The organism is Mesorhizobium sp. AR02, from assembly GCF_024746835.1.
GTDB lineage: Bacteria > Pseudomonadota > Alphaproteobacteria > Rhizobiales > Rhizobiaceae > Mesorhizobium.
This window is the reverse complement of record NZ_CP080533.1, coordinates 1-108,203: the sequence shown is the minus strand read 5'-3', so window position 1 is coordinate 108,203 and position 108,203 is coordinate 1. Positions and strand designations below refer to the sequence as shown.

The following is a 108,203-nucleotide window of genomic DNA, read 5'->3' as shown; positions in this document are numbered from 1 at the left end:
AGGCTTGGGGGCAGATCACACCTGAGCGAGGGCACCATTCGGGATTTCGAAAAAGGAAGGCGAATCCCTCCCATAGCCAAGCTTGTCGCCCTTCGTGTAGCGCTGGAGATGGCGGGTGTGGTCTTCTTGGCAGACGGCGAAACGGCGTGCGGCGGGCCTGGCGTGCGGTTGAAGAAATCTCATGCATCCGCCATCCCGTTCCTGAATGGCGAGGCTGGAACCATCGAAAAAAACGAGATGTAGAAGGGCGCCAGCCTCGCGGGAGATGCAGAGAACGGGAATCACTCATCCAGGCGGCGCGAAAGCCATACGTTGCGGACCACCGCTGAGGCAAGGGTCCGAACCGATCCTATTGGGCGCGTTTTTCATTTGGTGGCAATGCGCCGATTCAGACGATCTCCAAACTCTCCGCGCGTATCGAGAAATCTCTTCCTTCGCGATTTCGATATTGCTCAAACTGCCGACCTTATGTCGGCCGAGTTCCGAAACGAGTAAAAGGGTAAAAGCGTAAATCCAATCCGCGTTGCCGCCGCGCCGCTGAGAAATGTATTCGGCGTGACTTCGACATAAGGCCGGGCCCGTTTCGTTTGAGCCGCACAGCCTCATAGTACGGCCGCCCGTTGGCTGAATCGCGTCGCGTCGCGCGTCCGAAGAGTTTGGTCGACATTTCGCGCTCGACGTCGCCGCTTAAATCATTTGAAGTCACCGATGGACCTTCGACTTTCAAACATCATTGATCGGCCCGCTTTCCGGATCAGTGACCTGAGCGACTGTCCATTCGCCGGCGCTTCGTTGGCAATTACCCCAGGGCCAAGCCGGACGAGTCGCACGTGGACAAAGTGACCGGCGAACTAATTCGCACCTTTGCCTGTCACCTGCGAGCCGAATGACCTGATGGCGACCGTCCACGACCGGATACTCGTGATCCTAGCGCCGGAACACTGCATGCGCTGGCTCGGTCCGGAGCTCGATCCTCGAAATCTGATGAAGCCCTATCCGTCCGACCTGATGAAGATATGCCGATCGCATATGTCGGGACGCGAAACATACCCGATATGATCGATGAGATCGGCCGCGGGTCGTCAGACCTGTTGGATCTGTGAAGCCCGGCAGCTTCTAATTCACGCGCCGTTGCGTAGTATATTTCGGGTTCGCGCGTAGCGCTTTTGCGATCTCTCCCTGCAGATGCTTCGACAATCCAACGGCCATATCGCCATCGTCCATCACGCTGGCAATCAGTTCGGCGCTAAGCAGCGTATGGGCATACACAGCCGCCTGCGGCGAGAGCGTATTAAGCAGCCTGGCTATCTTCCGCGAAACACGTTCGATCTCAGGCATTTCCTTGGCGATAATCGCGTTCACATAGGCCTGTTCTTCTTCGGTCACGTGGCTCATCGGTTACTCCAATCACAGATGTGTTCGCCCTCAATACGATGCTCGAAGCAGAACCAATGCGAGTGCTGGCGGTGTCGTGCAAAGCCAAATCCTGCTGCTTTAACGCAGCCTTGGTGCTCGCAGGCGTGGCCTAGGGCTACGCTGCGTTCACGCGCTTGGGCCGCTTCTCCAAGCGTGTTGGTTCGTCGCTCATATCAGAAAGATCCGCAAACCGCTTGACGATCAAGCAGTTTGTTCATCTTCTGTTCCCGTGCGTGGGGCTAACTCTGAAAAGGTGTCGCGATGGCTAGGACGAAACTTTCCAAAATGAGCTTCTAAGGCTGAAATTGAGCGCTTCATGGTGGCGGCCGAGGCACTGCACAAGAGCGTCGTCGGCCCGCTTCTCGCGCCTATCCTCAGTTCCGATGCCCGGGTTGAGTGCGCCCAGATCGCCGATGGAACACGATCTGCGTCTGTTACAACCCGCCGGGAGAATGCCGCGCATATCTGGTCTCACTGACAGCCGGTTGTCAGCTGTGTCGTGAGACATTGTTTGCAAAAAGCCTCAAAGCCGATTCGCCGGCGAAGGATCCAGTTTGGAACGCAGCCCCATGAAACGGATTGCCCTGTCGCTTTTTGTGATCGCATCTTCGGGCGCCTACGTCTGGGGCCAGGCGGGCAAGGACCCCACAGGCGACGTGATCGACACCGCAGGCCCCGCCGGTGCCACCGAGAAGACCGTGTTGCTGCTCCTCAGCTCCACCATCGGGTTCCCATAACTATCTGATAAGATAGCGCATTTTCTGGAACGATCCGGCTATCCCCATTTCGGTCCCCACTTTGCCTGGCTGCGCCCTCCCGAATTTCAAACTGATAAGACATTGTCGGCGTAGCCTTTCTTCCGCCACCCAAAGCGCGTTCATAGCCTTCGCATATTCGTCCGAGTGGCACTAAAGGAGTTCACATGGCTGCTACCGCAGTTTTGGTCTGGTATCTGGTAATCGCCGGCCCGCAGGGCGGCATGGTGGTGCTGCCCAGCACCTTCGACAAGCGCGAACAGTGCACCGCCGCCATCGCCGAATATCAGAAGCAGCCGGCGCCGACTGGTTGGTCGTTGCAATGCGTCCCCAGCGCGACGCCGTTCACTGACAATGGATCAGCCGAATAACTGCGATGTCGCTTTCCGGCTGCCTATCCAACGCATGCGAATTGCCCGACATGGAATGACGTGCAATTATCATTCGAACGCTTTGCAGGGGGGAATACCAATGGCGTTCGACTATTGCCATCCGACCGCGCCGCACAAAAAGCTGCGCTTGCCCAACTGGTATGTTTCCAGCCTTATGATGGATAGGGCGCTCGATGCTGTGGCGCGCAAGGTCAAGACACTCGACCGCAAGCACGACATCCCCTATCTCGCCGGCTATTCGAAGGATGGGAAGACGATCTATATCGACCGGCATATGCCCAGCGAATGGGAATATAAGGGCCGCAAGATCAACACCGACCGTTTCCTATTGTTGCACGAGGAGGTGGAGAAGTCTTTGATCGACCAATTGGACCTGCACTATCTGCACGCCCACCAAATCGCCACTCGGGCGGAAGAAGCCGCCGTGCGAGCGGCCGGCATCTCCTGGCGTGACTATGACCGCTTCATGCAGAAGTACGTGAAGACGATGGACGATGAACGGCTTACCAAAGTGCCGGCAGACCTCGACCTAAAACCCTACCGCGACGAACATGATACCGATCTGCTGGAGCGCATGGCCACCAGTATCGAGAAGGGCATTTACCCCGCAGGCGTCGACAAGGCCAAATTGCACGCCAAGATCAAGGCCCAACTTAAGACGGTCATGACCCACACGCATCAGCCGAAGGGCCGTGCGGCGGCGAAGGCCAACGCTGCCGCGAAGAAGGCGACGGGGCCGCGTTAGCCAAGGCAAGTCAGGACAGGGTTCTGCTTCTGCCATTCCAGGCCGAGCGCATCTCCGGCAGATAGAGCATTTTTTTCCGAGCCTGGGTCGCCGTTTTTGAAGATCGCGGATCACTCATGCCGGCGCGGCCTTCCGGTTTGCCCCACGTGCCGAAATTAACTCAGATGGAGCCCGACGCCGTCGTTTTTCGTAATTTACGAATCCGTAAGTCGCTGGACCCAGTGCACGCGCCTACAACGTCACTTGAGCGGCAGCCGCTTGCTCGAAAGGGAGAGTTTGCGATGCGATTTCAGTTTGCCCCTATGTTTTCACTCGCTGTTGCTGCGTCCGTTCTGGCGCTTGCGCCGAGTGCAGGCATGGCTGCCACCAAGACCGCCAAGGAATGCAATGCCGAATATGCTGCCAACAAACCCGCCATTCAGGCCTCGGGTGAGAAGAAAGCGGATTTTATAGCAGCGTGCCGCGCGGGCACTGAGGTCATCCCTACCGGCATAGCACCGGCTACAACCGCTGCTCCCACCAAGAAAGCGGCCCCGGCGTCGACCAACAGTGCGGCCACCACAGGGAACGTAAAAACGGCAAAGGCCTGCGATGCCGAGTACGCAGCCAACAAAGACGCGATCAAAGGATCTGGCGAAACCAAGAAGGATTTCGTCGCAGCCTGCCGCGCCGGAACCGAAGTGATTCCCCCGACCCAGAACACAACTTCGACCGTGACGCCTGCGAAACCCGCGCCAACCACAACAACGGCACCGACCACCACCACAGCTCGGCCTAAGAATGCGCCGGCTCCGGCCGCGACCGCCACGCCGACTGGTGCCAACCAGTTCGCGACCGAGGGGCAGGCGAAGGCTCGTTGCCCGGCCGGCATAGTGGTTTGGGTCAACCTGAAGTCGAAGATTTTCCACTTCGCCGGAAGCAGGAACTACGGGAACACAAAAAAGGGCGCCTATATCTGCGAGTCTGATGCAACCGCGTCGGGTTTCCGCGCCGCCGAGAACGAAAAGCAACCGCAGTAGTCGGCGGCGATCTCCTGCGATCCGCATATACCCAAACGGCTTCGCCCGCTGGCTTCGGCTGGCGGGCCACCACCGTTAGCTACAGCCAGAGCCGGCCACCCTTGAGCATCACGATATCGGGGTCTTCCTCCTCGTCCTCTTCAGGCTCATATGGCGCTGGCGCCTCGAGCAGGTCGATCCTGCGTAGGTCAGTGCCGCCCATGGTGCATCCAGGGAGAGCGTTTTGAAGGTGTCGTACTCTCGGTTGTAGCCGGTGACGTATTCTTTCATGCGGGCGCCAACGTGCTCCAGCAGCAGCTTGCCTTCCAGTACGGCCAGGAGCATCGAGTTTATGACGTCGTCACGCATGAACCGCGGCAGCGCAGAACTGACGGCACGGCTGACCACCCGATATACATCCTCCGGGTTATGGCGAATCGCATTGATCGATTTGGCTTTGGCCTCTGATCGGCGCTGCCAGACCAATACTCGGTCGTAGTTCGCCGCCCTACAAGTCCTCTGGTAGGTTAGGGCCTCGTCATGGTGTTCTGTGGAGTACTTTTTGTTGTAAGCGGCTATTTCTTCTCGATGGGCCAGCCGGTAGGCCTTGCTGTATATTTTTACCTTGGCCAAGCGCCTAAGCCGGTACTTTCGGCGCAATTGGGCTTCTTTTTCAGGGTCCTTAGCTCGTCGTAGACGCCTCTGCTCTCTGTTGGCAGCGCTGCGATTATGCTCCTTGATCTTGTCGCGATTTGCTTCGCGGTAACGGCGTTGTGCCTCTCGGTGCTTGATAGGGTCCTGGGATTTGGCCATTCTCAGAAACTCGCCGATAGCGACGCTGGAAATCTGACAGCCCGTTTCGTTCGACAACACCGTCGTGTGCGAGTTAGTACCGCTAATCCCGTTAGTCCCCACCGCCAAATGCAAAGCCCGCCACCGGACGGGTCTGAAAGGCGGCAAGCGCGCTCACGACCGCACCGCCTTCCGTGTTGCCTGTTGACGCGAATGAAGTTCGATGCGCCCGGCAAATGCGGCTTCATCGCGGGCGATGGCAAGTGCGGTTTCGGGCGTCCCGCCGCCGTTCCGCCGCAGCCATTCCTGTTTCCAGCGCAGATGGCGAACCGTTGCCGCGGGGATGAACACCTGTTTCAGGCCCTCGGTCCGCCAGATACGTTGCGCCGTTTCTCCTGTTGGATAACCACAATTAAAGGGGCGCGGGCCGGCTCAGGCGGGCGCCAGGACGACACACGAGGGAAGCTTCGGCGGTGTAGGAGAGCGGCCGGCAAGAACGCGCGCTGGCGAGGCTCCTATTCCGATCGAGGCGTCCTGTGCCTGGCAGCCGGGTTAATCGTGAACGCACGGGTCACTCCATTTTTGGTTGTGACATTCGCAGCGTTCCCATGTTTCCATACATGCAAGATTCGCTCAAGCGTTTCATCTGCAATAGTGCGGGGCACCGGACTACAATGCCATCATCGTCACTTGGTGAGCCAGCCAGATAGATCGATATCCCCGCCGGGGACGCCCCGCTACGTACTTATGGGGTGAATCATCGCTGTATGATGCGATGCTTGGGCCCCTTCCATGCGAGAAGTATTCCATGCCCACAATCAGCCGCCGAGGGATCTCGTGAAGCTTCCCCTCAAGAACGCTAAGTTGTGACGGCCATTGCGCGAGCTTTGGATGGTGCCGATTGTCATAAACCAAAAACTCGCCTGCCGCATAGCGTTCGATCGTGATCATCGGGGGACATGCCCGAGCTTGTTCTGCTGCCTGAGCGTCAAGCTTGTTGGCCTGCTCAAGCGTTTTGCGTAGCTCTTCCTCCTCTTTTTCCGCCTTTGACCAGCCGAACATGCGCCCCAAGCCCCTTCGCCTTCCTTTGGGTAAGCATCATGCAACCCACAGCCTGTGGCAAGATAAATGGAATGAGGAATATAATCCTAATTATATACTTGACGTACCATGAGGATTTTGCGATAACGAATCCAAGGAGTTACCGCAATGTTCGATCTGACAAACGCCATTTACCACGACGCCGACAAGGCCCGCGAGCATTTGGAGGCTATCCATTGGCCTCATGGTCCGTTCTGCCCTCATTGCGGCAATGCCAATCCTGAACGCATTACGAAGCTGGCGGGCAAGTCCACGCGCCCCGGAGTCTACAAGTGCAACGAATGCCGTGCGCCGTTCTCGGTCACGGTCGGCACCGTCTTTGAGCGCTCCAAGATCGGCCTGCATAAGTGGGTGCTGGCTTCGCATCTCTACGCCTCGTCAAAGAAAGGTATGTCCGCGCATCAGTTGCACCGCATGCTTGGCGTCACCTACAAGACCGCATGGTTCATGGCGCACCGCATCCGCGAAGCCATGAAGGAAGACGTGAAGTCGAGCGGCCCGCTTGGCGGCGAAGGCAAGACCGTTGAAGCCGACGAAACCTATTTTGGGCCGAAAGACACCATCAAGAAAAGCGCACCATTCGCGGCAAGCCTTCCAATTCGTCCAAGCGCTCCATTGTTGGCCTTGTCGAGCGCGGCGGCAGAGCTCGCATGTTCCACGTCGAGCGCGCCACCAAGGCATCTGTCCGCGATGTGCTGGTCCGCAATGCCGACCGCAAATCGACGCTCATGACCGACGAAAGCAATTTCTACCCGATCACCGGGCAGGAGTTCGCGGACCATGCGACGGTCAAGCACACTGGTGGCGAATATGTGCGCTACGAAGCCGACCGCACCGTCCACACCAACACGATTGAGAACGTGTTCTCAGTGTTCAAGCGTGGCATGGTTGGCGTCTACCAGCATTGCGGCGAGGCTCATTTGCACCGCTACTTGGCCGAGTTCGATTTCCGCTACAATCGCCGCACCGCTCTGAAAATCTCCGATGCAGAACGCGCCGTCGATCTACTTCGCATGGCCCGCGACAAGCGTCTGACCTATCGGCGGATTGGTGAAGCCGGTCACGCCTAAGCAAAAGGCACGCAAATTTCTGTTGAGGCGAAAGAAAAAGACCCTGTGAAAACCGGGTATGGCAAACATTAGGGCTTGCTAGCGGTGTTCTCTATCTGTCCGAATGCAAACGGCGGTGATTTTCCCGAATCACCGCCGTTAATGCAACCAAGCCACAGGACGGCTAGGCACATGAGAACGAACACCAAACTAGACTCACCGGTGATTCCGTCAAGCCTTCCTGTGGCATCACACAGGAAAAATACGCATGACCAGCACTCACCAAGTCACCTGCCATACACCTGTTAACAACGATGCAGACCGACGTATACAAGACCTAGGTGGCCCTGACGGCGGCGGATGGTATCAACCGCTCGATTACCTGATTACCGGGATCGACAGCGGCGCCTACAAGCTGTGGACAGTCTCCCCGGATGGCAAGTCCGTTTGGATCGTTGTCGCTCAGCGTGCCAACGGCAGGAAATATCTCAAGACCGAGCCTGATGGCGTTGAGCCGAATAATTTGCTGGCGCTTCGCCGCTGCTCGTAGAGCCGTCCGGCGCTACGGGCTTCTTGCCCTTCCCGGTCTTCGGATCGGGAGGGGTCTTCAACAGGCGGCGCAAAACCTCGTCGCCCTTTTCCTGGTCTTTGTCTTTTGGAGATTCTGGCATGAAACTGTCCAATGTCATGAAGGGCACTCGCTTAAAGGTCAAACGGGCCAATAGCCACATTGATGCGCTTATCCGCGATACAGCCGTGCTGCCCAGAGATTTGTATGAGGTCACGAATGGCCCCCATTACAGCAATTTTCTTCTCGCTAAGCCAGATTCGTTTGCACTGGCCTTTCGGCCCAAAGAGCCAATCCCAGAGCATTTTGGCGCCATCATGGGGGATGCGGTCAACAATCTCAGGGAGGCCCTCGACTATTGGATAAACGCCGCTGTTCGGTGTGTCGGACCCGCAAGGAAACTTCACTTCCCCTTTGTTGGAACGGGGGAAAACCTTGTAGCTTCCCGACACTACGTCGCGATAGAGAAGGCCTTCCCCGACGCCGCAAAATTCATCGCGAAAGACATTGATCCTCGTAGGGACGCGAATCTCCCTCTCTGGGCCGTCACTGGGCTCTCCAATGACAACAAGCATAACGACTTCCTGCCCATAGTCTCTATCGCAACGGTCGGGGTCGAACGGGCGAGTTCCATGGGAGTTTATATTTCCGACGGCACCTTTGGCGGGGATTCTGAAAGCCCATTTGTAATGATCGCATCCAAGTCGCCAATCGCCGCTCAGAAGGATCTCAAAGTCTCCGCACAGATAGCCTTCCAAAAGGGAACGGTTTTCGAGTACGAGCCTGTTATCCCAACACTGGCGAATATGTCCAAGGTCGTCTCGCAGACGCTCGACGCTTTGGAAAAATTCATCGCTCCCTATTGCAAATGATTGCAGAGCATGTGCCGGCCTGAATCATAGGATTTTATTCCTTGGTACGTCAAGTATATAATTAGGAATATAATCCTTCGTTGCGGCGACCCTCCAACGGAGATCGCCATGCCTCTCAAGACTCTCGCCGATACCCTTGCCGCGCGCGAAAGCGTCCACGTCAACTGCAGCCATCCCATGTGCTGCAGATCGACCAAACTCGACATACAAGCGCTCATAGGCCGCCTCGGACCTGGCCATGGCTCGATGCATGAGGATCTTGTCGGACTGTTCGTCTGCTCGCACTGCAAGGCCGCGGGCCGCGATCGGCGCCCGGTGTTCTTCACATGCATTCCTGACTACGAGGGCCAGCAGCGGGAGCGGAACCGCGACTGGAAGCCGGCGTTCGATCGTTAGTTCGATAATAATTCCAACTTGTTGCAAAAGTAGCGCAGACTCTCGGCTAGAAAATGGGCAAAGCTGTACCTGGTCATTGGAGACGACGGCATTGAAACTCGCTCTCATCTGTTGCGCTGCGTTCCTGGCAGCATCTTCGCCAGTCTTGGCGGCCGACCTCGTTGAGCCGGTGGCCGCAATGCCATACTCATGGACCGGCTTCTATGTCGGTGCTCAAGTTGGAGGCGCATGGAATAACAGCCGTTGGTCGCCAGTAAGCGTTCCGGGCTTCGTTCCCTTTAATACAAACGGGTCGGGAGTCGTGTACGGCGGCCAGATCGGCTACAATTATCAGATCAACCAATTCGTTATTGGCATCGAGGGTGACTTCGCAGGCTCGACTGTCAAGGGCGACGACCAATGTTCGACCACCGCAGGCACAACCTGCGAGACCAAGCAGGACTATCTGGGTTCGGTGCGCGGACGCCTTGGCTACGCGGTTGACCGTTTCCTGATCTACGGCGATGCCGGTGTTGCCTTCACGAAATACAAATTCGCGGAGACCGATTTTCCGCAGTCGTTTGGTGGCGGGGCAAGGGTCGGCTGGACGGCAGGCCTCGGCGCTGAATATGCTTTCACCGACCATTGGACCGCTGGCGTTGAATGGAACTATTACGATTTCGGCTCGAAAGATGGCGCGAGCAGCCTGATTCCGGCCAACGTGCTCAGCGCTCGCGAGACCGAGAACACTGTCGTCGCCAGAATTAACTACAAATTCTGAGATACGCGTCGGACGCTTAAGCCGAGTTCTTCGCCGGGCGATAGTGTAGGCGTATTCTTGCCCGCACGCTCCAACGGACGCACGAAGCGCTGTTGAAGACTGTAACATCACCGGCGACGATGCACCGTTCATCCGATGGAATGGGACAGGGGCCGGCGCGGCCGCCTGCGGCTCGCTAGGCCAACAGGCTTAATTGCGAGCTGGCTTGTGTAGGGATAAATCAATTAGGCGGGGAGGACCCGAGCCCCCACCGCAGTGGCCGGTGCGGGGCCGCCCGATAAGTTCGTTTTAGGCCGTCCAGGGGAATGTGGCTGATGGCCGACGAACGGGACGAAGCGCGCGCCAAACCGAGCGATTTTATCGTTAAGCGATTGGTCGCTGAGGCGGGTATTACCGAAACGCAAGCCCGGGAGCTTATCGCAATACTTGGCGCTCACAGTTGGTCATCGCTGTTGCGAGGGGCGCGGATATTGAAGGGGGGTGACCTTAGCGCCCGATAATATGGTTGATCATGGTTTCGTCCGGCTCGCGGCCCGTGAAGTCCTGAAAGAGCGATTTGGCATGCGCCGCCCAGTGCTCTTCCGTCAGATTTAGCTCGCGAACCGACTTCCTGAAGGCTTCGCGCACTATATCGAATTCGAAGGCCGAGACGTGCTCGCCTGTATCGCTCTGGTCCATGATGGTAGCCCTCACGTAACCAATTGACGATCGAAATATATCCCGTCGGCAGTGGGGTTCAATAGGATTCGATTGTACGACTTTAACCAAAGGCGCGGAGGCAATTGTCGGCCTTCTGGCGCGCCCTAGCTCCCGCATGCGGCGACCAAGAAGCCGCAGTGACCGGCGCGGTTTTATAGGCAATGCTTTCACCGGCGGCCGCGTCGGTCATTTTTTGGGCCGGATTGGTTTAGCTGCTGATCCTACCGGGCGGTCGGCGACGGCAAGCCGGCCAATCCCACGTAAACCCCGGCAGCCTGCCGCCAGTAACAACAACGGTATCGGAGACGCAAAGGTTGCGTGGGATCGAGAGGGTCACGCCGTCAGCCAAATAAGTGCTTCCCGCTAAGCCCTGGGCTTAAAAAGGCCGGCGCCGTCCAGGAGAGGGTTGCCTGAATGGCGCCGGCCAGACGGTCCTCTTCAGGTCCGCCGCACTCCAGATATAGCTGAGTCTTGACATTGCGTCAGGTGGTGGCGGACTACACTTTGGCTTTTCGCTTCGCAGGCGCGTTTTTGATCGGCGTGGCTTTACGGCCAAGGCCACTTGCTTTCGCCAGTGCCGACCGAGCTGCGGCATAGTTCGGCGCTACCATGGGATAGTCACGGGCCAATCCCCATTTGGCGCGGTATTGATCGGGAGTCATGCCCAGCAAGCCGAGATGGCGCTTCATCGACTTGAATTTGCGACCATCTTCCAGGCTTACGATGTAATCGGGGAACACCGACTTCTTCGGATTGACCGCAGGGGTGGGCGCTACGACAGAAGGCACCCCCGGCCCGCCGAGACCCGACAGCGACGAGTGAACGGATGCAATTAGGTCCGGCAGGCCAGTAGCCGGCACGGGGTTCTTGCTTACGTAGGCGGAGACAATATCTGCGGTTAGCTCGATGAGTTCGGCCGCGCTGGTGTCAGTATCGTCGGTCATTGGCTGATTGGTCCCTTGTTCGCTGGAGAGCTATTACTTTAGGGACTTCAACGGCGCAACGCTCTTCGCGACTCGATAGTCGGCGAAGTCGGCGAAGCGATCGCCCTTCAGGATGAAGCGCCCGCTGATCCCGATGATAGCCCCTGCAAAGCGAAAGCCCGCCACTGTGAGGCGGCGCCTGTGTGGATGGCTTTGATCTTGATTCTATCGCCTTTTTAGGAAACCCTAATATCGCCGCGTTAGAATCGGCATTCAGGGGAGCAACTGTCATGCCGAAGGTTTCGGATCTGTTCTTTAAGACGGCCGTCGTTTGGCTCATTCTGGGCATTTGCGCCGGCTTGCAAATGGCGATTTCGGGCGACCACAGCGCCTTTCCGGCGCATGCGCACATCAATCTGCTCGGATGGGTCACAAGCGCAATCTTCGGCGGCTACTGCGCCCTTAACCCGGCAAAGGCAGAGCGGAAACTCGCAATGGTCCACTACGGCCTCTACAACGTCGGCTTGGTGGTGATGTTGCCAGCGCTGTATTTGATGCTGCAAGGCAATACCGCTCTTGAGCCGGTCGTCGCTGTCGGCTCGCTGATCGTGGCAGCTGCGGTGCTGCTTTTCGCCTTCGTGGTTTTCTCAAGTGCCAGCGTGCGCTCGGCGTCTGAGTTATCGCCGGCCACGCGCTGAATCGGCCGCTTAACGAAGATTGGCCCGCTGCCGTGAGGCAGCGGGCATCAAGTGTCCAAAGGGCAATTGATCAGTGCTGAAGACCCTCATGGCTTTCGAGGGCATCGAGCACTGGTGCGAGCAGTTCCCGAGCTGCGGCGAGAGCGCCTTTAATGCTGCCCGCCGTTTCGGCAAACGTGTAGGCATTGGCTTCGCCGCCGTTCTGGATGCTCCAAGCGGCTGTTTCGCAGAGATACATGATTGCCGTTGCCTGAATGCAGCAATCCACGATTTGCGCGGCTGTCATGTCCCGGTGGTCGATAAGGCGGCTCATGCAGCACCGCCTTCCGAAGCCTTAACCGCGGCTTCCAATGCCTCGACCGGCAGGAACGACCAGAGCAGCGCGTCGATATCTTCGGACTGGAGGTCGCCATATCGACCGGTCGCGAATTCCAGTAGGAAAGCGGCCTTGACGCGGCACTCTTCCATGGTCGTGCAGCGATAGTCGCAGACGGCGTTCAGGGCCGAGCGCTCTGCGTCGGAAGCCTCGTTGCGCTCGTTGATCGCCTGTTCAAGGCCAACGTGTCAAACGGCTTCCAAAACTGACCCTCGATTGGAGTGGGCCCCTCGGGCCGGACAGGATGGTTTTCGGTAATTGACCGGGCAGCCGGGCTTTCAGAGGATGAAGGCCCATGGCAAAGCACCGAACCCACAGCGTCGAGTTCAAGCGGCAGGTTTCGCAGGAGTATTTCGGCGGCGAGACCCTGCATGCCCTCTCGAAGCGACACGACATCTCACGCAATCTGATCCGGATATGGGTCGAGAAGTTTCAGGCGGGCGCTCTCGATGAGGATGCCGCAGCTGCTGATCTTCTCCAGGCTTATGAGGCGCGCATTGCCGCGCTCGAACGGCTCGTCGGAAAACAGGCTCTGGAACTGGAGTTTCTAAAGGGGGCTCTGCATGCGGGACCGCGGCAGAGAAACGGGCCTACATCCGCGACCACCGGTCCCATGGTCTCTCCGTCGCCGAAGGATGCCGGCTGATGGGCCTCTCGCGTTCGACCTACTACGACCGTCCGGAGAAGACGGCCGACGACACCGCGATCGTCGAAGCGATCGCAGCGATCTGTGACGAGTTCGAGCACTATGGCTGGCGCCGTGTCCGCGCCGCTCTTCGGCAAAAAGGCATGATCGTCAATCACAAGAAGATCCGCCGCCTGATGCGCGAGCATGACCTTCAGCCGAGAATGCGCCAGCGCTACACGGTGACCACGGATAGCGATCACAATCAGCCGATCTTCCCGAACCTCGCCCGGGACATCATCTGCGATGGGCCGAACCAACTCTGGGTGGCCGACATCACATACGTCACCGTCGTCGGCGGCTTTGCCTATGTTGCCGTTGTCCTGGATGCCTGGTCGCGGCGGGTTGTCGGATACGCCATCAGCCGCTCGATCGACGCGCGGCTGACGCTGGCGGCTTTGACCGCCGCAGTCGAAGGACGCAAACCGCCACCCGGCTGCGTGCATCATTCCGATCGCGGATCACAATATGCCGCGACAGCCTATCGCGATCACCTTGCCGCCCACGGCCTGGTCGGTTCCATGGGCCGGCGCGGCAATCCCTACGACAATGCAAAGGCGGAAAGCTTCATGAAGACGCTCAAAGTCGAGGCCGTCTATCCAATGGCCTTCGAGACGTTCGCCGATGTCATCGAACACCTTCCGCATTTCATTGACGAGGTCTACAACCGTCGACGGCTTCACTCAGCACTCGGCTATCTCAGTCCAATGCAATTCGAGGATCAACACACCCGGCAAACGGTCAAATCAGCGGCCTGACACTGTCCGGCCCGAGGGGCCCACTCCATTATGGGGTCAATTTTGCACGCCGTTTCACAGGTGTCCCGACAGCATAGACGGTTGGTCGCATGGCCTTCGGCGGATCGTGCGCGCGAAGACTGTCCATCCGAGGGCGCCAGAACGTTCGCGGCGCCTGTACGGATCTTCATGGACTACGGATCTCGCTGTCGCGCGCGGCTATCACGGTTGCGATGATCGCCAGCGTCGTCTGGCGTCGGCAGCGGGATATGCTCGGCATGGCCGCTTCGCTTCTGATCGGCGGCCTTGGCGCCTATATCCTGTTGCTCTAGCGCTTCTTCACCTTCGGCGTGATCTCCTCGACCCGCACCTTGTCGCCGATCTCGTTCGCCGTCGCCAAGGCCTTTTCCTTGTCCTTGGTGGTCAGCACGGTCCGCCAGTGCGGCTTCTCGAAGATGCTGACGACGTAGGTTGTGGCCGGCTTGTTCGTCATCGTTCGGCCATGCGCTCCTTCGTTCGCATGTTGCCCCGATATTAGCATGAGCGCTTATCTTTGCCATGCGGCGCCTAGAGCGGAGGCCCAAATGGGCGGCTATAAGCCCTGGCATGATGCTATTCACGACCATCAGGTCGAATGTTTCGCTTCGGAGAACGGTTTGACTGCGGACCTGGTCTGGGAGTTGATCCTAAAACACGGTAACAGCCGCAAGGCCTTGATCAAAGCTGCGCAGGGTTTAAAAGGTGATGTCAGGCAACACGGCCGATCAGCACCCTACTCCCCTGTGGAGCCGACGCCGCCCCTGACGATGAGCGTGGGCCGACGAAAGCAATAGCCGGCTTGCCCCGAAGGAAGCCCTAAGTCGTTGGGCCCGCCGAGAGACACCAACGAAATCTCAGCGAACCAGCGCGCCTGGGCGTGAGGGACGCAATATGCGACCAACTCTCTACGAGCCTGCTATCCACAAAGCTGCCAGAAATCGTCAAGCGCGCTCTTGCAGGGTCGAAGCTTGCGGCGCATACCGGCCGTTGCGGAAGGTTTAAGTAGGGGCACAGTATGTCGAAGTTTTCTATGTGGTGGCGCAATAGACGCCATCCAATCCCCAAGAGCGCTATAATAGGCCGCTGGACCTATGGCATAGACGACGGTCTGAAGTTCCATGGATGCGGGCCAGGATCCCCGATTGAGATTGGCTCCTTTTGCTCAATTGCTGCCGAGGTCATGTTCCTATGCAGTGGAAACCATCCAACAGACTGCGCGACGACTTCCTTCGTCCACTCGAACATGATGGGCAAGCCCTCGCCGATGGATCGCAGCGGCAGGCGCGGCATAAAGATCGGTAACGATGTCTGGGTCGGCCGAAGAGCACTGGTTCTGCCTGGGGTGAATATCGGCCATGGTGGCGTTGTAGCGGCGCAGGCGACTGTTACAAAAGACGTTCCGCCGTATACGGTAGTCGGCGGCAATCCCGCCAGCATCATCCGCCATCGCTTCCCTGAAGAAACCATCACCAAGATGCTGGCGATCCGCTGGTGGGACTGGGACGATGAAAAGATCAAACAGGAAGCCGATGCGTTGACCGGGCCGATCGATGCTTTCGTGGCGAGGCATTTCAAGCCAACGCTGCTCGCCAGTTGAAAGCCCGCGCTTCTCGGCCAGAGGTGCGCGGGCCGATCGGAGGCCCGATCTTCAGCAGGACGATGGAGGGCACCACCTGCCGCACGCATCAACTTTTAGCGAAGCCTAATGTTCCGTCAAGTTTGGCTTCTGTGCTGGGTCCGGCGCCTCTGCTTTGCTTCGCCTCGGTCGCTACGATACCCAGGGCCAGCGTGCCTATCGTCAAGATGCTGAACTGCAAACGTTTCATTCCCAATCTAACCGTCTTTTCCCCATACTCACAAGGCTACCCGCAATGCCAGCAGCCTGATGAAGGGTGACGGGCTCGCCTGTCGAGTTCGCTCCCCTCCTATGTTTGAGCAATACGCGCTCAATGGCACAATTAGGCGTGTATTGGCTCTAGCCTTGAGTTTGTTTTCTGGTGACATTGGTGGGTAAAAAATTGAAGTGAGACCCACAATGCCCAAGATGCCTCAGTACGGCCAGCGCGTAGGCTTGGCACCAATCGCAGCGGCTCCACGGCCGATATTGGTTGATCGATCCGGCGAAAATTGTCGGATCCGGACCTTGCGACAAGTTGAAGTGGACGAGCGCTTCACTCGCTGGCTTGCCGATCCTGCTGTCGCCGCCGGGTTAAACATGCCCGGTGCGGCAATGGGGCTCGATTGGTTTCGCTCCTATGTCGGTACCTTTGACAACGTATGGCGCAACTTGCAGGCAATCCGGCTGCTCGACGACGAGCCGATTGGCTTGATCATGACCGAGATCGATCCGCGTCATCGCAACGGGTCGCTGCATCTGATCGTCGGCGATAAAGCACAACGAAAGCTCCAGATCTCATTCGAAGCAACTCGCCTCGCCATCTGGCATATGTTTGTCGAACGCAAATTGGAAAAGTTGACGTTCGAGCCGCTAGCACGGAATCAAGCAGCAGTGATGGCCTGCCGACTTGGAATGCTGCGCCAGGAAGGCGAACTATTGTCTCATCGACTGGACGCAAAAACGGGCGAACGCCTCGATCAGTTGATCTTTGCGTTGACCTTGGACGAGTTCAAAAAGCGCGTGCGGGCGATTCCGACCCTTCCGGTTTTTGAGGGGCCGGGATTGTCACGCAACTTCGTGCGCGATGCAGCCAGGTCGTTCGGTCGCAAACCAACTTAGCCCGCTAGAAGTGGTACGAAATTCCGAAATTCAAGGTGCCAAAAGACGGCTTGAACGTCACCTGGTCGGCGCCATTGCCACCGACATGGACGTCACTGAACAAATAGTGGACGTACTCTGTCTTCAGCGACCATTGAGAAGCGAACGCGTATTCGACGCCTGCACCAAACGCACCGCCGACTTTAGTCGTGTTGACGTTATCGGTCCCACCGAAAATCCCGGTTGTTGACGAGGAAGCCGCTATGCGGGCGACGGCAATGCCGCCGGTGCCGTACAGCAAAAACTGATCCGACGCCAAGAAACCTGCTCGTGCGCGTGCAGATGCTACCCAGGTCACATCGTAATTGTACGAGTGGGTCTTTCCTCCGAAAATCGGGTCGGTGACGATATGTGACGAATTCTGATCGTGAAAACCAAGGAAATCGAAATTTGCGACGCCGCCATAAACGAACTGGCCAGCCTGCCAATCGTGGCCAGCGTAGACGCCACCTATGAACGCCGTGTTGTCGAAATCCGAACTGCCAACGGACGAGGGGCCATCGAATCCGGGACGCGAAAATCCGGCACCCAGCTCTGCGCCCGCGTAATATCCTGTCCAGTTGCCGTCCTGAGCATTCGCCGGTGCAGCCAGAGCAGCCAGAGCGACCGTCGCATAGAAGATTTTGATCATGAATCATCCCAACCCGTTGGTTCGACCATAATCGATATAGCATTGAAATGCTGTAGTAATACCGTCACAGTCGCCGCCGATATGTGCTGGAGTTCGGAGCGGCGATCTTTGTCGGGCCGGCAGGAGGGCAGCTCCGTTGTCCTCATGCAGCCGTGTCTCCTGGCTGGCTCCCGCGATACGTTAGGCGGATCATCTCAAGCTGAACCTCTGACCAGAAGGCACCGAGCTGTTCATTCTGCTCGTCTTCGGGAATGCCGGCCCGGGCCAGCGAGCGCAGCATGGCGACGGTCACCTGGTCGCGGTAGGAGGATGCTGCCCTGTCAGTTCGCTTGTCCAGCATCTTGGCGGTCACATCACGGATGCGACCGACGCGCTTGACCATCGGGAACAGGATGACTTGGCAAGGCGGCGACCAATCAAACAGGTTCGGCTGCATACTCGCCTCCCGCCGTATAGGTCTGGTAGGATAAGGATGTCACGAAAACCATGACGGTTGGTCTTGAGAAAACTCCAATTTCGTCATGCTTTTTGGGACAGGGTTGTCACGGTTTTCATGACAGGGCCGCCTTTTTCGTCATGTTTATAAGGACAGGGCCGTCACGGTTTTCATGACGGGGTTTTGTTTTTCGGCCGTTGGCTCCGCGCGGGTTGTTGGCGCTGGAGCCTTGGACTGGAAAATCGCGCCCCGGTCGCCATTCGCGATAGAGTTTTCTCCCATCCTGCTGCTTGTCCGTCCCTGGCATCTTGATCTCAGTGATCTCGTAGGACGGGGACTTGGCGGCGCCTTCCACCCCGAGGCAAGCGGGTTCGGTTTGGAAGAGGAAGCCCTTGCGTTGTAGGTCCCGAAACCCTTCAGCCGCAGTGTCAGGCTGCACGCCCATACAGGCAGCAGCCTGCCGAACGCTCAGCCTGATTTTGCCGTTGTTGTTGGCATCGGGGCCGCGCCATTCGAGCTTGACCCACAAATACAGCGCTTGAGCCGTGGATGAGAGAGCGCGCCATGCAGGCTCTTCCATTGTATGGCGGATGAGCTTCGTGAAGTGTTCGCCAAGATGTTTCGGCTTCATCACGTCGCCCTCGCCCGGATCAGGGCCGCCTGCCGGCAGGCCTCAACCGCTTCTTTGAGCGGCAAGGCGAACCGTTCCTGCAATTGCGGGACAACAGCCTTGCCACGATCAGCAGAGCCGGTTGCAAGCCATTGTGCAGCCTCAGCCACTACGTCCCGTAGCGGCGGAATGTCTGGCTTGATTGCGCCCCCGTCGTTCATAGGGCGCCTCCTTCACTGGAGGCTGCAAACTCGCCATAGTGGTGGCGTTCTGCCTCTTGCCGAGCTGATATCGCGTCGGATTTGTCCTCGAAGTGGCCAAGTTTTACGATCTGGCTGTCGAGACCGATAAACGCCTGCCATTTCTTTCGGCTCGCGATGAAGGACACACCAACCGTACCGCTGGAATTGGTTTTCCCCGGCTTGCGGTTCCTGGCGTTTTGCAGCGGCGTTGCCTCGCGGAGGTTCTTCCACCGGTTGTCGGCGCGCATGCCATTTCGATGGTCGACAAGATGCTTCGGCCATCTGCCTGTCATCATCAGCCAGATGACGCGATGCGCCCTGTACAACCGATAATCGATCTCAACTTGCTGGTAACCATCAGCAGTGCGAGTGCCCGCCAGCGCTCCGCTACGGCATCCCCTGGCCAAGCGCCAGTTGAGGGCGCCAGTTTCGGGATCGTAGATCAGCAATTCACGAGCGCGTTCCGCAATGAGTGCCGGCTGTCTTTTCCGATATTCGGCAATGCTTGTTTTCCGGGCCATCAGCGCACCCCCAATCCTGCCATGCGGCAGACTTCGAATGCGGTGGCCAGGGGGAGGCAAGCTAGAGAAGCAAAGACCGCGCGGCTAAGGGAGCAGTGACTCAAGGAGGCGACTGAAACCGTGTTGCTGGAACTCAATTCGGCGAGCGAGCTTAAGGCTCTATGAGCGCACGCGGGATCAACTTCTTGGACAGATGGCTGGCCACCAACGTCCCTGAGACGACGAAGGCGGATGTCATTTCCGTTGACGAACTCACCCACAAGCTGATTGCGGATGCCAAGGCGCTCGGCATCAAGCGCGGCGAAATCGATGAAGAGGTCGACAGCCTCTACCGCACCATTCTCGATGCCATTGTGCACTACGACGCCGGCCTTCGAGGGAACTTTAAGTCAGGAAAGAAGCTTATTAGCCATGGGCACACGCGGGGTTGAAATCTTAGCCAAACCGGTCGCACAGGACCATCTGTCCGATGATCCAGTGGTGGCAATGCATATATCAAACAGGATTTTAAAGGCGGCCGAGACGGCTACGCCTACGAAGTCAGAGCGGGCAGAGGCGACAGTGGAGGATGGACGTCCAATCAATAGAATTGGGGTTGTTCCAGACAACGACGGCTCACTGCACAATGAAATTGCCAATCCTCTAATCGGTGTGAGCGTGACAGCCTACCACAGTGACTTTTTCCCCGTCTTTTTACTCCTGGCTGTCTATACACTGTTTGCGTTCGGTGCGGCTCTAGTCCTCCTTCTGGGGTGGATCGCGCATACTGCCTAGAAGGCTAGAAAATGCGAAATTGGAGCCAAACGAAGGATAAGGGCGCAATTGGAACCAGTTGCATCGGACGGGAACAAATCGAGGCCGACCAGTGGCCCACCAATCGGATTCTCCTAACAGGACCTGAGCACGCGCGGCACAGACTTTTTGTACAAATGGTTTGTCGCCAACGTCCTCGACACGGTCGGCGCCGACGGTTGACGGAACATTAGCAATCTCTAACTAGTTTTGCTTCCGGCACGCGATGCTTAACACTTCATCGTTGCCGGAGATCGGGATTTTCACCGGCCCCGATCGGCCCGCGCCTCCCGCAAGTGGCGCGGGCTTCCAATCCGTTACTGGAGACGCAATGCCCGACCAGTCGGCCACAACCTATGTCGTGAGCGTGTTTGCTGGCTAAAGCGGTCGGCCCGGCAATCCTGTCCCAAGGCAGTGTAGGCATGTGACGGTCTTTCCAGGGCAGCGTTTTCGGTACGTGCCTGGCGGACAGCATTTGCCGTTTGAGGCTACCCATTCGCTGCAATCAAAAACTTTACCCGCGCCCTGGCATCGAGGGCATCGAAACTGTCTGAAATCTGCCAAGGCGGCCCCGTTCTGCTCCACCCCCTAGAGTCCAGCAACGCGGAAGTAGGTGAGTTAGTTTCACCTAAAATACGCCACCTTTCCGAACACTGGCACTCCAGCGCCGCCGCCATTCTCGGGGATGAAACTCGCCCATCCCGGCGCGAGCCGACACGGGCTTTTTGTTCAGCCAACGTTGCGTGCAGATAGGCGCGCATTGCCTTCGAGCGGATCGCCTTGACGTCGATCTCGGCAGGCACATGAAGCTTGTAGGGCTCGGCCTCGCCGCGAGCGACGGCGAGCGCTTCCCTAAGCGACCAAACGGATTGGTGTGCGCCGCTTTTTTGTGCTCCGAAACCATACAATGGCAAGCGCTTTGAAGAACGGCAGCTTGTGCGTGCGCGTAAACCTTGGCGTCCTCTTCGGCGGTCAGATAGAGGTTTGCCATGGTCTTGGTAAGCTCCTCAGGATCGAACCGCTGTTGAATTCTTTGTGGGTCATTAGCAACTCAGCAGCTCGGATCTGGGGGCTGGTGATTGGCGCAAAATCCGCGTTCGCTAGAACCTCCAATATCCGGCGCGCACCCACTGCCGTTTGGCGGTTAACGAGGCCGCTGATTGTTGCAATGGCGATTGTTTCACGAGCGCGATATTTCGAGGCGGCCGGCGGCGTAGTGATAACCTTTATGCCGGCTCTGGCGCACACCAATTCAACCGTCATGGCATCCTCGTCACCAGATGCGACTGCTGCCTGATGAAGCTGAAGCGGGGTAATTCCGACCCCGCTGGGTATTCTGGCCAACGAACGCGGCCGCCTGCGCCTGGTTGTCAGGTGCATCGACAATCATCACCGGTATCATGCCAACATGCGGATTGCTCGCCGCTGCAATGGCGGTGTGCTGGCCATCGAGGACTTTCAAAACAGTCGCACCGTTTTCGTCGAGAGCGTAGGCGCATACCGGAGGCTTGAATTTCGTCCAACAGAACTGCTCGACGATCTTGCGGATTTGCTTACGTCCGCGCTCGCTCACTTGGCGCTGGTAGCTGTGATCTACGTAGCGTTGTCGGGTCTACGCGCTCGCAAATCGGCTCGCCAGTCTGCGGTAAATTCGGCGAAAGGTCTGTGATCTTGATAGCGTGTATCGGCTTCAACTTTTCCATGGGACTGCCTTCTGCGAACGCCCTTCCTGGGCAGGACCGCACACTCACGAGCGGGTAAGAAAGGGTTCGCAGGAGGGCGGACCAATCGCCACTTTACCAAAGTCGACCCCACAGAATCCTTGCTAACAACCCATGGATGGCCGAAAATTTGGTGAAGGAATGGTTGACGGCCATTGCCAGCATGATCTTTTCCGGCACAGTTTCGTGAGCCTTCCAAGCGGGCAAAAACTCACCTTGGCCGATATCAGCCGCTTCGCGAGGAGATGGACAATCAGGACCTTCATCAACGGAACAGAGGATGAAACCGTACGTTCTGTGTTGAACAAGGGAGCAAACGAAATGATACGCAAAATCGCAATCGCTACGGCGCTTATCAGTCAGTTTACTATGTCGGCTTTTGGGGCCACCGAACAGTGGTGGGTGGCGAAAGACGCGGTCTCGAAGCAGTGTGAGGTTGTCACGAAGAAGCCAGACGGGACCCTTGTGATCGACCTGGCGAAGACCACATACAAAAGCGAGGCGGAAGCGAATGCTGCAATGAAAAAAATGCCACGCTGCAAGAAATAATTATATTCGACGAATTATCTGACCGGTTCAAACGATCTTGAACGTACTATCGTCGATCTGTACGATGTCAAAGCCTTGCAACGTGCTTTACTTTTTCGACCCCTTTGCCGATTGAGGCGGCCCGCTTACCGGCCGCAATTCTACAATCGTAAGGCGCTCGATAACGGTATGCGCAGTCCCGTCATCGGCTTTCGCTTGGAAGCGGCCCGATTCAACCCGGACCCGCGTTGTCTTTGTGCCACCGATGTTCGGTAATTGCCGCGTACTTCCTTATGATGTCTGCCGTGCGATCGAGCCAACTTTCTTCGCTCTCAAACTGTCCACGGAAGCGAGCCGGCTCGTACCGGGTCATCATGCCGGCGTCGTCAAGGACCACAACAGTTTCCCGGTCGGTTAAGTCTTGGACCGAATAGATGCGGTCGGTCCCTTGTCAGATTAGGAGCTCCTTCCGGCACAAGCCAGCTCACCGGAAGCCCGGCCACAGACCCTAGAACCGGTGGCAAACCAAGAGAGGTAGCCAGTTGCTCGCCAATGAGCACGCCAGAAACAGCGCCACCACCATGCCCCTCCCCTGCCGCCGCGCCTGTTTGGTTGATCAGCTTAAGTCGCTTCGTCTTATCGGCGGGGAAGTATCCGCGCTCTTCTGCCTATTTAGCGACATCCAAAGTACCTAATCGGTACTGAGTCGATATTACTTATATGTTACTTTGATGGATCAAAATACGCACTGTGGAGGCTGGGCACGAGGCTCGGCGGCGAAACAGGCAGACGCGCCGTCCATGATCCACGCCGCAGATCCTTCTGACCGCTCCTCGGGCGTATTCGCCGACAATGTCTGCGTTTGGGAACAGGGCTATATGCTGGTTCTTGCGATTGAGCCGAGGCGCGCCTGACCGGCGACTTGGGGGCCGAAAGCGGACTGTCGGTTGGAACCCATCCGGCGAAATTAAGCCAGGGCGATGCCGAAGCCGTTCAATGAAATGCTGGTTCTGTTCCGACAAATCCCACGCTCCGCCGGAAGCTGTGCGCCGATGCCGCCGGGAGGCCACACGCCCACGTTCGACTATCGTGCATCGGCCAATCCCAAAATACGGTCTAGAGTTGTAGTTTATGCTTTTTGAAAGCGCTTATCCTTTGTACACTTCACCAGTGTCTTGGGGAGCCTACGTCATGAAGCATCAGACGTTCTTGGGTGGCATGGTGGCGCAAATTCCCACCACGATGCAATGCGACCCCAGGGGCATGCTGACGGCCATCGAGTTCGGCAGCTACAATTTTCGTGCTGTGCGGGCGTTCGTCGTCACCGCGCCGCTTGGCACGTCGCGGGGTGGACACGCTCACCGCTTGGGCCGGCAAGTGATGATGCAGCTGTCGGGTGAGATCGGCATCGAATTCCGCTATCAGGGGCAGGTCGAGCGGATGTCACTTACTGCATCGAACCGGGCGGTCCTGGTCGAAGCTGAGGTCTGGGCACGGCAAACATATGAGGGCGAGAACCCGTCCCTGCTGGTCTTCTGCGAGACCGGATACGACCCCGAAAACTACGTGTTGGACCCAGTCTGACAACCCCCGGACAAGGAGAGACCGCGACGTGCGCCAGCAAGTGAAGGCGGTTCGTGGCACAATGGCCATTCTCGGCGCCGGAATCATGGGCGTCAGCCTCGCTGTCATGATGGCGCGCCGAGGCTACTCGGTCTCCCTCTTCGACAAGGAGCACGAGCCGCTGGCCTGTGCCAGCCGCTGGAATGAGGGTAAAATCCACCTCGGCTATCTTTACGGCGCCGATCCCTCGCTACTGACCGCCCGGCACCTGCTTTCGGGGGGACTCTGCTTCGGTAGGCTCGTCTCCGAATTGATCGGGTCGGATCTAGAATCGCACACGACATTCTCGGACGATATCTATCTGGTCCACCGCGACTCAATCGTCGGCGCCGAGGCGCTAGGAACAATTTTTGAACGCCTGGATGTCTTATTGCACAGCCATGCCGACGCCGCCCACTATTTAGTTGATGTATCAGCGGCGCGCTCGAAAAGGCTCTCCAAAGGGGAATTGGCAAATATCACGGGCTCGGAGCAGGTCGTTGCCGGCTTCCAGGTTCCAGAGCGATCCGTCAACACGCGCTGGATTGCCGACAGGCTTTGCGAGGTGGTTAAGGGTGAACCCAATATCAGCTTGCGGATGGCCGCCAAGATTCTGTCGGCACAGCCGACGGACGGGATTACCGGCCAGTGGCGCGTTGCGATCGAAGGTGAGAAAACCGAGTCGTTCGACATCGTCGTCAATTGTCTGTGGGAAGGGCGATTGGCTGTCGATCGAACCGCCGGCCTTGAGCCGGTCCCGGGTTGGTCGCACAGACACCGCCTTTGCCTCTTTGGCCGCACCAGGCAGCCGGTTGATGTGCCGTGCGCGGTTGTCGCGCTTGGCCCGTTTGGCGACATAAAGAACTACGACGGACGCAGCTTCTATCTCTCGTGGTACCCAAGCGGCCTCTTTTTGGAGAGCGGCGAATTGTCGATCGAAACGCCCATCGCATTGGATGCCACAGCACAGCAGTGCTTCATCGATGATGTTCGGGCCAAGCTCACCGAGCTTGTACCGAATGTGTCCAGCATGTTCAACGACGCCGAAGAGCTAGAAGTGCGTGGGGGCTTCGTGTTTGCACAGGGCCGCGGTTCGCTCAGCGATCCGAAAGCCACTATCCATCGTCGAAATCAATTCGGGGTCAACCGCTTAGGCGGCTATATTTCAGTCGACACGGGGAAATATTCGACGGCGCCGTGGCTCGCAAACAGCTTGGCAAGGCAGATGTGCGGGGTGGAATGAAGTGGATAAGATCGAACAGATTCGCGCTCGTCAGACCAAGTCCGGCTGGCGGCCGAAGGTCACCGCCCTGGTGCCCTGCTACAACTCGTCAGCGTTCATTTCGCGGACGTTGGACAGCCTTGCCGCCCAAACGTGGGATAATATCGAAATCTTGATCGGCGATGACAATTCGACAGATGCGACGTTTGAGATCGTTTCGGCATTCGCAAGCGCCCGTGATGACGTCCGAATCCTGCGCCGAAACCAGAATCTCGGATGGCTGAAAAATTCCAACGACCTCATGGCCAATGCCACCGGCGAATTGATGTTCTTCGCCTTTCATGACGACATCATCGATCCAACCTATGTGGAAACGCTGGTACTGGCACTCGATGACAATACCGACGCAGTGCTCTCGTTTAGTGACGTCGAGGTGATCGAAGTCAGCGGCGAGCATGCTATATCGAAGTTCGATTTCCTATCGGGCTTGCAGGGAAGTTTTGCCCGTGGGCGGTTGATGGTGCGACTGCCGCACGGATGGTGGGTTCCCAACCGTGGGCTGTTCAGGGCATGGGCGTTCCAACGCAGCGGGGGGATCAAGCCTAACAGCCAGGGCGAATACTGTGCCGATTGGACCTGGCTTCTGCATCTGTCGCTGCTTGGCGGCTTTGTCCGCGTACCGGAAGTCCTCTGTCATAAATACTACCAGCCGGACAGCATCAGCAAGCGCTGGGACCACAATAGAGACCAACGCAAGGCCTTGCGGGGAGCAGGTATGAGGGAGGTGTGGCATAGCGAAGTCGGCCTCGCACAAAGAGCATTCCTTGCCGCCTACATTGCCTTGCAGCCGTGGCGATGGCTGCAACGGTTGCGACGGGCGCAAAGAAAGATAACAGGACGGTAGTGCACGTGCCCTTCGGGGACGCCCGTGAGCAGCCGGCGCGCGGTTGCTCGACCACCGTCGACCCGTCGTGAACACTGGCACCGGAGCGGGCGCTGACGCGAGGCCGGTGTTTGATGGAGACGCACCGGCAGACCAGGCCGTTGCTGCCTTTCAATCGGCGCGTCTCGGCAGCGGCAAGACCCGCAATCGACGCCTATGGCCAAAGCCTGACCTATTTGCGCAGGGTGACCTGCCACTGTTTCTGTTATGCCGTTTGGCGCGGGTAAAGCAACCGGCGGAGGCGCGGAGCCTTCGATCGGCGCAGCGTCGGAGCCGGTTGCGGTGATGACCTAGGCATAGGCTGCCGGGGTCTGGTAGCCAAGCGAGGAATGTGGCCTGGCGGTGTTGAAGTCCTCCCTCCATTCGGCGATGGCGCTGCGAGCGTGGTCGAGGCCGAAGAACAGGCTCTCGTTCAACAGCTCGTCGCGCATCCAGCCGTTGAAACTCTCGACATAACCGTTCTGCATCGGCTTGCCCGGCGCGATGTAGTGCCATTCGATCCTGTAATCCTTCGACCATGCAAGGATGGCGTTCGAGGTGAACTCGGCGCCATGGTCGGAGACGATCATGCCCGGCTTGCCGCGGTGGACGATCAGTTCCGTCAGTTCACGCGCCACCCGGCGGCCGGAGATCGAGGTGTCCGGGATCGCGGCCAGGCATTCGCGCGTCACGTCGTCGACGATGTTGAGCACGCGGAACCTCCGGCCGCAGGCGAACTGGTCATGCACGAAATCCCGCGACCAGCGCGCGTTCGGCTTTGCCTCGACTAGGGCGTAGTGACGATTTAAGGTTTGGGGATTCCCGTTTGGGAGCAAATCAGATTCAACGCTGACTTTTGGAGGTCAGCGATGGATTGCGATGCGCTTCGGGATGATCAGTGGGATCGGATCAAAGGTTTGGTGCCCGGAGGAACCAGGGGCAAGCGAGGTCCCAGGACGAACAACCGGTTGTTTTTGGATGCGCTGCTCTGGATGGCGCGCTCGGGCGGTCGCTGGCGTGATCTGCCGGAAAGGCTTAGCAACCACGCTATAGTGAAGCGGCGCTATTATCGCTGGATCGAGATGGGCGTGCTCGACGACATGTTGGCGGTCCTGGCACGCGAAGCCGATCTTGAATGGCTGATGATCGACTCGACCATCGTGCGAGCGCATCAGCACGCCGCTGGCGCGCGCAAGGCAAAAGGGGGGCGGATGCCCAAGGCTTGGGTCGGTCTCGGGGCGGGTTAAGCACCAAGATCCATGCAGCCGGCGATGCGCTCGGGCTACCGGTGCGCCTGATCGCCAGCCCCGGACAGCGCAACGATATCGCCTTTGCCCATGATCTCGTCGATGGCTTCGAGGCTGGGGCCACGATCGCCGACAAGGGCTATGACGCCGACCACCTGCACGAAAAGATCGCTGAAACGGGAGCCGAAATCGTCATCCCACCGAAACGCAACCGCAAGGTCCAACGTCCCTACAACACTCACCTCTACAAAGAGCGCAACATCATCGAGCGCTTCTTCAACAAGCTCAAACAGTTCCGCCGTGTCGCAACCCGCTACGACAAGCTGCTGGCCAACTTCATGGGCTTCGTTAAACTCGCCGCCATCGCTATCTGGCTCAGATAGTTAAATCGTCACTACGCCCTAGGATCGGCGCCCGCGTGCCGACCGCTCGCCGCCTTGCCCGGCGCTTGCGCACCGTCAGGCCCTCCTCGCGGTAGAGCCGATAGATGCGGTTGACCCCAGATACCTCGCCCTCGCGCCTGAGCAGGATGAACAGCCGCCGGTAGCCAAAGCGTCGGCGCTCGTTGGCGAGGTCACGCAACCTGCCGCGCAACTGCGTCTCGGGTGGACGCCGGGACCGGTAGCGGATCATCTTGCGATCAGCGCCCACAAGGAACAGGCCCGACGCTCCGACAAGCCCATGACGGCCTGCAGATGCGCGACGGCTTCGCGCTTGACGGCGGGCCCTACCATTTTTTTGACAGAAGCTCACGCAGCGCCGAGGCTTCGAGCATCTGGTCGGCGAGCAACTTCTTCAGCTTGGCGTTCTCGTCTTCCAGGGCCTTCAGCCGCTTGGCGTCGGAGACATCCATGCCGCCATACTTGGCCTTCCAGTTATACAGCGTCGCCTCCGAGATCCCATGCTTGCGGGCCAGATCGCCCGCCTTTGCACCGTCCTCATGCTCGCGCAGAACCGCAATGATCTGCTCTTCCGTGAACCGCTTTCTCTTCATCAGTCCGTCCTTCAATCAAGGGCCGGACTCTAATCTCAGATGGAGGAAAATCTCAGTGGCAGGTCAAGGTCGTCCGACATGGCTGCAGACGCCGCATTGATGGCGCCCCTCGATACCGACGCACCGTTCAGTAGGAGACCGCGTTGGTGCAAGCCCGGCAAGTGCGTGATCATAGCGCTCGACTAGAGTTTCTTGATTGTCGCCGCGGCTTTGTTTGTCGCTTCTTTGGCCGCTGATTCCACGTCTCCAACCGCCTTTTGCACCTTGCCCTTGGCCTTCTGGGCCGCACCCTCAGCCTGAAGCCTATCGTTTCCGACCGCCTTGCCAACGCCGGCACCCGTCACCCGCTTCCGGCAGTCACTCTCATTAGGACAACGCTCAGATGTGCCGGGCCAATAACGGCATCCAAGGCAGTTGCATCGGGCACGTTTCCAACATCGGAACATATCACCGCCACAACGTGGAGAACAATTCCGGTGCTCATCCGCTTCTCATGAGCCATGTTCGGAATTGCCATTCGGGCGGATGGCATAGTAGCTGTCCTTTGACGGCAGCCTCACCGCAAACGGAGCGGCAAGCCGCCCGGTCTCGAATAGCCCCGAGTGGTGGCTTCGCCGCCAACTTCATGCCGTCGCCACCATCGTCGGTATCCTCCATACAGCATCGTCGCGGTTGGCGCCCGCACGGCGCCTCACACACGACGAGATCCGTTGAGGGGAAATACGGTTGGGACCTCCTGCAACAGATACTCAACCGGAATATCAGGTCGTGACCACGCACCCCTCCAAGCGACGCACGCGCGATATCCCGCAGCCCCTGCTCGAGCGCACGCGCTCCGCCCAGCCAACACATGTGGGCGGGAAACCGGATTGCCTGACGACGTTTATCGTGATCAACATGCAGTAGCCACGGTGTTGAGTATGCGCGGCAGCACAACCATGAGAGGGTACACGATGGGTCTCGGCACTATCCTAATCATAATTCTTGTTATTGCGTTGCTGGGCGGCTTCAGCGGCCTGGGCGGCGGCCCGTTCTACGGCACCGGCTACTATGGCGGCGGCGGCCTTGGCCTGATTCTGATCGTCATCATTGTTCTGGTTGTCCTGGGGCGAATTTAACTTTCTTGATTTGCTCAAGCCCGTCGTTTCGAAAGATGCGACGGGCTTTCTGGTGCGCGAGATCATCCCTTCAACATCGCTATTGGCGCGATGATCGAATCATGATCACGCTGTGTGATGTCGATATGCCTAGTGTGCGCCTTCTTCCATTTTGCGCGAATTCTATGTCGATGGGTGGCATGTGCCGTTGCTTGATTGAGCAAGACTGCGCGGGGGTCGTCGTTCAGTGAACCGACGCTTAAGGCAGGGTGAGATGGCGGGCTTTCCAGGGCATGCCCCAACGTGTGAAACGGCAGCAAATTATTGAGAGTTGACGGCCGATGGGCGCCATTATTCCTCTGCTGATTGGCGCCACGAACCAGGCGAGTTTTTTGTTGGCCAGGTCGGCGACATTGATGCAAATTTCCAGCAGCGCGACCGGCAAGCGGCTGATGTCTCCCGTAACCGCTGCGATGGCAATCGCAGCATAGTTCGCTGCTCGAAAGTGAATGTCCGGTTGGTGACGCGCCCAGCCTCCATTCCTTCATACGTCCGGATTGGCACGCCCAAGTGCTCGGGCATCAGCGCCTGTGCGACGCCGACGTTGGGCTGGTAGTTGGCAATTGCAATCTTTGCGATGTTCATTGAAGCAGCCTCGCTGTTCCGCTACATGCGGCACCGGGTGAGGTTTGGACCCCCACCCGGTGGTGGGTTTACCGGCCGCCAGCGCAACAGCAGGCTTAATCGGCCAAGAAAGGCTTTCCTTGCCCGCTGGTTTGACTCGAACCCGTGAGCAGTTCACGGACCCAGTTGAGCAGGTCGAGGCGGTCGCGGTATTGGTGTCGTCGTCCCGTACTGCATGATAAGCCCGTTGAAAGCGTTCCAAAACGCGGTCGGTGAATTGAGGATCAGTTGCGCTGATCTCTTGGACTATACAGGTCACCAGGATCGCTATCCCCACCTTGGTGTCCTGCAATTGGTCGTCCATAGTGCTGGTCATCATCACTTCCCTGGAGATACAGGCACCAAAGGACCGCGTTCGACACCCATCAAGTGCCACGGACCCCAATTCCATGCCTCCGGGTTTTGAGCAATTTTGTAAAAGCTCAGCAATATTCAGAACACTTTGCCTCGGCTTTTACTCCGCAGCCCATTCGGTGCGCCATTTGCCGTCGATGCTCTGGGCTAGGACCTCTGCCTCGTAGCCACGGGACGCGGCGCCCTTCGCGGCTTTGATTGCTGCCACGACCGCGGCTACGTTCGAACTATACGCACAGTCCTTGCCATCGTAACCGACCTTCCAGAGGTCAACCTTCTTGAAGACATAGTACTTCGCGTTCGCCATTGGTTCCCTCAGCAAGGGCACATTGCGCATCGCGCATGCAGCAAACCATGGCGGTGACCTCTCTTCAAAGCCCTGCACCACTCAGACAGTACGGGGAAACTATCGCGGATTCAAGCGGTCGTCGTCGACGGTATTTTTCCCAGATGCCGGCCAGAGCGAACGGCTCGCCCGATTTCATGGCGATCGCGTAGGGCTGTTTCGTCGTTCGACTGGCACCGGCGCGAGGCATAGGCTTTGCGAAACATGCTATTGGTCGCGATGGTCTCGCAACGCACATTGACGGGCGGCGGCTTGCCACCGTCGCGAGCCCAGCCGGGCACCAATCCCTGTTTGGCCGAGACGAAGCCGGCCATGCTAATGGAGAGTTCTTCGCGGATGATGGTCGGATATGCATCAGCGGGCCGGCCGTTCCGGACGGGGAAGCGATTACTCAATCTATCGAAGTCGCCAGGATCGGCGAACTCGAACCGCCGCACAATATCGGCGATTGTAGATTTGACGAAAACGCGTCCACACATCTGCGCACCGGCCTATCACGTCAGGGAAGCCCAAAATGGGAACGGGTCGGGAACGAGTCAAGGCGTGCCCCTGGACGTTATTCCGGCAAGCCGGGGTCATAGTGCACGATAGCGTCCAGGATCGTGCGATAAAGGCTGTCGACTTCCTCATCGATTTCTATGCGCTTAATGCCGACCGCCACGGCGCCGTTCAACAGTCGGTTGGTCAGTTCATCGACCGAGATGACATCCGCCTTCGTCGTCTCTGGAACGTTGTTGGCCAGCTATTGGTCGAGGAAGTTTATCCCGCGTGTACTTTGCCGGATCGTCAAGCGCGGATGTATTGCCAGCGGCGAGCGCTGAGCCATTCATCATTGCAAGCGCAATCGCGCCCATCTGAGCATCTTGGTGTTCATTTGAATATCTCCCTTCGTCCACTCAAACGTGACCCTAAGAGCAACGTGCCTCCCCGAACCCCAGTTCCAGCGCGGGCAAAGGCTTATTTTAGCAAGGTCTTGACCAAGGCGGATGGGGTTCGCGATGCCAGTAAACGCGGGCCGATTAGGGCGGCCTCCGATCTTGAGCAGGCCAGCGCAGTACCTGCCCCGATGGACATTTAAGGACGGCTAATGGCTCGTCAAGTCGGTTCTGGTCGTCGATCGAAGTTCGGACGATCTGTACCGGAATCGGATGATTGTCGAGTACGGGTATCGGCAACTCGCAACCACGTTTCGTCAACGGTGTGGCCCATCAGCCGCAGTGGCGAGGATCGCTCGAATCTTGCCCGCTTTGGAGAAAATGCTAACGTCGGCTCCAACCAACGTCGATGACCCCCCTGGAGGCGCTGATGCCGAGGGGTGATATTGTCTCTATCTCTTCAATAGTACGCAAAACCGCATAGTGGTCGATCTTCTCAGAATAGTGTCCTGGCTCGATTCCAAAGCCATAAAATGCAGTAAATATGTGATTTTTGGCATTAGAATCGTCCTCGTCGAATGTTACTACCAAAAGGCTTTTGTTTTTCTTTGCCCACCTGGCATACCCACCGAGGTGAGTTTTCAGCCATGCATCACCTTGCTGTACCGTGCCATCATGCATGTCATTTATGAGATTGGGGATAACGAAACTGACAGCGGGCAGATTTGCGTAGTCGACGGGAAAGTCCGTCAATGGCTTCTCAAATTCCTTCGCGCCTGAATAGGACTCCCAAGGATTGTGCTTTCGCGGTGATCCGGCCTCGACGTATCCTGCAAAGGTTTTACCGTGTGCACGAAGGCGACTGGCCAAGTTGGGCGCCACGACGACGTAATCGCCATCGTCATTGATGTTTTGGGTCGAGCCGCTAAAGAGCGCGAAGTAATTTGGCTCGCTCGGATGAGCGACCGCATACGACTGGTCGAACACGGCGCCACCCTTTAATAGCTCTGTCAAATAGGCGGCTGCCCCCGGATGCACAATCTGAGCGAAGGAGTGGTTCTCCATGATGACAACAACGACGTGGTCGTATTTCGGAGGCGTCCTCGATGAGGCAGCAGCCGTGGATGCTTTGATCCCCACAATGCTGATTGCCAGGAGAGCCCCGACGACAGCCGTCGAACTGAGGGTAACAACAGTGTGCCAGCGGCGCCGGACCTCCTGACACAACTTAACGGTCGCAGCGCGCTCCGGGCCTAGTCCGGCACCCGTCTGCGTCTGTGCGCCACACCCGCTAAATAGCATGTTGCGAGGAAGGCCTTGAGATGACAGATGGATCTGCTTCGGCCCGGGCGAGGTGCACGTGCTTCTCAAAGAGAGCAAGCTTCGCGGGATAGGTAATCCGGATCTCGCGTCGGCATCCCTCGCACTGGTATTTAGAAATGACCTGGAACCAGCTGCCAGTTTTTACAAGGCCGAATTTGCATTGCGGGCATTCGAAAGTAAGACTGACCGAAGTCAGCCTCTGCGTGAGTGGCATTGCACTGCTCCCCAATAGACACCCACCCAAACTATCGGGACCCGGAAACGTTCCGCAGCTGGCGTCGGTCCGTTTCAAGGCGCCGCTCCAAGCTGAACACCGTGTCGTTCCAGTGATGCCCTTTCGTTGGTTAGCGCATATTGTGCATTGTTCCGGCCTTCCCCGACATGCCCCCGGTGAAACCCGACGGCTTGGTAAGGGTCGACCTTGCGAATGGCTGCCGGGCCGGTCCTCGATCGCCGTGCTGAAGCTGAGTCGGTGATGGGACCGACGCCGGGATCATCATGAAGCGGCGGCACAACTCATCGCGCATGGCGAACTGCACCACGAACCTGTGAAGGACGAGATACTCTGCATCAGGCCAAGCGTCATTGCATCGCCGGCGACGGCCTCGAGCACGGCCTTTGCAAAGCCGCCGCGGCCGGTCTACCCGAGCCGGATGCCGAACGCCTTCAGCGAGTGGCGGATGGCGTTCTCCAGGTCGAGGAACTTGGCCTTGGTTGCGCCGGTGCGTCAGCAGAAGCCGCATTCGGTGGCGCCTTCGCAGCAGTTGTCGTCCGGGTGGGTTTTATGTCCTCGGCGCACATGGAAAACAAATGCGCTGCGGAAGGGGATCCCTCGAGGACTTGAAAGCCACGGTTTCCATCGCGCCGAGCCGCCCATATATGAAGTAGTGAACTGCCTCTAAATGAGGTATATAAGCGAAGCCGAGATGAAGAGTCGGTAGGGCTACCTTGTCGTCCCGCTGCGCTAGAAGCAGTAAATTTGGGTCCGGTAATCCGATGATGCAGGCGGCTATGCAGGCTCTACAATAGGCGGAAACGAGCTTGTATCGAGAACGATCCCTGGTGACACCACGAAGCCAGCCTAGAGAACAGTCGACTTAGTCCAATGCTGACCTGAGGCAGGCGAAACGATGCCAATCAAACTAGGGCGTAGTGACGATTTAACTATCTAAGCCAGATAGCGATGGCGGCGAGTTTAACGAAGCCCATGAAGTTGGCCAGCAGCTTGTCGTAGCGGGTTGCGACACGGCGGAACTGTTTGAGCTTGTTGAAGAAGCGCTCGATGATGTTGCGCTCTTTGTAGAGGTGAGTGTTGTAGGGACGTTGGACCTTGCGGTTGCGTTTCGGTGGGATGACGATTTCGGCTCCCGTTTCAGCGATCTTTTCGTGCAGGTGGTCGGCGTCATAGCCCTTGTCGGCGATCGTGGCCCCAGCCTCGAAGCCATCGACGAGATCATGGGCAAAGGCGATATCGTTGCGCTGTCCGGGGCTGGCGATCAGGCGCACCGGTAGCCCGAGCGCATCGCCGGCTGCATGGATCTTGGTGCTTAACCCGCCCCGAGACCGACCCAAGCCTTGGGCATCCGCCCCCTTTTGCCTTGCGCGCGCCAGCGGCGTGCTGATGCGCTCGCACGATGGTCGAGTCGATCATCAGCCATTCAAGATCGGCTTCGCGTGCCAGGACCGCCAACATGTCGTCGAGCACGCCCATCTCGATCCAGCGATAATAGCGCCGCTTCACTATAGCGTGGTTGCCAAGCCTTTCCGGCAGATCACGCCAGCGACCGCCCGAGCGCGCCATCCAGAGCAGCGCATCCAAAAACAACCGGTTGTTCGTCCTGGGACCTCGCTTGCCCCTGGTTCCTCCGGGCACCAAACCTTTGATCCGATCCCACTGATCATCCCGAAGCGCATCGCAATCCATCGCTGACCTCCAAAAGTCAGCGTTGAATCTGATTTGCTCCCAAACGGGAATCCCCAAACCTTAAATCGTCACTACGCCCTAGTAACGATCATTCGTCATGCCGAAAGGCCGATCCCAGGTGGTCCTGACCTCGGGGTTACCGAACAGGGCGAAAGTGATCCTTCGTCCTTGACTATGCGCGGCTGGCAACGCGCAGGAGGCCTTTCTAGATTTTTTTACGATCCGCCTCTTAGCCAAACCAGCGTCAATTGTTGCGTCGGGCACGGTCAAAAGAGACGATTCCGGCACTCGGAGCAAGCGGCCTAGCCAGACAATCACTCCACTGGCAAGGCGCCTTGGCCTTGAACCGGATGTCACTCATTCAAAGGGCCAAGAGCAGTCAGCGGCGGATGCCATCCGCACGGCTCAATCACCGGTATTGGTTAGCTGGCAACACGAGTCTATTCCCGCTCTGACGGCTGCGCTTGTCGGTGGCACAGGGACCGCTCCGCAATCATGGCCCGACGACGATTTCGACAGCATCTGGGTCCTGGAAGCAGGCGAGGCAAATGTCTGGTCTTTCTCGCGGGAACGCCAGGCAATTCTGGATGGTGATGACACCGTTCAACTGAGTTGAGTGTCTTCTGTGGATGGCTCCCGCGATGCAAGGGGTGATTTGACGTTTTTGACGATTGGGTCAGGTGCAGTCTTCTGTCCGGCCTGTTGATGCAGTCGTTCATGTTGACCGCTGGCCTTGATGGTATCCGCGAGTCAGCGCCTGCCGCGCGATCAGTCGTCATGGCCGTGATGTCCCTGACCAGCCGGACACAAAAACTAAGGCGTTTCGCTCATCGCTTCGGTGCCGAAGACTTCGCCATCGGCCAAGGCATCGTCCTCGCTCTCCTCCGCTTTCGGCGGCCCAACGGGAATATCTCCCGGCAGCGCCCTTTCCTTGGAGAGCAGCCCGGCATCCTCAAGCGCCTCGAAGTCGGGCAGGTCGCGTAGCGTGTCGAGCCCGAAGTGGGACATGAACGTCCTGGTGGTCACATAGGTATAGGGCGCGCCTTGAGTGGGGCTGCGGGGGCCGGAGGCGATGAAGTCTTGCGCGCGCAGCACACCGATCAGGTCGCGGCTGTCCTCCTTGCCGAAGAAGGACGACAGCTCGGCGCGGGTGATCGGCTGGAAATAGGCGATGCACATCAGCACCAGGCTTTCCAACTGCGACAGGGTTCTTTCCCCTGCATCGGCACCCTGGCCGGTTGCCGTGCCAAAGGCACCGCGAATGGCGTCGGCATAGACTCTTCGGGTTCGGTGCTGCCAGCCGCCGGCGACAGCGACCAGTTCGCAGGGACGGCCGCGCAATTCGCTGCAGATGTCGTCGATGATGGGGTCGGAACAAGAGCGATGCGAAATCGTACGCAGCCTTTATCAACCAAAGACAGCTACGGCCGATTTGATGGTGATGCCGCCATCCGGACTTCGGCGCATCTGACGACCCGTGGCGGTGCGGAAAACGTTCATCAATGGGGTCGGAACAAGAGCAGCGCGAAATCGTACGCTAAGGTCGAACGGAGCAGGAACGTTATGCGGCACGCCGTAGCCCTGCCGGGAGGCGAAGCGACCTGAAACCTTCCGGGAGATGTTGCTCGCCGTCCCACGTGTAGATAGCGTCTGCGTTCAACGAAGGAGAACCTCGCAAGCGAACCTGCTTCAATCGGTGGACCGCCGCCATTCGCGTTTCCACGGTTGCTTCCACGTTACCTCCAACGCTGTGCCATCGGCGGATGTGCTTGAGAAACCGTGTCGCCGGCCCTCAATGTCGGCGACTTCAACCCAATGGACAAAATCGGACCAACGCTACCCGGCCACCGTGGTCAGCCAATCCTAAAGGAGTTTCACATGTTTAAATTCACTTCAGCCGTGCTGCTTCTCCTCGTGAGCACGGCGCCGCTTCTCGCCGACGACATGCCAGTCAACGCCGACGCCATCAAGTGGGGCCCGGTTCCGCCATTTCTGCCTGCCGGCGCCAAGATGGCAGTCATCGCGGGAGACCCGTCAAAGGATGGCATCTATGTTCTAAGGCTGCAGATGCCTGCCAACTACAAAATCCCCGCGCACAATCATCCGACCTCGGAATATGTGACGGTGCTCTCCGGAGACTTTAACATCGGAATGGGCGATAAGCTCGACGAGGCAAAGGGCATGCACCTGACCGCAGGTGGATTCGGCGTCGCACCAGCCAAGATGAATCACTTTGCCTGGACGACTAGCGCGACGATTGTTCAGGTCCACGGCGAAGGTCCGTTTGCGATCACATACGTCAATCCGGCGGATGACCCGAGCAAGAAATGATCTCCCGTTTGCCGAAATTAGGCAGTAGGTGCGCTGTCCCACTACCTGTCAGCGCACCTCAGTCCGACTCAGGGACAACGAAAGCGTTTGGCCTTTCCGCTAGCGGAGCGCGACTAACGGGAGGAAAAGGTGCACGCTGGTGCCCCTGCCGAGTTCGCTGTCGATCCGCACATGCCCACCAGATTGGTGGACAAAGCCGTAAACCTGGCTGAGGCCCAGTCCAGTCCCCTGGCCTTCGCCCTTGGTGGTGAAGAATGGCTCGAACACCTGAGCCAGGATTTCCGGTTTCATGCAGCAGCCAGTATCCCTCACAGTGACGCGAACGAACGATCCTTCAATGTTCGGTGAGCCATTGAAATCGCCGGAGACGCCGCTCGTTTCGATGGTCAGCATACCTTTGCCGTCCATTGCGTCCCTCGCGTTGACCGCTAGGTTGAGGAGCGCGACGTCGAACTGGTTGGCATCAATCGCGATGGGGTAGAGTTGTGGAGCCAGGATCGTTTGAAGCTGGATTCCTCGCCCTAAGGTTCCCTCAAATAGATGGGTCACGGATTAGATCCGGGCGTTGATGTCGATCACCTCGGGGAAAGCGTCTGTCGCCTGGAGAAAGCGAGCAATTGCTGTGTGAGCTCGCCACCATTTTTGGCCCGCGCGCGTATCTCATTGACAAGCATGCCGATCTGGGGGTCCGTGGGATCGATGCCGAGCTGCTTCTCAAGCAGGTTTAGGCCGGATTCGAACACAGCGAGCAGATTGTTGAAATCGTGGACGATCCCGGCTGCCAGCCTGCCGATCGCTTCCAAATTCTGCGATTGTGCCTCAGTCCACTGCGCCGATGAAGACGTTGGTTGGTTTCCAAATACTCAGGGGAGAGGAGCCAAATAGTGCGGCAAGACGAAAACACTGCCAATCCAATGATCACTCAGCAGTGCTCAGCCGCAACATCATCGTCCAAACACGGTCTGCTTCATTCAAACAGACGACGAACAGTGGGCGAGCCTGCCTCTAGCTTGGAGTGGGCGGTCGGGGCCACCGATCTTCTCGTCGATATACGCCTCGCCAGGGACAGGATTTTCGACTCTACAAAGGGTCGATGCCTGCTGGCGCGATTAGTGGATGGAGGGCATGATCATTTTCACGGTTGTGATCGCTGCTGATGTCTCAGGCCAGGCGTATGGAAGGCAAGTGGCGATTGGCGTCGACAGTAGGGCTCTCCCGTTAGCTTGAACTGGCAGGGCAAAATGGACGGTTCTATTGGCAGCCACATCGAACTTCCGCGAGCCATGCAGATGGCTGGGCCTGCGCGCGATACCGCAACCGTTCGCGCTTCAACCGATGGCGAGCGTCTTCGCCCTCCTGATCTATATCGGTGGTGCCGGGCTGACCAGCTTGGCGCAGTTGTTCATTGCGCGCCACATCGGCCCTGCTGGGACGTCGGTTAGCTCGTCATCATCCAAAATGCGGGTCACGATGGTGATTGGCGCTCTTGGCGCGGGTTCCGGCGAGCCGGTCTTCTTCATCGCCATTAAGGGAGGGTCTTCTGCCACCCGATATAGGCGCGCGAGGGCAAAAACGAAAGGTCGATGTCTAGTCCGATCAAGTGTGGGGTATGCTTTGGGCGTCGTGCAACAGGCGCTCCAGCCTGACAATTGTATCGCGAACTAAGTCGTGCGCGCGGCTGCTCTCGCCAAGGCACATGGCTGCCTCGCACTCGCTTAGCACGGCGACGGCCTGCTGGATTTCATGCTTGAGATCATCGGTCTTTTTGCCCATTAGCGGTCATAACCCTGACTGACGCGACTCCGCCTAAGCTTGGCGGCGTTCTTCAGTCTCCAGCGCCGCCCTCAGTTCCTCCAGGCTGTTCGCGCCATTCGTGAATGCTGACATGACCAGCCATGCGGCGTGTTCGCGGCTTTGCTCGTCCGAAATACCATAGGTGCGGCAATACTCGTCCAGAGCTTGGCAAAGCATGCAAAGCTGTTCCGGTTCCGCTATTCCTGTGAATGGCATGCCAACTCCCTTTGCGTTAGGGCGAAAGCAATCGACTCTTTCAATCGCCCCCGTGCCGTTCGAAAGCAGGCGACGGGCCATTGTATGAAATCGAACCGAAGAGTCCATTAACAAAAGAGATGTGGTAGGAACATCTTGTGGTAGCGTTACCATCCCGAAGGGCTCACCAATTGGCTGACGAATCGGACAATCCGCGAGTGATGAACGGCCCGGTGATTCAGCGCCTTGTCAAGGAAACAGGCATTACGGAAGCGGAAGCTCGCGAGCTTGTCAGCTATCTGGGCGGCGGCAACTGGTCGTCCCTCATTCGCGAAGCGCGGATGCTGAAACCAAAACGCTGACGCCAAATTGACCCACTACCGGCCGGCATCATGATGCACGATAGCATCGAGGATCGCTTCGTAAACACTTCCGGTGTCTTCCTCGATCTCGGTGCTGGAGATGCCAATTGCCTTGGCGTCGGCGAACAGCTTCTGTGTCAGTTCAGCAACCGAGATAATGTCAGCGCCAGCCGTCCGGGGGACGTTGGCACCAATCCATTTTTGCAAAAAGTCAGTTCCGCGCGTGCTCATCTCGCCATAAGCTCGATATCGCGCTTGGGTTCCAGCAACCCGCCGCTGACAGTTTTTCACTTACGCGCGTCTGAATTCAAAGTAGCGAGGCCGAAACCGGGTCGGCTGTGTCACAACTAGGTCAGTAACACGGATCCATTTGCTGGCATCGCCTCGCAAAGTAACCCTGTGCCCAAGCGCCTTCTCTGCCGCTTCGAAAGGCGTCCGTGCCTTGGAGTCGCACGTCGAAACGATGGTATCTCCATCCATCTCCTCGACGCGATAACTCTTCATGGGATTGGCCAATGCATTCCTTGTGGTAGTGTTCAATTCCTGAATTTGCCGGGGTGTTCTGCTTCCGCCTTTAGCTTGTTGAATGCAGCGGCATCGTCTCCGGTCTCAAACGGGGTTGCCGAAGCCGTCCCGTCTAGAGTTTCGGAAACAACCAAGCGCCTATGATCGTTACGAAAAGCCCGCCGCCCCATTCACGGCAGCGGCGGTCGATCTAGCCTTTTGGGCTGGACCTGCGGCAGGCAAATTTTGAGGAAAGCGCCTGCCGTCAGCACAAACCTTTGTCGATCATTTACGTTCCCGGAGCAGCTCCAATCGAACGTCGGTTTCGCGATTCCGGGTCTGAAACATGGAGATTGCGTGATCCTTTGCCGTTTTCTCAGCGTCGAACGGTTCCTTGTCGACGATGCCCTGTCTTCCATACCAGATGACGGTAAAGGCCATATCGCTCGTCCCTTCGCGGCAGCCACGAAGGGAATTGTATGGCGGTTGGGACGGAAAGTCACACAATTGAACAAGCGGCCTTTTAGGGCGGGCAGCCTTGCAGAGACTTCGCCAGCTCGCGTTTCTTTCGGCCGCTGTCGATTAGCGGTCCAGAGGTTGCCTTGAAAGCGCAATCAGCTCCGCTTCATCAACCACGCCGGCCATAAAGTTAGCGATGATCCGAGCGGCCAGTCTGCTCTGAGACTCAGCTGATTGGTTTGGGGTTTTCATCTGATCGAAAACCCGCCCCAGCAAGGCCAATTCGGCAGAATCAACAATCCCGGCATCCACTGCTTTTCGCCTGATAGGCATGCTAATGCTCCTCCCGGAAATCCTGCAACGACGCGTGCCGCAGATCCTCCTCGCCGCGCAGATGCTTCACGCGGCCGATCAGCCCCCGGCTTGACCCATTGTGTCGCCGGCCACTTCATGCCCTGTGGCGCCGCGCCTGACGCCGTCCGCCGCTACGCGAAGAGCTGGGCGAAGGCGCAGGGGTCGGCGACGGCGGACGCCTATGTGCCGCTGTCTTCGCGCCGGGCGAGGCCTACCAGTTCGACTGGAGCCACGAGATCGTCCTGATCAACGGCGTGACGGTGACCGTGAAGGTCGCCCATGTCCGGCTCTGCCACAGCCGCATGATGTTCGTCAGGGCCTATCCGCGCGAGACGCAGGAGATGGTGTTCGACGCCCATGACAGGGCCTTTGCCTTCTTCGGCGCATGACGGCGATCGGCAGATGGTGTCAATCCTGGCCACGGTGTTGACCGACGGCATCGATGCCGTGGAGGCTGCCTGCCAGGACGCGCTCGATCAGAATGTCTGCTCATCCGCCGTCATCATCAACATCCTGGCGCGGCAGCGCGATCCGGCGCCGGCAGTCACCATTCTCACCCCGGACGCTCTTCGCCTGCAGCACGAACCGCAAGCCGACTGCGCCGGCTACGACAGCCTCAGGAGGGCAAGCTGATGGAACGCACGCAGGTTCTGGAACTGATGGGCACGCTGAAGCTCTACGGGATGCGGGGCGCCTATGACGAGGTCATGGCGACAGGCATCAAGCGCCAGCACGAGCCGCCGAGGATCGTCGGCGATCTGCTATCGGCCGAGATCGCCGAGAAGCAAGCCCGCTCCATCAAATACCAGCTCACCGTCGCCAAGCTGCCGATCGCCAAGGACATCGATGAGTTCGACTTCGACGGCACGCCGGTCAATGAGGTGCTGGTCCGGGACCTTGCCAACGGCACCTTCGTCGCCGACCAGCGCAACGCCGTGCTCATCGGCGGCACCGGAACCGGCAAGTCGCATCTGGCAATCGCCATTGCCCGCGCCCTGATCCGCAACGGCTCACGTGGCCGCTTCTTCAACGTCGTCGATCTCGTCAACCGGCTCGAGACCGAGCACCGCGGCGGCAAGCAGGGCCGTATCGCCGACTACCTCACCCGGCTCGACTTCGTCGTGCTCGATGAACTCGGCTATCTGCCCTTTGCCCAGGCCGGCGGGCAATTGCTCTTCCACCTGATCAGCAGGCTCTATGAACGGACCTCGATCATCGTCACCACCAACCTGGCGTTCGGAGAATGGCCCGCCGTCTTCGGCGACGCCAAGATGACGACAGCGCTGCTCGACCGTCTCACCCATCATTGCGAGATCATCGAGACCGGAAACGAATCCTGGCGCTTCAAGAACCGCGCCTGATCACCCCATCAAGCTGCCAAGCGCCATCCGCGTTCGCCCGGCTGCGCAACCCTGACCAGCTCCGCCCCGGCGAACGCTGACCGCCGCGCATTGCATAAGGGGGTCAAAATTGGACGCCGATCTGGAGTGGGCCCCTCGGGCCGGACAGGATGGTTTTCGGTAATTGACCGGGCAGCCGGGCTTTCAGAGGATGAAGGCCCATGGCAAAGCACCGAACCCACAGCGTCGAGTTCAAGCGGCAGGTTTCGCAGGAGTATTTCGGCGGCGAGACCCTGCATGCCCTCTCGAAGCGACACGACATCTCACGCAATCTGATCCGGATATGGGTCGAGAAGTTTCAGGCGGGCGCTCTCGATGAGGATGCCGCAGCTGCTGATCTTCTCCAGGCTTATGAGGCGCGCATTGCCGCGCTCGAACGGCTCGTCGGAAAACAGGCTCTGGAACTGGAGTTTCTAAAGGGGGCTCTGCATGCGGGACCGCGGCAGAGAAACGGGCCTACATCCGCGACCACCGGTCCCATGGTCTCTCCGTCGCCGAAGGATGCCGGCTGATGGGCCTCTCGCGTTCGACCTACTACGACCGTCCGGAGAAGACGGCCGACGACACCGCGATCGTCGAAGCGATCGCAGCGATCTGTGACGAGTTCGAGCACTATGGCTGGCGCCGTGTCCGCGCCGCTCTTCGGCAAAAAGGCATGATCGTCAATCACAAGAAGATCCGCCGCCTGATGCGCGAGCATGACCTTCAGCCGAGAATGCGCCAGCGCTACACGGTGACCACGGATAGCGATCACAATCAGCCGATCTTCCCGAACCTCGCCCGGGACATCATCTGCGATGGGCCGAACCAACTCTGGGTGGCCGACATCACATACGTCACCGTCGTCGGCGGCTTTGCCTATGTTGCCGTTGTCCTGGATGCCTGGTCGCGGCGGGTTGTCGGATACGCCATCAGCCGCTCGATCGACGCGCGGCTGACGCTGGCGGCTTTGACCGCCGCAGTCGAAGGACGCAAACCGCCACCCGGCTGCGTGCATCATTCCGATCGCGGATCACAATATGCCGCGACAGCCTATCGCGATCACCTTGCCGCCCACGGCCTGGTCGGTTCCATGGGCCGGCGCGGCAATCCCTACGACAATGCAAAGGCGGAAAGCTTCATGAAGACGCTCAAAGTCGAGGCCGTCTATCCAATGGCCTTCGAGACGTTCGCCGATGTCATCGAACACCTTCCGCATTTCATTGACGAGGTCTACAACCGTCGACGGCTTCACTCAGCACTCGGCTATCTCAGTCCAATGCAATTCGAGGATCAACACACCCGGCAAACGGTCAAATCAGCGGCCTGACACTGTCCGGCCCGAGGGGCCCACTCCAATCGAGGGTCAGTTTTGGAAGCCGTTTGACAGTTGAGCTCTCGGATCATGCGTATGCTGTTTCGGTAACTGGCGGCCGCCAACTTTCCACAGCTTCATCGGTGATATGCTCTAAGCCGCTCTCGATCGACTCGGCTGCCAGGCTCGTGATCGCCTGGAAAATATTTGCCGTGATGCCGCCGCTGATCTGCAGAATTCGGCGTAGGGATTTCGGCGTCAGCACCGTCGGTCGGCGAAGCGGCATATTCCGCAAAACGGACGAAACTAGTGCTTCGAACTGTTCGTTGGCCGCCCACCTATTCAAGGTCAGCTCGCCGAATCGGCGGGCAAGCTGTACGTCGCCACTTATCGCTTCGCGGGCTTCGATTACGCCGAAGCAAACGAGGGAGATCTGAAGCCGATTGCTGAGAAATCGCAGCGTGTTCTGCACGACCCGCTGTTCGCGGTACGAGCCGGCGAGAATGTTATGTACTTCATCGATCACAAGAACGTGGACGCCGACCGTTTTCAGAAGCCGCAACGCCGCTTTGCTCCATCTGCACGATGTCGGCGCGGGGTGCCTGTGGCGCGCCAGCCAGGATCCCGGCATATAAACGGCGCTCACCTGGCTTCCCGGTCATCTCGATTGCCAGGACCGGTATAGCCTGTACGCCGGTCGTCGGATCAAAACGGGAGGGGTTGTTGTCGCAGAATTTTTCCAGGATCATCGTCTTGCCCATACCACTGTCGCCGTAGATGGCCACCGAGGGCATGCGCGTGCCGCGAGGATGGTCGACCAGCAGGTGGAGACGATCGAGCGCCTGCTTGGCGCGCGGATAAAAAATCCAGCGCCGAGCCTGAATTGCGCGAACTCGCACAATATCAGGCTCGCCTAGGAGGTCTTTGGCCGCCTGCGTCAGATGGACGTTATCCCTGCTCAAAGGGGCTCAATCCAGATCTTCAACGGAGGGAACAGGTTTGCTTGAATCGACGCCCGGAAGCGAGCCCACTTCATCGTCATCCACATTCGTTTTCGCAAGCAGCAGACGTCCTTGTGTCTTGTGTTTCGCCTCCTCGATCAGTTCGCGCTGCGAAAGCGCAGTACGAACAAGGACGTGCATGTCAATTTCGCGTTTGCCCTGAGCGTTGAGTTTGCGCCGGGCAGCCTGCGCCTCCCACAGCGTAATGGGCGCGAGTGTCACATCGGCATAGCGAGCCTCAACAAAGCTGCCGGAGTGACGCCTGACAAAAACGCGCGACAAATCGCGGGGGTCGTATTTCACAATCAGGCGGGCCTTGGCCCGTCCGATATCGGCGGCCAGGGCGGGAGACCAGTAGCGGATGTTGAAAAGATGGATGCCGGTCGGGCGCAACGTTCTCTCTGCCTCCGGTAGGAAGGAGATCCAGAATTGCATACGATCGTTCGGCAGGCGCAATACCAACTCGCTCTCCTGCTGCCGCCAGACCGCAATCGGTGGCCGACGGAGTGCGCCATGGATAGCATGATGGTATTGCCCCAACGATCTCGAGTGCGATGTAGCGCTCAAGCTCTCGAAGCGTCAGTGTCGCATGGCGTTTGGCATCGTACTCGCGCCGTTCCTCGATGTTGCTCGAGGTCGATCCTGGCAGCAGGTGAACCGCGCCCATCTGCGTGCCAATCAACCGTTCGATGTGGCCGCCGAAATGGGGCGTCCCCGGCGGACGCCACTCGATCTGTATGCCGTTGTCCCGGCAAGCACGTTCGAATGCATGACTACGAAAATCCGCACCGTTGTCGACATGTATCGTTCCGGGCAAACCGGCCACTGGCCACGCTTCATGGATACCCCTCTCCTGCAACCACGGGGTCTTGTCGAATACTGAGTGCAGTACGCATAGGCTTGTCGATAATCGCGACGGCGCCTCCATGGTCAGATAGAGGCCCGTCACCATCCGAGAAAAGACGTCCAACGCTAGTGTCAGCCAGGGCCGTCCGAGCGGCTGACGCGTGTCTTCGTCGACAACGAATACGTCAACTTTGGTATGATCGATTTGCACAAGCTCCAGCGGCCGCGACGCCGAAAGGGCACCTGGCGTGGCCGTTGTAGCTTTGACGACCTCGCTCTCGCCGCGCTTACGCCCCCTCACCCGTAGATCGACCTCTTCAACCCGGGATTTGATGGTGCGCCAGTTTGGTGGAGCAAGGCCGGCCGCTGCGCAGGCGATTTGGACCTGGCGAACCAGCTGCGCGAAGGACGGGCGTGTCGGCTTGAGATAAAAGCCTTCAATCGTTCGTCGCACGAGGGCTTCTCGATCTTTGTTGAGGGCGCGATGTCCCTGGCGCCGACCGCGCTTTCGGTCCATCAGTGAACTTACAGTGCCACCCGCTCGAAACAGCCTGATCATCCTGTAGAGAGTGGCCCGGCTGAGGTCCAGTTCCCACGCCAAATCCGCTACAGCCTGCCCGCTCAGACCTTTTGGATAGCGCTCCACGAGCTTGCGGATTGCCTCTTCGCGCCGGCACGCCTCGTTCCAACGAGCTCGCTCTCCGTAATCATCATTGGTGTCGTCGCCCATGCCGCCTGCGAACAATTCAAGCTAACGTTATACCGTCAGAATCTTACAATAACTGCAGCGGACCAATCGCGAATCTCAAATCAAATGCAAATTATCAATTTAAGTACAAGGCTAAGGGCTTGATATCATTAGGCGAGAAGTCTCACCTTTAATTACAGCGCGACAGAAGCGAGAGCAGGCGGGGGAATACGGTCCAGAACTTCACACAGGCTCAATGGCAGACCCACGCGCTCACATTTCCGTCAGGTGATACGCCAGCCACACAATGCATGCGCTGCCGGGCATTAAGCAGAGCTTGCAAATGGTGATGTGCCGGGAGTGACGATCAGGCTTGCCGATAAAACAGCGCCCGTCCAGTCGGGATTAGCTGAAGAAGATAATCGAAGTCGCTGATATTCCCCGTGAGTACTGTGAACCCTAGCTTCTGCGCTTGCAGGAACAAGACACAATCCTGAAGCGCGCGGAGGCGCGCATCTTTGTGGTAGCCCTGAAGGCGACACAGGATGCCTGAGAGTAGCGCAGCCTTTCCAAGCACATCAGGATCGGGTGCGAATACGCGATGCGGGTGCATGTCGCCAATGGTAGCGCCGATCTGTTTGATTGCCGTCTTTGTGCCGGGATGCTTGGGATCTAGCACGCCGACGGTGTGCATGAGTTCCTGGATGGCAACCGTCGAATGATTGCTGAGCCTGAGATCGAGCAGATCGGCGACAACATCCGGAGCATGGCCCTGCAAACCATCAATGTAGACACAGGTATCGAGCATCAGCTCTTGCCCCGCCTCGGCAGTATCACCGAGGAACGGAAGGTCGTCGTCTTTGCGGCGAAGCAGCCTTTCCTGAGGATCGAACCGTGCCCAGCGCACAGAACTGGCGAAATCAAAGTCCGTCAATTCAGAACCCGAGCTTAAGCGTCGGATCGACGCTGCCTCTCGTCTTTCTGAACGTCTGTCCGAAATTGTCATCGAGTGCGACATTGGCGAGGGCGAATTCGATCAAGTCGGTGTCAGTCTCGATCCCGGTCTGCTTCTTGGCTTTTTCGATCAGCGCCGGACTGATACGACCACCGATCCGCGTGCTCTTCTCACCCAGCAGACCAGAATGTTCCGCCGCCTTCATGACGGCCTCAAAACGGGTCCTGCTGACCGCGACAAACTTGCCGGTCTTTGTTGCCCGACCAATCTTCGGAAGTGACTCGCCGGCCTTCGTCGTCATTTCGATCATACCGGCGCGCTTCTGAATGGCAAATCTGCCTTGCCGTTCCGCGCCACCACCCGTGTGTTTCTTCCTCGTTGCCTTCGCCATGACGCAGCCTCCAATGTCTGACATTTCACGATTTCGTCCAACATAACATGGCCATGGCAATTTTCAAGGACCCACCGAATTGCGGCAGCCAGTCGCGGAATGTCGTGATTTTGGCGAGCATCGACGTCGCCTTGGCCGAGCTTCGCCGGCAGGCCGCTCGCGCGCGTCGAAGTCGCGGATCTGTTTATGCCACGAAGCCAGCCCCACATTCGAAAAAACCCGTCGTGACGTCACGCGACCGGGTTATGCATCGCCAGGAAGGCAGCCGTTTCCTCGAAGAACTGGTCGAAGGCGGGGGTGCCTTCAATGAGCACGTGATTATTTCCCGGCAGCTCGACGAACATCGCTCCCGGAATGAGCTTGGCCATCAGCCGGCCCTCCTCGATCGGCGCGACGCGATCTCCCACGCAATGCATCACGAGCGTTGGGACGTGGACCCTCTTTGCTAACTCGGTCGCGTCAACTTCGCTGTTCATTTCCCAGAGTCGCATCGCGGCCTCGGGGCTCGTGGCAATGCGCTGCAGTTCGTCAAAGCTCGCAACAATCTCCTGTGGGGCGTCGGGGATGAACGTCGAAGTGAAGAAGTGCCTGAAAACGGGATTCGGCGAGCCCCAGCCGTCGCGGATCATCATCGCCCCGGCTTCATACAACTTCCTTTGATCGAGATCCGGTCGCTTTAGCCGACCTCGTAGATAACCGCCCAGCATGATAAGGCATGTCACCTGCTCCGGATGCTCCACAGCATAACGCACGGAAAAGGCGCAACCTTGCGAGATGCCGAGGAGCGCGAATCGATCTAGCCGTGCAGCAGTCGCGACTGCGGACATGTCGCTGGCCATTACATCTTCCGATACCGTCTCCACCTCCCAGTCCGAGAGGCCATTTCCGCGTTGGTCGAACCGCACGAGATGGCAAAGCTTCGCGAACTTTGCCAGAATCGGACGCCAAATGGGACTGTGCCATTCATACTCAAGATGGTTCAGCCAGTTCGGACCCTTCAACACCGGCGCTCCCTGGCCAATGCTGGCCCAGGCGATCTGTATGCCGTCCGAAGCCGTCGCGAATTGCACCCGCTGATGCAGGGCCGCCTCGACAGGTCTCGTCGTCTGCCGCCCCCCGTCAGGCGTCCACTGCCAGACACGGATGGGTCGGGAGATGTTCTTTACTCGCTGGTTGCCCATGTCACGAAAGGGCACCTGGATCCGATCCGCGACTGCCTGATGCACAATGTCCGAGACGCACACGCCGCCCGGCTTGGCGAGCCCCTCAAGCCGCGAGGCCACGTTTACGCCGTCGCCGAAGATGTCTCCGTCCTCGAAGATGACGTCACCGAGATTGATCCCGACGCGGTACAGGATTTGGCTGTTCTCAGGCTGACCAGTGTTCCGCTGTGCCATCGATCGCTGGATATCGACAGCGCTCTCTACCGCCTCAACGACGCTCGCGAACTCGGCGAGCAGGCCGTCGCCGGTGGTCTTGACGATATGGCCCCTATGCGCTGCGATCCCGGGCCGGACGACCTCACCAATATGTGTCTGCAGACGCCCGAGCGTGCCGGCTTCGTCCAGCTCCATCATCCGGCTGTAGCCGGAGACATCCGCAGCAAGGATCGCAGCAAGCTTCCGGTCCATGATCAGGTCATCTCAGTTAATTGCCCTTCGGAGACGCGATTGTAACCACAGATCGCAGCAGCTTGCATATGTAGCACAACGGAACCGAACTGACTTCTCGTATCGATGTTCGGTCCGGGCCACGGCTTGCCCTGCTACCCAAACAGCAGAGATGGTTCGCAAACCAGAAATTCCCGATGGTTGGACGCAGGTCTGGGCGCTCGAGAGGTTCATGCAGTATAGGATGCCGGCGATCGCGTCCGGCCTGGCAATGAGGTCGGCGAAGCCGGCAAAGTCGGGAACCAGGCCGATGCCGAAGTGGGAGCCGGTAGAGAAGTGGTCCTGCATTTGTCTGCGTGATCGTGCTCGAGGCGATCATCGCGCCGTCGACATAGACGCGCAGCTCGTTGCTGGAATCCTTATCCGCGCAGACGTGATACCAGACGTTTTTCGAGGGCGCCCAAGCCGCCCGGGTATGCCATTGAGCAGCCCGAAAGCAGCCTCGCGGAAACTGTCTTTGTCGATGTCGAAAGCTCAGATGCCGGCTTTCTCGGCCTCGATTTGGGCGAGCACCTCACGCCGACGATCGCGGATCTCGGCAGTCCGCTCGTTGAGCAATGCCAGGGATCCGGGAACAGAAATGGATTTCGTTTTTGCCATCCCGATCTTATGGCGGAACCGGGCGCGCATCAACAATGTGTTCCGGGGACGTTTAGTTATGCGTCCCCGAATTGTCGCCGCCACCGTCGGGCAAGCCTCTTTTCCATGTTGTAGGCCTCCCTGGCAGTCGTCGTCGCATTTGCTGCACAGACACGTCCTGCCCGTTCCGCCTCAATGCCGCCGGCAACGAGACGGCAAAACTCGTCGTAGAGCTCCGGCGAATCCTTCGGCTTCCTTGTCCGCTTTTTCTTGCGTATTGCGGCCGCAGCTTGCTGCCACTCTACGCGCCTGGTCCGATCGGCCAGTTCGTCGAGCACCGCGGCGAGCTCCCGCGGTTCGGCGTTGCTCGTCAGTGTGAAACTGATCGGTGATCGGAGGATCGTCGGGCCAAGCCGACGGTCATTCGGCTTAGCAGCCATCGGGCCACCTCCGCGTCACCGGAACCAAAGTGATCAGAACTGGTTTTCTCTTGGAAGGGACCAATGAACCGGAGGAGCGGTGCAATGGTCGAAATCATTAGATTTGAACTGGCCAAGGCCAGACAGCGCGTAAAGCGCGCCGAGCGCTCCCTCGACCGAGCAAACGAGCAACTGGACGATGAATGCGGAGGCGTGGCTCTCAGCCTTGCGCTCTGTGCCAGGATACGGGCTCAGCAGGCGCGAGTGATCGACGCGCGCGAGCGCTTTTTGAAGATCCCTCCTGTCCCGCACCATTGAGGAAATAGCGCCATGGTGTTGTTCGAACCACTCAATTCGGATGATTATAAGCGCAGCATAATTTACCATGCCGCCCTGCTGACGTTGCTCCACGATCGAATTATCAAACGGTTCGATAAGGTCGACGACGCGGCCGACAAAGTTCAGGCGGCGGCGGGGTTGTTCGCCGACGCTGTTCGGCCTCCGGAAGCATGCTGACGATCGGCATGTGAAACCGTCCCCGCGAGGGCGCGGCCGGCGGTCATGGCAACCACCGGCGACGACGTGTGACAGGCTGTAGCCAACCGTGACGGAACCTCCACAGCCGGGAGACGTTCACCGGACTGCAGTTTAAAACAGCGCAGCGAGGTTGTCCCGTGATCCCGAACCAGAACTTTGACGCGATTTCGGATGCCGAGAAGCGCATCCACTGCGCCGAACTCACGCTTCAGCGCACAGAAGTGATGCTGGCCGAGACCATCGCGATGCGCAACAGAATGCGATCTCTGATCGAGGCCGTGAAGATCGATCCCCCAGCAGTGAAGAACGTCGCGGGTTGAAACCAGGCCGGCAGTCGATCGTATGATCGGGCGCGCTTAATGTGCCGATGCCCAACACAAGTGCCAGCACGAAGCTGATGGCGAACGCGAGCAGGACGCCGAACTTGCGCTTCATTCTTCCCGGCCCTCGGGCCAGCGCCGCCATGATTTTTGCCGGGGAAGTGGGTGCCGCGCATTCTCATGCGTAGAACAAGCCGCTCCCAACACATTAAACATCTAGGTTCCGCTAAAACGCGCCCCAGCGTGAACATTTAGGGCAGCTTAGGGGCCAGCGTCGCTGGCAACGCTTTCTAGAAAAGGTTCAACGCGAACATTGAGGGGTCAGCGAAATGGCGGCGCGCGCATGCAGAATGCCGAAGAGATAATCGCGGCAGCTTGAAGCCGGTCGCGGCTAACGAGCCCGTCCGGATCAATCTGAGATAATCTCGTAGTGAAGAACCTGGGCGCCAAGGGTCGACCTCAGCCCAGGCGAGATCACGCCTGAGCCGAAGAGGAGAATATCTTCGCGGCGCACGAATACTTCATGGCCGGGTCCCATCGACACAAATGTACCCGACGAGCTTCGATCGACAAGCCGGGCTCTGCCATTCGAAACGGTGAGGGTCGCGTGTTGCCTTGAGACCCGCGGCCGCTCTACGACAATGTTGCAGTCCAGAGATCGGCCGATGGTCACCAGTTCGTTGTTATGACAGGATCGCAACTGATCGCCATAGCGGATGACCAGATCGATCTGCCGCGGCGGAACGGAGCGCCGATCGATAATGGTGCCGGCTCGCGGTGGGCGTACTGAGGGCCCCATCGTCGCTCCTCAGGGTATAGACATCGAAGAGTTCTTGCTTCCCCTTGAAGCCCATTTTGTCGAGCAGCCGCAAGGTACTACGGCTGGCCGCGGAAAGGGCTTCGAAGAAGCTCTGGCTGATCAAAACCTCCCCGGGATTTCGCCGTAGTGGACAACCTTGCGGTGACATTGACAACGTCGCCGAATACTGCTCCCCTCGCGCGAATGACCACCCCGAAATGTAATCCGATCCGGGCGCTCAAGGGCCCTTTCGTCAGTTGGTTGCTGATTTGGATGACGGCCCTTAGCGCCGCCTCTGGGCTCTCGAACAGGCTGAGTACGTCATCGCTCTTCGAGTAAATGAAATCACCGCCGTGTTGGGCGACAATCGTTCGCATTGCGTCCAGGCAATCCGAAACCTGCAGCAGAGCGCATCGTCGCCGATGCGCTCATAGAGGGGCGTGCTGCCCACGACATCAGCTAATAGGACTGCGGCTAGAAGTCTTTCCTGATCCATCGAACTCGTATCCGCCCCGAGAACGCAGCGTATATAGCACACCAAAGTGGCCTTTAACCTATCCGCCGGCTGGGGCTTTGCCAGGCCAAAACAACCATCTCACTGGTTTTGCTTCGAGCACCGCGGCGAGGGTGAGCGCTACCTTTGAAGCGTTTAGATTGGGAAAGGTAGGAGATTGTCGTCCCGACTCTTCATCTTTCGGCTATCCATTTCACGGTAGACGAGCAACAGCATCGACGGCTCCGCGAACAAGCGCTGCATGTCGACGCAGAGATGGACGCAGTTGCTGTCCAATGGTCCGTAGGTCAACCCATGCGCTGACATTGAGGACTTGGTCCGGCCCTCTTTTGATACGACGCCTGGTTCGCCTTGCAGGCTTACGTGTCGCTCCTTCCTTCGCGGCTGTTACTCGGGCAGGTGCGGTGTGTGCCGCCTGTCTTCGGCCGGATCGGCGTCGGTGCGCGCCTTGCGCGGGTCGAAAGCGCCGTGCCGGGCGATGGCCAAATGCGGCTGTTTCAGGCGTCTCATTGGCCCACATGAAATCGTCGGCGGATGCGCCGGCGGCATGAACCCGCCAATAGCCGGCCGTGCCCCATGGAGAGTCCGAGGTGGTGTTCGTCTTCTCCAAAAGCTCGAAATAGATATCCTCGAACGGGATGTAGAAGACCGGATTTCGCCCATCGTCATAGAGCAGCTTTGCCCGCTGGCTGGACGCAACGACGGCGTCTGAGAACCTCACCGTCACTGTGCCGTCAAAGGGCACGATGGCAGGGGAAAAATGCACGGAACTCGTGTGTGAGGTTTGCATTCTGGAACTCCTTGGCTGCGTGTTCATGGAAACCTTGCTCAGCTATGGCAGTTCCGGACCCAGATTGCGTGCGGGGCAAGCGTTCACCGGCCGGGCGCCAGCAGGACCGGACCGAGCGTAGGAGCCGATAAGACCTGAACTGGTGGTCGAGGTCCGTTTCGATCATGTCACCGGTGACGCCTCCGCCATCGAACCAAATTGCGGCGCTGGCGACCCGACAAGCTGCCAAGCCAATGCACGTTCCAGCAAATCGAATAGGGTGCAATAGCTTGTTGGACCTTGCCGTCTACGGTGAGGGGTTCAAAGGCGGCTTCATCAACCGGCAGCAAAGGCTCTCATTGCCCTTCTTGATCGCCCTTCGAGCTTCGTCGGCGTTCTGCCATCCCTTGAACTTGATGGCCTTGCCGATCCCAAGCACGGACGAGAGAAAGAACTGCTCGATTTCGCGGCGCAGGTCTTCTGGCACATGATCCGCCGCTACCGGTTCATCGGGAGCATCCTCCTCAGAAACATAGCGGTCGTTGCGCAAGGCCTCGCCGTCCGGGTCCTTCTGCTTGACACGCAATGCACCCAGCAGGTCGCATTTGATGACTATTCCAGGAGCGGAAGCCGCCTGATGAATGACCAGCCCATCGAGGAGATCGCCGGCCGAACTCGTCGCGGACGGCCAGGTCGAGGCGGTTCTGGCCTTTATCCGGGATCTCGATAACGGGGCGCGTGGAGCACCCGCGTCGGGCCGGGCGAAATCTTCCATCGCTATCTGACACCCAAATGGGTTTTCCTGCCCACCAGCGGTGCAGGCGCGGCGATCGATGGCGGTCGTTTGAACCGGCCAGGCGTCGAAGCACTCTATCTGTCCCGTTTCGATCCAGACGGCGTTGGAGGAATACGAGCAGGGCGCCAGCATCGTCCCCCGGCAACCCTTGCCGCCTACAAGATCGCGCTTTCCGATGGTCGCCGACCTTTCGCAGGGACCCGGCCATCTGGGACGGCTCTTGGCGGGAATGGGATTGTGCCTGGCGCCAGGTCGCTCGCATCGACAGGAAGATACCTTCATCGTGGAAGCTTGCGGACTTGGTCATCACCGCCGGGCTTGGCGGTATCCTGTTCCCGTCGCTGCGCCACGCCGGCGGCACCAACCTGGTGATCTTTCCGGCCAACTTTGTCAAAGGCGATCATGTCGCGGTCCATGAGCCCGATCACCGGCTGCCGCACGATCAGTCGTCGTGGCCCTAAGTTGCTAGCTGTCGTAGGCAACCCGTTTCGATCAGTTCAGAGCACCTCATCCTCAATGAGGCCTGTCGTTGGCTCGCCCTCTTCGCCGTCGCCCTCCCCCCGGCCAAGACCGGTCGGTATTTCCCCGGCCAGCAGCTTCTCCTTCGACAGCAGCCCTGCGTCCTCGAGCGCCTCGAAATCCGGCAGCTGGCGCAGCGTGTCGAGCCCGAACTGCGACAAGAAAGTCTTCGTCGTCACATAGGTGTAGGGGGCCCCCGGCTTCGGGCTACGCGGCCCCGAGGCGATCAGCTCCTGTCCCCGTAGCACGCCGATCAGATCGCGCGACACCTCCTTGCCGAAGAAGGAAGACAGCTCGCCACGCGTGATCGGCTGGAAATAGGCAATCCACATCAAAACCAGAGCTTCGGATTGCGACAATTCTTTCGACCCCCGCCCCGCCGTGCCAAATGCGGCGTGGATGATGTCTCCAAAGGCTTTCTTGGTCCGGTGCTGCCAGCCGCCCGCGACCGCGACCAGCTCGTAGGGGCGGCCGGCGAGTTCGGCGCGGATGTCGTCGATGATCAGCTCGAGATTGCAGTTCTTCCCCACCACCCGCGAGAGGACACTACGTGTCACCGGTTCGCTGGCGGAAAAAATCACCGCTTCGACCCGGCCCATCCACTCACGCCAGCGCAGTTCTGGCGGCAGGTGATCGAGTTCGGTGTCAAGCAGCGCCGGCTGATCGTTCGGCTTGTGGCGGGCAGAGGCTTCGCTCATCGCTAGAGTCCAAACAGCCGGAAGGTGGGACGGCCGGAGAGCTCGCGCACGGCCTCCAGTTGCTGCAGCCGCTCGAACAGCCGCCGCGATGCAAAGCGCGACAGATTCTTCGTCGTCAGCGATCCAGAGACGGCGTCTTCGTTGAGCAGCAGGAAGATTACCTCGCCGGCACCCTTGGCGCGCAATTTCGGCGCCACCGCCAGGAGTTTTGCGGCGCGGCGCGACAACTCGTCAGCCAGCCGGCAGGCCTCCGCCGCGGCTTGAACAAACGCCACGCAGACCGCGCGCTCAAAATCTCTCTCCGCGGGTCGGATGCGCTTGCCGCCGCCGGCCTCGGCGCGGAAGGACGGGCCAAAGGCTTGCGCCATCAGCAGCGGCAGCGGCCGCGGCCAGCGCAGGCTTTGCGCCAGCACCAGGTCGGCGAGCCACCAAGCCAAAAGCTCCGCATTGGGACGCATGGCGACGACGCGGGCGGCGATCGCTGCTGCGGCGAACGGCGCCGGCCGCCCCGAGCGCGCCAGGTCGTCGATGTGTTCACAAAGCGCGGCCAGCGCCTCGACATCCCAATGGAGGCCAAGCTGGTCGAGTATCTTCCCGAGTCGGTCAGGGGTAGCGACGGGCGGCTGTCCGGCCAACTGCCGCCAGGCGCCAAAGATGGTGCCGGCGGGTCCGGGGTCGGCCCCGGCCTGGCGCAGATACCAGGCCTCGCGCAAGGCGGCCGCGTCCTCGGCGCGGCCGGCGAGCAGCATGCTGGCGGCGGCGCAGCTAAGCGCCAGCCGCTGCCGCCAAGCGCCGGCCCAGGCAGGCTGCGCGCGGGCCAGCGTGTCGAGGACACCCAGGGCGGCGCCGGCCCGGAAGGCGGCGTCGCCGTCGCTCGGCGCGCCGGCACTTGTGATTGCCCAAGCCGGAACGGAGGGCGGCGCAGAAGAGCTGGCGGTCGCGGGATCAAGGCGAATCATGATTTCGAGGGTAAATCGCTCGTGCGCTTTTCGCCACGATTTTCACACCAAAACGCACAGCCTGTCGCATCGGAACAATGAACGATAATCTTGCATTATCGCTCGTTTTGCTCTTTATAGAGGAAATGGCCTCTCTCGTCGATCAAAACCCAGCAAAGCGTGCTCGGCATCGCTCCGCTCAACCACAGAAAACACCGGCGGGTGTCGACCAAATGGCGCCGGCGGCCTCGGCTCAGCCCGACGCCTCGATTGCCGACGACCTGCCCGACATCATCGACGTTGTCATGGAGATGAGCGGCGCGCCGGACGAGCAGCCGGACAAAGCTCCCTTCCCTCTTCCGGCCGTCACCAATCCCCGCCTGCCGGCGCATCTCGATGCCCTCGCCGAGCGCGCTCGCGATTACGTCGAGGCAGCAAGCTCGGCCAACACCCGCCGCGCCTACGCCGCCGACTGGAAGCATTTTTGCGCCTGGGCGCGCCGCCAGCATCTCGATGTGTTGCCGCCCGATCCGCAGGTCGTCGGCCTCTACATCACCGCGCAAGCCTCGGGGTCGGGAGGGGCTAAGAAATCCGTGTCGACGATTGAGCGGCGGCTTTCGGCGCTGACCTGGAATTTTTCTCAGCGTGGCCAGCCGCTGGACAGAAAGGACCGGCATATCGCCACCGTCATGGCCGGCATTCGCAACAGCCACGCCTCCCCTCCCCGGCAGAAAGAAGCCATTCTGCCGGAAGACCTGATCGCCATGCTCGAGACGCTAGACCGGGCTGGCTTACGCGGCTTGCGCGACCGCGCCATGCTGCTCTTGGGTTTTACCGGCGGCCTGCGCCGTTCCGAAATCGTCGGTCTCGACTGCGGCCGCGATCAGACCGAGGATTCTTCGGGCTGGATCGAGTTCTTTCCCGACAAAGGGATTTTGGTGACCTTGCGCGGAAAGACCGGCTGGCGCGAGGTCGAAATCGGCCGCGGCTCGTCCGATGCCACCTGCCCGGTTGTCGCCCTGCAGACCTGGCTCAAATTTTCCAGGATCGGCCATGGCCCGCTCTTTCGCAGGGTGGCAGGGCAAGGCAAGCAAGTGGGCGCCGAGCGGCTCAACGACCAGGAAGTGGCGCGGCTGGTCAAGCGCACCGCTCTCGCCGCTGGTGTCCGCGGCGACCTCTCCGAAGGGGACCGTGCAACAAAATTCTCGGGCCATTCCTTACGTGCCGGGCTTGCCTCCTCGGCCGAGGTCGACGAACGCTATGTGCAAAAACAACTCGGACACGCCTCGGCGGAAATGACTCGCCGCTATCAGCGCAGACGCGATCGTTTCCGTGTCAATCTCACCAAGGCAAGCGGGCTGTAGCCCTTGCGCGCCCGAGCCGCATGTTAGCGGCTGGCTTGCGGAGAGCCACATATGTCGATAGATTTCGATTTTATCGACACGATTCCACTATATGTCGATACCGTCGACATATCCTACCGACATGTCGCTCGCCGAAGGATCGATCGACATGCCATTCCAGCCGGACCACCCTTACAATGACCTCCCTCCCCTCCCCCCGCACGAAGACGTGGAGACGAAGGCCGTACTGAAGGCCTGCATTGAAGCACGAACTGCACTTGCAGAACTCCGGGTGTCCGGCCAACTCATTCCCAATCAAGCAGTCCTGATCAATTCGATCCCCCTGCTCGAAGCGCAAGCGAGCTCGGAGATCGAGAACATCGTCACAACCACGGACAGACTGTTCCGGTACGCCAACGAGGCCGGCAACCAGGCCGATCCCGCGACGAAAGAAGCCCTACGCTATCGCACCGCTCTCAGCGAGGGATTTCAGACGCTCAAACAACGGCCCCTCTCGACATCTACTGCCATCGCCGTCTGCCGGACCATCAAGGGCGTCGAATTGGATATCCGCGCGACTCCGGGCACCGCCCTCATGAACGAGGCCACCGGCGCGGTCGTTTACACCCCACCGGAAGGGCAGGTTCTCCTGCGCGACATGCTGTCGAATTGGGAACGTTACATCCACGAGGCCGCAGACATCGATCCGCTGATCCGCCTTGCCGTCATGCACTATCAATTCGAGGCCATCCATCCCTTTACCGACGGCAACGGCCGCACCGGTCGCGTCTTGAACTTGCTCTATCTGGTCGATCAGGGGCTTCTCGACATTCCGGTGCTCTATCTCAGTCGCTACATCATCCGAAACAAGGCGGCTTACTACGGCCGGCTCCTTGCCGTGACGACAGACGGCGCATGGGAGGACTGGATCCTATACATGCTCGAGGCTGTGGCGGAGACTGCGATCTGGTCGACGGCCCGAATTCGGGCAATCCGCGATCTCCTTGATCTAACCGCCACACGCATTCGTCAGGATTTGCCGAAGATCTACTCACGCGAACTGGCGGAAGTCATCTTCGTCAATCCCTACTGTCGGATCGGCGATCTGATATCGGCCGGGATCGCAAAACGCCAGGCGGCATCGGTGTATCTGAAGACCCTTGCCGAGAACGGTCTCTTGCAGGAAATGAAGGCCGGCCGGGAGAACCTCTATATCAATCCGGCCTTGCTGGCGCTTCTCACCGAGCGCTAGCCGGCGCAAATCGGCCGGCGAAGCCTTCTGCTTCCTACCAGCCCTAACCGGCCGTTCGTACATCTCGCCTGACCCGAGGAGGACCGTTTGATTGCCCTGGTTTCCGGCACATCTGAGTCTTGCGCGGACTTTTTCGTTCGCTGCATTGCCGCCAAAATTGTTCATTCGAGGTCTACGTTGGCCAATGGCCAGGCAGGATCCTCGGCGGTCGCCTCCTCTTTTCGGCCGCGCTCCTGCAGGATTTGGCATGCCGACACCCGCTATTCGTGCCCTCATAGGTTGCCCGCATTTTGATCCGGTCATCCTAACCATCACGGTTGGGCTTGAGCGCCGCCATCAGCACCGGTCCGCAATAGTGAACTTGCGTTGTGGCATTGTCGGCTCTGAGGAGCGGCCGGGTCGGATTAAATCCGCAGTACGAGGGGGTGGTCTCATGTTCGAATCCAAGGTATCCGCGTGTAAATTACTGCGGGTACTCGGTTCCGAGTGCGCTAAGTTGTCCGCGGACAACCGAGGCCAGGCGGCCGAAATGCCGTCATGGTTAAACGTTTGTAAATTCTTTACGAATCGGGCCATAATCTAACTGCGCAGTTTGATTGAAATCTGCATCAATTGCGTAGTTCGAGGATCCCGAATGCTACATCACCCAATCCAAAGCGGCGAGCAGGAACACTTGCCATCAATCCTGTCCGCGGATTCGCTCGAACTGTCGCGACAGCTTCAGTTGCACCAGCAGAAGATATTCCCCCCTTCTTCTCAGAAGACGATTCGACATTTCACACCGGCCGAAGCCGCATACTACATTGGCATCGGCGAAGGCTACCTCAGGCAGGTGGCCTCGGACGGATTCGGGCCGGAGCCTATGGCGAATGGTCGTCGTGTGTACACGCCTATGGATATGGAGAACATTCGTCGATCGCTGGACGAGAAGAATGGAGCGCCGAAATATGTTCCGACCCGCCGCATAGGAGAGAAACTTCAAGTCATCGCGGTTATGAACTTCAAGGGAGGATCGGCGAAAACGACGACGTCGGCACACCTGACCCAGTTTCTCGCGCTTCGTGGCTATCGCGTTCTTGCAATTGATCTCGATCCGCAGGCTTCACTGTCAGCCCTTTTCGGACATCAGCCAGAGCTCGACGTCGGCGAGGGTGAGACCTTATACGGAGCAATCCGCTACGAAGATCCACGATCGATCGTGGAGATTGTCCGAGCTACCTACACGCAAAATCTGCATATCGTGCCGGGGAATCTCGAACTCATGGAATTCGAACATGAGACGCCGAGAGCGATCACTTCGGGGTCAGCTGAATCCATGTTTTTTGCCCGTATTGGCGAAGTTCTGACGGATATCGAGAGCCTATACGACGTGGTCGTAATTGATTGTCCGCCTCAACTTGGTTTTCTCACGATGTCGGCATTGTGTGCGGCGACTTCGGTTTTGATCACCGTGCATCCGCAAATGCTGGACGTGATGTCGATGAGTCAGTTTCTTGCGATGACTAGCGAATTAATGGCGGTCGTCGAAAGAGCAGGAGGGCGCACGAGCTACGATTGGATGCGCTATCTCGTAACCCGCTACGAGCCAAATGATGGCCCCCAAAGTCAGATGACGGGCTTCATGCGAGCCATTTTCGGTAACCGGATGCTTTACAATCACATGCTGAAATCCACGGCTATCTCCGATGCAGGAGTGACGAAGCAGACGCTTTATGAGGTCGAGCGGTCCCAATTCACGCGCGGAACCTATGACAGGGCAATGGAGTCGTTAAATGCGGTGAACTCCGAGATCGAGAGCCTACTCAAGGCGACGTGGGGGAGAAGATAATGGCCCGCAAGAACCTCATTGAGATTTCATCCGCCGATGAATCGCCTAACCCTGTGAGTGCTGTCCGGCCGCTTTCGGGCTTTGTTGCTCCGGCAACGCGCAGCGCTCCCATCGGCGGGATCACAAAGACACTTGGCCACATCACGCAGAGGGTCGAACGGGCCCAGGATATTGAGAAGCAACTGGCAGAAGGCCAGATGATCGTCGAGCTCGATCCAACGCTGGTCGATGGGTCATTCATCAGTGACCGGTTCGCCATAGATCCCGTTGATCTCGCCGATCTCGTCGGCCAGATCCGAGAGCACGGGCAGCAAGTTCCGATCCTCGTTCGCCCACATCCGAAGAGCAATGGTCGATATCAAGTGGCTTACGGCCACCGCAGACTGGCCGCGATCAAGGAAATTGGCATCAAAGTTCGTGCCGTGATCCGCGAACTGTCCGATGACCAGCTGGTTGTGAGTCAAGGGCAGGAAAATAACACAAGGACGAACCTATCTTACATCGAGAGGGCAGTGTTTGCTGTTCGTCTCGAAGACCTTTCGTTCTCCCGTGACGTTATCATGGCCGCACTGAACGTGGACAAGGCCGCGCTGTCCAAGATGATATCGGTCGTCCGTCAGATGCCGATGGGACTGATCCATGCAATCGGTGCCGCCCCGGAGGTTGGGCGTCGACGATGGATGGAATTTGCAGAGAAGCTGCCCATGGCAAAAATTGACATCTCGGCACTGTTGGAATCGTTGTCCGCGGACAACTCAAGTGATCAACGCTTTCAGGAGGCTTTCGACGCGATAAACACGCGACCCGCAAAGGCTATGGAGGCACAAGCCAGGTCGTGGGCCCCGATGGATAAGTCCGTCAGTGTCACCGTTAAGACGGGAGAAAAGAAGGCCACCGTGTCCCTTGGTAGCGCGAACGGACCACGCTTTGCCGAATATATCGCAGGTCGATTGGATGAGCTCTATGAGGGCTTCTTAAAATCAACAACAGAAACCACTGGAGACTAGACCCGGCAAAGAAAAAGGCCCCCGAACGTCGCCGTCGCGGAAGCCCTTCTCGTATTCTCTAGCAAGGTCGAGAATCGCATTTCCCCGAATCACTGTCAAGCGTTTGAGCGTCGGTTCGGCGAGCAGATTTCTTTTGCCTTATTGAAAGGTGAGGGAAATGGAGAGTGGATACGCAACGACGCCCTTCGGGCGGCGGCCGATGACGCTTGCTTTGGTGCAAGCGAATGCGGCCGCACGAGAGATTCCTGAAGGAACTCTTGTCGAAAAATGGCAGGTCTATCGCTGGCTGTGTGAAGGCAAGGCCATCGTAGGCGTGGGAGATCGCGCTTTGGCCGTGCTGAGCGGGCTCTTGTCCTTCTATCCGGACGACCAGATCAGCGAGGAAAACGGCCTGATGGTCTTTCCTTCGAATGTTCAGCTGTCGCTTCGCACACACGGTATGCCCAGTTCCACATTGCGGCGTCATCTGGCCGAGCTGGTGAGTTGCGGCCTGATCATCCGTCGGGATAGTCCAAACGGCAAACGGTTCGCCCGGAAGGGAAAAGGTGGTGCTATCGAGGAAGCGTTCGGATTCTCGCTGGCGCCGCTGCTGACACGGGCTGCTGAATTTCAGCATGCTGCCGAACAGGTACGCGCCGACAGCCAGGCGCTCCGGTTGATGAGGGAGCGGATCACGCTCCATCGCCGCGACATCCACAAGCTTGTTGAGGCTGCGATCGAGGAGGGCGTTCCTGGCGACTGGGGAGCCGTCTGGAGGCGGTTCAGAGCCATTGTAGATGCAATCCCGCGGCGGGCAGGGCTGTCCGAACTGGAGGCAATTGTTGCCGAGCTGACCAGACTTCACGACCAAGTGGATATGATGTTGGAAAACTTCATGAATTCCACGAATCCTAGCGCCAATGAGTCCCAAAATGAGCAGCAGCAATCTAATTCAAACACAGACTCCATTTTTGTATTTGAACCAGCTTTCGAGAAAAGCAGGGCGGCGGTCGAGCAAATCCAGGCAACCGACGAGAAACCCAAAAGCTATCCAATAGGGCTTGTGCTGAAAGCCTGCCCCGAAATTGCAGACTATGCCGTGCAAGGGATCGGAAATTGGCGCGAGTTGATGATTACCGCGGCCCAGGTGCGAGGCTACCTTGGTATTTCGCCCTCAGCATACGAGGAGGCTTGCCATGTAATGGGCCAGGAGGTCGCCGCCATCGTGATTGCCTGCATCTTGCAACGGGCGCAGCATATCAACTCGGCCGGCGGCTATCTGCGGGTTTTGACCGAAAAGGCGAGGGCAGGGCAGTTTTCCGTCGGACCGATGCTGATGGCGGCGCTGAAGGCGAATGGCGTAACGGCGAGGATGGCCGGATGAGAAATGCTAGCGCCGCGCACCTGACGACGGTGTCGGGTAGTATTTTTCGACGCGCCGACGGTGACGGATTCGCACAGGGCGTTTCGCATAGCGACCGGCTCCGACGATCCGGCTGCGGGCCGGAAGAGGGGAGGGGACTGGCACGGTGGCCCTCCTCATAGATCGAATGTTTAGCCCTCGTAGTTTTCCGGGCCGAGGAAATTAAGATCGTTGATCCACAGATTCGCGTCCACCGCTATCGATAAGAGGTACTTATCGATAGTGAGAAAACCGCTAGAGAAAATCAGCTGCAAGTCAACCTAACATCGAGATAGCTTGACTATGACAAATCGGCTATCGTGAAAACAATGGCTTACGCGATTCGAGAGTTGCCCCTAGAGACCTTATTCGGGCCTGTCGCACGCGCGACCGCGGCTTTGGCGCGACTCGACGAGCGCCTGGCCCGCTCTCCCGTCCGCGACGGCTTTGTCGAGCGCCAGCACTTCGCCGACGCGGGCGCGGCGGTCTGGCTCGCGGGTGAACTCGTCCACCTCGAAGACCTCGTCCTGCATGACGCCCATATGGACATTCGCACACCGACCCACGAGCTCACCCGCGCACATGCGGTGCTGCGAACCCGCCGGCGGATTTTTGCGGAAAAACCGGACTGGGCGCTCAGCCGCGACGGGTTTTTGGCACTGGCCGGTCGCGGCGGCGCGACACCGGCATCGGGACAAAAAACCCGGGACGGGGAGGGGACCGAAACCATAGCCGTTGAAGCCGATGGTCGCGATGACGCCGAGGACGATCTTCTGGCTGAAGAATTTGCCGAGATCGATGCTGTCCTGGCACGCTCATCGAAGATTCTTGGCGGCGGCGCCGTGCCGGCGAAAATGGCGCGCCCGGACGACCGGCCAGACCTGATCTACGATCTCGACTGGAACGAAGAAGAGCGCCTGGCCGAATGGCAGGACGTTATCGTCAGGACGGGAGATCTGCCGGTCGTCCTGCGCGCAGCGATCCTGCTCGAGGCTTGGCAAAACATCGAAGTGTTGCAGCATGGCGCCTGGCTCGGGCCGCTGCTTGTCGCCGCGCTGCTGCGGCAGGCGGGTCTTGCCGCCAACCATCTCGCCAGCCTGCATCTTGGCGCCAAAAACATTCCGCGCGAGCGGCGGCGGGCACGCAATCGCTCCGAACGGCTGTTGGCCTCCCTTGATGGAATCCACGAGGCGGCGCTGGCGGGGTTGAAGGAGCACGACCGGCTGGTGCTAGCCAAAAGCCAGATGGAGCGAAAACTCCGCGACCGCCGCGCCAGTTCCAAACTGCCCGACCTCATCGAGCTGGTGCTGTCGCGGCCACTCGTCTCGGCTGGCATGATCCAGGAGCGGCTAAAGGTGACAAAACAGGGGGCGCTCAACCTTGTCGGCGAACTCGGCTTGCGCGAGATGACGGGCAGGGGAAGGTGGCGGGCATGGGGAATTGTTTAGTCCGCAGCCATTCGCTACTAACTTTACGAAATTATCGAACTTGACGAACTTGCGATCTGCAACCATATTGGTGACAGCAGGAGGTTGTCACCATGGCCGCTCCAAAACGCAGCAATCATAGCGGGACCGCATCGCATGCGGGAGTCGCCACCCTGAGCTTCACCACAAAACTTCCGGCACAGGCAGACTTCAAGAAGGTATTGCTCGAACGCTATCAGGAAGCGATCGCACGCAGCCGCAAGATCGGCCATCGCGTATCGTTCCGGGTAGAGGTCGATCCGGCGGCTGATGCGCAGACGATCACGCCGGTCGAGGAACAGCCGATCGCTTCGGATGTGTTTCCCGTCGACGACACGGGCATGCCCGATGCCGAACTCGAGGCGGCTCTTGCCGGAGCACGCGCGCGTGGCCGCAAGCGCGTCGCCGAAATTGTCGCCGGCGAGGACATGCTGAGTGCGGAAGCCTTCGCCAAACTGCTCGGCATGTCGCGGGTGACGGTCAATGCCAAGCGGCAGAGCGGGCAGGTACTCGGGATCGATGGCGCCAAGCGCGGCTTCCGCTTTCCTGTCTGGCAACTCGACAAGGACGGCCGACCGTTCGGGACATTGCCGGCGCTCCACGAGACGCTCGGCAACAGCGCCTGGGCGGTCTATCGGTTTCTGGTGTTGCGCCATGGTGCCCTCGATGGCCGGACGGGCCTTCGAGCCCTTCAGCAAGGCGATGACGCCTCGGTGTTGGCTGCGGCGGAAGGCATGGCCAGGGGCGATTTCGACTGAATGCCCGGCGTTCCACCTCCACCCGATTTCGCGGCCGCAAAGCTCGAAATCGAGACCATACCGCGGGGTCGGACGTTCGGTCGGATCTACTGGAGCACCTATCCTGATCCATTGGGGTACGGGAAGTCGCCGAGCCGGTTCAGCGATCCTCGACGCCGTCTTTACGCCAACCGGTTTGGCGTTCTTTACCTCGGCGACTCCCTGAAGGTGTGCTTCCTAGAGACGGTGCTCCGCGACCGCCGCGAAGGAATCCTTGACGATCTTCCAATAGAGGAGGTGGAGCTGACCCGACGGCGCTATGCGGAGATCGCGACCACGACAGACCTACGCCTGGTCGATCTCAGAGGCGACAATGCCGTTCGGATGGGTGTGCCGACCGATGTCGTTCGGGCACAGCGCCAGAACCTGGCACGCCGGTGGTCACTGGCGTTTCACGAGCACCCATCTGAGCCCGACGGAATCATTTATCCCTCGCGCCTCAATGAGGCGACCAATCTTGCCATTTACGATCGCGCGGTACCGAAGCTTCAGGCGAAGCGTGTTATGACCCTTCTCGGCGCGCGAGGGCTGGCTCAGGTTCTGGAGGATTTCAGGGTGGGGTTGGTGTGAAGATGTAGCTCGTATTCGTATCGCGTGGCAAAGATGGCTGTAGCGCCAGAATCGTCCACTAAGCCGGAGCAACGCAACGACCGGTGTTGGCCGGAGAACGAACCCGCTGCGCGGGATGGGCGCGTGGGGTGAGGTAGAGATCACGAACCGGACGTCGCGCTCGCATTGAGAGTGGTTCGGCAGCGGCAGAGCATCACGGGCTTCTTCAACAAGGAGCCTGACCATGCCCTATCCTGTTCTTGATGCACCTATCAGTCCACTTCGTCAGCGGCTGATCGACGACATGAACATGCGGCGTTTCTCACGGGAGACGCAGCGCAACTATCTCCGCGACATCGGGCGCCTGGCGACATTCCTCGGGCGTTCACCAGACACAGCGACCACCGACGACCTCCGTCGGTTCCAGATCGACCAGCAGGAAGACGGCGTTCCCGTGCCGACGATGAACAGCATCGTGTCGGCGCTCCGCTTCTTCTTCACCCAAACGCTCGACCGCCCGGACCTGGCGCGCAAGCTTGTCCGGCTGGCGCATCCGCGCAACCTGCCCGTGGTGCTCAGCCGCGACGAGGTGGCCCGGCTGCTCAACGCCACCACGTGTCTCAAGCACCAGGCCGCATTGTCAGTCGCCTATGGCGCGGGCCTGCGTGTCGCCGAGGTGTCGATGCTGAAGGTTGCCGACGTCGACAGCGAGCGCATGCTGCTGCGCGTCGAGCGTGGCAAGGGCGGGCGCTATCGCAACGCCATGCTCTCGGAGGACCTGCTCACGCTTCTGCGTGAGTGGTGGAAGGTCGGACGTCAGCAGGGCGTGATGCACCGCGACGGCTGGCTGTTCCCCGGACAGCACACGATGAAGCCGATCAGCACGCGGCAGCTCTATCGCATCGTCGTCGAGGCAGCCCAGGCCGCCGACATCGCCAAGCGGGTCGGGCCGCACACGCTGCGCCACAGCTTCGCCACCCACCTGCTGGAGGACGGCACCGACATCCGGATCATCCAGGTCCTGCTCGGGCATGCCAAGCTCAACAACACCGCCCTTTACGCGAAGGTGGCGACCCGGACGGTGCGTGCCGTGACGAGCCCGCTCGACAAGCTCGGGCTGTTCAAGCCGGGAGAGGTCTCGCCCGACATCTAAGCCGTGCGCGCCTCGATCGAGGTCGCCGACATCTTCCGTGCTGCCGGACCCCCTTACCGGGCCGCCCATGCAGGTCACCTGAGCCTCGCCCAGCTCAAGGTCATGTCGGCGATCGAGTATTGCCGCACCGCAGCCCTTGGCGGTCACGTCTAGGCTTGCGAGGACTGCGGCCAATGGCGGATCGCCTACAACTCCTGCCGCAACCGGCACTGCCCGAAGTGCCAGGGCGCGGCCGCGCGGATATGGCTCGCCGAGCGAGAGGCCGACCTGCTGCCGGTCGGCTACTTCCATGTCGTGTTTACGCTGTCAGCCGAGGTCGCTGACATCGCGTTCCACAACAAGGCGCTCATCTACGATCTGCTGTTCAAGGCGGCATCGGAGACGATGCTGACCATCGCAGCCGATCCGAAGCATCTCGGCGCGCGCATCGGCATCACCGCAGTGCTCCATACCTGGGGCTCGGCGATGACACACCATCCGCACGTCCACATGATTGTGCCGGGCGGCGGCATCGCGCCGGACGGAAGCCGGTGGATATCGTCGCGTCCGGCCTTCCTGCTGCCGGTGCGCGTGCTCGGCAAGCTGTTCCGACGGCTCTTCCTCACCCGGCTGGTCGCGCTGCACGACGCCGGGCGGTTAGCCTTCTTCGGAACAATGGCGCACCTGGCAGATCGCCGGGCCTTCCTGCGCCACCTCGCTCCCGTCCGCAAGAAGCGCTGGGTGGTGTACGCCAAGGCGCCGTTCGCCGGGCCGGAGGCAGTGCTCGCCTATCTCTCCCGCTATACCCACCGGGTTGCGATTTCGAACAGCCGGCTGATCGCCTTCGACAAGAGCGGCGTCACCTTCCGCTACAAGGACTACCGCCGCGACGGCGCCGACCGCCAGCAGGTCATGACACTGGCGACCGACGAGTTCATCCGCCGCTTCCTGCTTCATGTCCTGCCACGCGGCTTCCATCGCATCCGGCACTACGGCCTGCTCGCCGGTTCCGCTCGCAAGGCCAGTCTCGCGCTGGCGCGCGAACTGCTGGGCGTCGCCGCGCCGCCCGACCCCGGCGACCCCGACGAACCGGACGACTTTCACCCGCCATGCCCGTGCTGTGGCGGACGCATGATTGTCATCGAGGTGTTCGAACGGTGGGGGCAGCCGCGCGGACCGCCGGACGCAACGGCAGCAAACCGGGAGAAGTGTCCATGACCCGGCATGGCATCATCCAGCGTTCAGCCGCAGGCACCCAGCCTTCGGCAACGGACCCACGCGTGTCATTTGTGCTCATCGATGTCGACAGGGCCGCAGCCAGCCGCGTGCCGGGCCGGCAATACCGCGCGGAGGCGCAACGAAGAGGCCTATCCGCATCGATCCCGGCGCTTGCCGGCGGCGGTCACGCCATCCCTGACATCAGCCGAAATCAAAAATCCCCATAGCTATCGACTGTGGCCCACGGGTTCCTTCCTCGGGGACTTTCGTACGCCTGCCGGCGCCCGAAACTCTTCACGTCAGCGGACTGGCGGCTTTGGGCTGCGGATCGTCAAGAGCGGACATTCAGGTGGCTCTTGGCTTCGTCACGACCTGACTTAACTCGGACCTGTCTCGAGGCGCGGACTTTACAAAACTTTACGCAGCTACGGAAAGCCGGAAACAGCCACGATCTAGCTTCAGACCGTAGCGCGAACGCCACAGGCGACGACGTCGATGCCTGCAGGAACCCGCGCGGCAGCAAGGCGGCGGTGGTCTCGGCCAATGGTCTTCAGCACAAGCGACATTCTCGGCATCCTGTCAGCTCACCCCTATGCGGTGCTTCTCCCGCTGGCGATCGCCGAAGGGCCCGTCGTGACCATCGCCGGCGGGGTCTTGATCGCCAACAGCCAACTCAGCTTCTGGCCTGTGCTCGCGATCGTCGTGGCCGGGGATTTGGTGGGAGATTCGGCCCTGTACGCGCTTGGGCGGTGGGGTGGAATTCGAACGGTCACAAAGTGGGTGAGCCAACACACGATGAAGCGGGCAACCGACCTTCAGGACCAGTTTTTTCGCAAGGCTGACCAAGTTCTCGTGACCGGAAAGCTCACGCATGCAGTTGGCGCCCCGGTCTTGATTGCCGCAGGCGTAGTGCGGATGCCATTTTGGCGATTCTTGACAGTAAATTCTCTAGCCACTCTGCCAAAATCCCTTGCTCTTCTTTGTATCGGCTACGCGTTTCATGCCGGATACGCCGCCATCAGCCAGGACATGACTTACTACATCATCGTTTTGCTGATCGCGGGTCTGATCCTGCTCTATCTCCTCCTGTTCAGATAACCAGTTGCAAGAAGACGCCATGCGCATCGCCATCTTCTCCGACAATTTCCATCCCGAGCTCGGCGGGATCCAGGACTCGATCGAAGCGTTGGCGAAAGCGCTTGGCCAGCGGGGGCATGCTGTCGACTTCTACGTACCGCACTATGGTCGTCGTGAGTTCGAACGCATCAACGCAATGCCCGTTGAGTTGAATTTAGGTCCCCACATCCGCGTGCATCGCCTGCACTCGGTGCCGTTTCCATCCTCGACAAAGCAATCGAGAGCGGTTTTTCCCACGCCCGCTTCATGGCTCCATCTACCGATGGCGGCGCGGCCGGACGTCATTCACACCCAGACCTTCTTTGGAGCCGGATTGAACGCGCTTCTAGCGGGAAGGCGACTGGGAGTTCCTGTTGCCGGAACAAATCACACCGCCATCAAGGCGTTCGGTTCGTATCTGCCATTCGGGATGGATGCCGCAGCGGCCTACGTTCTTTGGTACTATAACCACTGCGATTTTGTCACCGCGCCGTCGCTGTCGGTTTTCAACGAGCTTGGCCAGGACAGGCTGCGCCGCCCGCTTGAAGTCGTTTCCAATCCGATCGCTACGGACATCTTCCGACCGGTCTCCCCGGCGATGAAGCGCAAGCTCAGAACGGCACTGCGCCTCCATGGCCCGACGATCGTCTATGCCGGCAGGCTGGGTTCAGAGAAGAATATTGATCCCATCCTCCACGCGCTGGCGCTGCTGAAGCAGCGGGTACCGTCGGCGGAGCTGGTCATTGCCGGCCATGGCAGTCAGGAGCGTCACCTTCGCGCCCTCGTGCAACGGCTCTGCCTCGAGCCGAGCGTGCGGTTCGTTGGGACGCTGACGAAATCGAACCTCGCTGAACTGTTCCAGGCGTCCGACGTCTTCGTGACCATGAGCACCTCCGAGACCCAGGGGATGGCTCTGCTTCAGGCAATGGCATGCGGCATCCCTGTGATCGGCGCGAATGCGAGAGCCCTGCCCGAATTCATCGCAAACGACCGCGGCTTCCTGGTGGAGGCATCCGATGTCGCGTCGCTTGCGGATCGTCTTGCAGATTTGTTCGGCCATTCGCATGTGCGGTCGCGGCTCGGGCGGGGCGGAGCTTCCTACGTGAAGCAATTCGCCACGGAACGGATCGCGGACCAATGGGAGCATCACTATCAACTCTTGATCGAACGGAAAACAAGCGATGAAAGAAGCCATCAAGATCAGCTTTGTCGTGCCAGCGTATAATGAGGAAGCGTGTCTTCCGCGAACGCTGGAAGCCATCGTCGCCGAGATCAGGCGATCACGATGCGCCGCCGAAATCATTGTCGTGAACAACGCGAGCACGGACAAGACGCGCCAGACGGCCGAGGCTTATCCCGGCGTGCTCGTCATCGATGAGCCCGTCAAAGGCCTCGTTCGTGCACGTTCGGCAGGGTTTCACGTCGCAACAGGCGACCTGATCGCCAATATCGACGCCGATACGATCCTTACCGAGGGATGGATAGACAAGGTCCTGCGAGCGTTTGCGGCCAATCCCGAGCTCGCCGCCATGAGCGGGCCGCTTGTCTACTTTGATCTGCCAAAGCGGACACGGGCGCTCGTACGGGCGTTTTATTGCGGCGGCTATGTCTGTTATCTTCTCAACCGTTACATCCTGCGTGTCGGATCGATGATGCAAGGAGGCAACTTCGTCGTGAAACGCGACACGTTGGTACGCATTGGCGGCTTCAATCCGAACTTTGCATTTTATGGCGAAGACACTGAACTCGCCCGCCGCCTCTCCAAAGTCGGAGATGTCGATTTTACGTTTTCATTGCCCGCGCTATCCTCCGGACGGCGCCTGATCGGCGAAGGCGTGGCGCGTATCGGGCTGCGCTACGCGATGAACTTTTTCTGGGCGACGTTCCTCAAAAAGCCGTTCACCGAAACCTGGCTCGACTTTCGCGACCAATCGCAAAAGCCGCTGCCATGACAAGCACGCAACCTTCAGAAGGCGTCAGGCCGTCCCGTCAGCTTGCGCGCCAATTCGGCAAGCGCCTTGTCTATGATATCGGTTTCAGCATGATGTTGCTGGCACTGAGCGTCGTTTCCAATTTCTACGCCGGAACCTTCGCGACGGAGAATGTCAGCAATCCAGTGACGGACATCATTCTCGACAACGTCCCAGTCGTTAATGTGGACTTCATCTTCGTCGACGGTCCGCTTTTCATGTGGATGTTCGTCGGCATCCTTCTGCTTGCGCGACCTCAGCGCATTCCTTTCGTCTTCAACGGGCTGGCCCTTTTCATTCTTGTGAGGTCGGGGTTCATTATTCTGACCCACATTGGGCCCTTTCCCACGAGAAGCACGTTCGACCTGAACGCCATCATGCAGTCATTCACATTTGGCGGCGACCTCTTTTTCTCGGGCCATACGGGCGCGCCATTCCTTCTCGCTTTGATGTTCTGGAAGGATTCGAGGCTGCGATTTGCCTTCCTGGCGGCCGCGGTGCTTTTCGGCGCTGCCGTGCTTCTCGGCCACCTCCACTATTCGATCGATGTCTTCGCGGCATTCTTCATCAGCTATGGAGTCCATGACCTCGCGAGGTTCCTGTTCCGGCGAGACTGGGAGTTCTTCGACGCGGCCAATGGCGCAAGGAATAGGAGGCAGCTATCCGGGCTGGGCTTCGCGCGGCGATGGGCATGAAGGAGCATCAAGCGGAAAATGTCCGATCTCATATTGCTGATTGAAGACGACCGCCGGCTTGCCGCAATGGTCTCGGATTTTCTGACCCAGAACGGCTTTGCTGTCGAACACATGCCAACGGGCGAGGAAGGCCTGGCTCGCCTGGCGCGGGGCGGTGTGTCGGCGATCGTCCTGGACCTGATGCTTCCGGGCATCGACGGTCTCGAAGTCTGTAGACGGGTTCGCGTGACTTCGGATGCCGCCATACTCATGCTGACCGCGCGGGGTGACGAGACCGACCGCGTGGTGGGCTTGGAACTCGGAGCGGATGACTACCTGCCGAAGCCGTTCAGTCCGCGTGAACTCGTGGCGCGGCTGCGCGCTGTTTTGCGGCGGCGCAACGCGGGCCCCCATCGACAGGACCTGCTTTGCTTCGGCCCGCTTGAAATCGACCCGGCGGCACGACAGCTGCGCGTCAACGGCGCCGAGCAAAGTCTCACCAGCTATCAATTCGATCTCCTGGTTGCGCTCGCCCGGCACGCCGGCCGCGTCCTGTCGCGGGATCAAATCATGGACATGGTCAAAGGCGAACCTTTTGAGGCCTTCGACCGCAGCATCGATGTCCACATCTCTCGCATCCGTGCGGCAATCGAGAAGGACGCTCGCCGACCCAGGCAGATCCTGACCATTCGCGGGGTGGGATATCTCTTCGCCCGTCATCATGACCGGCCGGACAAGATCGAATGAGACGCCTTTACCAGCATATCTACGCCGCTCTGCTGCTGAGCCTTTGCGTATTCGCCGTGCTCGCCGGATTGCTGTGGCGCTATGTGCTGGGGGAGGTTCAGACCGGAAATCGCGTCGGGATCGACACCGCATTGGCCGAGGTCGCCATGTCTGCGTCCACCGCCATGCCCTCGGACCTCGCCACCACGCTGCTTCAACTCCAGAAGCGGCTGGGGCGGGCCGACATCGCCGTCTTTTCCCCCCACGGCGTGTCCGTCGCGTCGGTGGGCGCACCACTTCCTCCGCCGGAGCATGCGAAAGGCAGGAGCTTTAAGGAACGACTTACGCTCGACGGTTGGGTTTGGACATTTGCACTGTCGGACGGGCGCGTGCTGGTGCTCCGCCGCCCCACCGACTACGACGAACCGATCCCAAGTGTTTTCCTGTTGCTCGGCGCCACACTCATTGCGGTGGCAATCGGCGCTTACCCCATCACGCGCCGCCTGACCCGACGCCTGGAGGGATTGAAGAAAGCAGTCGACGGATTCGGCGCTGGAGACCTGTCGGGGCGTGTAGACGTCTCCGGCAAGGACGAAGTGGCGGCGCTCGCCGACAGTTTCAACCGGATGGCGGAGCGCATCGGCGAGTTGTTGTCCGCCCATAAAACGCTCCTCGCCAACGCTTCGCATGAGTTGCGTTCTCCGCTTGCGCGCCTGCGAATGGGCGCGGAGATGCTGCAGCCACGGGCAGACAAATGGCTGCAGCAGGAGTTCGAAAGCAACATCGCCGAACTGGACGGGCTTGTCGGTGAGATCCTGCTGGCCAGTCGCCTCGAGACGCTCGAAATCGTGACCGAAATGCATCCGGTCGATCTGCTGGCGATCACGGCCGAGGAGTGCGCGGCGGCCGATGCTTCGCTCGAAGGCGAGCCAGTCACGGTCTTCGGCGAGCCTCGGCTATTGCGTCGGCTTGTCCGCAACCTGCTCGACAATGCCCGTCGCTATGGCGGCGGCAGCGCCATCGAGGTGTCGTTGGCGCGCCGAGGTGACGCGATCAGGCTTTCGGTGTGCGACCGTGGCCCTGGTGTCGCCGTCGAGGAGCGCGAACGGATCTTCGAGCCATTTTACCGCCCGGTCGGAACACGCGAACAGGAAGGGGGTGTCGGCCTTGGCCTTGCCCTGGTGAGGCAGATTGCGAGGCACCACAACGGCGATGTCCATTGTGTCGCAAGGCCGGGCGGCGGCACCTCCTTCGAGGTTGAACTTTGCGATTTGAAGCATGCCGACGGCCACATGCCTGCGACAACGTCATGATGGGTGATCGAACAATGTCAGCCTCGCGCCAAACGTTCCACATGCTTCTCCCGAGCAAGCCCATCGGTGGGATCTCATTCACGAGATGGAAGGAGACAGGAGCGCCATGCTGACACTCTACAAGGAAGAACTGCGGGCCGTCATGCGCGGACGTTTCGCATGGATGGGCGTGGCGATTGTCCTTCTGGGGTTAGGAGGCCTTGCTGCCGTGGCCACACAGGACAGCTGGCTCGACGGTTACGGCACGATCGGCTACTTCCTCGCACCCGTCTGTTTCCTGCCGTTGGCGGCTGGAATGATCGCAAGCCCGCGCGCCAACCGGTTTGTCGAAAGCGTGTTTACCGCGCCGGTGGACCGACGGAACTGGTTTGTCGCAAAGATTCTCGTCATTTTGACGCTGGCGGGCGCATATTATCTCGCCATCGCCCCCCTGGCCGCGGTCTACGTGGCCGATGTCGGCATGCCTTTCCTGTTGAACCGCTACCTTGTCTGGACGCCCGGAATCCTGCTCGTCTGCGTCGCTATCGGCACCCTCATCGGCGTATTGTTCATCGGACGAAGCGTAGCGCCGCCCGTCGCCACGGGCGTCGGTGTGATGCTTGTCTACGCCGTTTTGGTGCCGTTGCAGGAACTGCTGGTCACGCGAGGGTATGGCGCGACTGCCACCGGCCACGTTGCCCTGATCAGCCCACTCGTGCTCCTCAAGAACGGACTGGGGTTTACCCTGGCCACCAGCGCCATTCCCGCTTCGACGACCATGACATGGATTTGCCTGTGCCTGATCGTGGCCGGATCATTCGGGTTGGCTGCGTGGATATTCCTGCGGACACAGGGGGTCGAATCCTGGGAAGCCTCCGCCGGTCAGCGAGCGGTTATCGCGCTGGGGCTCGCCGCGTTGGTGCTGGTCCCCGCGCTCCTCGGCGACACCAATTACAACAAGGATGCGCCACCCCAGAACAATGCCCCGGACATACCGCGGCTGTTCTTGCGGGGCGGCGGTACGCTCGCGCTCGTCGATCCGAATGGGCCTGCTCCCACGGCTTGCTGCGACACCCTTCTCAACCGTGACCAATGGCCTTCGCTGCCGACCGGACAAGCAACCCGCCAGGATCTCCTGCTGTTCCTGCCAGTCGATAGCAAGCAACGACTGACGCGGTTGGAAATCCAGGTCACGGGCCAGAGCGGACTGGATGTCCAAGTCCCGCCGGGAGCTCTCTCCGAGATCTTGCACAATCTCGAGACGCGAACCTATCCACCAGGCATCGGGCCTGCCGATGCGGGTGGACATCACGTCGAAACGGGATGGGTCGCCCGTATTCCCATCAGCCTGATTCCAGACCAGCCTTGGGATATAGGCGGCATACGCTATCCCATCGATGTCAACGCCACGTACGCGGTGGATGGCAGCGCCCAGACGAATACGATCAATGCCAGAGCGGCAGTCGAGGCGCACGTGCCCAACGCGCTTGCCGAGATGGCGGGCATCGGCGTCGTCCTTCCCCTTTTGTGCTTCTTTGCAATGTTTACGCGCTGGAGACGAACCCGATGACCGAGCTAGCCCTCGAAACGACCGGCCTGACGCGCAGCTTCGGCTCCCTTGTCGCGGTCAATGATATCAGCCTCAAAGTAGAGAAAGGGCAGCTCTACGGCTTTCTCGGCCTCAATGGAGCCGGCAAGACGACGACCATCCGGATGCTCACGACCCTGCTTCCACCAACAAGGGGCAGCGCGAAGCTATGGGGTCACGACATCGCGTCGGAGCCATTGGCCGTCCGCAAGCTCATTGGTCTTGTCAGCGACGAGACGAGTGAGAGCCAATCGGATTGGACGGCTCGCGAATACCTTGCCTATTTCGCCCGTATCCGGGGTATCGAGAACGTCCGCGACACGGTCGAGCGATGTTTGACCAGCGTGGGGTTGGCGGAGCGCTTCCGCGGCAAGTTGATCGGAACCTACAGCACCGGCATGAAGCGCCGCGTGGAAATCGCACGCGCCCTGCTGGGAAGCCCAAAAGTGCTGTTCCTGGACGAACCGACACGTGGCCTGGACCTGCCGGCCAAGCGGGAGACATGGAAGCTGCTGCGGGATCTTGCCTCCAGCGAGGCCGTCACGACCTTCCTCAGCAGCCACGATGCGCAGGAGATTCGCACTTTGTGTACGCAAATCAGCGTCATCGCCACCGGCAACTCGTGTTTACTGGCCCCGCGCAGGATCTTGGCGCCGATCTCGACACATTTGAAGACAGGTTGGTCGAACTGCTGACGGGGCGTGATGGAAACTTGTCAAGGTAGCCAGCCTCAACGGCACAGGGGCTTGGAAAGCAATACCGGTTCGCGCGAAGAGCAGGCTCACCGTCTCGGCTGAATTGAGCACCGTGAACGGCCAGTCCAAAGCCTCGCAGTGACCGCTTCGGCAGGCATCGGCGCATCACTACGATTGCCCAAATGAAGCCGGATCGCGCCGCTCTCGAAAATCGAGATGTCTCCATCGGCCAGTCACGGTATCTGGCCGATGGGCTGGCGCGCGAAATGCCGGCGCGCCGAGCGCGAAATGGTGTTCATGACGCGATAGGGCAATCCTGCCTCTTCGACTGCAGACGCGTCGTTGCCTTCAACCGGCCGTTTCCTGGATCGCAGATAGCAGCCATGGTTGCCCAGTCTCACGCGTGAAGGTCCACAACTCCGTTGTTTCGACAGGATTGTTGGGATTTCCCCTTTCGACGGCACCCGTTTGACGGTTGCGCATCACATCGATAGCAGACCAGTGCATTGCGACCGTCGCATAATCGCGCATGCCCTCGCGCCACGCTTCGGAGACCTCACCGTTCAAAAACTGAAGATTTGATACCTCATTCTTGAGGCCCTTGGTGGCATTGTCCGCCAACTCCTCGGAGAGGTAGGAAACCATTTCCGGTGTTGTCAGCCGGCGTAGCCCTTGGTGGTCCTCGCGGGTGAACGCGGCCTGCAGGTCCACGAGAATGCGTTCGAACGCAGAACGATCGGCGTCGGTAATCCCGATTTCGTCCGCGCCACCTGCCCCGGTGCCGGTAGCGGCAGGCCGGCTGTAAGCTTGCGCGCTGGTTCCAAAACCCTGCTGGCCAAATGGAAAGCCGGGACTTCTCACGTCGGCCGGAGCGGGATTGTTGCGGCTGAAAAACCGCATTGCCAACATGACGACACCGCCGATCAGCAACAACTGGAGTATGAAGCTGAGGCCGCCTCCGACGCCGCCAAATCCGTGGCCGAACATCATGCCAAAGATGCCATTGAAAACCAGCCCGCCGACCAGCCCGCCAACCAGCCCACCGCCAAAGCCGCTCCAGAAACTGGGACGCGGCTGAGCGAGCGACGGCTGCGACGGTGACGCCGGTTGGACGGTGTTCGGCGTCATCGAGCGCTTTACGGGCGCGGTGTAAGGGGCAGTTGTCGTCGGGGCTGGCGCCTGGAAAGTCCGGCTGCCGCGACTGCCGAAACTGCCGCCGCTGCGTGCTTCAGCCGGGTTGAGCGATATGCTCCCAAGTGCCGTCGAGAGTATCAACAGTATCGACGCTACTTGGATCAGCCGTGACTTAGGCATCCTAAAATCCTTCGGTAGGTATCGGTTGTCCGCCTCGTAGGCTAGATATGGTGCGGCAGCCCTTACCGTTGAATCTCTTCGGCCATACAATTTGGTAAGCTTTTGCACTCGGGCCGGTCACCCGGTCTCGCGTGCACTGTTCGCAAGAAATCGATGACTGCCAGACTACAGGCATTTTGCGGCCCGCCCCATTGTCTGCTTAGAACTTCACCAACTTAGTGATCGTTGCCGTTCAAGATTTGCCTGCAGAAATCAAACCACAAGCGGAAGCCTTGGTCAGCAAGATCGGCGCTGAAATCTGCTTCTTCTGCGGGGTTCGATCGATGCGTCGCCGCAGGCAGCGTTGGGGCCGGCGGCGCATCAGCTCACTCTTGGAGGTCGCCGCTGCCAACATTGACGGCGACGGAACTCTGAAGCGGATCATCCAGTCGGCTTTGACCCGATGCCTACTACCTCGGGGAGGTTGGGTGCAGCCTTCGGCGCCGGCTTTCCTCGCCGACCAGCGAACCGGTCGAAGGTCAGATAGATGACCGGCGTCGTGAACAGGGTCAGGATCTGCGAGATCACCAACCCGCCGACAATCGCTATTCCCAAAGGCACGCGAAGTTCGGCGCCGGGGCCATGGCCAAGTGCCAGAGGCAAGGCGCCAAGCAGCGCGGCCAGTGTCGTCATCATGATCGGCCGGAAGCGCATCAGGCACGCCTGCCGGATCGATTCGGTCGGACTGAGCATTTGTTCGCGCTCTGCCTCCAGCGCGAAGTCGATCATCATGATCGCATTCTTCTTGACGATGCCGATCAACAGGATGATGCCGATCATGCCCATGATCGACAGGTCCTGCCCGAACAGCAGCAGCGCCAGCAACGCACCGAGCCCCGCCGACGGCAGCGTTGAAATGATGGTCAACGGATGGATCGCACTCTCGTAGAGGACACCGAGCACAATATAGACCGCGATCACCGCCGCCAGGATCAACCAAGGCTGGCTCGCCAGCGAATCCTGGAATGCCTGCGCCGTGCCTTGGAAAGAGCCGGTGACACTGACCGGCATTCCGGCATTGATCTCGGCGGCATGGATCGCTGTCACCGCGTCGCTGAGCGACACGCCTGGCGCCAGGTTGAACGACAGCGTCGTCGCCGGCAGCGAGCCCTGGTGGTTGATCGTTACCGGCAGGACGCCGTTCTTTACGCTTGCCAGCATGCTCAAGGGAATGAGCTTCTGCGTCGTCGAGGAGCGGACATACAGGCGGGTCAGCGCGTCCGTGTTGAGCTGGAAGCTCGGATCGAGCTCTAGCACCACATGGTACTGGCTGACCTGCGTGAACAAGGTGGCAACCTGGCGCTGGCCGAAGGCGTCGTAGAGGACGTCGTCGATCGCCTGCACGCTGACGCCTAGCCGCGCCGCCGTCGGGCGGTCGATATCGAGCGTCGCGCTGGTCGCCGCAGGCTGCGCATCCGAAGACACGTCGAGCAGGCCAGGCAGCGCCGCAATCGCCTTTTTCATGATCGTCGCCCATTTGTCGAGGTCGGCGGTATCGCCGCTTTGCAGCGTGTATTGGTATTGCGCCGCGCCCTGGCGCCCACCGATCTGGATGTCCTGTCGAATCCGCATGTTCAGCGTCAGGCCCTCGATGTTGGCCGAGGCCGACTTCAATCGCGCCATAACCTGCCTGGCGCTTGCTTTGCGCTGTCCAAAAGGCTTGAGGTTGACCTGGATCTGTCCGACGCTGACTGACGGACTGGGGTTGATCCAGAAGCCGACGTTGTCGACATCAGGATCCTTCTGCACGATGGCGCCGAGCTGTTGCATCTTTGTCGACATCGCCTCGAAGGAGATGTCGGTGGCCGCCTGTGCCTGCCCCTGGATATATCCGGTATCCTGCTCGGGCAGGAAACCCTTCGGCGTGATGGTGTAGAGCCAGAGAGTCAGCGCCAGCGTACCCACCGTGACCAGCAGCATCAGGGTGCGATGCGCCAGCACGACGTCCAGGCAGCGCGCATAGCCGTTGGTTACAGCCTGGAACCCTCGCTCCGACCATCGATGGAACCGTCCATGCTGCCGGTCGTGGTCAGGCTTGATCAGCCAAGCGCACAGCATTGGTGTCACGGTCAGCGAAACCACGCCCGATATCAGGATGGCGATGCTCACCGTCACCGCGAATTCGCGGAATAAGCGGCCGACCACGCCGCCCATCAACAGGATGGGGATGAAGACGGCAATCAGCGAGATGGTCATCGAGATGATGGTGAAGGTTACCTCGCGCGCGCCGTCTATCGCCGCCGTGATCTTCGACTTGCCCATTTCGAGATGGCGGGTGATGTTCTCGATGACGACGATCGCGTCGTCGACGACAAAACCCACCGCGATGACCAGGCCCATCAGCGAGAGGTTGTCCAGGCTGTAGCCGAGCAGATACATCACGCAGAACGTGCCAAACAGTGACAGCGGAATCGTGATGCTCGGAATCACCGTCGCCCAGAAATTGCGCAGGAACACGAAGATCACGCCGACCACCAGCGCGATGGTGATCAGCATCGTGTATTGCACATCGGCGACGGATGCCTCGATAATCTGGGTTCGGTCGCCCACCACCGTCAGCTTGACCGATGCCGGCAAGCTTTGTGATAGCGCCGGCAGCCGGTCCTTGATTGACTGGATGGTGCTCAGCACGTTATAGCCGGCCTGCTTGTGGATATCGATCATCACCGAGCGCGCGCCCTGCAGCCACGCCGCCTGGTGCGTATCCTGCGGCGCGGTGAGAACCGTGCCGAGGTCGCCAAGCAGGATCGGCGCGCCGTTGCGATAGGCCACCACCATTCCCTGATAGGCAGGCACATCGACAAGCTGATCGGTGGCGTCGAGCACGACAGTGCGCCCATCGCCGCTGAGCGAGCCTTTGGGCGCATTGACCGTCTGCTGGCCGATGACGGAGCGCACGTCCTCCAGCGTGAGGCCCCGCGCGGCAACCTTGTCGGGATCGAGTCGGATGCGCACCGATGGGCGTTGCGGCCCGTGAAAATCGACGAGGCCAACGCCCGTCATCTGCGACAGTTGCTGGGCAATGACGTCCTCTGCATAGTGGTCAAGCTCGGTCGTCGCCATTAGGTCGGAGCTCAGCGAGAGCGTCAGCAGCGTTGCTTCCGCCGGATTGACCTTGTGGTATGTCGGCGGACTGGTCATGCTCTTGGGCAATGATCCACTGGTCGCCGAGATCGCCGCCTGCACATCCTGCGCGGCGGCATTGATATCGCGGGATAGGTCGAATTGCATGACGATCGTGGTGCGCCCCGACGAGCTGGACGACGTCATCTGGGTGACGCCGGAAACGCTCGACAGCGAGTTTTCCAACGGTGTCGCAACCGTGTTTGCCATCGTGTCGGCGCTGGCACCCGGAACCTGCGCCTCAACCTCGATCGTCGGGAAGTCGATCTGCGGCAACGGCGCCACCGGCAGGCTGAAATAAGCCACCGCGCCCAGCATCAGGACGCCGAGCGCCAGCAGGCAGGTGCCGACACGGCGCCGGATGAAGAGGTCCGAGATGCTCATCACTTCGTCTCCAGCGCTACCTTCTGGGACGGGTCATCGGCCTGCGTCACCTTCACGCTCGTCCCTTCAGTCAGGCGAGATTGTCCCGACACCACGATGTTGTCGCCAGCGGCCGCGCCCGAGGTCAGCGTGGTGACGTCGCCGACCACGTCGCCTGTGGTCACCCTGGCGATGGTAACGGTATTGTCCGGCTTGACGACGAAGACGTAGGGCCCGGTCTGGCCGTTCTGCACGGCGGCCGAAGGCAGCACGACAGCGTTGTGCTCGGTGCGCACGCCGACCTGCGCCGTCACCAGCGCTCCCGGCCATAGTGCCTTGTCGCTGTTGTCGAATTCGGCTTTCAGCTTGACCATGCCGGTCGTCGCGTCGATCTGGCTGTCGATAGCCGTCAGCTTGCCGTCAGCGATCTTCCTCGAGCCGTCCCTGGCGTCGGCGGAAACCGGAAGCGAGCCGGCGGACTGACCGGACTGAAGGTCGGGCAACTGGTCCTGGGGCAGCGAGAACTGCACGGAGATCGGTTGCATCTGCGTGATGGTGACGATGCCGGTGGCGTCATTGGCATGCACCAGCGTACCTTCATTGGCCTGCTTAAGGCCTACGCGCCCGGAGATCGGCGCGGTGATCGTCGCATAGTCGAGATTGAGCTTGGCGGTATCGACCGCGGCCTGGTCGCCGTCAACCGTCGCCTGCATGACCGCAACCTGGGCGCGGGCCGTGTCGGCTGCCTGCGTGGTGCCGGCGCCGGACTGGGTGAGTTTCGTCGCTCGTGCTTCATCGGCGCGCGCATTGGCAAGCTGCGCCGCATCCTTGTGCAAGGTGGCCTGCGCCTGCGCCAGTTGTGCGGCATAGGCGCGCGGATCGATCTGCGCAAGGACGTCGCCGGCCTTCACCTCCTGTCCTTCGCTGAAGAAAGTGCGCTGTATCTGGCCGTCCACCCTGGCCTTGACGTCGACCTGGTTCAGCGGAAGCACGGTGCCGAGCCCGGCTCGCGCGATCGGCAGGTCGCGTACAGTGGCAAGGGCCGCCGTGACAGGGATAGGTGCGGTGGCGATCTTGGCAAGCGGCGCGGTGGCCCCCTGGCGCAGCGTCAGTGCTCCAGCACCTGCCGCCACGACAAGGAACGCGCCGAGCGCCAGCCACCGTACCGTACGGGAAGCGGGCGCCTGATTGTCTGTCGTCTGGCCGGCATTTGTCTGGTTGTCTTTGTTTTCAGGGTCGTCGCGCACAGGGGTCTCCATGGATTGACTGTCGTTGCGGCGGAAGAGACGGCTGGCATTTCTCTGTTTCAACGGCGTGCCCAAAAAATGTGAGCACCCTTGGAGAGAGTTTTCGGCCGGCGTCCCGCTTCTCGACAGGCAGCGCAGTGCAATTGCTGCATTGCACAATCACCATGGGGTCCCGTTCATGTCGGGCCGTTCGCCCGAACATGAAATATCGTTCAGGTAGGAAAATACGCTAGGGCCGCTGCGGGCTGAGAACGTAGCCCGAGCCCGGCACCGTATGGATCAGCGGGGCGGCAAACCCTTCATCCACCTTGCCGCGCAAGCGGTGTATATGCATGTCGACGATGTTGCCGCGAGGTTCGAAATTATAGGGCCATGCCGTTTCGAGCAGCATCGAACGCGTCACGATCTGGCCGGCGTGGCGCATCAGCAGCTCCAGCAACAGGAATTCCCGGTACTGGAGATCGATGTGGCGTGCACCGCGCACCGCGCGCCGGCCAAGCACATCAAGCTCCAGGTCGCCGACCTTCAGCACCGCCTGCCGCCGTGTCGGCTGGACGCGCCTTGCCAACGCGTCGAGTCGCGCCAGTATCTCCGAGAAGGCATAGGGCTTGGCGATGTAATCGTCGCATCCCGCCCGTAGGCCTTCGATCCTGTCTTGCGTGCTGGCGCGGGCGCTCAACATCAACGCCGGCACCTGGTTGCCGTGGGCCCGGATGCCTTTGATCAATTCGATCCCGTCCATCTGCGGAAGCATCCTGTCGAGGACGAGAACGTCGTAGATGTCTTCCAGCGCCATGGCCAGGCCCGTCGCGCCGTCGCGAGCACGGTCGACGACATGGCCGGCTTCCGAAAGCCCGCGCTTCAGGTAACTTGCCGTCTTTTCATCGTCTTCGACAATCAGGATACGCATCGGACCGCCATTCTCGCCGCCGGAAGATGAACCGCTCCCATGATATGGCGAAATTGCCGGATCAGAGGATCTGGAAGGAGAAACCGAGCTTCCCAGGATCAGGGTGACGCCAAACGCACCGACCGGATTTGCATCTCCCGCAAAACATAGGCGCGAGAGGCGGCCATGACCAGATTTGCTCAGTCTCGGCAAGGCCCGCCAGTTCGCAGCCGCTGTGGAGCTTCCGCATGGGCTTTCCGGAATCAAACATGAATTCGATTTAATGTTGGCGCGAAACCGATCTAGGTCGGATGCGTCTATAAGGAATACCATATGCAAGCAGCGGCATGATCTTGCCCGCCGTCGGAGTGCAGTGTGACAACCATACTGGTGATAGAGGACGATGTGCAGACCTCGCGCGAAATCGAGGCGGCGCTTGTCGACTATGGATATGAGACGCGGACTGCCTTCACGGGTCGTGATGGTCTCGTGAAAGCGATCAGCGATCCCTACGATGCCATCGTTCTCGATCGCATGCTGCCAGGCGACCTCGACGGACTGGGCGTGCTGGCGGCGCTGCGTGCAGCTGGCATCCATGCGCCGGTGCTGATCCTCAGCGCCTTGACGGCCGTCGACGAACGCGTTCGCGGGCTGAAGGCCGGCGGCGATGACTATTTGACCAAGCCTTTCGATTTCCTTGAGCTGACGGCGAGGCTGGATGTCCTGCTTCGCCGGCGCAATGCACCGATAACCGAATCCGTGCTGCGGGCCGGCCCGCTGGAGGTGGACCTTCTGACGCACACCGTTCGACGTCACGGGCAGCTCGTCGACCTGTTGCCGAGGGAATACCGGCTCCTCGAATATCTTGTCCGCAATGCCGGACAGGTGGTGACGCGCACCATGTTGTTCGAGGAGATCTGGCACTACCGCTACGACGAGCCGACCAATCTCATCGATGTGCATGTCAGCAAGCTGCGGCGCAAGATCGACACGGCCGGCGAGCCGTCGGTCATCCAGACGGTGCGCGGCTCGGGTTATGTCCTCAATGCGGCTGGCTGACCTCTCCAGGACAACCAGCTTCAGGCTGGCGATCGCATTCCTGGCTTTGTTCGGCCTGGCGTCGCTGACACTTTTCGCTTTCATTTCATGGGAAGTGAAAGGCTTTCTCTCGAACAGGGTCGACGAGTGGGTGCAGCGTGAGGGGAAGGTGCTATCGCGTCTCGATGCGACCGCGCTGGCGCAGAGGCTGGACAACCGCCAGCGCGACGACGCCACCACCGAGCGGCCGATTGCCCTTTACGATGCGACCGGCAAGGTCCTCGCCGGCAACCCGCTACCCTTCCCCGCCGGACATGACAATGCCATCGCGCCGTTCGAGTTCGGCCACGGAAGCCATCTTCCCATGGCGCCCTTTCGCGGGCTGACCTGGCGATTGCCGACAGGCCAAACCCTTCTAGTTGCGCAAAGCGTCGACGAATTGAACGAATTCGGCGACGTCCTGCTCGGCGCAATGTTGCTCGCCGGCGGCGTGACGACGGTTCTGGGATTGGTTGGAGCGATCCTGATCGGCGCCGGTGCCATCCGGCAACTGGACGACATCACCAAGGCGACCCGCAGCATCGTCAAGGGCGACCTCTCCGGCCGCCTGCCGACGCGAGGCAGCGGAGACGTCGGGCGGCTTGTCGCCGTGGTCAACGAGATGTTGGACGAATTGCAGCGGCTTATGAACGAGGTGAAAGGCGTCTGCGACAACATCGCCCATGAAATGCGCACGCCGCTGACCCGCCTGCTTGCCGGTCTCGACCGTTCGCGAAGACGGTCGTCATCCACTGCCGACTACGCCGAAAGCGTCGACGAGGCGATTGCCGAAACGCAAGGCATCTTGAAGACCTTCGGCGCGCTGTTGCGCATTTCCGAAATCGAGGATGGCGCGCGGCGGGCCGGCTTCATCGACGTCGACCTTGGCGCCATCGTCATCGATGCCGTCGAATTCTACGAGCCGCTGGCGGACGACAGGAACATCACGCTCATGTCCCGTTTCGAGGGCGAGCCCACCAGACCTTCGCGCGGTGACCCGAGCTTGCTCTTCGAGGCCTTCGCCAACCTGATCGACAATGCGATCAAATTCACGCCGCCAGGCGGCGCCGTCGAGGTCCGGCTTGTCCGCAGCGAGGCGGCCGACATCATCTCTGTCAGCGACACCGGCCCGGGCATTTCCGAGGCTAACCGAACCCTGGTTCTGAAGCGGTTCTACCGCGCGGAGCCAAGCCGCTACCAACCCGGCAACGGCCTCGGCCTCAGCCTGGTGACTGCGATCGCGCGCCTGCACGACATGCATATGGTGATCGAAGGACCACCCGGTTGCCGGATAGCCCTGACCCGCAACCGATCCGAGACGGCCTCATGATAAGGAGCCCCCTAGTCAAATAGCAAACCCCAAGTGCGCGCCTTAGCATTAGTCGTCGTCACGCAAGGCGCCCTTTGACCTGTTCTCAGTTGCCTCACGCGATACGCCGACGGCAACGGGTGCATCCGGGCCACTACTTCACATCTGCCTCTACACCTCACTCCGCAAAGCCATCACGGACGATTGGTATTTGGAGTTGACTATACCCGACCGTTTCCAGCTTGTTCGATATCAGCCTATAAGCACGCGGAATATCAGGCAGATTGCGCCGTCAGAAGCGCCTACAGAGCGAGCCAAGCGACAGAAAAAGCTGGCCCTACTGCGCTTTGCGGTGGGCACGGATGTTCGCAACCGTGCTGTCCAGGCGTTCTGGGGAATGCATGTTGAGGCGATGAACTGGAACGGCACAGGCGTTCTGCTTCTGGCGTGTCGATGCCGCCGAACAAGTCACGATCAACCTGGCGCCCGTCGACCTTCCCAAGGAGGCAGGCACTACGATCTCCCCATCGCGATGGGCGCGATACGCGCTTCTGATCCTTTCGCTCTCCTCGTGGATCGCCCGGACCGCTAGATAAGCGAGTGTCTCTCTATGCGCCTTTTCTAAATTTTGAGTAGGGCCACCAAGATTCGATTAAGTCTCGTCCTATATCCTGCGCCAATCGGAAGTCAGGCCGGCCGAGATTCCACCTTGCCGTTTGCACTTCATCAGAGCCTCCGCACCGTGATGGCCTGGACCAGTCTTCCGGCGGCGATAGCCTTTGTCGTCTTGCTGATCGCGGGAATTTTTGCCGACCATCAAAACAGCATTTTTGCCGAACAGGCATTGCGCGTTGACGTTGCGAGGGAGATGAACCTCGTCCGCGCCAATCTTGAGGGCAATGTCAATGGAGACCTTCAACTGGCGCGTGGTCTGGTCGCAACGATCGTTACCGAACCGAATATGAGCCAAGCCCGCTTTGTCAGGCTGGCAGAGAGCCTCTTTCGCGAGAAGACGCACCTCAGAAACATTGCCGCTGCCCCCGGCCTGGTCATCTCGTTCATGTATCCGATGGAAGGCAATGAAAAGGCCGTTGGGCTGGATTTTCGCAATGATGAAAAGCAGCGTGAAGCTGTATTTCGGGCACGCGATACCAAACAATTGGTTCTGGCCGGACCCGTGGAGCTCAAACAAGGAGGTCAGGCGCTTATTGGCCGATTTCCTGTCTTCATTGACCGTGACCGCCCAACGGAGACGTTTTGGGGCATAGTGGCTGCCGTAATCGACATTCAGAAGCTATACCAGGATAGCGGTCTTTTAGACAAGAAACTGCCGATCGAGATCGCTCTGACGGGCAGGGACGCTCTGGGCCGAAGCGGCGAGCGGTTTTACGGTCCCGCATACGTAACGGAAGGCAGTCCCGTCACGGCAGAGGTGAGGTTGCCGACAGGATCGTGGGAGATTTCCGCCGTGCCCAAAGGTGGCTGGAACGCCACGCCCCGGAACGCCTGGATTTGGCGATTGACGATGCTCATCGGCGGCGCCCTGGTCGTGGTTCCGATTGTCATTGCAGGGCGGCTTTTCGAGCAACGGCATAAGCACTATGCCGATTTGCACCGCAGTGAACGGCGGCTTGCACAGCTTTCGGAGAGGCTGGAGCTTGCGCTTGACGCCTCGCAGATTGGCGTCTGGGAACAGGATCTCGACTCGGACATCATATACTGGGACGACCGCTTGAACGAAATCTATGGAAAGCCGGCAGATGGCGAGCCGAGGACTTTCAAAGAGTGGTCAAGATCGATCCACCCCGACGATTTTGAGCAGGCTAAGCGGGATTTCGTGCAGGGCATCGCGACCGGCATATACTCTTCGGAATTTCGTGTGATACTTCCCAATGGAGTTGTTCGACATCTCCGCTCGCGTGCCAAGTCTTACAGTGACGGTATGGATCACAAGATGGTCGGAGCGGAGTGGGACGTGACGTCGGACGTGACCTTGACGCGGGAATTGGAGCAGGCAAAGGACCTCGCCGAAACGAGGAATGTTGAGCTCGAGGCGGCGACGGCGCGCAATGAGCATACAGCGCTTCACGATACGCTGACCGGGCTTCCAAACCGCCGGTACCTCGACACCATGCTCGATAGTCACGCTGCCACAGGGGCAACGGCTGGCAGCGGCGCCGCGCTTCTGCATCTTGATCTTGACCGTTTTAAACAGATCAATGACACACTCGGCCATGCCGTCGGTGACGCCATGCTGATCCATACCGCGAAGGTGCTGACATCGACTGTTCGGTCAACAGATTTCGTTGCCCGCGTTGGAGGCGATGAGTTTGTCGTAGTTTGCAGCCGCGACATTTCGATAGACCGACTCAAACAGTTGGCCGACCTAATCACACAGAGATTGCGGCAGCCTATTCCTTATAAGGACCACCAATGTCGCATCGGGGTCAGCATCGGCATCGCAGTCGACGCGAATGGTCCGGTCAACGGCCCACGCCTGATGGTCAACGCGGACATAGCCCTCTACAGGGCCAAGAGCCGCGGACGTAATCGGTATGAGTTCTTCACCGAAGATCTCCAGTCTGAGATCGTTCGGACCAAACGGGTCGCCGATGAGATCCTCGGCGGGTTGGAACGCAACGAATTTGTTCCGCACTACCAGCTGCAGTTCGACGCAAAGACATTAGAGGTTGCCGGCGTTGAGGCGTTGGCGCGTTGGAACCACCCGATCGACGGTCTTCAGACGCCAGCCCACTTCCTGAGGATTGCGGAAGAGTTGAATGTCGTTTCGACTATTGACCGGCTGGTACTCGAACAAACGCTCCACGACTTTGATCAGTGGCAGAGGGCTGGGCTGTTGGTTCCGCGCGCTTCGGTAAATGTCTCAGCGAGACGCTTACAGGACGAGGAACTGATCAACAGCCTGACGTCACTTTCAATAAAGCCAGGAACCGTTTCATTCGAGCTTCTAGAGTCAATCTTCCTCGATGACAACGATGAGCTGATCGTCTGGAACGTCAACCAGATCAAGGAACTCGGAATCGACATCGAAATTGACGATGTCGGCACCGGCCACGCCTCGATTGTCGGCTTGCTCAAACTTCAACCGCGGCGGCTAAAAATTGCACGCCAGCTAATAAGTCCAATCGCCGAATCAGCCCAGCAGCGGGAGGTCGTACAATCGATTGTGCAGATTGGCAGGTCCTTGGGAGTGGAAGTCATCGCCGAAGGTGTCGAGACGATGCAGCAGGCCAAGATCCTCAAGGATTTGGGCTGCGACATCTTGCAAGGCTATGCGCTCGGCCGGCCGATGAGCGCACATGAGATCATGAAGTTTTTAAGCAGCCGGCGAATGCTCGCAGCATCCTGAGATCGACCCACGCATCGGGGAACGGAATTCGGCCGCGCAGCCCTGCGCCAATCGACGGTAGTCCTTTCCGCTCGACCAAGACTGAACTGACGAAATCCGCTGAAGTAAGGCATAGCGCTTCGTCCGCAACCACCACCTGGACGTTATCCCTCGGTAATGTCTGCTTCCAGGCTTTGGCACAAACGACCCCAACGTCCGACATGCTGAAGGGTTTCGGGTGCCGAGAGGCGTACGAAAGCCTCTCATGCAGGAACCCGCGGGCCACAGTTGATGGCTATGGGGATTTTAGTTTGCGGCTGATGTCGGCGACGGCGTGACCGCCCCCGTTAGGCGACGCGGTGGACACGGACGGACCGCTCAGTGAAGCCTCCGCACAGCCTTGTAGCCTCTGCGCGCAGGCGGACGGGGCCCTGCGGGCCTCGCTGAGCACCATGGGCGCGCGTGGGTCCGTCGCCGCAGGTTGAGCGCCTGTGGCTGGAGGCTGAATCAGACCATGCCGGGTCATGGAGCGGTCTCCCGGATCGGTGCCGATGCGTTCGGAGGTCCGCGCGGCTGCCTCCTCCACCGTTCGAACACCTCGATGACGATCATGCGTCCGCCACAGCAGGAGCATGGCGGCCGGAAGTCCTCTGGTTCGGGTGTGTGGTCATCGGACGGGGCAGCGACGCCCAGCAGTTCGCGGGCGCGTGCGAGGCTGGCCTTGTGGGCGGAGCCGGCGAGCAGGCCATAATGTCGGATGCGATGGAAGCCGCGCGGCAGGACGTGGAGCAGGAAGCGGCGGATGAACTCATCTGTGGCGAGCGTCATGACCTGCTGCCGGTCGGTGCCGTCGCGGCGATAATCCTTGTAGCGGAAGGTGACCCCAGCCTCTTCGAAGGCGATCAGGCGGCGGTTCGAGATCGCAACCCGGTGGGTATAGCGCGACAGATAGGCGAGCACCGCCCCGGGACCGGCGAAGGGCGGCTTGGCGTAGACCACCCAGCGCTTCTTCTTGACGGGAGCCTGGGGGCGTAGGAAGGCCCGACGATCGGCGAGGTGCGCCGCCGATCCGAAGAAGGCGAGCCGACCGGCGTCGTGCAGCGCGACCAGTCGGGTCAGGAACAGACGGCGGAACAGCTTGCCCAGCACTCTGACTGGGAGAAGGAAGGCCGGCCGCGACGATATCCAGCGTGACGCGTCCGGCGTGATGCCGCCGCCCGGCACGATCATGTGGACATGAGGATGGTGCGTCATTGCCGAGCCCCATGTGTGGAGCACGGCGGTGATGCCGATGCGCGCGCCGAGGTGCTTGGGATCCGCCGCGATCGCCAGCATCGTCTCCGATGCCGCCTTGAACAGCAGGTCATAGACCAGCGCCTTGTTGTGGAACGCGATGACGGCGACCTCGGCGGGCAGCGTGAACACGACGTGGAAGTAGCCGACTGGCAGCAGGTCGGCTTCGCGCTCGGCGAGCCATGTACGCGCGGCCGCGCCCTGGCACCTGGGACAGTGCCGGTTGCGGCAGGAGTTATAGGCGATCCGCCATTGGCCGCAGTCCTCGCAGGCCTCGACGTGACCGCCGAGCGCCGCGGTGCGGCAATGCTCGATCGCCGACATCACCTTGAGCTGGATGAGGCTCAGGTGACCTGCATGGGCGGCCCGATAGGCGGGGCCGGCAGCACGGAAGATGTCGGCGACCTCGACAGAGGTGCGCACGGCTCAGCCGGGCGGCGTCTTGTGTTCCATCAGCGCCATCAGCCGGTCGAGCGGCCCTGCGACCGCATGGATCGTCCGCGTCGAGACCTTGGTGTAGAGCGCGGTGGTATCGAGCTTGCTGTGGCCAAGCAGCACCTGGATGACGCGGATGTCGACATCCTGTTCGAGCAGATGAGTGGCGAAGCTGTGGCGCAGCGTGTGCGGGCTGACGCGCTTGCGGATGCCGGCGACTTCGGCTGCTTCCTGGACCGCGCGATGCAGTTGCCGCGACGAGATCGGCGCCGTGCAGCTGCGCCCTGGGAACAGCCAGCCATGCGGGAGCATCACCCCGCGCCGCCTGCCTTCGCGCCACCACAGCCGCAGCAGTTCCAGAAGTTGCGGCGAGAGCATGGCGTTGCGGTCCCTGCGTCCCTTGCCCTGTTCAACGCGGATCAGCATGCGTGTGCTATCGATGTCGTCGACCTTGAGGTGCGCGACCTCGGACACGCGCAGACCAGCGCCATAGGCGACACCGAGCGCGGCCTTGTACTTGATGCCTGGCGCCGCTTCGAGCAGCCGCGCCGCTTCCTCCACGCTCAGCACGTCGGGCAGCTTGCGCTGATACCTCATAATCACCAGCGCGCGCGCCAGATCCCGCCGCTTCAGCGTCACGAGGAACAGGAACCGCAATGCCGAGACCGCGCCATTGATCGTCGCAGGGCCGACGCCGCTCTCATGCTGATGCAGCTGGAATCGGCGGATGTCCTCAGCCGTCGCAGTGTCCGGCGAGCGGCCAAGGAACACAGCGAAGCGCCGGACGTGACGAACGTAGTCCTGCTGGGTATGGGAGCCCAGGCCACGCATGAGCATGTCGTGCTGCATGCGCTGGCGAAGCGGAGAGATTGGTGCATCGGTCGACAGGGTAGCCATGGCGAGTTCCTCGTTGAAGGGAACTCCATGGTCAGATCGACGCCTCTACCCGCTCAAGTCAAATGCCTGTCGCGCCATCTCAGGTCGAGGCGACCCTCCCGCGAAGCGGGTTCGTGCATGGGGCGCGTTCCCGCCTGGCAGGCACCACGCCGCTTTCAAGTCCCGCTCCTATGCCGTCAAGCATCTGGACCGGATAGACACCCCAATGTTTGATGACCAAAATCCGCACCTAGACCCTCTGCGCCATTGCTGACGATGTGTGCTTTCAATCCGCTGTAAACCTGAATTCAAGGTCCGTTATGGTGCGCGAAGCTGACGCTAGCGGCGAATTTGAACCGAATACCCATCATCCCATGTTCATGATTTGTACTTCGAAAGTCGCATAATTGGCAGTGCGGAACTTAGAGCATATGGTTCGAAACGGCGCGACAGCGAATACCGCCGCGCCCGTTCGTGAGGTCGGCAGGCCGTCGCCTGATGGTTGAGCGAGGCACCGGCCGTTATGTCGGTCTTGGATTCATCACCACTCAACCGCTACATGCGCGGGTGATTGCGTTTTCAGGAACACGCCGGAACCGAAGGGGCGCTAGGTGCGGAAACCGTTCGTTCAACGTTCGGGCTACTTCGGATGCAGCTCGAAAGGCCTTTAAGATTGCGCGAGATCGCATCTGAGACTGATGGAAGCCGAGCCGATTTTTTCAGTCAAGCACTCGGCCGTCTATCGCTTCAGCCAGCCGGTCAGGTTTATCGAGCTTCAGCCGCGGGAAATACGGGGCTTGTGGCGGTGGCAGGATCGACGAGATACTGGCGGGCTGAACCCGCTTCAGCCAACCGCCGCTGCCGAACGTTTGAATACGATAGTCACCCTCGTGCCCTCATTCGCACTCGAGTTGACCTCGAACTCTGCCTTGGCGTTCTCTGTCAGAGAGCGCGCGATCAGCGCGCCAAGCTTACCGGGCTTGGGCCAGGTTTCGCCTTCAGGCAGGCCGATCCCATCATCCGCGATAATCACCCGGCAGCCGTCGCCATTGACGATACTATGCAGAGTTATCGTGCCGCCCTCACGCCCTCTGAAGGCATGTTTGAGGGCATTGGTGAGCAACTCGTTTACGACCAGTCCGGCCGGCATGGCAACGTTGATCGAGACCGGGTAGGTATCCACCTTCATGTCGAGGCGTATCCCTTCGACCGCATGCGAGGCCATGACTGCGGATGCAATTTGGCTGAGATATACGCCGAGATCGACCTCATCCTTCTGCTCGTCAGCCGACAGCGTCTGGTAGAGGATCGCCAGTGCGTCGACACGGCCCGCAAGCCTCTCGAAGCGCTTCTGGTCCGGCTCGGGGACGTTTCGAGTTTCGAGACGGATCAGCGCGGTGATCATCTGTAGGTTGTTTTTTACCCGATGCTGCAGCTCGCGCAGCAGCGTATCCTTCTCGCGCACCCGCTCCTCCACCGATCGTGTGTCGGTTTCGCCGTGTGCTGAGACATCGACCAGTGCGACCAGTCGGAAGCAGATCTTGCCGTTGTCGTCCTCGATCACGTTGGAGTAGACGTCGACGATCGGTTGTTTTTCCTCTCGATCTAGCCGAAACGTGCCGACGAAATCAGTTTCCTCCACCACGGCCTTAACCAACGGGCGGTCCTTTTGCTGGTGGAGCCCTGTGCCGGAAAGTGCTGTCCAGTTTTCCCGGGTAAGCTTCGCCGCCTTCACGCCTGACAGTTTCTCGAATTCCGGATTGGCATAAACGACCCGCTCCTTAGCACCCAGGTCCGAGACGGCGATCGCGATGGGCACCTGGTCGAGGAACTTCTTGAACTGTTCACTTTCCAGCGCGGTGGCAAGGTCAGGTGTATCGAGCAACTGCTCGACCGACTCGGCTTTCTCTGAATCGGAAGTCATCTGCGAGACCCTGTGCTGTGCATGAGCGCCACTAATATCAACGATGTGCTCCGCTCGCCATCGCCAAACCCGCACTGGGTCTCCAGTTCACGCGCCGCTTGTTCAAAACCAGACGTGCGCCAGGCGCCGACGGCCGCTTCCGGCGCACCACTGACATTCAGTCATTTGCCATTAGAAACACATTACGTCGTTTGCAAACCCAGACCGGCCTCGGAGGACTACGTCCGTTGCTTAATCTCACCCCGCCATCAGGGCTGGACCAAACCGGCACGACGGGCTGCTTTCAACAAGGCCCTTCTTGCTTGTTGCGGAGCCCGCCAACCGTCCAAGGAGTCGCGGCAAGTACGGCAGGCTGCCCGATAGCTTGGTCCTCTCGCCCATTCTGGCCATTGGTCATGAAGGCACTCGAGCGCTTTTCAGGAACTGGCAACCATGCGCTCTCTTGCGGATTTCTGGCGCAGTCTCACTGGTTCGGGAAATCGAATATCCCTCATTGCCTTCTCCGTCCCTAAGATCGACTACACCGACTTGTTGTAATGGCCTCCCGAAGCGACCCCCAGGGCGCCGACTGCCTTGGCCGCGACGATGTCCCCTGCGGCCGGTACAAGCAAATCCATGCGGCGGGCAAAGGCAACAAAAGTGCTACAAGCGGTTTCGGCATCCACCTCGCCGGCGAGGGCTGCCCGACAGGCATTGAGCGCGACGCCATGAGCAGCGTTTCGCTTCGATGGCGGCCATTCATCCAGCAGGACGAAGGCGTCTTTTACGCTTTGAATGTCGGTCGGAAACCCAAGACCCACGAGCAACCTCACGGGATGCTGAAATTGATTGTGTTCCATGTTTTCCTCCGTTCACGTTGTTGGTTCAACCGATCCGTAGACCGAAGGCCCCGGCGTTGCGCAAAAGGATGGCGCAAAATGAGCGGCATATTCGCAGCAAATAGCACCTAGCTCGTCAAACTCCCGTTTGCATGGGGCTTTTGCTGTCGGTAAGATTCCGAGCGGCCAGAAACATAATCGTGTATGCCGCTTTTCGCCGGTCCCACCCTGCAGCCTCTGTTCTGTCGAGCAGGTCCGCCAGAACCGCATCAAGCGCAACCTTCAGGTCCGCCTCGTAGTTCAGATCGGTGGCCGCGCGTGACGGCGGCGGGAGTACATTGAAATTCATCATGTTCATGGCGTCACCCATTCTGTCAGGGGTGTCCGCGCCCACGGGCGCGGACCCGGCTGTTTCCGTCAGAAGTCCATGCCACCGCCCGGCATTGCCGGACCTGCGGGTTCCTTCTTCGGCTTCTCGGCAACCATCGCCTCGGTAGTCACCAGCAGACCGGCGACCGATGCGGCATCCTGGAGCGCGGTCCGCACCACCTTGGCCGGATCGATGACGCCTTGACTGTAGAGGTCGCCGAACGCGTTGGTTTGTGCGTTCCAACCCCAGCCGAACTCCTGTTTCTCACGCAGCTTGCCGACGATGATCGAGCCTTCGGCGCCGGCGTTTTCGGCGATCTGGCGCACGGGCGCTTCGATCGCACGGCGCACGATTTCGATACCGTGTTTCTGGTCAGTGTTGTCAGCCTGGACGTTGTCCAGTGCCTTGGCGGCACGCAGCAACGCCACCCCGCCGCCAGGCAGGATGCCTTCCTCGACCGCGGCACGCGTCGCATGCATCGCATCGTCGACGCGGTCCTTGCGCTCCTTGACCTCGACTTCGGTCGAGCCACCGACGCGGATGACGGCGACGCCGCCGGCGAGCTTGGCCAGCCGTTCCTGCAGCTTTTCCTTGTCGTAGTCCGAGGTGGTCTCCTCGATCTGTGCTTTGATCTGGCTAATGCGGCCCGTAATCTCGCTCTTGGAGCCGGCGCCATCGACGATCGTGGTGTTTTCCTTCTCGATCACCACCTTCTTGGCGCGGCCCAGCATATTGAGCGTGACGTTTTCGAGCTTGATACCGAGATCTTCCGAGATCGCGGTGCCGCCGGTGAGGATGGCAATATCCTCCAGCATCGCCTTACGGCGATCGCCGAATCCAGGCGCCTTGACGGCCGCGACCTTCAGGCCGCCGCGCAGCTTGTTGACGACCAGCGTCGCCAGTGCCTCGCCCTCGACATCCTCGGCGATGATCAGCAGCGGCTTGGAAGACTGCACGACTGCCTCCAGTACCGGCAGCAGCGCCTGCAGGTTCGACAGCTTCTTTTCGTGGATCAACACGTAGGGCTCTTCGAGCTCGACGCGCATCTTGTCCTGATTGGTGATGAAGTAGGGCGAGAGATAGCCACGGTCGAACTGCATGCCTTCGACAACTTCCAGTTCCGTTTCCGCGGTTTTCGCTTCCTCGACCGTGATCACGCCCTCATTGCCGACCTTCTCCATCGCCTCGGCGAGGAATCGTCCGATTTCGACATCGCCATTGGCCGAGATGGTGCCGACCTGGGCGATCTCGTCATTCTTGGTCACCTTACGGGCGTTGGTCTTCAACTCCTGGACGATCGCCTCGACGGCCTTGTCGATGCCGCGTTTCAAGTCCATAGGGTTCATACCCGAGGCAACGGCCTTGGCGCCTTCCTTGACGATCGCCTGGGCGAGCACCGTTGCCGTCGTGGTACCGTCGCCGGCGATATCGCTGGTTTTCGAGGCAACCTCGCGCACCATCTGAGCGCCCATGTTCTCGAATTTGTCCTCAAGCTCGATTTCCTTGGCGACGGTAACGCCGTCCTTGGTGATGCGCGGCGCGCCGAACGACTTGTCGATGACAACGTTGCGGCCCTTGGGACCGAGCGTGACTTTCACCGCATTGGCGAGGATATCGACGCCGCGCAGCATCTTCTCACGGGCTTCGGTATGGAATTTCACGTCCTTGGCAGCCATCTTTCAACTCCTTCCTTTAGGCAGCATTTTGACTGATTAAGACCCCGCTCAGGCAGCCTTCCTAGCCTGGACTTCGGCCTCGACCACGCCCATGACGTCGGATTCCTTCATGATCAGCAAATCCTCGCCATTGAGCCTGATCTCCGTGCCGGACCATTTGCCGAACAGGATGCGGTCGCCAACCTTGACGTCGAGCGGTTGCAATTGGCCGCTCTCGTCGCGGGCGCCCGGACCGGCGGCGATCACCTTGCCTTCCTGCGGCTTTTCCTTGGCGGTGTCTGGGATGATAATGCCGCCGGCCGTCTTTTCCTCGGCCTCGATGCGGCGCACCAGGATACGATCGTGCAATGGACGGAACGTCATGTCGTTCTCCTCATGGACAAACAGTGTTTAAGAAGCTCCTCCGCGTCGCATCCGAAGCGGCCCGGCGCGGAACACGCGACCCTTTCGGCACCGCGCGCATATCGAACTAGTTTTGCGATTTTGATGTTTCAAGAGGTCGCTGAAAAAATTTTCGCACTCGGCATTTCACAGTGCTAGCGACATGAATTCATGAAGCTATTTTGCCAGAGCGCGCGATTGTTAGGTCTTGAAATCCGACCCGAACTCCACAAAATTTTTTTGCGGTTGGAGTGCCGAAAAGGGTCACTGCAACGCCAAAGATGCCAAGGAGATTGTTAGGAAACGGAGACTGTCGATGGAACGAACTTTCCCGAAAAACATCCCCTCGATCGCCCCTGAAACCGCTGATCTTTCGCTTGACCGCCTGCTGTTCCCGGCGCGGCACTTTAATCACCCCGATGAGGTGGTGGCCGATCGTACGCTCGACACTCAGGAAAAGCGCGCCATCCTTGCCTCACGGGTGTCGGATGCTTGTGCTGTCGAATCCATGCCTGCGCTGCGAAAGCCGCCGGGTGCTGCGGGGCCGGTGACGTTTGACGCCGTCATGGAGGCACTTCGCCGCCTGGACGACATCCGCGCCGACGTTGCCTGTGACCTCAAGGACCGGCGGGATCGAGATCGCCCGCAAAGACTTGATGCCTGAACGTGCCTGAGAAGGAGAGACGCATGGTCAGCAGGGAATTCCGGCTGCAGATCGAGGGCTACGGTCTCACAACTGCGGAGATCCACTACCACCTTCCCGATCATCCAAGCCTTTTGCAGCTCTACGTTTGGCAGGGATACGATCTCGCACCGGAATTCCCGACGCTGAAAGGGTTTCTGGTCGGCTGTGTCATGGATGCGATAGAGTTTCTGGAAGAATGCCGGTTGAAAGGCGGGGCCTCCTCCACGCAGCGGCGTGTGATACATGCTACTCCGCCTACGATGGTCGGAAGTCTGCCGAGGCGGCGAACAAGGCCTTTACGACTTGGGCACGTAGGGTCGGTGTCATCGAGGACCTGCCCGCAGCGCCGCCGTGGATGACAGGGCCGAAGATCAGCAGTGCGGACCATCTTTTAGAAAGTGACGGCTAGATTTGCTGCGGCGGTAGTCAAACTGCCGCAGCATCGGAGCGGCGTGTCTTCGGGGCACGGGCGAAGGCCCAGACCCTTGTTGCCTTTTCATGCAGTTCGAATGCCTTCTTCGGCAGAAGCAACTTGCCAGGCGGATCGCGCGATTGAGCGCGTCTGCCTGGACCTGGACGGCACGTCACGATTCAATAGCCGGCGCCCGGGCCCGCTTTGGCCGGGTCCGCCAGGTCTTCTTCGTCGGGCTCAATCAGGTCGATTAGAGCTGCCACCCGTGTTCCCGGCAGCGGTCGGCCTTGGTTGATCAACGCCTCGTCACCAAAAGCCCATGCCCATGCCTCTCTCAACTCTTCAAGCGAAGCACCGGACGCGATGATTTCCGCAATCGTCGCGTTGTCCATGGGTCCGAGGACCGAGACAACTTGTTCGCGAGTAATAGCCATCGTTTCCTCCTTCCAATATCCGCGAACTAGATGGGCATTTGAGAGAGGGCTTTCCAGCAGCGCCGACCTTTGAATGCGCGTACCGACAGACACTGATTGCTCCCGAAAACTGATTCCGAAACCCCTTGACGTTGCGCAAATCGATTCCCAACTTTTCGATCGTCGGTCGCTGAGAGGGACCGACACTGTCAGGGAGCGCCGGGCTTCTTGGCGCTCCTCGTACCTATGTTGCTCCAAGGAGGATGTAGCTATGAGAACGAACCTGGACTTTTCCCCCTTCTACCGGTCGAGCATCGGCTTCGATCGCGTCTTCAACCTGCTCGAGAACGCCATTCCGCCCCAGAATGGGGACAACTGGCCGCCATACGACATTGCCAAGGTTGGCGAGGATGCCTATCGCATCGTCATCGCGGTCGCCGGATTTGGCGAAGACGAGCTTACGATCACACACGAACCGAACCTGCTCGTGATCGAGGGCGCCAAGGCGGAAAACACGGAGGTTCAGCACCTCCATCATGGCCTGGCGCTGAGGCCGTTCCTCCGCCGTTTCGAACTCGCCGATCATGTAAGCGTTGTCGGAGCAAAGCTCGAAAATGGCCTGCTGATCATCGACCTCAAGAAGGAAATTCCCGAGGAGATGAAACCGCGCCGTATCGCCATCAACGCCGACCCCGGCAAGAAGCCGGCGTCGAAACGCATTGAAGGCAACGTAGCGGCCTGATCTTCGGTGATCGGCCTGCGCGAACACCCCGTCCCGACGTGGGTGGGGTTGGCTGCGGACCATAAAACACAAAACGAAAGGAGAAAAGACAATGAGTGTACGTGACTTGATTCCCTGGCACCGGGGCAACAACCAAGCTCCGAGTGTCTACCGCGGTGGCGACGTGGATCCGTTCATGTCGCTGCATCGCGATGTCAATAAGCTCTTCGACGAAGTCTTCCGCGGCTTTGACACCCCCTCGGTGTTTAGCCGCATGACTCCTCGAAACGGCACCTGGCCAAGCGTCGAATTCTCGGAGAATGACAAGGAAATCCAGCTGATAGCCGAGGTGCCGGGCCTCGATGAAAAAGACATCGAGGTGATGCTGGAAGACGGCGTCCTGACGCTTCGCGGCGAGAAGAAATCCGAAACCGAGGACAAGGATCGCCAGTTCAGCGAACGCTATTATGGGCGTTTTGAACGGCGCTTTGGTATGGGCCGCGAGGTCGACGAGGACAAGGTGGCGGCGACGTTCAAGAACGGTGTGCTCACGGTAACGCTGCCGAAATCCGAAAAGGCGCAGGCAAGCGCAAAACGCATTGCGATCAACGGCAGCAAATGATCGCCGACAAAGCCGGCCGGGCCAGCGGGGCCCGGTCGGTATCCTTTATCCTTCGCCGAAGAGGAGGGATGTCAATGACGGAGCCGCTTACAAGAGACAGGAAAACGAGCCGCATTTCGCAGAAGTCCTGGGCAGGCTGGGAACACCAACCTGCCAATGATGTTTCAACCCAGCCGGGTTCCGCTACCCCGGCGCGTCTCGGCGAGGATATTCCGCACCGACCGATCGGTTATGACTTCGGCGCGGGTTATGCGGCGGATGTTCGAACGTCAGAAGCCGCCCTCTATCGATCATTTGATACGCGATCACACGCCGACCCACGTGGAGTTGGATTTTCCGACCATGGAGCGGCCGAGACCTACGCTCTAAAACAGCAACTCGAATATATCGTGCAGCCCGTTCCCACCGCAATCCGCCCGGCACTTTGCAAGGCAATTAATAATCGTGATGGCGAAGAACGGACAACTTAGATGCGCATCGGTAAACGGGGACACCGCCGTTTGGGTGGCAGAATTGGCTGCCTGGTATGCGTCTCCGCTGAGTGAGCAAGCGAAGGTTGACCACTGCGGAGCGGCCATCATCCTGATAGCCGAGCTTCGGAGCTCAGGTCGCTTCGCCCCTTTCTAGCTGAGTGCCGCTTCCTACCTTGCGGGCCACAGTAGCCGAAAGATGATATTCGACTGCAAGTGTGCTTGGCGTCCAACTCGTCAAATTCACCGAGTATCGAAAACGTTCTAAGCAGATGGCGCGGCGGCGATGAGGCACCGGGTCCGTGGATACCAGCGCGCAGCCTCTCCGCAGTGAGCCCCGGCTTCGTGCCCGTCCTCAAACTGCTCACGTTGAACGCCGGTGCGACTGGCTCCGGACGCGTAGATCGATCCGTACCACCTTCACCACCAGCACCTTTCACATCGTGACGGGCCTGCTGTTGCCAATCTGGCGTAGGCTGCCGGATCATGATTGTCAGGTCTATCGGATCCAGACCGATGCCGGCGAGCGCATCATCGGGCGTCACATCGCGCCGACCCTTGTGGCGACCATGTTGCGCAATCTGGGTATCGATCATGTACCGGCGCTCGCCCCGCAAGATGCCTGGACCGGGCTCGTGGAAGGCAGGATCGGACTGCAACTCGCCGATGGCCTGATCCTGCGCCGCAGTCGGGTCATGAACGACCACCGTATCGAGCTGATCGGCTTTACCGACGCTTTTGTTCCCCGGCTGAAGGCGCTGGGGCTGATCTCCGAAATCATCTCATGGAAGCTCCGACTGTTCATCCCGACGAGCGAGAAAGGGCCGTCCATCCTCGCCGCGCTGCTCGACCGCCACACACTGGTCGGCGTCACCGACCGCGCGGCAGCGGCGTGAGGGGAGACGATCATGACCGTCTCGGCCTCCGAGCTGGCACGCCGCCTTGGCGAACATGCCGAGGCGGTGTGCCGCGAATATCTCTGCAACGGCCATCGCTCCGGCAACTACTGGATGGTCGGCGATGTCCGCAACACGCGCGGCCGCTCCATGCATGTGCGGCTCAAAGCGGTGGGCGGCAAGGCAGCCGGAAAGTGGGTCGACGAGTCGTCGGGGGAACATAGCGACCTGCTTGACGTCATCGAACTGAGCTGTGGTCTGGTCGACTTCCGCGAGGTCGCGGACGAAGCACGTCGCTTCCTCTCCATGCCGCTGCCATCGCACCAGCCTGCGCCCCAGTCCCTCGGCGCGCAGCGCCAGCCTGCCGCGGCACGCGGCTCGCCTGAAGCGGCGCGTCGGCTGTTCGCCATGTCGCAGCCGATCGCCGGCACACTGGCCGAACGATACCTCGCCGGCCGCGGCATTCTGCTCTCCGTGCATGAGCGTGCGCTGCGCTTCCATCCCGGCTGCTACTACCGGGATTTCGTGACCGGCGAGACGCGGCCCCTTCCTGCCCTCATTGCCGCTGTCACCAGCTTCGACGGGAAGATCACCGGCCTGCAACGCACCTGGCTTGATCCTGTTTGGACCGGAGACATCGCGAACAGGTGTGCGAGGACATCGCGAACAGTTTTGCGCTTTTGCGCGAGGGGGTTCGGGATGCCATTCGAGGACAGAAGCGCGATGAAGCAGAAGGAAGAGTTTGTGCGCCTGGCGCTAGCGCCTGGGGCGAATGTGAGCCTTTTGTGCCGGCGCTTCGGTATCGGCCGGACCTGTGGCCACAAGTTGCTTTCGCGCTATCGGATCGAGGGCGAGGCTGGACTGGTTGAGCAGTCTCGTCGGCCGCGGTCGAGCCCGGCACGCAGCGCGCCGGAGGTGGAAGCGGCAGCCGTTTCGGTGCGTGTGGCGCATCCCGCCTGGGGTGGGCGCAAGATCGCGCGCGTGCTCGCCCGCGAAGGTATTGGCACGCCGGCGGCCTCGACGGTGACCGGCATCCTGCGCCGCCACGGTATCGAACTGGGGGCGTTGGGCGGCGGAGCCCAGCCTTTCATTCGCTTCGAGCATGCCGCCCCCAACGACCTGTGGCAGATGGACTTCAAGGGGCACGTTGCCTTGCGTACCGGCCGGCTGCACCCGCTTACCGTGCTCGACGACCATTCGCGCTTCTCGGTCGCGCTGTCGGCTTGCGCCGACCAGACCACCGAGACCGTAAAAGCCCGGCTGATCACCGCCTTCCGTCGCTACGGACTGCCGTGGCGCATCGCCACCGACAATGGTCCGCCTTGGGGCGATGGCGGCCGCAACGACTTCACCTTGCTCACCGTCTGGCTGATCGAAACGGGCATCACCATGAGCCACTCCAGGCCTTGCCATCCGCAGACACTCGGCAAGGACGAGCGCTTCCATCGTTCGCTCAAGGCCGAGGCACTGCAGGGACCGCCCTTCGCCGATCTCGCCGAGGCCCAGGATGCATTCGACCAGTGGCGCCACGTCTACAACGCCCAGCGTCCCCACGACGCGCTGGACGGCGGCGTGCCGCTCGATCGCTACCAAGCCTCGCAGCGCCAGTATCGCGAAACTGTCGAGCCGTTCGAATACGCTAAGGACGATCTCATCCGCCGCGTTCAGCAGCACGGCTTCGTCTCCATTCTTGGCCGCTCAATGCGCTTGTGCAGGGCCTTCGCGGGAAAGTCCGTCGCCTTCAGGCCTACCAACACAGATGGCGTCTTCGACACATGGTTCAGACATCAGAAAATAGAAACCATCGACCTCAACACCTTGGCTCGATAGCATGCAAAACTGTTCGCGATGTCCTCGCACACCTGTTCGCGATGTCTCCGGTCCAAACAGATCCCTCGGGTCAGGGCAAGGCGCAACTCGCGGATCCACGCCGCTCACTGGGTCATCTCCTGGGCAACGCCATCTGGCTTGGCCTTGAGCCCGGTGAGCTCGCCCCGGTCATGGCCGCCGGCGGGGGGTTCGAGACGATGGCGTCGCTTAAGGTGGTGATGCCGGCGCTGCCGGTTGCCGCCGCCACTTCGGCCAATCACCTCGCCGGCCTTACCTTCCCGCCTGGCTGCCGTCGCCTCTACATCGCGGCCGATGCCGATGCCGCCGGCCGGCACGGCATCGAGCGTCTCAGCCAGCGAGCCGGCGAAGCCGGAATCCTCGCCCTGGTGTTGCGGCCGCAGCTCGGCGATTTCAACGACGACCTGCGTCATCTCGGGCCCGCCTGTCTCGCGGCATGGCTCAGCGACCAGCTCGTCCCGGAGGATGCCCGTCTCTTCCTGCCGCTCGGATGAACGCGTCGGGCCGGCACGCGGGCCGGCGCGGCGTCGCCGGACAGCCTGCAGACATGGCGGCGCTCCACCAGAGAAGCCGCGCCCGCGGCCTGCCTGAGAGGCGACCCCTGCCACCCCCCGGTCACGGCCGCAACGGCTGCGCCGTCCTTCGCTCGCGCTCCGGCCTTCGGTGCGGCCGCGCCCGGGGCGCGGCCGGGATGCGATGTCAGGCCGCGAAGGGCGCGGCCATAACCGACGGAGACACGCCATGACCTACGAGCTTCCCCTCGACGACGCCTACGAGCCCTACCACGCCTCCTCGCCGACCGACCGCGTCATCCTCGAACTGCAGATGTACGGCCATCGCCCGCATCAGGACGAACCTGATCCTCGGCCACTTCCCGACGACGAAGTGATCCGGGCCGGCCTCGCCGGGAGCGTGGAAACCTTCGCCGGCATGCTCGGCGACACGAGGCTCGAACCCGATCTCGACGACCTGCTCTGGTCCTTCGCAAACGTCTTCCACCGTGCCGCCGGGCGTGTCGCCCGCAGCCTCGACCGCAATGAGGAGGCGCAGCGTTCGAGCCAGCAGGAGCAGGACGGCTCCGAGGTGAAGTCGGTCGATCTCGAACGGCTCACGGCCGAAGGCATCACCTATATCGAGCGCCGCAACGTGCTCGAAATCATGCGCGATGAGGCCGCCGACCTCTACGAGGCACAAACCGGATCGGCATGGCGGCCGCGCACCGGCTCCAAGGTCAGCCACCAGGCGATGACCGCGGCGGTGATCGACTCCCGCGACTTCCTCGCCGCCCGTCGCCACGCCGAAACCGAGGTGCTCGTTCCAGCCGGGACCAAGATCGCCTTCGCCGGCGGCCTCGACTGCAATGATCACGACCGGATCTGGGACGCGCTCGACAAGGCTCGCGAGAAGCATCCCGACATGGTTCTGCTCCACGGCGGCAGCCCGCGCGGCGCCGAGCGCATCGCAGCCTGCTGGGCCGAGAACCGGAAGGTCACCCAGATCGCCTACAAGCCGGACTGGAGCAGGCACGCCAAGGCAGCCCCGTTCCGCCGCAACGACCAGCTTCTCTCGGTGGTGCCCTACGGCCTGATCGTCTTTCCCGGCTCCGGCATCACCGACAACCTTGCCGACAAGGCGCGTCGGCTGGGCATCCCCGTCTGGCGGTTCGCGGAGGGCGGCGCGTGAGCGCCGTTTTCTTGCAAATCCAGAAAATCCAGATAATATGGAGACTGATCAAGGAGTCCAGCCATGCGCCAGTTCACGACGGGGGATCTCAACAAGCAGGTCGGCGACGTCACCGACGTTGCCAGCCGCGAACCCGTTATTCTCACCAAGCACCGGAAACCCCGGTTCGTGCTAATGAGCTACGAGCACTACGAACGGATGCGCATCGGCGGCGATCCCCGCCGCGCATACCATGTCTCCGAGATGCCGGAGGAACACACGGAACTCTTCGCCGCCGAGATCGACCGATTGGCGCGCGGGGAAGGATACGATGATGAGCGGTAGATTTCTGCCTGGTCAGGTGATCTCCTACCCGTATCTTTGGGCATGGCAACACGAGCGCGGCGAAACGGAAGGCCGCAAGAGCCGGCCAACCTGCGTGGTCATCGCTGTCCGCGGCGCAAGAGATGGCCTGACCCATCTCGCGCTCCTGGCGATAACCACCCAGCCACCGACCAGCGATCGGGTCGGCTTGGAAGTCTCCGCTATCGAGTGCCGCCGCGCCGGTCTGACCGATCTCAAACGCTGCTGGATCGTGGTTGACGAATACAACTACGATATTGCCGAACGCTCCTGGTACATCGAATCCGACGGTAAGCCCTCTGGTCGTTTCAGCAAGGCATTCATGATGAAGATCGCAGGCGCCTTTATCGAAGCGCGCAGCGAGGGCCGCCGCGTCAGCCGTCTGGATTGACGTTCTCTTTTCGCGGCCATGCGCTCGATCCAGGACGTGAGCCTCTGGCTGGCCGACAAAGACAACTAGCTCCAAGCGCGAAGCGCCACTAGCCAGATGCGCGTAGCGCCTCCGGCAGCGGCAAGGTCCGGGCGCGCCGGCCTGCGGCCGGCCGGGCTCTCGTCGCGGCGTCCCGCCGCTCCCCGAGCCGGCTTTGCCGTCTCGGCCTTCGGGTGACGATCCCTAGCGCAAGGTCAGGGGAGAGGGCGGCCGGCGCGGGGCGGGGGCGCTGGAGAGAAGGGAAAGCCACCATGTCGATGATATTCATAGGCGGATCACGCGAGATATTCGAGCTGCCGGAACCTGCCATCGCTCGCATCGGCGCAATCGTTGCTGCCGAGCACGGCGTGCTGGTTGGCGACGCGCCTGGAGCCGATGCCGAGGCGCAGGGCCTGCTCGCCGGGTATAAGTACGAGCATGTCGGGGTCTTCCATGCCGGCAAGGAACCCCGCAACAATCTCGGCGACTGGGCCGCCTACCATGTTCCTTCTCCTGAAGGAGTTCACGAGCACTGGTTCCACGCCGCAAAGGACCGGGAGATGGCACAGCGCGCCGACTTTGGCATGATGGTCTGGGACGGCGCATCACCCGTTACGGCCGTCAACGTGCTTCGGCTCGCCATCGCGAACAAGCCGTGCGTCATTTACGATCTGACCAGGGGCCGGATGGCGACGACGTACAATGTGGAGGACTGGTGCGCCATGCTCCGCCATGTCGATCCGGACATTCGCCGCCAGGTCGAAGCCCGCATGATGCCGGACGAGCGTCTGGCGTTAACAGGATGATGGATGCGGTCCAGCCGACAGCCCGGCGGGTTCCTTATGTTCATCCGGCTCCTCGCCGCCTAATCCACTTGTATGAGCGGACGGAGCCGGCCCCTTTTCCACGCGCAGAGCCGCCGGGCGTCGTGCAGATGATCATCTTGACCCGTCTCGCCTCTGAAGCGGGTGCAAGCCTGCCGAACAACATCCTGGCTTGCCGGGTCATCCAACCTGACTGCGCGGTATCGTCCCGAGGGGCGTGAAGTTCGCTGCCAGCCGGCTCCGATCTCGAAACCGCTATGCCGCCATTCCGAACACGCAAGGAGGTCACGCGCCGGGCTGCTGTTCGATGTGTTGGCAATGCCGACGACATGACCCGAGAGGCTGCAGCATGTTCCTGCGATCCGGCAGCGTTGCGTCGGCGGTCAAGCGATGGCGGCCATGGTAGTTCTCCTTCGGTTGCATCGGGAATGGTCCCGATGCAACCGAAGGAGAACTACCATGGCCACCACGATCGCAAACCTCACCACCAAGGCCGACGGCTCGATGGAAGGCGTCTTTGCCACGCTCCGGGTCAATGCCCCGATCACCCTCATTCCGAACACCAACAAGTCGCGCGAGGACGCCCCCGACTACCGGATCGTCAACAAGCGCACGGGCTTCGAGATCGGAGCCGGCTGGCACCGCATCTCCCAGCGTTCGGGAGAGGAGTACCTCTCGGTCAAGCTGGAAGCCCCCGAGATCGGCGTGATCTTCGGCAACCTCGCTCCCGCCCCCGGCGGCGAGGAAAACAAGAGGGTCATCCTCTGGAACAACCCCCAGTGAGGCATCGGTGGCCGGCCCCCCCAGGGGCCGGCTCCCCAACGGCAAAAGGAGGTTGCAATGAGCCGCTACACCATCACTGTCACTAGCACCGTCACCGGACAGGGCCGCTCGGACCCAGACACTGTCATCGGCTACGACCCGCCACTTCGAACCTACTTCCTTCAAGCGTTCCCGCACGAAGAAACCGACGAGCCCGGTCTTTGGCTCGGCACCCGCGATCGCGCGTTCGAAACGCTTGAGGATCTTCACCGCGCTGCCATCTCACACGGCTACGACTTCATGCCGCTGTCGCCCAAACTGGCCGCAAAGCTGGCCGACGACAAAGCGGCAGCCAGCGGGCGTCCGGTGCAAAACGCAATCCTCGGCCAGGTGCTGAAACACCTCAACCAACCCAAGTAGGCAACACGTCTCAGGCCCGCGACGGAGTGTTCCATCGCGGGCCCTTTTTTTGCGTTGCAAAAGAGCCACGAACATCACCAGCTGCAGCAAGAGACAGCGACTCCAAACCGCCGATTATTCCTTCGGCAGTTTGTGCTTATGAATGCGGATATAGTCCTGGACAGCCTTTCGCAGCAGTTCGGTCATGCTGTGCCCGTTGCTGATCGCCAGCAACTTGAACTGCCGCTGCTCCGCAGCCGTCAGGTAGTAGCCGCAGCGGATCATCTCCTCCTCGCGAATCTTCTTTCCGGCGATGGGGTCCTTTTTCTGACCCTGCCGCAGCAGCTTGCGAAAATCGGGCCCGACTGCCGGGGGCGGCTTTGTCGGTTCCTGCATCTGTGGCGCAGCTTGCTCCTTGGTCCCTGATGTCTCGACCTTCGGTGTGATGAACATGCTCGGCAGCGCCGGCGGCTGCGTGGAAATCGCCTTCATCATGCGGGCTTTCTTGTCGTCACCGGGTTTCGGCGCGGTGTCTTCGCTCATGCCGCGTTCCTTGTGGCTTCGATGAAGGTTTGCAGAAGGTCGTCAAAGACCCCTTCGCTCTCGGCAACCGCCTTCGCATCGGGCACCGCGGGGCTGTAAAGGGTCTGCCCGGTCTGAAGGTCGCGGTAGGCAACACGATTGTGCAGGACGTGTTCTGCAATCGGCGTGCCGTTGGCCTGGATGATGGCGCGCAGTTCGGTCAGGGCTCTTGCCCTGCCATCGATGATGGTCTGCTTGGTCAGCACGAATATCGCAGGCAGCGGTCTACCCCGGCTCTCGACCGCCAGCGGAATGTAGTGGTCGGTGATCTGGATGGCGGCGGTCACGTCGTCGAGGGCAAAGTAGACCGGCACGACGACAATGTCGGCCGCGAAGAGCCCGGCCATGAGGTTGTCATTTGTTGTGCCTTCCGTATCGATCAATACGACGGAGCGCTCACCGTTGTGAATGGCTGCGGCGTCGAGGATTTCCTGCGGGGTCATCGCGCTTACCAGCTGTAGCCTGTCAGGACGGTTGCCAGCGTCACCCAGCATCTGGAACCAGCGGTTCATATTCTGCCGCCGATCGCCATCGATAAGAGTGACCGAATAGCCGCGATGCAGAGCGACGGATGCGAGGGTGCGCAGCAGCGTTGATTTGCCAGTGCCGCCCTTGGGGATCGCAGCGGAGATGATCAT

At 59.9% G+C, this 108,203-nt stretch carries 126 protein-coding genes and 14 pseudogenes (1 of these 140 running past the window's edge); 77 read left to right on the top strand and 63 right to left on the bottom strand.

Features of this window, described 5'->3' with window-relative positions:
* Both DBIPINDM_RS41925 and DBIPINDM_RS43480 read left to right on the top strand, forming a co-directional pair.
* Window positions 1-243, top strand: partial view of a helix-turn-helix transcriptional regulator gene (locus DBIPINDM_RS41925; RefSeq protein ID WP_318036970.1) — the 3' portion only. Its footprint begins 63 nt before the window's first position; the window shows 243 of its 306 coding nt (coding positions 64-306); its start codon lies off the left edge, out of view; it ends in the stop codon at window positions 241-243.
* Between the two features lie 651 nt (window positions 244-894).
* Entirely contained in the window at window positions 895-1,059 is a 165-nt protein-coding gene (locus tag DBIPINDM_RS43480) for a hypothetical protein (protein WP_323806069.1), read from the top strand.
* Window positions 1,060-1,116: 57 nt separating this feature from the next.
* Here the strand turns inward: DBIPINDM_RS43480 and DBIPINDM_RS41920 are convergent, their stop codons facing one another.
* Entirely contained in the window at window positions 1,117-1,395 is a 279-nt protein-coding gene (locus DBIPINDM_RS41920) for a hypothetical protein (RefSeq protein ID WP_258589814.1), read from the bottom strand.
* A gap of 590 nt (window positions 1,396-1,985) precedes the next feature.
* Here DBIPINDM_RS41920 and DBIPINDM_RS41915 point away from each other — a divergent pair.
* From DBIPINDM_RS41915 to DBIPINDM_RS41900, 4 genes are all read left to right on the top strand, one after another.
* Window positions 1,986-2,153, top strand: coding sequence for a hypothetical protein (locus tag DBIPINDM_RS41915; protein ID WP_258589813.1), 168 nt, complete (start codon window positions 1,986-1,988; stop codon window positions 2,151-2,153).
* A gap of 185 nt (window positions 2,154-2,338) precedes the next feature.
* Window positions 2,339-2,542 (top strand): hypothetical protein, encoded by a 204-nt coding sequence (locus DBIPINDM_RS41910; protein ID WP_258589812.1) that lies wholly within the window; start codon window positions 2,339-2,341, stop codon window positions 2,540-2,542.
* Window positions 2,543-2,642: 100 nt separating this feature from the next.
* Window positions 2,643-3,308 carry a hypothetical protein gene (locus DBIPINDM_RS41905; protein ID WP_258589811.1) on the top strand — a complete coding sequence of 222 codons (666 nt, stop codon included), beginning with the start codon at window positions 2,643-2,645 and terminating at the stop codon, window positions 3,306-3,308.
* Window positions 3,309-3,664: 356 nt separating this feature from the next.
* A complete protein-coding gene (locus tag DBIPINDM_RS41900) occupies window positions 3,665-4,327 on the top strand; it encodes a hypothetical protein (protein WP_258589810.1) in 663 nt (220 codons plus the stop codon).
* A 108-nt stretch (window positions 4,328-4,435) separates the two neighbouring features.
* Here DBIPINDM_RS41900 and DBIPINDM_RS41895 read toward each other — a convergent pair whose 3' ends face one another.
* Complete coding sequence (locus tag DBIPINDM_RS41895; protein WP_258589809.1) at window positions 4,436-5,119, bottom strand: hypothetical protein; 684 nt, start codon at window positions 5,117-5,119, stop codon at window positions 4,436-4,438.
* 648 nt (window positions 5,120-5,767) lie between these two features.
* The gene (locus tag DBIPINDM_RS41890) at window positions 5,768-6,160 is read right to left on the bottom strand and encodes a hypothetical protein (protein WP_258589808.1); all 393 of its coding nucleotides are present in this window, start codon (window positions 6,158-6,160) and stop codon (window positions 5,768-5,770) included.
* A gap of 147 nt (window positions 6,161-6,307) precedes the next feature.
* Between DBIPINDM_RS41890 and DBIPINDM_RS41885 the strand changes: the two are divergent.
* The 5 genes and pseudogenes from DBIPINDM_RS41885 (at window position 6,308) to DBIPINDM_RS41865 (ending at window position 9,844) form a co-directional block, all read left to right on the top strand.
* A pseudogene (locus DBIPINDM_RS41885) lies at window positions 6,308-7,269 on the top strand (IS1595 family transposase).
* Between the two features lie 247 nt (window positions 7,270-7,516).
* Window positions 7,517-7,798, top strand: a complete 282-nt coding sequence (locus tag DBIPINDM_RS41880; RefSeq protein ID WP_258589807.1) for a DUF3892 domain-containing protein — start codon at window positions 7,517-7,519, stop codon at window positions 7,796-7,798.
* Between the two features lie 119 nt (window positions 7,799-7,917).
* On the top strand, window positions 7,918-8,688 hold the full coding sequence (locus DBIPINDM_RS41875) for a hypothetical protein (RefSeq protein ID WP_258589806.1): 771 nt from the start codon (window positions 7,918-7,920) through the stop codon (window positions 8,686-8,688).
* Window positions 8,689-8,796: 108 nt separating this feature from the next.
* Window positions 8,797-9,084: a hypothetical protein gene (locus tag DBIPINDM_RS41870; protein WP_258589805.1), complete on the top strand. Its 288-nt coding sequence runs from the start codon at window positions 8,797-8,799 to the stop codon at window positions 9,082-9,084.
* A gap of 91 nt (window positions 9,085-9,175) precedes the next feature.
* Window positions 9,176-9,844 carry an outer membrane protein gene (locus DBIPINDM_RS41865; protein ID WP_258589804.1) on the top strand — a complete coding sequence of 223 codons (669 nt, stop codon included), beginning with the start codon at window positions 9,176-9,178 and terminating at the stop codon, window positions 9,842-9,844.
* Between the two features lie 486 nt (window positions 9,845-10,330).
* On the opposite strand, the gene DBIPINDM_RS41860 is transcribed toward DBIPINDM_RS41865, so the two are convergent.
* Both DBIPINDM_RS41860 and DBIPINDM_RS41855 read right to left on the bottom strand, forming a co-directional pair.
* A complete protein-coding gene (locus DBIPINDM_RS41860) occupies window positions 10,331-10,522 on the bottom strand; it encodes a hypothetical protein (protein WP_258589803.1) in 192 nt (63 codons plus the stop codon).
* A 518-nt stretch (window positions 10,523-11,040) separates the two neighbouring features.
* Window positions 11,041-11,487 (bottom strand): MucR family transcriptional regulator, encoded by a 447-nt coding sequence (locus tag DBIPINDM_RS41855; RefSeq protein WP_258589802.1) that lies wholly within the window; start codon window positions 11,485-11,487, stop codon window positions 11,041-11,043.
* Window positions 11,488-11,756: 269 nt separating this feature from the next.
* Between DBIPINDM_RS41855 and DBIPINDM_RS41850 the strand changes: the two genes are divergently transcribed.
* Window positions 11,757-12,164, top strand: coding sequence for a cbb3-type cytochrome c oxidase subunit I (locus tag DBIPINDM_RS41850; RefSeq protein ID WP_258589801.1), 408 nt, complete (start codon window positions 11,757-11,759; stop codon window positions 12,162-12,164).
* Window positions 12,165-12,234: 70 nt separating this feature from the next.
* Here the strand turns inward: DBIPINDM_RS41850 and DBIPINDM_RS41845 are convergent, their stop codons facing one another.
* Window positions 12,235-12,477 (bottom strand): hypothetical protein, encoded by a 243-nt coding sequence (locus DBIPINDM_RS41845; protein ID WP_258589800.1) that lies wholly within the window; start codon window positions 12,475-12,477, stop codon window positions 12,235-12,237.
* Complete coding sequence (locus DBIPINDM_RS41840; protein ID WP_258589799.1) at window positions 12,474-12,632, bottom strand: hypothetical protein; 159 nt, start codon at window positions 12,630-12,632, stop codon at window positions 12,474-12,476. Before DBIPINDM_RS41840 ends, DBIPINDM_RS41845 begins: the two co-directional genes overlap by 4 nt.
* 203 nt (window positions 12,633-12,835) lie before the next feature.
* On the opposite strand from DBIPINDM_RS41840, the gene DBIPINDM_RS41835 reads away from it, so the two are divergent.
* From DBIPINDM_RS41835 to DBIPINDM_RS41825, 3 genes are all read left to right on the top strand, one after another.
* Entirely contained in the window at window positions 12,836-13,186 is a 351-nt protein-coding gene (locus tag DBIPINDM_RS41835) for a transposase (protein WP_258584610.1), read from the top strand.
* Window positions 13,135-13,983 carry an IS3 family transposase gene (locus tag DBIPINDM_RS41830; RefSeq protein WP_258589462.1) on the top strand — a complete coding sequence of 283 codons (849 nt, stop codon included), beginning with the start codon at window positions 13,135-13,137 and terminating at the stop codon, window positions 13,981-13,983. The genes DBIPINDM_RS41835 and DBIPINDM_RS41830 overlap by 52 nt, the downstream gene beginning before the upstream one ends.
* Window positions 13,984-14,072: 89 nt before the next feature.
* Window positions 14,073-14,294 carry a hypothetical protein gene (locus DBIPINDM_RS41825; RefSeq protein ID WP_258589798.1) on the top strand — a complete coding sequence of 74 codons (222 nt, stop codon included), beginning with the start codon at window positions 14,073-14,075 and terminating at the stop codon, window positions 14,292-14,294.
* Here DBIPINDM_RS41825 and DBIPINDM_RS41820 read toward each other — a convergent pair.
* Window positions 14,291-14,455 (bottom strand): hypothetical protein, encoded by a 165-nt coding sequence (locus tag DBIPINDM_RS41820; RefSeq protein ID WP_258589797.1) that lies wholly within the window; start codon window positions 14,453-14,455, stop codon window positions 14,291-14,293. The genes DBIPINDM_RS41825 and DBIPINDM_RS41820 overlap by 4 nt on opposite strands.
* A 91-nt stretch (window positions 14,456-14,546) precedes the next feature.
* On the opposite strand from DBIPINDM_RS41820, the gene DBIPINDM_RS41815 reads away from it, so the two are divergent.
* The 3 genes from DBIPINDM_RS41815 to DBIPINDM_RS41805 all read left to right on the top strand — a co-directional run bounded on the left by DBIPINDM_RS41815 (window position 14,547) and on the right by DBIPINDM_RS41805 (window position 16,738).
* Window positions 14,547-14,795: a hypothetical protein gene (locus DBIPINDM_RS41815; protein WP_258589796.1), complete on the top strand. Its 249-nt coding sequence runs from the start codon at window positions 14,547-14,549 to the stop codon at window positions 14,793-14,795.
* Window positions 14,796-15,016: 221 nt separating this feature from the next.
* Entirely contained in the window at window positions 15,017-15,598 is a 582-nt protein-coding gene (locus tag DBIPINDM_RS41810; protein ID WP_258589795.1) for a CatB-related O-acetyltransferase, read from the top strand.
* A 438-nt stretch (window positions 15,599-16,036) separates the two neighbouring features.
* Window positions 16,037-16,738, top strand: coding sequence for a GNAT family N-acetyltransferase (locus DBIPINDM_RS41805; RefSeq protein ID WP_258589794.1), 702 nt, complete (start codon window positions 16,037-16,039; stop codon window positions 16,736-16,738).
* A gap of 4 nt (window positions 16,739-16,742) precedes the next feature.
* On the opposite strand, the gene DBIPINDM_RS41800 is transcribed toward DBIPINDM_RS41805, so the two are convergent.
* The 5 genes from DBIPINDM_RS41800 to DBIPINDM_RS41780 all read right to left on the bottom strand — a co-directional run bounded on the left by DBIPINDM_RS41800 (window position 16,743) and on the right by DBIPINDM_RS41780 (window position 19,217).
* On the bottom strand, window positions 16,743-17,408 hold the full coding sequence (locus DBIPINDM_RS41800) for an outer membrane protein (RefSeq protein ID WP_258589793.1): 666 nt from the start codon (window positions 17,406-17,408) through the stop codon (window positions 16,743-16,745).
* Window positions 17,409-17,550: 142 nt separating this feature from the next.
* Complete coding sequence (locus DBIPINDM_RS41795) at window positions 17,551-17,844, bottom strand: DUF6074 family protein (RefSeq protein ID WP_258589792.1); 294 nt, start codon at window positions 17,842-17,844, stop codon at window positions 17,551-17,553.
* Window positions 17,845-17,959: 115 nt separating this feature from the next.
* Complete coding sequence (locus DBIPINDM_RS41790; protein ID WP_258589872.1) at window positions 17,960-18,475, bottom strand: hypothetical protein; 516 nt, start codon at window positions 18,473-18,475, stop codon at window positions 17,960-17,962.
* Window positions 18,475-18,675, bottom strand: a complete 201-nt coding sequence (locus DBIPINDM_RS41785) for a hypothetical protein (RefSeq protein WP_258589791.1) — start codon at window positions 18,673-18,675, stop codon at window positions 18,475-18,477. Before DBIPINDM_RS41785 ends, DBIPINDM_RS41790 begins: the two co-directional genes overlap by 1 nt.
* A complete protein-coding gene (locus DBIPINDM_RS41780) occupies window positions 18,672-19,217 on the bottom strand; it encodes an HNH endonuclease signature motif containing protein (protein ID WP_258589790.1) in 546 nt (181 codons plus the stop codon). Before DBIPINDM_RS41780 ends, DBIPINDM_RS41785 begins: the two co-directional genes overlap by 4 nt.
* Before the next feature lie 161 nt (window positions 19,218-19,378).
* Between DBIPINDM_RS41780 and DBIPINDM_RS41775 the strand changes: the two genes are divergently transcribed.
* The gene (locus DBIPINDM_RS41775; RefSeq protein WP_258589789.1) at window positions 19,379-19,648 is read left to right on the top strand and encodes a hypothetical protein; all 270 of its coding nucleotides are present in this window, start codon (window positions 19,379-19,381) and stop codon (window positions 19,646-19,648) included.
* Window positions 19,649-20,981: 1,333 nt separating this feature from the next.
* Here the strand turns inward: DBIPINDM_RS41775 and DBIPINDM_RS41770 are convergent.
* Together DBIPINDM_RS41770 and DBIPINDM_RS41765 are read right to left on the bottom strand one after the other, a co-directional pair.
* Complete coding sequence (locus tag DBIPINDM_RS41770) at window positions 20,982-21,272, bottom strand: hypothetical protein (protein WP_258589788.1); 291 nt, start codon at window positions 21,270-21,272, stop codon at window positions 20,982-20,984.
* A gap of 10 nt (window positions 21,273-21,282) precedes the next feature.
* Window positions 21,283-21,582, bottom strand: a complete 300-nt coding sequence (locus tag DBIPINDM_RS41765; protein ID WP_258589787.1) for a hypothetical protein — start codon at window positions 21,580-21,582, stop codon at window positions 21,283-21,285.
* 262 nt (window positions 21,583-21,844) lie between these two features.
* Between DBIPINDM_RS41765 and DBIPINDM_RS41760 the strand changes: the two genes are divergently transcribed.
* The 4 genes from DBIPINDM_RS41760 (at window position 21,845) to DBIPINDM_RS41745 (ending at window position 25,986) form a co-directional block, all read left to right on the top strand.
* Entirely contained in the window at window positions 21,845-22,279 is a 435-nt protein-coding gene (locus DBIPINDM_RS41760; protein WP_258589786.1) for a hypothetical protein, read from the top strand.
* A 1,170-nt stretch (window positions 22,280-23,449) separates the two neighbouring features.
* On the top strand, window positions 23,450-23,842 hold the full coding sequence (locus DBIPINDM_RS41755; RefSeq protein WP_258589785.1) for a sugar 3,4-ketoisomerase: 393 nt from the start codon (window positions 23,450-23,452) through the stop codon (window positions 23,840-23,842).
* Between the two features lie 28 nt (window positions 23,843-23,870).
* On the top strand, window positions 23,871-25,103 hold the full coding sequence (locus tag DBIPINDM_RS41750) for an FAD-dependent oxidoreductase (protein WP_258589784.1): 1,233 nt from the start codon (window positions 23,871-23,873) through the stop codon (window positions 25,101-25,103).
* A gap of 1 nt (window position 25,104) precedes the next feature.
* On the top strand, window positions 25,105-25,986 hold the full coding sequence (locus tag DBIPINDM_RS41745) for a glycosyltransferase family 2 protein (protein WP_258589783.1): 882 nt from the start codon (window positions 25,105-25,107) through the stop codon (window positions 25,984-25,986).
* 332 nt (window positions 25,987-26,318) lie between these two features.
* Here the strand turns inward: DBIPINDM_RS41745 and DBIPINDM_RS41740 are convergent.
* A pseudogene (locus DBIPINDM_RS41740) lies at window positions 26,319-26,795 on the bottom strand (integrase core domain-containing protein); the annotation flags it as partial.
* 78 nt (window positions 26,796-26,873) lie between these two features.
* Here DBIPINDM_RS41740 and DBIPINDM_RS41735 point away from each other — a divergent pair.
* Window positions 26,874-27,634, top strand: a protein-coding gene (locus DBIPINDM_RS41735; RefSeq protein WP_258589782.1) for an IS5 family transposase whose coding sequence is annotated in 2 segments (ribosomal slippage) — window positions 26,874-27,213 and window positions 27,213-27,634 — 762 coding nt in all. Because the reading frame shifts where the segments join, the coding sequence is not laid out codon by codon here.
* A 19-nt stretch (window positions 27,635-27,653) separates the two neighbouring features.
* On the opposite strand, the pseudogene DBIPINDM_RS41730 reads toward DBIPINDM_RS41735, so the two are convergent.
* A pseudogene (locus DBIPINDM_RS41730) lies at window positions 27,654-28,245 on the bottom strand (transposase); the annotation flags it as partial.
* A 953-nt stretch (window positions 28,246-29,198) separates the two neighbouring features.
* Between DBIPINDM_RS41730 and DBIPINDM_RS41725 the strand changes: the two are divergent.
* Entirely contained in the window at window positions 29,199-29,363 is a 165-nt protein-coding gene (locus DBIPINDM_RS41725) for a DUF3309 family protein (RefSeq protein WP_258589871.1), read from the top strand.
* 238 nt (window positions 29,364-29,601) lie between these two features.
* Here the strand turns inward: DBIPINDM_RS41725 and DBIPINDM_RS41720 are convergent, their stop codons facing one another.
* The 8 genes and pseudogenes from DBIPINDM_RS41720 to scpB (DBIPINDM_RS41685) form a co-directional block, all read right to left on the bottom strand.
* Window positions 29,602-29,787 (bottom strand): hypothetical protein, encoded by a 186-nt coding sequence (locus tag DBIPINDM_RS41720; protein ID WP_258589781.1) that lies wholly within the window; start codon window positions 29,785-29,787, stop codon window positions 29,602-29,604.
* A 693-nt stretch (window positions 29,788-30,480) separates the two neighbouring features.
* Window positions 30,481-30,687: a hypothetical protein gene (locus DBIPINDM_RS41715; RefSeq protein WP_258589780.1), complete on the bottom strand. Its 207-nt coding sequence runs from the start codon at window positions 30,685-30,687 to the stop codon at window positions 30,481-30,483.
* A gap of 110 nt (window positions 30,688-30,797) precedes the next feature.
* Window positions 30,798-31,205 carry an SOS response-associated peptidase gene (locus DBIPINDM_RS41710; protein ID WP_258589779.1) on the bottom strand — a complete coding sequence of 136 codons (408 nt, stop codon included), beginning with the start codon at window positions 31,203-31,205 and terminating at the stop codon, window positions 30,798-30,800.
* 77 nt (window positions 31,206-31,282) lie between these two features.
* The gene (locus tag DBIPINDM_RS41705; protein WP_258589870.1) at window positions 31,283-31,468 is read right to left on the bottom strand and encodes a hypothetical protein; all 186 of its coding nucleotides are present in this window, start codon (window positions 31,466-31,468) and stop codon (window positions 31,283-31,285) included.
* A gap of 517 nt (window positions 31,469-31,985) precedes the next feature.
* Window positions 31,986-32,741, bottom strand: a complete 756-nt coding sequence (locus DBIPINDM_RS41700) for an alkaline phosphatase family protein (protein ID WP_258589778.1) — start codon at window positions 32,739-32,741, stop codon at window positions 31,986-31,988.
* 627 nt (window positions 32,742-33,368) lie between these two features.
* Window positions 33,369-33,673: pseudogene (locus DBIPINDM_RS41695) on the bottom strand (IS110 family transposase); the annotation flags it as partial.
* Between the two features lie 415 nt (window positions 33,674-34,088).
* A protein-coding gene (locus DBIPINDM_RS41690) for an IS5 family transposase (protein WP_258589777.1) occupies window positions 34,089-34,848 on the bottom strand; the annotation gives its coding sequence in 2 pieces (ribosomal slippage) (window positions 34,089-34,509 and window positions 34,508-34,848; 762 coding nt in all).
* Window positions 34,849-35,661: 813 nt separating this feature from the next.
* On the bottom strand, window positions 35,662-36,249 hold the full coding sequence (gene scpB / locus DBIPINDM_RS41685) for an SMC-Scp complex subunit ScpB (protein ID WP_416361830.1): 588 nt from the start codon (window positions 36,247-36,249) through the stop codon (window positions 35,662-35,664).
* A 477-nt stretch (window positions 36,250-36,726) separates the two neighbouring features.
* Here scpB (DBIPINDM_RS41685) and DBIPINDM_RS41680 point away from each other — a divergent pair, with 477 nt between their 5' ends.
* On the top strand, window positions 36,727-37,179 hold the full coding sequence (locus DBIPINDM_RS41680; RefSeq protein ID WP_258589776.1) for a cupin domain-containing protein: 453 nt from the start codon (window positions 36,727-36,729) through the stop codon (window positions 37,177-37,179).
* A gap of 99 nt (window positions 37,180-37,278) precedes the next feature.
* On the opposite strand, the gene DBIPINDM_RS41675 is transcribed toward DBIPINDM_RS41680, so the two are convergent.
* The 4 genes from DBIPINDM_RS41675 to DBIPINDM_RS41660 all read right to left on the bottom strand — a co-directional run bounded on the left by DBIPINDM_RS41675 (window position 37,279) and on the right by DBIPINDM_RS41660 (window position 39,189).
* Window positions 37,279-37,728 (bottom strand): ATP-binding protein, encoded by a 450-nt coding sequence (locus DBIPINDM_RS41675; protein WP_258589775.1) that lies wholly within the window; start codon window positions 37,726-37,728, stop codon window positions 37,279-37,281.
* A 26-nt stretch (window positions 37,729-37,754) separates the two neighbouring features.
* Window positions 37,755-37,982, bottom strand: coding sequence for a histidine kinase dimerization/phospho-acceptor domain-containing protein (locus DBIPINDM_RS41670; protein ID WP_258589774.1), 228 nt, complete (start codon window positions 37,980-37,982; stop codon window positions 37,755-37,757).
* 558 nt (window positions 37,983-38,540) lie between these two features.
* Window positions 38,541-38,705: a hypothetical protein gene (locus DBIPINDM_RS41665; protein ID WP_258589773.1), complete on the bottom strand. Its 165-nt coding sequence runs from the start codon at window positions 38,703-38,705 to the stop codon at window positions 38,541-38,543.
* A 280-nt stretch (window positions 38,706-38,985) separates the two neighbouring features.
* Window positions 38,986-39,189, bottom strand: a complete 204-nt coding sequence (locus DBIPINDM_RS41660; protein WP_258589772.1) for a hypothetical protein — start codon at window positions 39,187-39,189, stop codon at window positions 38,986-38,988.
* Between the two features lie 170 nt (window positions 39,190-39,359).
* On the opposite strand from DBIPINDM_RS41660, the gene DBIPINDM_RS41655 reads away from it, so the two are divergent.
* Window positions 39,360-39,530 (top strand): hypothetical protein, encoded by a 171-nt coding sequence (locus DBIPINDM_RS41655; protein WP_258589771.1) that lies wholly within the window; start codon window positions 39,360-39,362, stop codon window positions 39,528-39,530.
* 15 nt (window positions 39,531-39,545) lie between these two features.
* Here DBIPINDM_RS41655 and DBIPINDM_RS41650 read toward each other — a convergent pair whose 3' ends face one another.
* The 3 genes from DBIPINDM_RS41650 to DBIPINDM_RS41640 form a co-directional block, all read right to left on the bottom strand.
* Entirely contained in the window at window positions 39,546-39,761 is a 216-nt protein-coding gene (locus DBIPINDM_RS41650; protein ID WP_258589770.1) for a hypothetical protein, read from the bottom strand.
* A 558-nt stretch (window positions 39,762-40,319) separates the two neighbouring features.
* Entirely contained in the window at window positions 40,320-40,475 is a 156-nt protein-coding gene (locus DBIPINDM_RS41645) for a hypothetical protein (RefSeq protein ID WP_258589769.1), read from the bottom strand.
* A gap of 141 nt (window positions 40,476-40,616) precedes the next feature.
* Window positions 40,617-40,826, bottom strand: coding sequence for a hypothetical protein (locus DBIPINDM_RS41640; protein ID WP_258589768.1), 210 nt, complete (start codon window positions 40,824-40,826; stop codon window positions 40,617-40,619).
* 138 nt (window positions 40,827-40,964) lie between these two features.
* Between DBIPINDM_RS41640 and DBIPINDM_RS43800 the strand changes: the two are divergent.
* The 5 genes and pseudogenes from DBIPINDM_RS43800 to DBIPINDM_RS41620 form a co-directional block, all read left to right on the top strand.
* Window positions 40,965-41,230, top strand: a pseudogene (locus DBIPINDM_RS43800) (IS21 family transposase); the annotation flags it as partial.
* Window positions 41,231-41,249: 19 nt separating this feature from the next.
* A complete protein-coding gene (locus DBIPINDM_RS43795; protein ID WP_416361823.1) occupies window positions 41,250-41,480 on the top strand; it encodes a hypothetical protein in 231 nt (76 codons plus the stop codon).
* Window positions 41,480-42,208 (top strand): IS21-like element helper ATPase IstB, encoded by a 729-nt coding sequence (gene istB / locus DBIPINDM_RS41630; protein ID WP_027038551.1) that lies wholly within the window; start codon window positions 41,480-41,482, stop codon window positions 42,206-42,208. Before DBIPINDM_RS43795 ends, istB begins: the two co-directional genes overlap by 1 nt.
* Before the next feature lie 200 nt (window positions 42,209-42,408).
* The gene (locus DBIPINDM_RS41625) at window positions 42,409-42,759 is read left to right on the top strand and encodes a transposase (RefSeq protein ID WP_258584610.1); all 351 of its coding nucleotides are present in this window, start codon (window positions 42,409-42,411) and stop codon (window positions 42,757-42,759) included.
* Window positions 42,708-43,556, top strand: coding sequence for an IS3 family transposase (locus DBIPINDM_RS41620; RefSeq protein WP_258589462.1), 849 nt, complete (start codon window positions 42,708-42,710; stop codon window positions 43,554-43,556). The genes DBIPINDM_RS41625 and DBIPINDM_RS41620 overlap by 52 nt, the downstream gene beginning before the upstream one ends.
* Before the next feature lie 73 nt (window positions 43,557-43,629).
* On the opposite strand, the gene DBIPINDM_RS41615 is transcribed toward DBIPINDM_RS41620, so the two are convergent.
* Genes DBIPINDM_RS41615 through DBIPINDM_RS41605 form a run of 3 tightly spaced genes read right to left on the bottom strand, consistent with a single transcriptional unit; the run spans window position 43,630 to window position 45,004 of the window.
* Entirely contained in the window at window positions 43,630-44,103 is a 474-nt protein-coding gene (locus tag DBIPINDM_RS41615) for a TniB family NTP-binding protein (protein WP_258589767.1), read from the bottom strand.
* Window positions 44,057-44,503: a TniB family NTP-binding protein gene (locus DBIPINDM_RS41610; RefSeq protein WP_258589766.1), complete on the bottom strand. Its 447-nt coding sequence runs from the start codon at window positions 44,501-44,503 to the stop codon at window positions 44,057-44,059. Before DBIPINDM_RS41610 ends, DBIPINDM_RS41615 begins: the two co-directional genes overlap by 47 nt.
* Window positions 44,504-44,509: 6 nt before the next feature.
* Window positions 44,510-45,004, bottom strand: a complete 495-nt coding sequence (locus DBIPINDM_RS41605) for a Mu transposase C-terminal domain-containing protein (protein WP_258589765.1) — start codon at window positions 45,002-45,004, stop codon at window positions 44,510-44,512.
* A gap of 127 nt (window positions 45,005-45,131) precedes the next feature.
* On the opposite strand from DBIPINDM_RS41605, the gene DBIPINDM_RS41600 reads away from it, so the two are divergent.
* Window positions 45,132-45,425, top strand: a complete 294-nt coding sequence (locus tag DBIPINDM_RS41600; RefSeq protein WP_258589897.1) for a hypothetical protein — start codon at window positions 45,132-45,134, stop codon at window positions 45,423-45,425.
* 1,018 nt (window positions 45,426-46,443) lie between these two features.
* On the opposite strand, the gene DBIPINDM_RS41590 is transcribed toward DBIPINDM_RS41600, so the two are convergent.
* From DBIPINDM_RS41590 to DBIPINDM_RS41575, 5 genes are all read right to left on the bottom strand, one after another.
* On the bottom strand, window positions 46,444-47,010 hold the full coding sequence (locus DBIPINDM_RS41590) for a type II toxin-antitoxin system VapC family toxin (protein ID WP_258589764.1): 567 nt from the start codon (window positions 47,008-47,010) through the stop codon (window positions 46,444-46,446).
* Window position 47,011: 1 nt separating this feature from the next.
* A complete protein-coding gene (locus DBIPINDM_RS41585; RefSeq protein WP_258589763.1) occupies window positions 47,012-47,422 on the bottom strand; it encodes a hypothetical protein in 411 nt (136 codons plus the stop codon).
* A gap of 230 nt (window positions 47,423-47,652) precedes the next feature.
* Entirely contained in the window at window positions 47,653-49,053 is a 1,401-nt protein-coding gene (locus DBIPINDM_RS41580) for an alpha/beta fold hydrolase (RefSeq protein WP_258589762.1), read from the bottom strand.
* Window positions 49,054-49,069: 16 nt separating this feature from the next.
* Window positions 49,070-49,570: a LamG-like jellyroll fold domain-containing protein gene (locus DBIPINDM_RS43790; RefSeq protein WP_416361829.1), complete on the bottom strand. Its 501-nt coding sequence runs from the start codon at window positions 49,568-49,570 to the stop codon at window positions 49,070-49,072.
* A complete protein-coding gene (locus tag DBIPINDM_RS41575) occupies window positions 49,567-49,722 on the bottom strand; it encodes a hypothetical protein (RefSeq protein WP_258589761.1) in 156 nt (51 codons plus the stop codon). The genes DBIPINDM_RS43790 and DBIPINDM_RS41575 overlap by 4 nt, the downstream gene beginning before the upstream one ends.
* A 473-nt stretch (window positions 49,723-50,195) precedes the next feature.
* Between DBIPINDM_RS41575 and DBIPINDM_RS41570 the strand changes: the two genes are divergently transcribed.
* From DBIPINDM_RS41570 to DBIPINDM_RS41560, 3 genes are all read left to right on the top strand, one after another.
* Window positions 50,196-50,408 carry a hypothetical protein gene (locus DBIPINDM_RS41570; RefSeq protein ID WP_258589760.1) on the top strand — a complete coding sequence of 71 codons (213 nt, stop codon included), beginning with the start codon at window positions 50,196-50,198 and terminating at the stop codon, window positions 50,406-50,408.
* Window positions 50,409-50,420: 12 nt separating this feature from the next.
* Complete coding sequence (locus DBIPINDM_RS41565; RefSeq protein ID WP_258589759.1) at window positions 50,421-50,606, top strand: hypothetical protein; 186 nt, start codon at window positions 50,421-50,423, stop codon at window positions 50,604-50,606.
* A gap of 158 nt (window positions 50,607-50,764) precedes the next feature.
* A complete protein-coding gene (locus DBIPINDM_RS41560; RefSeq protein WP_258589758.1) occupies window positions 50,765-50,947 on the top strand; it encodes a hypothetical protein in 183 nt (60 codons plus the stop codon).
* A 409-nt stretch (window positions 50,948-51,356) separates the two neighbouring features.
* Here DBIPINDM_RS41560 and DBIPINDM_RS43785 read toward each other — a convergent pair whose 3' ends face one another.
* From DBIPINDM_RS43785 to DBIPINDM_RS41550, 3 genes and pseudogenes are all read right to left on the bottom strand, one after another.
* A complete protein-coding gene (locus DBIPINDM_RS43785; RefSeq protein ID WP_416361822.1) occupies window positions 51,357-51,746 on the bottom strand; it encodes an FHA domain-containing protein in 390 nt (129 codons plus the stop codon).
* 901 nt (window positions 51,747-52,647) lie between these two features.
* The gene (locus DBIPINDM_RS41555; protein WP_258589896.1) at window positions 52,648-52,770 is read right to left on the bottom strand and encodes a hypothetical protein; all 123 of its coding nucleotides are present in this window, start codon (window positions 52,768-52,770) and stop codon (window positions 52,648-52,650) included.
* A 37-nt stretch (window positions 52,771-52,807) separates the two neighbouring features.
* Window positions 52,808-53,050: pseudogene (locus DBIPINDM_RS41550) on the bottom strand (DUF427 domain-containing protein); the annotation flags it as partial.
* Between the two features lie 64 nt (window positions 53,051-53,114).
* On the opposite strand from DBIPINDM_RS41550, the pseudogene DBIPINDM_RS41545 reads away from it, so the two are divergent.
* A pseudogene (locus DBIPINDM_RS41545) lies at window positions 53,115-53,308 on the top strand (ATP-dependent DNA ligase); the annotation flags it as partial.
* Between the two features lie 28 nt (window positions 53,309-53,336).
* On the opposite strand, the gene DBIPINDM_RS43405 reads toward DBIPINDM_RS41545, so the two are convergent.
* The gene (locus DBIPINDM_RS43405; protein WP_318036974.1) at window positions 53,337-53,672 is read right to left on the bottom strand and encodes an inorganic diphosphatase; all 336 of its coding nucleotides are present in this window, start codon (window positions 53,670-53,672) and stop codon (window positions 53,337-53,339) included.
* 149 nt (window positions 53,673-53,821) lie between these two features.
* Here DBIPINDM_RS43405 and DBIPINDM_RS43475 point away from each other — a divergent pair, with 149 nt between their 5' ends.
* A complete protein-coding gene (locus tag DBIPINDM_RS43475; protein WP_323806068.1) occupies window positions 53,822-54,286 on the top strand; it encodes an RES family NAD+ phosphorylase in 465 nt (154 codons plus the stop codon).
* Between the two features lie 36 nt (window positions 54,287-54,322).
* On the opposite strand, the gene scpB (DBIPINDM_RS41530) is transcribed toward DBIPINDM_RS43475, so the two are convergent.
* Window positions 54,323-55,042 carry an SMC-Scp complex subunit ScpB gene (gene scpB, locus DBIPINDM_RS41530; RefSeq protein WP_258589755.1) on the bottom strand — a complete coding sequence of 240 codons (720 nt, stop codon included), beginning with the start codon at window positions 55,040-55,042 and terminating at the stop codon, window positions 54,323-54,325.
* Between the two features lie 2 nt (window positions 55,043-55,044).
* Window positions 55,045-56,001 (bottom strand): DUF1403 family protein, encoded by a 957-nt coding sequence (locus tag DBIPINDM_RS41525; RefSeq protein ID WP_258589754.1) that lies wholly within the window; start codon window positions 55,999-56,001, stop codon window positions 55,045-55,047.
* A gap of 125 nt (window positions 56,002-56,126) precedes the next feature.
* Between DBIPINDM_RS41525 and DBIPINDM_RS41520 the strand changes: the two genes are divergently transcribed.
* The 13 genes and pseudogenes from DBIPINDM_RS41520 (at window position 56,127) to DBIPINDM_RS41460 (ending at window position 71,021) form a co-directional block, all read left to right on the top strand.
* Window positions 56,127-57,344 carry a site-specific integrase gene (locus DBIPINDM_RS41520; RefSeq protein WP_416361810.1) on the top strand — a complete coding sequence of 406 codons (1,218 nt, stop codon included), beginning with the start codon at window positions 56,127-56,129 and terminating at the stop codon, window positions 57,342-57,344.
* Between the two features lie 148 nt (window positions 57,345-57,492).
* Window positions 57,493-58,575: a protein adenylyltransferase Fic gene (gene fic / locus DBIPINDM_RS41515; protein WP_258589869.1), complete on the top strand. Its 1,083-nt coding sequence runs from the start codon at window positions 57,493-57,495 to the stop codon at window positions 58,573-58,575.
* A 634-nt stretch (window positions 58,576-59,209) separates the two neighbouring features.
* The gene (repA, locus tag DBIPINDM_RS41510; RefSeq protein WP_258589753.1) at window positions 59,210-60,403 is read left to right on the top strand and encodes a plasmid partitioning protein RepA; all 1,194 of its coding nucleotides are present in this window, start codon (window positions 59,210-59,212) and stop codon (window positions 60,401-60,403) included.
* Window positions 60,403-61,410, top strand: coding sequence for a plasmid partitioning protein RepB (repB, locus tag DBIPINDM_RS41505; protein ID WP_258589752.1), 1,008 nt, complete (start codon window positions 60,403-60,405; stop codon window positions 61,408-61,410). The genes repA and repB overlap by 1 nt, the downstream gene beginning before the upstream one ends.
* A 157-nt stretch (window positions 61,411-61,567) precedes the next feature.
* The gene (gene repC / locus DBIPINDM_RS41500) at window positions 61,568-62,773 is read left to right on the top strand and encodes a plasmid replication protein RepC (protein ID WP_258589751.1); all 1,206 of its coding nucleotides are present in this window, start codon (window positions 61,568-61,570) and stop codon (window positions 62,771-62,773) included.
* Window positions 62,774-63,120: 347 nt separating this feature from the next.
* Complete coding sequence (locus DBIPINDM_RS41495; protein WP_258589750.1) at window positions 63,121-64,239, top strand: RHE_PE00001 family protein; 1,119 nt, start codon at window positions 63,121-63,123, stop codon at window positions 64,237-64,239.
* Window positions 64,240-64,331: 92 nt separating this feature from the next.
* Window positions 64,332-65,015, top strand: a complete 684-nt coding sequence (locus tag DBIPINDM_RS41490) for an XRE family transcriptional regulator (protein WP_258589749.1) — start codon at window positions 64,332-64,334, stop codon at window positions 65,013-65,015.
* A complete protein-coding gene (locus tag DBIPINDM_RS41485; protein ID WP_258589748.1) occupies window positions 65,016-65,624 on the top strand; it encodes an RES family NAD+ phosphorylase in 609 nt (202 codons plus the stop codon).
* A 223-nt stretch (window positions 65,625-65,847) separates the two neighbouring features.
* On the top strand, window positions 65,848-66,756 hold the full coding sequence (locus DBIPINDM_RS41480; protein ID WP_258589747.1) for a tyrosine-type recombinase/integrase: 909 nt from the start codon (window positions 65,848-65,850) through the stop codon (window positions 66,754-66,756).
* A 3-nt stretch (window positions 66,757-66,759) separates the two neighbouring features.
* Window positions 66,760-67,953 (top strand): annotated as a pseudogene (locus tag DBIPINDM_RS41475) (IS91 family transposase).
* A 543-nt stretch (window positions 67,954-68,496) separates the two neighbouring features.
* Window positions 68,497-69,051, top strand: coding sequence for a DedA family protein (locus DBIPINDM_RS41470; RefSeq protein ID WP_258589746.1), 555 nt, complete (start codon window positions 68,497-68,499; stop codon window positions 69,049-69,051).
* A 19-nt stretch (window positions 69,052-69,070) separates the two neighbouring features.
* Window positions 69,071-70,294: a glycosyltransferase gene (locus DBIPINDM_RS41465; RefSeq protein ID WP_258589745.1), complete on the top strand. Its 1,224-nt coding sequence runs from the start codon at window positions 69,071-69,073 to the stop codon at window positions 70,292-70,294.
* Entirely contained in the window at window positions 70,251-71,021 is a 771-nt protein-coding gene (locus DBIPINDM_RS41460; protein ID WP_258589744.1) for a glycosyltransferase family 2 protein, read from the top strand. The genes DBIPINDM_RS41465 and DBIPINDM_RS41460 overlap by 44 nt, the downstream gene beginning before the upstream one ends.
* Window positions 71,022-71,035: 14 nt before the next feature.
* On the opposite strand, the gene DBIPINDM_RS41455 is transcribed toward DBIPINDM_RS41460, so the two are convergent.
* Window positions 71,036-71,371, bottom strand: coding sequence for a hypothetical protein (locus tag DBIPINDM_RS41455; protein ID WP_258589743.1), 336 nt, complete (start codon window positions 71,369-71,371; stop codon window positions 71,036-71,038).
* Between DBIPINDM_RS41455 and DBIPINDM_RS43780 the strand changes: the two genes are divergently transcribed.
* From DBIPINDM_RS43780 to DBIPINDM_RS41430, 5 genes are all read left to right on the top strand, one after another.
* Entirely contained in the window at window positions 71,258-71,734 is a 477-nt protein-coding gene (locus DBIPINDM_RS43780; RefSeq protein WP_416361828.1) for a phosphatase PAP2-related protein, read from the top strand. The two genes, DBIPINDM_RS41455 and DBIPINDM_RS43780, sit on opposite strands and share 114 nt — an antisense overlap.
* An 18-nt stretch (window positions 71,735-71,752) precedes the next feature.
* Window positions 71,753-72,460, top strand: coding sequence for a response regulator (locus tag DBIPINDM_RS41445; RefSeq protein WP_258589741.1), 708 nt, complete (start codon window positions 71,753-71,755; stop codon window positions 72,458-72,460).
* Window positions 72,457-73,752 (top strand): sensor histidine kinase, encoded by a 1,296-nt coding sequence (locus DBIPINDM_RS41440; protein ID WP_258589740.1) that lies wholly within the window; start codon window positions 72,457-72,459, stop codon window positions 73,750-73,752. Before DBIPINDM_RS41445 ends, DBIPINDM_RS41440 begins: the two co-directional genes overlap by 4 nt.
* 106 nt (window positions 73,753-73,858) lie before the next feature.
* Window positions 73,859-75,301: an ABC transporter permease gene (locus DBIPINDM_RS41435; RefSeq protein WP_258589739.1), complete on the top strand. Its 1,443-nt coding sequence runs from the start codon at window positions 73,859-73,861 to the stop codon at window positions 75,299-75,301.
* A complete protein-coding gene (locus tag DBIPINDM_RS41430; protein WP_258589738.1) occupies window positions 75,298-76,014 on the top strand; it encodes an ABC transporter ATP-binding protein in 717 nt (238 codons plus the stop codon). Before DBIPINDM_RS41435 ends, DBIPINDM_RS41430 begins: the two co-directional genes overlap by 4 nt.
* 348 nt (window positions 76,015-76,362) lie before the next feature.
* Here the strand turns inward: DBIPINDM_RS41430 and DBIPINDM_RS41425 are convergent, their stop codons facing one another.
* From DBIPINDM_RS41425 to DBIPINDM_RS41410, 4 genes are all read right to left on the bottom strand, one after another.
* Complete coding sequence (locus DBIPINDM_RS41425; RefSeq protein ID WP_258589737.1) at window positions 76,363-77,328, bottom strand: Tim44 domain-containing protein; 966 nt, start codon at window positions 77,326-77,328, stop codon at window positions 76,363-76,365.
* Window positions 77,329-77,748: 420 nt separating this feature from the next.
* The gene (locus tag DBIPINDM_RS41420) at window positions 77,749-80,874 is read right to left on the bottom strand and encodes an efflux RND transporter permease subunit (RefSeq protein WP_258589736.1); all 3,126 of its coding nucleotides are present in this window, start codon (window positions 80,872-80,874) and stop codon (window positions 77,749-77,751) included.
* The gene (locus DBIPINDM_RS41415; protein WP_258589735.1) at window positions 80,874-82,100 is read right to left on the bottom strand and encodes an efflux RND transporter periplasmic adaptor subunit; all 1,227 of its coding nucleotides are present in this window, start codon (window positions 82,098-82,100) and stop codon (window positions 80,874-80,876) included. Before DBIPINDM_RS41415 ends, DBIPINDM_RS41420 begins: the two co-directional genes overlap by 1 nt.
* A gap of 229 nt (window positions 82,101-82,329) precedes the next feature.
* Complete coding sequence (locus DBIPINDM_RS41410) at window positions 82,330-83,010, bottom strand: response regulator transcription factor (RefSeq protein WP_258589734.1); 681 nt, start codon at window positions 83,008-83,010, stop codon at window positions 82,330-82,332.
* 354 nt (window positions 83,011-83,364) lie between these two features.
* On the opposite strand from DBIPINDM_RS41410, the gene DBIPINDM_RS41405 reads away from it, so the two are divergent.
* From DBIPINDM_RS41405 to DBIPINDM_RS41395, 4 genes and pseudogenes are all read left to right on the top strand, one after another.
* Window positions 83,365-84,048: a response regulator transcription factor gene (locus DBIPINDM_RS41405; RefSeq protein ID WP_258589733.1), complete on the top strand. Its 684-nt coding sequence runs from the start codon at window positions 83,365-83,367 to the stop codon at window positions 84,046-84,048.
* Window positions 84,035-85,396: a sensor histidine kinase gene (locus DBIPINDM_RS41400; RefSeq protein WP_258589732.1), complete on the top strand. Its 1,362-nt coding sequence runs from the start codon at window positions 84,035-84,037 to the stop codon at window positions 85,394-85,396. Before DBIPINDM_RS41405 ends, DBIPINDM_RS41400 begins: the two co-directional genes overlap by 14 nt.
* A gap of 437 nt (window positions 85,397-85,833) precedes the next feature.
* Window positions 85,834-85,940: pseudogene (locus DBIPINDM_RS43775) on the top strand (magnesium chelatase domain-containing protein); the annotation flags it as partial.
* 180 nt (window positions 85,941-86,120) lie between these two features.
* On the top strand, window positions 86,121-88,745 hold the full coding sequence (locus tag DBIPINDM_RS41395) for an EAL domain-containing protein (RefSeq protein ID WP_258589868.1): 2,625 nt from the start codon (window positions 86,121-86,123) through the stop codon (window positions 88,743-88,745).
* A gap of 501 nt (window positions 88,746-89,246) precedes the next feature.
* Here DBIPINDM_RS41395 and DBIPINDM_RS41390 read toward each other — a convergent pair.
* The 8 genes and pseudogenes from DBIPINDM_RS41390 to DBIPINDM_RS41355 form a co-directional block, all read right to left on the bottom strand.
* On the bottom strand, window positions 89,247-90,440 hold the full coding sequence (locus DBIPINDM_RS41390) for an IS91 family transposase (protein ID WP_258589731.1): 1,194 nt from the start codon (window positions 90,438-90,440) through the stop codon (window positions 89,247-89,249).
* Window positions 90,441-90,443: 3 nt separating this feature from the next.
* On the bottom strand, window positions 90,444-91,349 hold the full coding sequence (locus tag DBIPINDM_RS41385) for a tyrosine-type recombinase/integrase (RefSeq protein ID WP_258582557.1): 906 nt from the start codon (window positions 91,347-91,349) through the stop codon (window positions 90,444-90,446).
* An 823-nt stretch (window positions 91,350-92,172) separates the two neighbouring features.
* Window positions 92,173-93,252 carry a sensor histidine kinase gene (locus DBIPINDM_RS41380; RefSeq protein WP_258589730.1) on the bottom strand — a complete coding sequence of 360 codons (1,080 nt, stop codon included), beginning with the start codon at window positions 93,250-93,252 and terminating at the stop codon, window positions 92,173-92,175.
* Window positions 93,253-93,500: 248 nt separating this feature from the next.
* Window positions 93,501-93,653, bottom strand: a pseudogene (locus DBIPINDM_RS41375) (DUF982 domain-containing protein); the annotation flags it as partial.
* Window positions 93,654-93,770: 117 nt separating this feature from the next.
* Window positions 93,771-94,091 carry a DUF982 domain-containing protein gene (locus DBIPINDM_RS41370; RefSeq protein ID WP_258589729.1) on the bottom strand — a complete coding sequence of 107 codons (321 nt, stop codon included), beginning with the start codon at window positions 94,089-94,091 and terminating at the stop codon, window positions 93,771-93,773.
* A 115-nt stretch (window positions 94,092-94,206) separates the two neighbouring features.
* A complete protein-coding gene (locus tag DBIPINDM_RS41365) occupies window positions 94,207-94,428 on the bottom strand; it encodes a hypothetical protein (RefSeq protein WP_258589728.1) in 222 nt (73 codons plus the stop codon).
* A gap of 59 nt (window positions 94,429-94,487) precedes the next feature.
* A complete protein-coding gene (gene groL, locus DBIPINDM_RS41360) occupies window positions 94,488-96,116 on the bottom strand; it encodes a chaperonin GroEL (RefSeq protein ID WP_258589727.1) in 1,629 nt (542 codons plus the stop codon).
* Between the two features lie 48 nt (window positions 96,117-96,164).
* Window positions 96,165-96,479: a co-chaperone GroES gene (locus DBIPINDM_RS41355; RefSeq protein ID WP_258589726.1), complete on the bottom strand. Its 315-nt coding sequence runs from the start codon at window positions 96,477-96,479 to the stop codon at window positions 96,165-96,167.
* 334 nt (window positions 96,480-96,813) lie between these two features.
* Between DBIPINDM_RS41355 and DBIPINDM_RS41350 the strand changes: the two genes are divergently transcribed.
* The 3 genes and pseudogenes from DBIPINDM_RS41350 (at window position 96,814) to DBIPINDM_RS43770 (ending at window position 97,591) form a co-directional block, all read left to right on the top strand.
* Window positions 96,814-97,161 (top strand): hypothetical protein, encoded by a 348-nt coding sequence (locus DBIPINDM_RS41350; protein WP_258589725.1) that lies wholly within the window; start codon window positions 96,814-96,816, stop codon window positions 97,159-97,161.
* 23 nt (window positions 97,162-97,184) lie between these two features.
* Window positions 97,185-97,340 (top strand): annotated as a pseudogene (locus DBIPINDM_RS41345) (protein usg); the annotation flags it as partial.
* Between the two features lie 38 nt (window positions 97,341-97,378).
* The gene (locus tag DBIPINDM_RS43770; RefSeq protein ID WP_258589724.1) at window positions 97,379-97,591 is read left to right on the top strand and encodes a DUF982 domain-containing protein; all 213 of its coding nucleotides are present in this window, start codon (window positions 97,379-97,381) and stop codon (window positions 97,589-97,591) included.
* A gap of 182 nt (window positions 97,592-97,773) precedes the next feature.
* On the opposite strand, the gene DBIPINDM_RS41335 is transcribed toward DBIPINDM_RS43770, so the two are convergent.
* On the bottom strand, window positions 97,774-98,028 hold the full coding sequence (locus DBIPINDM_RS41335; RefSeq protein WP_258589723.1) for a hypothetical protein: 255 nt from the start codon (window positions 98,026-98,028) through the stop codon (window positions 97,774-97,776).
* 250 nt (window positions 98,029-98,278) lie between these two features.
* Between DBIPINDM_RS41335 and DBIPINDM_RS41330 the strand changes: the two genes are divergently transcribed.
* The 12 genes and pseudogenes from DBIPINDM_RS41330 (at window position 98,279) to DBIPINDM_RS41280 (ending at window position 105,804) form a co-directional block, all read left to right on the top strand.
* Complete coding sequence (locus tag DBIPINDM_RS41330; RefSeq protein ID WP_258589722.1) at window positions 98,279-98,749, top strand: Hsp20 family protein; 471 nt, start codon at window positions 98,279-98,281, stop codon at window positions 98,747-98,749.
* A gap of 91 nt (window positions 98,750-98,840) precedes the next feature.
* Window positions 98,841-99,350, top strand: coding sequence for an Hsp20/alpha crystallin family protein (locus DBIPINDM_RS41325; RefSeq protein ID WP_258589721.1), 510 nt, complete (start codon window positions 98,841-98,843; stop codon window positions 99,348-99,350).
* A gap of 74 nt (window positions 99,351-99,424) precedes the next feature.
* Window positions 99,425-99,820: a hypothetical protein gene (locus tag DBIPINDM_RS41320; protein WP_258589720.1), complete on the top strand. Its 396-nt coding sequence runs from the start codon at window positions 99,425-99,427 to the stop codon at window positions 99,818-99,820.
* Window positions 99,789-99,977: pseudogene (locus tag DBIPINDM_RS43765) on the top strand (hypothetical protein); the annotation flags it as partial. The gene DBIPINDM_RS41320 and the pseudogene DBIPINDM_RS43765, both read left to right, overlap by 32 nt.
* 145 nt (window positions 99,978-100,122) lie before the next feature.
* Window positions 100,123-100,716, top strand: a complete 594-nt coding sequence (locus tag DBIPINDM_RS41315; protein ID WP_258589719.1) for a hypothetical protein — start codon at window positions 100,123-100,125, stop codon at window positions 100,714-100,716.
* 12 nt (window positions 100,717-100,728) lie between these two features.
* Window positions 100,729-101,337, top strand: a pseudogene (locus tag DBIPINDM_RS41310) (DNA primase); the annotation flags it as partial.
* A gap of 78 nt (window positions 101,338-101,415) precedes the next feature.
* On the top strand, window positions 101,416-102,546 hold the full coding sequence (locus tag DBIPINDM_RS41305; RefSeq protein WP_258582414.1) for an IS481 family transposase: 1,131 nt from the start codon (window positions 101,416-101,418) through the stop codon (window positions 102,544-102,546).
* 59 nt (window positions 102,547-102,605) lie between these two features.
* Window positions 102,606-103,058 (top strand): annotated as a pseudogene (locus DBIPINDM_RS41300) (toprim domain-containing protein); the annotation flags it as partial.
* Window positions 103,059-103,305: 247 nt separating this feature from the next.
* Window positions 103,306-104,247: a DUF2493 domain-containing protein gene (locus tag DBIPINDM_RS41295; RefSeq protein ID WP_258589718.1), complete on the top strand. Its 942-nt coding sequence runs from the start codon at window positions 103,306-103,308 to the stop codon at window positions 104,245-104,247.
* Window positions 104,248-104,310: 63 nt separating this feature from the next.
* Window positions 104,311-104,571, top strand: a complete 261-nt coding sequence (locus DBIPINDM_RS41290) for a type II toxin-antitoxin system prevent-host-death family antitoxin (protein ID WP_057143280.1) — start codon at window positions 104,311-104,313, stop codon at window positions 104,569-104,571.
* Window positions 104,561-104,980: a hypothetical protein gene (locus DBIPINDM_RS41285; protein WP_095775678.1), complete on the top strand. Its 420-nt coding sequence runs from the start codon at window positions 104,561-104,563 to the stop codon at window positions 104,978-104,980. The genes DBIPINDM_RS41290 and DBIPINDM_RS41285 overlap by 11 nt, the downstream gene beginning before the upstream one ends.
* A 290-nt stretch (window positions 104,981-105,270) precedes the next feature.
* Window positions 105,271-105,804: a hypothetical protein gene (locus tag DBIPINDM_RS41280; protein WP_258589717.1), complete on the top strand. Its 534-nt coding sequence runs from the start codon at window positions 105,271-105,273 to the stop codon at window positions 105,802-105,804.
* 59 nt (window positions 105,805-105,863) lie between these two features.
* On the opposite strand, the gene DBIPINDM_RS43760 is transcribed toward DBIPINDM_RS41280, so the two are convergent.
* Window positions 105,864-106,142 carry a DUF736 family protein gene (locus DBIPINDM_RS43760; RefSeq protein WP_416361827.1) on the bottom strand — a complete coding sequence of 93 codons (279 nt, stop codon included), beginning with the start codon at window positions 106,140-106,142 and terminating at the stop codon, window positions 105,864-105,866.
* A gap of 139 nt (window positions 106,143-106,281) precedes the next feature.
* Here DBIPINDM_RS43760 and DBIPINDM_RS41275 point away from each other — a divergent pair, with 139 nt between their 5' ends.
* Entirely contained in the window at window positions 106,282-106,605 is a 324-nt protein-coding gene (locus tag DBIPINDM_RS41275; RefSeq protein WP_127296794.1) for a DUF736 domain-containing protein, read from the top strand.
* A gap of 57 nt (window positions 106,606-106,662) precedes the next feature.
* Window positions 106,663-107,004, top strand: a complete 342-nt coding sequence (locus tag DBIPINDM_RS41270) for a hypothetical protein (protein ID WP_258589716.1) — start codon at window positions 106,663-106,665, stop codon at window positions 107,002-107,004.
* A 114-nt stretch (window positions 107,005-107,118) separates the two neighbouring features.
* Here the strand turns inward: DBIPINDM_RS41270 and DBIPINDM_RS41265 are convergent, their stop codons facing one another.
* Both DBIPINDM_RS41265 and DBIPINDM_RS41260 read right to left on the bottom strand, forming a co-directional pair.
* The gene (locus tag DBIPINDM_RS41265) at window positions 107,119-107,526 is read right to left on the bottom strand and encodes a hypothetical protein (protein ID WP_258589715.1); all 408 of its coding nucleotides are present in this window, start codon (window positions 107,524-107,526) and stop codon (window positions 107,119-107,121) included.
* Window positions 107,523-108,203 (bottom strand): ParA family protein, encoded by a 681-nt coding sequence (locus tag DBIPINDM_RS41260; protein WP_258589714.1) that lies wholly within the window; start codon window positions 108,201-108,203, stop codon window positions 107,523-107,525. Before DBIPINDM_RS41260 ends, DBIPINDM_RS41265 begins: the two co-directional genes overlap by 4 nt.

Coding starts and splice junctions, on each gene's coding strand:
- DBIPINDM_RS41870 (WP_258589805.1), top strand. CDS start 8,797: ATGCCTCTCAAGACTCTCGCCGATACCCTTGCCGCGCGCGAAAGCGTC.
- DBIPINDM_RS41755 (WP_258589785.1), top strand. CDS start 23,450: ATGAAGCATCAGACGTTCTTGGGTGGCATGGTGGCGCAAATTCCCACC.
- DBIPINDM_RS41410 (WP_258589734.1), bottom strand. CDS start 83,010: ATGCGTATCCTGATTGTCGAAGACGATGAAAAGACGGCAAGTTACCTG.
- DBIPINDM_RS41365 (WP_258589728.1), bottom strand. CDS start 94,428: ATGAACATGATGAATTTCAATGTACTCCCGCCGCCGTCACGCGCGGCC.
- DBIPINDM_RS41490 (WP_258589749.1), top strand. CDS start 64,332: ATGGCCGCTCCAAAACGCAGCAATCATAGCGGGACCGCATCGCATGCG.
- DBIPINDM_RS41760 (WP_258589786.1), top strand. CDS start 21,845: ATGGATGGCCGAAAATTTGGTGAAGGAATGGTTGACGGCCATTGCCAG.
- DBIPINDM_RS41900 (WP_258589810.1), top strand. CDS start 3,665: ATGGCTGCCACCAAGACCGCCAAGGAATGCAATGCCGAATATGCTGCC.
- DBIPINDM_RS41495 (WP_258589750.1), top strand. CDS start 63,121: ATGGCTTACGCGATTCGAGAGTTGCCCCTAGAGACCTTATTCGGGCCT.
- DBIPINDM_RS41645 (WP_258589769.1), bottom strand. CDS start 40,475: ATGGCCTTTACCGTCATCTGGTATGGAAGACAGGGCATCGTCGACAAG.
- DBIPINDM_RS41805 (WP_258589794.1), top strand. CDS start 16,037: ATGCCCAAGATGCCTCAGTACGGCCAGCGCGTAGGCTTGGCACCAATC.
- DBIPINDM_RS41520 (WP_416361810.1), top strand. CDS start 56,127: ATGGCCTCTCTCGTCGATCAAAACCCAGCAAAGCGTGCTCGGCATCGC.
- DBIPINDM_RS41260 (WP_258589714.1), bottom strand. CDS start 108,203: ATGATCATCTCCGCTGCGATCCCCAAGGGCGGCACTGGCAAATCAACG.
- DBIPINDM_RS41350 (WP_258589725.1), top strand. CDS start 96,814: ATGGAACGAACTTTCCCGAAAAACATCCCCTCGATCGCCCCTGAAACC.
- DBIPINDM_RS41775 (WP_258589789.1), top strand. CDS start 19,379: ATGAGCGCACGCGGGATCAACTTCTTGGACAGATGGCTGGCCACCAAC.
- DBIPINDM_RS41825 (WP_258589798.1), top strand. CDS start 14,073: ATGGCCTTCGGCGGATCGTGCGCGCGAAGACTGTCCATCCGAGGGCGC.
- DBIPINDM_RS43795 (WP_416361823.1), top strand. CDS start 41,250: ATGGTGTCAATCCTGGCCACGGTGTTGACCGACGGCATCGATGCCGTG.
- DBIPINDM_RS41355 (WP_258589726.1), bottom strand. CDS start 96,479: ATGACGTTCCGTCCATTGCACGATCGTATCCTGGTGCGCCGCATCGAG.
- DBIPINDM_RS41420 (WP_258589736.1), bottom strand. CDS start 80,874: ATGAGCATCTCGGACCTCTTCATCCGGCGCCGTGTCGGCACCTGCCTG.
- DBIPINDM_RS41435 (WP_258589739.1), top strand. CDS start 73,859: ATGCTGACACTCTACAAGGAAGAACTGCGGGCCGTCATGCGCGGACGT.
- DBIPINDM_RS41330 (WP_258589722.1), top strand. CDS start 98,279: ATGAGAACGAACCTGGACTTTTCCCCCTTCTACCGGTCGAGCATCGGC.
- DBIPINDM_RS41850 (WP_258589801.1), top strand. CDS start 11,757: ATGCCGAAGGTTTCGGATCTGTTCTTTAAGACGGCCGTCGTTTGGCTC.
- DBIPINDM_RS41800 (WP_258589793.1), bottom strand. CDS start 17,408: ATGATCAAAATCTTCTATGCGACGGTCGCTCTGGCTGCTCTGGCTGCA.
- DBIPINDM_RS41665 (WP_258589773.1), bottom strand. CDS start 38,705: ATGGCGATGAAGAAGACCGGCTCGCCGGAACCCGCGCCAAGAGCGCCA.
- DBIPINDM_RS41425 (WP_258589737.1), bottom strand. CDS start 77,328: ATGCCTAAGTCACGGCTGATCCAAGTAGCGTCGATACTGTTGATACTC.
- DBIPINDM_RS41485 (WP_258589748.1), top strand. CDS start 65,016: ATGCCCGGCGTTCCACCTCCACCCGATTTCGCGGCCGCAAAGCTCGAA.
- repA (WP_258589753.1), top strand. CDS start 59,210: ATGCTACATCACCCAATCCAAAGCGGCGAGCAGGAACACTTGCCATCA.
- DBIPINDM_RS41555 (WP_258589896.1), bottom strand. CDS start 52,770: ATGAGACGCCTGAAACAGCCGCATTTGGCCATCGCCCGGCACGGCGCT.
- DBIPINDM_RS41790 (WP_258589872.1), bottom strand. CDS start 18,475: ATGAAGCCGAAACATCTTGGCGAACACTTCACGAAGCTCATCCGCCAT.
- DBIPINDM_RS41275 (WP_127296794.1), top strand. CDS start 106,282: ATGGCCACCACGATCGCAAACCTCACCACCAAGGCCGACGGCTCGATG.
- DBIPINDM_RS41855 (WP_258589802.1), bottom strand. CDS start 11,487: ATGACCGACGATACTGACACCAGCGCGGCCGAACTCATCGAGCTAACC.
- DBIPINDM_RS41785 (WP_258589791.1), bottom strand. CDS start 18,675: ATGAACGACGGGGGCGCAATCAAGCCAGACATTCCGCCGCTACGGGAC.
- DBIPINDM_RS41295 (WP_258589718.1), top strand. CDS start 103,306: ATGACCTACGAGCTTCCCCTCGACGACGCCTACGAGCCCTACCACGCC.
- DBIPINDM_RS41585 (WP_258589763.1), bottom strand. CDS start 47,422: ATGGCGAAGGCAACGAGGAAGAAACACACGGGTGGTGGCGCGGAACGG.
- DBIPINDM_RS41580 (WP_258589762.1), bottom strand. CDS start 49,053: ATGGACCGGAAGCTTGCTGCGATCCTTGCTGCGGATGTCTCCGGCTAC.
- DBIPINDM_RS41460 (WP_258589744.1), top strand. CDS start 70,251: ATGAAAGAAGCCATCAAGATCAGCTTTGTCGTGCCAGCGTATAATGAG.
- DBIPINDM_RS41880 (WP_258589807.1), top strand. CDS start 7,517: ATGACCAGCACTCACCAAGTCACCTGCCATACACCTGTTAACAACGAT.
- DBIPINDM_RS41890 (WP_258589808.1), bottom strand. CDS start 6,160: ATGTTCGGCTGGTCAAAGGCGGAAAAAGAGGAGGAAGAGCTACGCAAA.
- DBIPINDM_RS41905 (WP_258589811.1), top strand. CDS start 2,643: ATGGCGTTCGACTATTGCCATCCGACCGCGCCGCACAAAAAGCTGCGC.
- DBIPINDM_RS41875 (WP_258589806.1), top strand. CDS start 7,918: ATGAAACTGTCCAATGTCATGAAGGGCACTCGCTTAAAGGTCAAACGG.
- repC (WP_258589751.1), top strand. CDS start 61,568: ATGGAGAGTGGATACGCAACGACGCCCTTCGGGCGGCGGCCGATGACG.
- DBIPINDM_RS41820 (WP_258589797.1), bottom strand. CDS start 14,455: ATGACGAACAAGCCGGCCACAACCTACGTCGTCAGCATCTTCGAGAAG.
- DBIPINDM_RS41305 (WP_258582414.1), top strand. CDS start 101,416: ATGCCATTCGAGGACAGAAGCGCGATGAAGCAGAAGGAAGAGTTTGTG.
- DBIPINDM_RS41270 (WP_258589716.1), top strand. CDS start 106,663: ATGAGCCGCTACACCATCACTGTCACTAGCACCGTCACCGGACAGGGC.
- DBIPINDM_RS41795 (WP_258589792.1), bottom strand. CDS start 17,844: ATGCAGCCGAACCTGTTTGATTGGTCGCCGCCTTGCCAAGTCATCCTG.
- istB (WP_027038551.1), top strand. CDS start 41,480: ATGGAACGCACGCAGGTTCTGGAACTGATGGGCACGCTGAAGCTCTAC.
- DBIPINDM_RS41600 (WP_258589897.1), top strand. CDS start 45,132: ATGGCGTTTGGCATCGTACTCGCGCCGTTCCTCGATGTTGCTCGAGGT.
- fic (WP_258589869.1), top strand. CDS start 57,493: ATGCCATTCCAGCCGGACCACCCTTACAATGACCTCCCTCCCCTCCCC.
- DBIPINDM_RS41625 (WP_258584610.1), top strand. CDS start 42,409: ATGGCAAAGCACCGAACCCACAGCGTCGAGTTCAAGCGGCAGGTTTCG.
- DBIPINDM_RS41320 (WP_258589720.1), top strand. CDS start 99,425: ATGACGGAGCCGCTTACAAGAGACAGGAAAACGAGCCGCATTTCGCAG.
- DBIPINDM_RS41290 (WP_057143280.1), top strand. CDS start 104,311: ATGCGCCAGTTCACGACGGGGGATCTCAACAAGCAGGTCGGCGACGTC.
- DBIPINDM_RS41660 (WP_258589772.1), bottom strand. CDS start 39,189: ATGCCATTCACAGGAATAGCGGAACCGGAACAGCTTTGCATGCTTTGC.
- DBIPINDM_RS41840 (WP_258589799.1), bottom strand. CDS start 12,632: ATGGAAGAGTGCCGCGTCAAGGCCGCTTTCCTACTGGAATTCGCGACC.
- DBIPINDM_RS41725 (WP_258589871.1), top strand. CDS start 29,199: ATGGGTCTCGGCACTATCCTAATCATAATTCTTGTTATTGCGTTGCTG.
- DBIPINDM_RS41445 (WP_258589741.1), top strand. CDS start 71,753: ATGTCCGATCTCATATTGCTGATTGAAGACGACCGCCGGCTTGCCGCA.
- DBIPINDM_RS41640 (WP_258589768.1), bottom strand. CDS start 40,826: ATGCCTATCAGGCGAAAAGCAGTGGATGCCGGGATTGTTGATTCTGCC.
- DBIPINDM_RS41465 (WP_258589745.1), top strand. CDS start 69,071: ATGCGCATCGCCATCTTCTCCGACAATTTCCATCCCGAGCTCGGCGGG.
- DBIPINDM_RS41480 (WP_258589747.1), top strand. CDS start 65,848: ATGCCCTATCCTGTTCTTGATGCACCTATCAGTCCACTTCGTCAGCGG.
- DBIPINDM_RS41325 (WP_258589721.1), top strand. CDS start 98,841: ATGAGTGTACGTGACTTGATTCCCTGGCACCGGGGCAACAACCAAGCT.
- DBIPINDM_RS41265 (WP_258589715.1), bottom strand. CDS start 107,526: ATGAGCGAAGACACCGCGCCGAAACCCGGTGACGACAAGAAAGCCCGC.
- DBIPINDM_RS43770 (WP_258589724.1), top strand. CDS start 97,379: ATGCCGGTTGAAAGGCGGGGCCTCCTCCACGCAGCGGCGTGTGATACA.
- DBIPINDM_RS41815 (WP_258589796.1), top strand. CDS start 14,547: ATGGGCGGCTATAAGCCCTGGCATGATGCTATTCACGACCATCAGGTC.
- DBIPINDM_RS41430 (WP_258589738.1), top strand. CDS start 75,298: ATGACCGAGCTAGCCCTCGAAACGACCGGCCTGACGCGCAGCTTCGGC.
- repB (WP_258589752.1), top strand. CDS start 60,403: ATGGCCCGCAAGAACCTCATTGAGATTTCATCCGCCGATGAATCGCCT.
- DBIPINDM_RS41680 (WP_258589776.1), top strand. CDS start 36,727: ATGTTTAAATTCACTTCAGCCGTGCTGCTTCTCCTCGTGAGCACGGCG.
- DBIPINDM_RS43480 (WP_323806069.1), top strand. CDS start 895: ATGGCGACCGTCCACGACCGGATACTCGTGATCCTAGCGCCGGAACAC.
- DBIPINDM_RS41895 (WP_258589809.1), bottom strand. CDS start 5,119: ATGGCCAAATCCCAGGACCCTATCAAGCACCGAGAGGCACAACGCCGT.
- DBIPINDM_RS41835 (WP_258584610.1), top strand. CDS start 12,836: ATGGCAAAGCACCGAACCCACAGCGTCGAGTTCAAGCGGCAGGTTTCG.
- DBIPINDM_RS41780 (WP_258589790.1), bottom strand. CDS start 19,217: ATGGCCCGGAAAACAAGCATTGCCGAATATCGGAAAAGACAGCCGGCA.
- groL (WP_258589727.1), bottom strand. CDS start 96,116: ATGGCTGCCAAGGACGTGAAATTCCATACCGAAGCCCGTGAGAAGATG.
- DBIPINDM_RS41570 (WP_258589760.1), top strand. CDS start 50,196: ATGGTCGAAATCATTAGATTTGAACTGGCCAAGGCCAGACAGCGCGTA.
- DBIPINDM_RS41650 (WP_258589770.1), bottom strand. CDS start 39,761: ATGAGCACGCGCGGAACTGACTTTTTGCAAAAATGGATTGGTGCCAAC.
- DBIPINDM_RS41440 (WP_258589740.1), top strand. CDS start 72,457: ATGAGACGCCTTTACCAGCATATCTACGCCGCTCTGCTGCTGAGCCTT.
- DBIPINDM_RS41575 (WP_258589761.1), bottom strand. CDS start 49,722: ATGCGCGCCCGGTTCCGCCATAAGATCGGGATGGCAAAAACGAAATCC.
- DBIPINDM_RS41380 (WP_258589730.1), bottom strand. CDS start 93,252: ATGACTTCCGATTCAGAGAAAGCCGAGTCGGTCGAGCAGTTGCTCGAT.
- DBIPINDM_RS41810 (WP_258589795.1), top strand. CDS start 15,017: ATGTCGAAGTTTTCTATGTGGTGGCGCAATAGACGCCATCCAATCCCC.
- DBIPINDM_RS41385 (WP_258582557.1), bottom strand. CDS start 91,349: ATGGCTACCCTGTCGACCGATGCACCAATCTCTCCGCTTCGCCAGCGC.
- DBIPINDM_RS43785 (WP_416361822.1), bottom strand. CDS start 51,746: ATGGGGCCCTCAGTACGCCCACCGCGAGCCGGCACCATTATCGATCGG.
- DBIPINDM_RS41910 (WP_258589812.1), top strand. CDS start 2,339: ATGGCTGCTACCGCAGTTTTGGTCTGGTATCTGGTAATCGCCGGCCCG.
- DBIPINDM_RS41525 (WP_258589754.1), bottom strand. CDS start 56,001: ATGATTCGCCTTGATCCCGCGACCGCCAGCTCTTCTGCGCCGCCCTCC.
- DBIPINDM_RS41335 (WP_258589723.1), bottom strand. CDS start 98,028: ATGGCTATTACTCGCGAACAAGTTGTCTCGGTCCTCGGACCCATGGAC.
- scpB (WP_258589755.1), bottom strand. CDS start 55,042: ATGAGCGAAGCCTCTGCCCGCCACAAGCCGAACGATCAGCCGGCGCTG.
- DBIPINDM_RS41400 (WP_258589732.1), top strand. CDS start 84,035: ATGCGGCTGGCTGACCTCTCCAGGACAACCAGCTTCAGGCTGGCGATC.
- DBIPINDM_RS41920 (WP_258589814.1), bottom strand. CDS start 1,395: ATGAGCCACGTGACCGAAGAAGAACAGGCCTATGTGAACGCGATTATC.
- DBIPINDM_RS41845 (WP_258589800.1), bottom strand. CDS start 12,477: ATGAGCCGCCTTATCGACCACCGGGACATGACAGCCGCGCAAATCGTG.
- DBIPINDM_RS41915 (WP_258589813.1), top strand. CDS start 1,986: ATGAAACGGATTGCCCTGTCGCTTTTTGTGATCGCATCTTCGGGCGCC.
- DBIPINDM_RS41710 (WP_258589779.1), bottom strand. CDS start 31,205: ATGTGTGGACGCGTTTTCGTCAAATCTACAATCGCCGATATTGTGCGG.
- DBIPINDM_RS41565 (WP_258589759.1), top strand. CDS start 50,421: ATGGTGTTGTTCGAACCACTCAATTCGGATGATTATAAGCGCAGCATA.
- DBIPINDM_RS41370 (WP_258589729.1), bottom strand. CDS start 94,091: ATGGAACACAATCAATTTCAGCATCCCGTGAGGTTGCTCGTGGGTCTT.
- DBIPINDM_RS41470 (WP_258589746.1), top strand. CDS start 68,497: ATGGTCTTCAGCACAAGCGACATTCTCGGCATCCTGTCAGCTCACCCC.
- DBIPINDM_RS41285 (WP_095775678.1), top strand. CDS start 104,561: ATGAGCGGTAGATTTCTGCCTGGTCAGGTGATCTCCTACCCGTATCTT.
- DBIPINDM_RS43475 (WP_323806068.1), top strand. CDS start 53,822: ATGGGTTTTCCTGCCCACCAGCGGTGCAGGCGCGGCGATCGATGGCGG.
- DBIPINDM_RS41715 (WP_258589780.1), bottom strand. CDS start 30,687: ATGGCGAACGCGAAGTACTATGTCTTCAAGAAGGTTGACCTCTGGAAG.
- DBIPINDM_RS43780 (WP_416361828.1), top strand. CDS start 71,258: ATGTGGATGTTCGTCGGCATCCTTCTGCTTGCGCGACCTCAGCGCATT.
- DBIPINDM_RS41770 (WP_258589788.1), bottom strand. CDS start 21,272: ATGACGGTTGAATTGGTGTGCGCCAGAGCCGGCATAAAGGTTATCACT.
- DBIPINDM_RS41395 (WP_258589868.1), top strand. CDS start 86,121: ATGGCCTGGACCAGTCTTCCGGCGGCGATAGCCTTTGTCGTCTTGCTG.
- DBIPINDM_RS41280 (WP_258589717.1), top strand. CDS start 105,271: ATGTCGATGATATTCATAGGCGGATCACGCGAGATATTCGAGCTGCCG.
- DBIPINDM_RS41860 (WP_258589803.1), bottom strand. CDS start 10,522: ATGGACCAGAGCGATACAGGCGAGCACGTCTCGGCCTTCGAATTCGAT.